Here is a 115,343-nt window from a genome sequence, read left to right as displayed (position 1 = left end):
TTTCTTAGCCTTATCCTTGGCTTTAAAGCCCGGTAATGCCATTCCTGCTCCGAATTCTTATTGATACTTATTGGTGAAGCTATAACACTTAATATAAGCGCTTATGTTGCCACAGACGAAAACCAAATACCGGAATCCGCCTGCAAAACATAGAAAAATCTATCGTGTAGATAAGATATCAGTGGCGACCTGAAGAACCAAAGCCGCCAGCGCCGCGATCGGTCTCTTCAAAATCTTCAACAATATCCAGTTCTGCCTGAATCACAGGCACAATCACCAGCTGGGCGATACGCTCACCAGGTTCAACGGTGAATGTAGTGCTGCCACGGTTCCAGCAGGAAACCATCAGCTGCCCCTGGTAGTCCGAGTCGATCAAGCCAACCAGATTACCCAGAACAATACCGTGCTTATGACCAAGGCCAGAGCGGGGCAGGATCATGGCTGCATACTTTGCATCATCCAGGTGAATGGCAAGACCTGTTGGCAAAAGCTGGGTCTGACCTGGCTCTAACGTAACTGGTTCGTCCAGCATGGCGCGCAGATCAAGGCCAGCGGAGCCATCGGTAGCGTAAGCTGGCAGAGGAAATTCTTTACCCAGACGGGCATCCAGAATGCGGGTTTTCAAGTGCATGGCGGTAACTCTTATCCTTGGTTCTTAAGACACATCCGTGGCGTGATCAGAGGCTGGCTCAGAAGCCTCATTATAATAGCGGGCAATCAGCTCAATCAGCTGGCTGGCCAGCAAACGCTTAGAGCTCTTGGTGAGAGGCTCTTCGAAATCTGGCCCTACCAGAGTGACGGCGTTCTCTTCACTATTAAACCCGATACTGGTGTCGCTGACATCATTAGCAATAATCAGATCAAGGTTCTTGCGCTGGCGTTTGTCAGTTGCGTACTCAATCACATTGTTCGTTTCAGCGGCAAAGCCAACAACAAAGGGGCGATTCTCTTTAGCTGCAACTGACGCAACGATATCTGGGTTGCGAACGAGTTTAATCGCCATTGTTTGATCCGGCTCATTAGGATCTTTCTTGATCTTGGAGTCGGCAACAGTTTCCGGGCGATAGTCTGCAACAGCGGCACAGCCAATAAACATATCGCTGTTTTCAGTATGTTCCATGGCTGCAGCGTACATGCTGCGAGCGTCAGTTACGTCAACGCGGTTTACACGCTCGGGAGTATCCAGATTCACAGGGCCAGAAATAAGGGTGACGGATGCACCGGCTTCCGCAGCCGCTGAGGCAAGGGCAAAGCCCATCTTTCCAGAACTGTGGTTGGAAATGTAACGAACGGGATCAATAGCTTCCCGGGTTGGTCCGGCAGTAATAACAACTTTTTTGCCAGCCAGCAGGCCTGTATCAAACTGCTCTGCCAGCATTTGAAGAATAATTTCCGGGTCCAGCATGCGACCTGGGCCAACATCGCCACAAGCCTGATAGCCTTCATCCGGGCCAAACATTTTTACGCCACGGTTGATCAGGGTTTCACAGTTTTTCTGGGTGGCAACATCCAGCCACATGCCCTGGTTCATGGCTGGAGCAAGATAAATAGGAGCCTGTGTAACAAGACACATGGTAGAAAGCAGGTCATTACCCATGCCTGCGGCCATACGAGCAATAAAGTCAGCACTGGCAGGAGCTATCACAACAGCGTCGGCCCACTTGGCAAGTTCGATATGACCCATGCCAGCTTCTGCTTTTGGATCCAGCATGCTGGTATGAACGGTATTGCCAGACAACGCCTGCAGTGTGAGGGGAGTAATAAACTCACAGGCCGCCGGAGTCATAATAACGTGGACTTCTGCGCCAGCTTTGCGCAGGTGACGAACCATTTCTGCTGATTTGTAGGCTGCAATACCGCCAGTAATGCCGAGCAATATTCGCTTGTTATTGAGTCTGTGCATAAGTTAAACCGCTGGTACTTCAATCCGTGAGCGTGAATCGACCCATTATATCCACTGGAATGGGTGGGAGGCGAATAAGGGTACGCTGGTCTAGCCTTGGCAGTTTCATTTCTCAGATAGGCAGTGTGAGAGTGTATGGCAATTACTGACTGGCCAGCGGATGAAAGACCAAGGGAGAAACTCCTTTTAAAAGGAGCGGCCAGCCTGAGTGATGCCGAGCTTTTGGCTATATTCTTGCGAACAGGGTTACCTGGTTGTTCTGCCGTTGACTTGGCAAGAGAACTTCTTTCCGGTTTTGGAAGTTTAAGAGCTTTGTTGCAGGCGGAGAAAAGCACATTTTGCCGTCATCGAGGATTGGGCACGGCCAAATTCGCCCAGCTACAGGCAGTATTGGAAATGTCCCGCAGGCACCAGAAGGAAATACTGTTTAAAGAGAGTGCTCTGACATCGCCAGATCACACAAGGGCTTATCTACAGGTTCATCTTAGGGATAAGAAAGCAGAATGTTTTTGCTGCCTGTTTATGGATAACCGCCATCAACCATTAGCCTTTGAAGAATTGTTTCAGGGAACCATTGATGGCGCGGCTGTATATCCAAGAGAAGTTATCAGGCGGGCTTTGGCCCATAATGCCGCTGCAATTGTTTTTGCACATAATCATCCTTCTGGGATTGCAGAGCCTTCTGATGCAGATGTGCGTATAACTCGCCGACTTGTAGATGCTTTGGCGTTAGTTGATGTAAGAGTGTTGGATCATATGGTGGTAGGAGATGGGGTGACCGTTTCCCTGGCTGAACGAGGACTTATGTAACATCGTTAAATATCATAAAATGGCTAGCTACATTTCTTTGTACTACCGTTCATTTTTATATGGCAAATAGCACAGATTCTTGCCCGTGGAATACCTTTCTGGTATAAAGCTCCGTCTTTGAGTCCGGATCACTGCTTGGTGCCCCAGAAGATTAAGCTGTCGCCTGTAATGGCGGCATCCGGTATAAAAAACTAGCTGGCGGGCATACGTGTCGGTCAGCGAGTGTTAGAGAGGCTAATCACATGTCTAAAGTTTGCCAAGTTACCGGCAAGCGTCCCGCTGTCGGCAACAACGTTTCCCACGCGAAGAACAGAACTCGTCGTCGTTTTCTGCCAAATCTGCATTACCATAGATTTTGGGTAGAATCCGAAAAGCGCTTTGTGCGTCTGCGTGTTTCCTCCAAGGGTATGCGTATCATTGATAAGAAAGGTATCGACGTGATCCTGTCCGAGCTGCGCGCTCGCGGCGAACGCGTTTAACCTGAGTTTTTTTGGAGGATAACGACAATGGCTAAGGCTATTCGCGAAAAGATCAAGCTGGTTTCCACAGCTGGTACTGGTTACTTCTACACCACTACCAAAAACAAGCGTAACACTCCGGACAAGCTTGTTTTCAAAAAGTACGACCCTAAGGTCCGCAAGCATGTTGATTTTAAGGAAGCCAAGATCAAGTAAGATCTTGCTTCTGGGCTTGCAGCCTCTTCTGACACATGTCAGATAAATGAAAAAACCCGCCTGGTGCGGGTTTTTTCATTTCTGAGATAGGCGTATAAAGGCCAACAAATTTCAGATCGCTATGCCCCTGCCCCTCTCCGTGGCTGTTTTGTAACTCTTATAGAAAAGACATGGGTATAGACAATACACAGGTAGTTTTATGAAGAAGCCAGAACTTCTCTCGCCTGCCGGCACCTTGCGCAACATGCGCTTTGCCTATGCCTATGGAGCGGATGCAGTTTATGCCGGTCAGCCCCGCTATAGCCTGCGGGTGCGTAACAACGATTTCAAACTGGAAAACCTCGCTAACGGTATCCAGGAAGCCCATGATCTGGGCAAAAAATTCTATCTCGCCAGCAATATTGCTCCCCATAACTCCAAGGTAAAAACTTACCTGCGGGATATGGAACCAGTTATTGCCATGAATCCGGATGCATTGATTATGTCTGATCCGGGGCTGGTAATGATGGTGAAAGAGAAATGGCCGGAAACTGAAATCCATCTTTCTGTTCAAGCAAATGTTGTGAACTTCGCTACGGTGAAATTCTGGGCTCAGCAAGGTGTAAGCCGAATTATTCTTTCCCGGGAACTGTCTCTGGATGAAATTCAGGAAATCCGTGAAGAGTGCCCGAATACAGAGTTGGAAGTGTTTGTTCACGGCTCTCTATGTATTGCGTATTCTGGTCGCTGCCTACTTTCCGGTTACATGAATCACCGGGATCCCAATCAGGGCACTTGCACCAATGCTTGCCGTTGGAACTATCAGGCTCATGAAGCCAAAGAAACAGCTGAAGGTGATGTTGTTCCTGTTAACTATGATCCGGTTGCATCTTCCAATCAGCCAACATTGGGAGATGGTGAGCCAACCAGCGATATTGTTTTGCTGCAGGAAGCGAATCGCCCGAATGATTACATGCCGGCTTTTGAAGATGAGCACGGTACTTACATTATGAACTCCAAAGACCTGCGAGCGATTCAGCATGTTAATCGTTTAACGCAGATGGGTGTTCATTCCCTGAAAATCGAAGGCCGTACTAAGTCCCATTATTACGTAGCACGAACTGCGCAGGTTTATCGTCAGGCTATTGATGATGCCGCAGCGGGTAAGCCTTTTGATATGGCTCACATGGACACTTTGGAGAATCTGGCCAGCCGCGGTTATACCGAAGGTTTCTATCGCCGTCATGTTCATGATGAATATCAGAACTATGAGCGTGGAAACTCTGTTGGAACAAAGCAACAGTTTGTTGGTGAGGTTGTTGATTCTGATGATCGGTTTATTACTGTTGATGTTAAAAACCGATTTGAGAAGGGTGACAATGTAGAGCTTCTCACTCCAGCGGGAAATCGTTCTTTTGTTCTGGATTATTTGGAAGATAAGAACGGTGCGAGTGTTTCTGCTGCTCCGGGTTCAGGTCATAAAGTTCGACTTCCAATTCCTGAGGGAATGAAACCAGACGAGTTTTCTCTCCTGGTTAGAAACCTGCCTGAATAAATCTGGTAGTGGTTAAACAATAAAAAAGGAGGCCTTAGCCTCCTTTTTTATTACAGGATGGAAGAGATTACTCTTCGCCTTCCTGCTTAACTACGCAGTCCAGACGCTTCTTGCCAGTTTCGTCCAGGTAAGCCTGGAAGTCTTTTGGCAGACGGCCAGTAGTAGAACCGTACCACTGAACAGTGTCACCAGCTTTGGTTACGTATTCAAAAGTGTACTTGCTTACGTTGCGACGCTTCTTAGGAGCAGCTTCGTCGGAACCACCCAGATCAGACAGGGACAGGCCCTTGGCTTCCAGCATCTGACGAATCTGTTCGATGCTTTCTTCTTTCTCTTTGTTTTTAGCCTGATCAGCTTCAAAAGCTGCACGCTTTTCTTCCAGCAGACCGTTCATACGATCAATGATGCGTTCCAGATCTTCAAAGTGAACATCTTTGAACAGGCCGCGCATACGGGTTTTGCTGGACAGGCGATGCATAATTTCTTCGAACATGTTCATGATATAACCCCGAATCAATGACTATTTAGTTGACTAGAATTCTGGTGAAATCCGACTTTGTAGCTCAATGATTTACCATCAAAGGCGCTACAGTGTTTATTGGCAAAGAAAGAAGTAGCCAAAATTTAAGGCTGTATGAAGATCTTTCTATGTGATGAAAATGCCAAGATTGATTTTTCTTTCAATAAAACCGGATTTTCAGTTGCGAATATTCAGATAAAATAAAGAAGTTGTCAACGAAGTGGAGATGTTTTTCAGGGGTTTTATTACAAAATAATACACTTAGTGTCTTATTAATATGAAGGCGTGAACAATAATGTTCATTTGTTAGTAGAGGTATCAACCAACAATTGATTACGACAAAAAATCATCAGTTTTTCTTAAACTCCCTTTGCGACTTTTTTTTAGCTGGATTAATGTAAAAGCATGTGAGTGGAAACAATAATAATAGAAATACAGGTTTTCCCAGTGGTTTTTGTAACGGTTCCCAGTCGTTATATTCAGTCAATACATCTTCAGAGGTATTGATGATTTTTTTTGAGATAGCTGACGCAGTGTCCCACCCCTGGTTAATTCCGCTAATTTTATTTTTTGGAACGTTTGTACTTGAAGATGTGGCTATTGTTTTCGGAGCGATTCTTGCATCTACTGAAAAGGTTCTCCCTGAACTGGCATTTATAGCGTTACTTCTGGGGATTGTAAGCGGTGATGTTGGACTCTACTTTTTAGGCAAATTGCCCGCGCGCTTTTCGTTTATAGAAAAGAGAATAAACCTTAAGCGGGTACAGGCTATTCGACGGTGGGTATCTGATAATTTATTCCTAACAATTTTTTTAGTCCGGTTTGCCCCAGGGTTGAGGTTGCCTTGTTATCTGGCTTGTGGATTGTTTTCAGTTTCGCTGAAAATGTTTATTGTGGCAGTCAGTGTTGCCGGTTTTGTTTGGGTGGCATTGGCTTTTAGTGGGCTTCACTGGTTTGGCTTGCAGTTATCAAACTCTTCTTTCTGGGGAGGGTTGGGAGCCTGGAAGTGGGCTTTTGTACCTTTGCTGGCGGTATTGTTATACGGATGTCAGCGATTCCTGAATGGACGAATCGGGAATTATCTGGAGATCAGGGATGATTGGAAACAGGGATGAAAATCTTATTGAGCAGGCTATTAAGCCGACATTTGAAGCTAAGCAGGCCCATGTGGGAATGCCTCCACTTTCCAGAAAGGGGAAAGCTTTAGCCTTTTTTGAGTTCTGGCCAACTTTTCTGGTTTATCTTCCGGTCGTTTTTCTTTGGTTTTTCCAGGCGATTAGATATCGAGGGTTAACTGTTCCCTTGTGTGCAAATCCGGGTTTTTATCTTGGCGGCTTGGTTGGAGAATCAAAAGCGGATAATTTTTTACAGGCTGGTGATTACGCCAAAAATTATATTGCACCATGGTTTCGGCTAACAAACCGGAAAAGTGATCTGGGTAATTTGTTAGCTGATGCTAAAAAGAAGATGAGTCAATATGGTTTGGAATTTCCTGTTATTGCCAAGCCAGATATGGGGTGCCGAGGGGAAGGCGTTCGTATCGTCCGTAATGATGAGCAGCTGGAAGAGTACTTCCGTATTTTTCCAGATAATGCCGTGGTGATTTTACAAGAGTTAATCCCCTGGGAGCCGGAAGCCGGAGTTTTTTATATTCGAAAACCGGGAGATACTCGTGGAAAGATCTTTTCCCTTACCCTGAAATACCAACCTTATGTTTATGGTAATGGCGTTGACACCTTACGAACTCTGATTCAGCGAGACCGCCGGGCTGGAAAGTTAGCTCATCTTTATCTCAAACGTCATAGTGAACAGTTAGACGATATTCTTGAGCCTGGGCAGCCATTCCGGTTGGCATTTGCCGGTAGTCATAGTCGCGGAGCAATATTTCGTGATGGTAGGGATTTGATCACAGAACGCCTGACCAGTGCTTTTGACCGGGTCAGCAAGGATATAAATGGTTTTTACTTTGGGCGCTTTGATGTTCGTTTTTCCAATGAACGTTCCCTACTTAATGGAGAAGATTTCCGAATTGTTGAAGTGAATGGCATCAGCAGTGAAGCGGCTCATATCTGGGATTCTGAATCCTCGCTGAGAGAGGTTTATAAAACTCTTTTTACCCAATACAACACTCTGTTCGAAATAGGCGCTATAAATCGCGATCGTGGGCACAAGCCTGGAACTTTTCGTCAGGTTGTGGCTGGATTCGTAAAGGAAACCAAACTTGGTCGCCAATATCCGGATACTGAATAAATAGAGATACTTCTCTTTTCAAAGAACGAAAGGATTATCGTAAGGCAGTTTTATACCTATAGTAAACCTAACGGAATCTAGAAAAAGAATATGGAATACAGGCCAGGGAGGCAGTCATGAAGACGTCATATATTAAAATTGGCTTAGCCATCTATATCTCAATAGTTTTTATTCAGTCTCTATTTTTTAAGTTCTCGGGTGCTCCAGAAACTGTTCATATCTTTGGAACTCTTGGTGAGTGGTCTGGATTTGACTGGTTTGCAGCCTATGGCGCTTGGGGGGTAGGAATCTCTGAGCTTATTGCCTCATTCTTCTTATTGGCAGGAATGCGCCTGATCGGAGGCGTGATGGCTTTCGGCATAATGGCTGGAGCTGTTTTCTTCCACCTCTTTACACCTCTTGGTATCCACATGCCCGAGTTCGATGCGGCCGGGAATATTGTGGGTGATGATGGCGGTCTTCTGTTTATAAACGCCTGTGCAATTCTGGTGGCATCTGCGGTCATTATTGTGATGGAGCTTTATGACCAACAGAGTGACGCAGCATCCTGATTTATAAGCTCTGAAAAATCCAAGCCTGTTTAAAAGTCTTAGCAGGCTTTAAACCCTATAAAAATAAAAAGAAGGGGACTGGGAATGACCAGTAAATCGCCATTTCATCTCCAGTGGAAAGGTCGGCGTGGCTTTTTTATGAAGGGATTGGAAAAAGCTACAGGCCTTGGCCAGCTAGGCAAGTTGTACCACCAGAATATTACTGATCATCAGGGCAAAGACTTTCTGGAAGCCGCTATGAAGGTGTTAGGCTTCCAGTACCAAACCCACGGCCAAAGTTTTTCCCAGATTCCTGAAAAAGGTTCGCTGCTTGTTATTGCCAATCACCCTTTTGGTGGAGCTGAAGGGATTGCCTTACTGGATGCTTGCCTCAGAGTACGCCCTGATGTGAAGGTTCTCTCCAATCAACTCCTTAATGCGTTGCCGGGTTTAAGAGAACTTTTTATTGGTGTGGATATCCTTACTGAATCTTCCCGGGAAGAGAGAAAGCAAGCCAACCGTGCGGCGGTCGAAGAGGCAACACAATGGGTTGAAAATGGCGGCCTTCTTATTGTTTTTCCTTCCGGAGAAGTTGCAGATTGGGACTGGGAAAAACAGACGATAAGAGAAGCTCCCTGGCGAAATACTGCCGGAAAGATTCTCAAGCAAACGCAGGCTCCCGTACTCCCTGTTTATGTTGATGGCAGAAACAGCTGGTTATTCTATCTGCTTGGGCGAATTCATCCCTTATTAAGAACGGCAAGACTCGTTCGTGAACTTCTTAATAAAAGAGGGCAGACATTACAGTTATATGGTGGAAATATTGAGTCCTTCTCCAGCTTTAGAAATATTCCAGCAGGTGAGGCGCTTACTAATACACTCAGAATAAGAACACTCTTGTTGGCTCCCAAAACTCACAGTGAAAAGAGCGATCTAAAAGAAATAGAAGACACGAGTATTCCTGTTTCAAAGCCGGTCCCTGTGGAAATGCTGGCACAGGATATTCAACAACTCCCCCCAGAAGCGCTTTTGTTAGAGAAAGGAAACCTTGAGGTCTGGTGTGCAGAAGCAAGTGGGATTCCCAATGTATTGCAGGAGATTGGCCGGCTCCGGGAAATAACTTTCCGTGAAGTCGGGGAAGGTACTGGTTTTGAAACAGATATTGACCGTTTTGATCGTCACTATCTGCATCTGTTTTTGTGGAATCGTGAAAGTCAGGAAATTATTGGTGCTTACCGGATCGGCCAGGTTGATAAGTTAGTGAGTGCAGGAGGGGTTGATCGCCTCTATTCCAGAAATCTGTTCCAGTATGATCAGAGATTTCTCAATAAACTTGGTTCCTGTCTGGAAATGGGACGCTCCTTTATACGGCCGGAATATCAGAAAAGTCTTATGCCTCTTCAATTGTTGTGGAAAGGTATTGGTCGCTGGATTGTTCGGCACCCCAAGTATCGGGTTTTGTTTGGTCCAGTGAGCATCAGTAATGACTACCAGAATCTTTCCAGATACCTGATGGCTATGAGTCTGGAAGAAAATAATTTCGATAAAGAGTTAGCTAATCTGGTTCAACCCATTCAACCACTTCCTGATATGAAAGGATTGCCGTGGAGCCGGGAAATGCTAGCCGGGATGGGGGATATCGAACAGCTTTCCAAACTTGTTCAGCTTGTTGAGAAAGATCGAGGTGTTCCTATTCTGCTAAGGCAATACTTAAAGCTGAACGGAACATTTGTGGGGTTCAATGTGGATAGGGAGTTCAATGATGCACTGGATGGTTTGATTATTGTTGATCTTCTAAAGAGCGAGAAAAAAGCGATTGTTCGCTATCTGGGGGAGGATGGTTATAAGGCTTTTCATGAATATCATGCCAAGGAAACTTCAACTGTTACTGGATGATGCTTTTCTTCGAAACTGCAATGTTGCCGGGGCTACCCCAAAGTCTTCGGCAACATGAACAGATTCCGCCTTCAGCAACATAGAAATAATCGCCTGATGGTGAATAGTGTGGCTGTGAATAAATGCTAACTCTCGTACCAGAGACGTATTTATGGACAGTTGATCATTGGTATATCCGGCAACAGCAGCTTTCAGTACCAGAGGGCAATCTTCTGCACTGGTAAGGGTTTGCAGGTGACTGGTGATTCCATCCAGTGTTGATAAAGCCGACTGTAGGGAACGTTCGATCAATTCATTACGCACTCTGTTGTCGTAACAGATAACGCCTTCTGGCAACCCAGTGAATAGCATTTGGTAATGCTCAAGAATATGGCGTGTATGAACGCCAATTGAGTTTTCAGTCAGCGTTGGTTTTTTTGTGTAGAGAGAAGCAGGGAGTTCTGAAAGCTGACTTTTAATTGCAAACAAAGTATCACAGTTAGCAGAAACGGCAGACTGAAGTGGCATGAGCTTCCCTGAAAAATAAAAACATCCCTTCAGGCTAGCCTATTGTTGCTTATGAATACAGAACCCGATCGTCTGCCAATTTGAGATCGTATTCGGCGTCTTGAAAGTCATACACAATACTGGAACCGGTATACTTGTAGCCTTCCTCAATTGTTTTTGCGGCCTCGTCGTATTTTTTTTGAAAGGCCTGGCATGCTGCAAGAGAGTTGAAGATATCAACCGGAGATGCAGCCGGATGGATACCTTCCTTATATAGATTACTTTTATGCTTTTGAAATGATTCTTCCAAAGTTTTCACAGTTTCAAGTCGCCTGGAGTGCTTAGTGTTGACCATATCCAGCCCGAGAAGGTTGTATGCACGAAAGTGGCGAATAGGGTACCGACTCTCATAAAGCCACCAAGGGTCGTTATGTTTCATCACTTTCCACTTTTCTAATGCCTTCCTTTTGCGGGAAATGTATTCCTCCATGTCGTGTCTGACACCAGAAAACACCTTCCGAAAACTTCTGTAATCTTCAATCGATGAGCGATCAACAACAGTAAGCTCAGGTTCTTCGATCTCAGATGTTGTCTCCTCAGGCTCAGGCTCTTTAACCTGAGGTTCTTTATCTTTAGTTTTTTTAACCTCAGTAACAGCTCTCATCTCTATAGGTATGCTTTCTGGAGGGTTCCGTCGGCTTATATCGAGGTCTGCAATATTTTGAGCTGGCAGATATCTCGGCACATCTTCTGGCGCATCTTTTTGTGGGAGTGGGGCCCCGATATTAACTTTACCGGGGCTTGGGGGCTCGATTCGTGACATGGCAGTAAATTCTTCCGTGATTCTGTGAGTATAGGAAAACCATTAACAGCCGACGTTCCCTGCGCTACAGTCGTGTTTGGGGTAAATAGCAGAAAGAGAAGAAGGGAGGAGAAAGATGGAAGTAACAGCGATAGTGTTTGTTGTGCTGGTAGCTGTGCTGGTTCTCACCGGGGTAAGAATTGTACCTCAGGGATTTAATTATACAGTTGAACGTTTAGGGCGATTCACTCGCCTGCTTCACCCCGGCGTTAATATTTTGGTACCCGTGGTTGATCGGGTTGGCCGCAAGCAGAATATGATGGAGCAGGTTCTGGATATTCCTCCCCAAGAGGTGATTTCGTCCGACAATGCTCAGGTCACCACAGATGCTGTGTGCTTTTTTCAGGTTCAGGATGCAGTAAAAGCATCTTACGAAGTGAACGACCTGATGCGTGCCATGCAAAATTTGGTCATGACCAATATTCGTGCTGTTCTCGGTTCTATGGAGTTGGATGAAATGCTTTCCAACCGGGATCGTATTAATGCGAGCCTTTTGGATAAGGTGGATGAAGCCACTGATCCCTGGGGTATTAAAGTGACCAGGATTGAAATCAGGGATATTTCTCCACCTCAAGACCTTGTTGACGCCATGGCGCGCCAGATGAAAGCAGAGCGGGAAAAGCGTGCCCAAATTCTGGAAGCTGAAGGTTCCAGAGAAGCTGCAATCAAAGTGGCAGAGGGTGAGAAGCAGGCGCAAATTCTGAAAGCCGAAGGTGAACTTGAAGCTGCCAAGCGTGAAGCCGAAGCTCGCGAGCGATTAGCTGAAGCGGAAGGTAAAGCGACAGATGTTGTATCCAAGGCCATTGCTGAAGGTGACCCGAGAGCCATCAATTACTTTGTAGCGCAAAAGTATGTGGAAGCACTGAAAGATGTTGCATCCGCTGAAAATAACAAAGTGATTATGATGCCGCTGGAAGCTGGTAACGTAATAGGATCACTGGCCGGTATTAAAGAGTTGGTGGGAGAGGCCACAACCAAAGGAAAGGCTAACTGATATGGAACTTCTCACAGAGCTTCAGCCATGGCATTGGTTGATACTGTGTTTTCTGCTTCTTGGTCTGGAAGCGCTGGGAGCTGGAGGCTTTTTACTTGGAGCGGCTATCGCTGCGGTGTTCCAGGCTTTGGCTCTATGGTTATTGCCTGATATGTCATGGGCCTGGCAATTCAGCTGCTTTGGCGTTGCGACACTGATTTTTACCATTGGCTGGTGGGTACTATTCCGTAAGCCTGGGCAAAACAGTGAAGAGCCCCTGTTAAATAACCGGGCAGCCCAAATGATCGGACGCATTGTCGTGCTGGATCAAAGTTTGCCTGGTGGTCACGGTCGCATGCAGATTGGTGATACCAAATGGAAAGTTCAGGCTGAGGGAACATTAGAATCTGGAACAACTGTTATTGTCACAGGTTCTGAAGGTATGACTCTTCATATTGCCGAGCATAATAAAGACTGATCTCTCCACTATTAAATACCTGCTAACCAAATCAGGTTGGCGGGTATTCAACAGTTTTTCATTTTCCAGCTAGACTGAAATAGATTTCCATAAAGGTAATGGCAAGGACTCGCCATGTTCAATCCTTTAACAACACCGCCTGCTTACCCTTTTCCTCCTCCCAGAAGTGCTCGGCACCAACCGGCAGAGATTGCTGTCGCTATTTCCGGAGGGCGAAATCTGCGAGTAACTCTGGAGATTGATAACCCCCTTTATGTAAAGCCGAGAATTCATAACTCCGGCAAAGGGGTATCGACTCTTAAACGTCTTGTCAGATGCCTTTCTCGTGATGAAATGTATGGCACCAAACCTGACGGCAGGGATTACGATAATCAGTTGCTATATCGTAAGGCAGAGCTAACAGCCCCCAAATATATCGTGAAACGTGCGCGCATACTGGAACGTTTGAAAAGCGACTATAACCAGAGCAACGGAATCACCACGGAATACTTTGAGCAGCTTGAAGATCTTTACGACGATGCAGGGATGGGGAGCGGCGGCCCAAGCCGAGCACTAACGAAAGATTATGCGAAAGGTGCTTTGCTACTTAGTCGGCAGTTTTGTAATTCCGGGTACATTAGCGAAGGTTTTGAGGTTTTTAATAGAGCCATTAACAATATTGTGGATGCTGGCGCAGTTGAAGCTGTTCCCATTGATGTGCTTCAAAATTATGTGTACCTCTCTCGCAGCTACGTCAAGATGCTTGAATCCACACGGCAACACCTGATCAATAGAGGCGATGTAGACATTGCCAAAGAGCTGAAAAAGAAGCTGGAGCTGATTCGGGCGCTGTTATACGTGAATTTTGATATTCATATAGATAAGCAAGGAATGCCTCGGCATATTGATGAGCTTTTGAGTGAAAGCGAATCGGAGTCGGAGTTTGAGCCGGAAGAGCTTGAAAATATTGCGGAATCTGCGCCTGATATGATGATTTCTCAAAGGCAGGTGTGGTATGAGCCTGAGCCAGCGCTTATTTTGCCAGAGATAGAAGCCCTGAAGCGGCAGAGTTTAAAAGAAGATGAACAATTGAAATTTACTGATAGCTCTGATGATCAAGGGGTTGATGATCTTGGGAGCCTGCCCGATCTGTTTATCGGGCATAAACGAGAGTCTTCGGGATACGAGTCAGATACTGATGTGTTTGGAACCAACAGGCCAACAAAGGAAATAATTGAACGCAGGCTCTCGGTTCAACCCAGCGACAGTGATGATGAGGAGGAAGCTGTCGGTTACAGCGGGGATGATGAAAGAACGCCTCTTCCCAGAAGAAAAGCCAAAGTGCCACCTCATATGCGGATGCTAAAGAAAGGCGATCAATCTGGTAAGGAAAGCGGATATTTTAGTGACAAGAATTACCCGGAAGACATCTGAGCAGGGACGGTGGCCTTCCGACTACTCTTGATCCGTTCTTGTTTTATCTGATTTCAAAACATCACCATTACCATTAAATAGATCGGATGCGATGTATTTTATAATGGCGTATGTATAGATCAGGCTGCCATTCACGAAGATTCCAAACACCCAGTTATCCAGTTTGAAACCCCATAAACCAAAGCCCTGAAGTAGAACAAACAACGATAAAAAACCGACCTGCCAGCGCAGCAGGTTAAAGGTTTTGTTATCAAATTCTTTACGGTGTCTACGGCGGGACTTCGACCAGGCGAGCCGTTCTTTTTGAAGATCAGCTATTGCTTCCTGTTGCGCTCTAAGGCTCAAAGAGTCCACAGGGGTATGCTGCACGCGGTTCTCAAGGGTGGAGAAGATATCCTCACCTGAGTTATCCACAGGGCTATTGATTGTATTACGCTGGCTGCTTGTATCCCTCTGGGTAGTGCTGGTGGTCGCCACTCCCTGCTCCCTATTTTTATTCTTTTAGTTCAGGGCTATTTATTTCAACTTGAGAATCTTGGCGCGAACTTTCACTGCCTGTTCACTCACGCCGTAGACTGTTGCGATTAAAGAAGGTACGCCATCCCACTCTCCCCAACTGGAGCGGAAGTGAAATTCAGGCATTAAAAGTTCGCTTGCGAACATATCTGCCTCTAATTCCTTTGGCGTTTTTGGTCCAGGGCTGCGGTGATCTATAAAGTTACCTTCCACTTCTCCATGCAGAGCAACATGGCCGATTTCGTGTGCAAGGGTAAACATCTGGCGTCTGGCTGGGTCATCACCATTTACATAGATCTTTCTTTGCTGGTGGTTCACAGCACCGGAAATTTTGTCGGTAGTATCATCGGGAAGAAACTGTAGGCACTGGTAATCAAGATATTCAGCAATACGTTCCAGAGGTACAGGAAACTGATCGTGTACTCCGGCATTAATGGCCAGCTCTGTGGCGGCATCTCTTATTTGCTGTCTTGATAAAGCCATTTCACTCCCTGAACTGAGTCTTGTTGGTTTTATAGTGCTAAAAAGTGACTCGCTGCATAAATTACAGGGGTTGTGGATAACTGTCACGCAAAATGCGGAAAAGCGGCCCGTAAGCCGCTTTTCCGGTACTTAATACAAAGAAAGTTACAGATTAGAGATCTTCTTGAACTCTTCAGGGCTGTATTTCTTTTCTGTGCTGCGGGTCAGGTCTGTCATCAGGGCAGACTTCAGCTCGGAAGCTTTATCAAGAGACGTTTGCAGAACACCATTGGAGTAATCACTGGCAAAATTAACCGCCAGGTTGGAATCACTCTTATACATGTTCTTCAGCATCTTGTTCATGTAAGGCTGGGAAGAAATAAACTGGTCTTCCAGTTCCATCCAGACTTCATCAACAACGCTCTTGTATTTGCCATCAAGCACACTCTTGGTTGTCAGTGAACCGATAGCACGGAAATTCCACCAGGCGGACTGATCGTCATAACTATCAGTACCCATAGCGTATTCTGCAGGAACGTCTTCCATCACGTTGTAGAACGGAATGAATGGGCTGTACTTCACATTGCTGGGGGTTTGCCAGATAACTGCGGCCAGCTCGTCCGGCATATTGCTGTACATCTCAATGATGTGAGCTTCAGCATTACGATCAATGCCACTAGGGCGTACGCCGTTTTTGGCCAATTCAGTTTTGCTGTAATCAGAACGCAGCACAGCAGCAATATCTTCTACACCAATCTTCTCATCAGGAGAGAGGAAGAGTGGGTATTGTTCCTGACGGGTTTTCTGCTCAATGGATGGAGACAGCATTTTCTGGCTGATCCATTCACGATCAATATTGTAAAGATCGCCTACAACACCAAAGGCTTTGGCAAAGTTGAAGCTCTTACGGTCTGGGTTATCCAGCAGCTTGTTCTTCTTCACCATGTCGAACAAATCTTTGGAATGCAGGACTTCTTTGCTGTCCAGATCAACACCGCTGATACGCAGGCCGTTGGCAATTACCAGATACTTGTCATCTGGAACGCGAACTGCGATCCATTGGTGGCCGCCGCCTACTTCCATATACCAGGCTTCATCCTGGTCAGCGAACTGAACGCCATAACCTTCACCGGCACCATACTGTTCAATGTAACGGGCGAGAACTTCTACAGCATGTTTAGCGGATGTGGCTTCGCCAAGAACCAGGCCAACCATGTTCTGTTCAACAATACCGTCGGTTTGCGGGTCAGCTTTCAGTGATTTTTCATTGATTTCTGCACTGTTGGTAGCAGTCATGGCAACGTTCTTTTCGTTTACGCCACGCTGTTCAAATACTTTTCCACTATCCGGAGTTTTGTAGGAGTAGGCATCCCAGTCAGTCATGGCGGTGTAACGGAAAGTCTTTGCTGGAGCAGGAACTTCCAAGCCTGTAGACAAAGTAATCGTGTCGCCTTTCTCGTAAGAACGGGCAGGATACACAGTCATGTGTTTGGCCCAGTTATTTGAAGAAAAATCTTCATTACGGGAAATCATCACGGCGCCACTGGCGGAAACATCTTTACCAACCATAACGCTGGTGCAGGCAAAAGCAGAAGGAGCGGCAATAGTGGCTGCAATTGCTGCGGCCATCGCTTGTTTCATCAAATGCATAAAAACTCCGGGCAGGAACTAACTACCGACATTACAGAGAAACCGGCAGCTACTTAATAGGAGGTTGTGCTGCAAACATTACGCTGATGGCTTATTAGAATTTTGATAGGAATCAATAGGCGACAGGCTTTGAATAAAGTTCCAACACTAGAAGATATTTTTGGTGAAAAAGGTTTGTTTATTACTATTTTTCAGGTGTTTATTTAAGCAATTATGAAAAAGCCACTTCCAAAAGGAAGTGGCTTTTATGCTGTTAAAGTCTGAACGTTGGTAAATTTCGATCAGCCTTTGAAAAGGTTCTCGTAAACGTAATTAGTGGCATTAATAAAGCCAGGAACGCTACCGCAGTCAAAACGGTTGCCTTTAAAACGGTAAGCCAGAACGCAGCCTTGTTTGGCCTGAGTGAGGATTGCATCTGTAATTTGCACTTCACCGTTCTTGCCAGGAGGGGTGTTCTCAATAATATCGAAGATATCTGGAGTCAGAATATAACGACCGATAACCGCAAGGTTGCTGGGAGCTTCTTCCTTGGCGGGCTTTTCAATCATATCGGTAACACGAATGATATCGTCGCTGATGGCTTCACCAGCGATCACACCGTACTTGTGAATTTCATCTTCAGGAACTTCTTCCACGGCTACAATTGTACAACGGAACTGGTTAAACAGCGTTGACATCTGTGCCAGAACACCCTGACCTTCCGGATTAATGCAAAGGTCGTCGGCCAGAATAACGCCAAAGGGGTTGTCTCCCACCAGTGTTTTACCGGTAAGGATGGCGTGGCCGAGTCCTTGCATCTGTTTCTGACGGGTGTAACTGAAGGTACAGGCTGCCATCAGTTCGCGGATGCTGGACAGGCGCTGTTCCTTACCGCTGCCAGCAATTTCCTTTTCCAGCTCGTAATTGATATCGAAGTGATCTTCTATGGCTCGTTTGGTTCGACCTGTCACAAAGCCCATATCTGGAATGCCTGCGTTCATGGCCTCTTCAACGGCATACTGGATCAGAGGCTTGTCTACGACAGGCATCATTTCCTTGGGCATGGATTTGGTAGCGGGCAGGAATCGGGTTCCGTATCCGGCCACAGGAAAGAGACATTTACTAAGCATTGTAGGTTCGCTTCCTTGTCAGAATTGCCGGGTATTATAAGCAGAATAAGTGCCAGTTGCCTTGGCGAATACTGGTGGATACAGAGTAAAAGAGCGAGATTACAGGGTTATGGCGATGGATGATTTCACATATGTGTGCAATCAGGAGTTTTGCCGGGCGCACGATGAAGGTGCACTGGCCCGCACACTGACGCCGCTTCTGCGCCACCTTTACCCAAGTCGGGCCGGAGAGGTGCTGGAGCAATTGCTGGCTCTGGTGAGTGATCACCTTGCCATTGTTCCCCATGGCCATGACCAAACCTGGGATGAAACCGACATTATGCTGATCACTTATGGTGACAGCGTTCGGTGTGACATGCAGGAGTCATCACCTCAGCCCCTGCGGGTTCTGTCTGACTTTATGACAGAGCATATGCGTGATTGTTTCAGTAGCCTCCATATCCTGCCGTTTTATCCCTACAGCTCTGATGATGGTTTTTCCGTTATCGATTACCGGATTGTTGACCCAGAGCTGGGAGACTGGGAAGACATCAGGCGTTTGAGCCGGGAGTACCGGTTCATGTCAGATCTGGTGATTAATCATGTATCCCGCCAAAGTGTCTGGTTTGCCGACTTTGTCAGTGGTCACCCTCCTGGCAATGCCTACTTTATTGAGCCTGAGCCTGAGGATGATATTTCTCAGGTTGTCCGCCCACGGAACTCATCACTTCTTGCTCCTATATGGACGCGCCGCGGTATTCGCCATGTGTGGGCGACTTTCAGCAAGGATCAGATAGATCTGAACTTTCGCAACCCGGAAGTTTTGCTGGAGATGATCAGAACCCTGCTTCTCTATATGGAACAGGGCGCATCACTCATCCGCCTGGATGCTATCGCTTTTTTATGGAAGGAGCCGGGCACCAGCTGTATTCATCTTCCGCAAACTCACTCAGTTGTGAAGATTATGCGGGCGATTATGTCGTGCATGCGCCCTGACTCTATTCTTCTGACAGAAACCAATGTTCCCAGCGAAGAAAACCTGTCGTATTTCGGTGATGGTGACGAAGCCCAGATGGTATACCAGTTTCCACTGCCACCACTCATTCTTCATGCTTTGAACAGGGGAACGTCGGAATATCTGGTGAGGTGGGCAAACCAGTTACCTGAGTATCCCAAAGGCTGCACCGCACTGAACTTTACCGCATCCCATGATGGTATTGGCTTGCGGGCTCTCGAAGGTATTGTGCCAAAGCGAGAGGTGGATGATCTGGTGGAAACCATGCACCGCTTTGGTGGGTTCGTAAGTATGCGGGCACTGCCTGATGGTTCGCAGGCACCCTATGAAATCAATATCTCATTATTTGATGCCATGAAAGGTACACGGCGGGGGGAAGACACCTGGCAAATTCAGCGTTTTATTTGTTCACAAGCCATTATGCTGGCAATGAAAGGGATTCCTGCCGTTTATATTCATAGCTTGTTTGCTACTGAAAATGATCTTGATCTGGTAGAAGAAACCGGACGCACCCGATCTATTAATCGTAAGAAGTGGCAACTGTCTGACTTAAAAGAACAGCTGGATAATTCGGCAACAACATCCGCAGTTGTTTTTGAAAAGATGAAGCAACTGTTAAGAACTCGGCGAACAGAAATTTGCTTTCATCCAGATAACCCACAGGAAATAGTAGATATTCAACATGGTTTGTTTTCGGTTTTAAGACGTGGAGATAACAACCGTGTTGTTTTGGCTGTGCATAATGTAACAACTGGCATGCAGACTGTAGACCTGACCAGTTTTTCAAAAGAGTTTGAAGGTAAAGAAGAGTTGGTGGATCTGGTTTCCGGTGAAGTGGTTCATAAAGCATCAGAGGAACCACTTAAGGAAATTACTTTGCAGCCCTACCAGGTTGTTTGGCTACTTAGTTGTTAAGAACGGACTGCTATAACAGTGTTAGCAGCCGCAGTTAGCTGGCAAAGGAGACATTTCTGCATAGTCATGCACGGACCGGCAGGTGACATCACTTACCAGTTCCCGGAACCAGCGATGGATACGGTTGTACTGCCAGTGTTCCGGCCAGGCCATACGAAGATTCAGGCTTGGGGATGGCTCCTGTATTGGGCGCATCACCAGGTTATCGCCCGCCATATCCAGCTTTAAATTATTAGGGAAGAATGCCAGCAGTTCGGTATTTTCCAGAGCCAGTAACATGGCTTTAATGCTGGGGAAGGAATAGCGAACTTCTGTATCCAGGCCTAACTTCTGAAAGTAATCAGTTATTCCCTTTCTGGTGTTAAAACCACTGCGCACTTGTATGTAGGAGTAACTCAACATGTCTGTTGTAGAGATAACAGATTTTTCTGCAAGGGGGTGATTCTTATCCATAAGCAGGGACAGTTCAGAGGCTGAGGCAAAGTCATGGTGTTTTAGGCCAGACAAGATCTGGTCTTCCATATTGCAAATGGCAAGGCTCAGTTCACCACCAGTCAGCATCTCCTGAACAGCACTGCTTGCAGGGCGACAGTCCAGTTTTATGCCAGGCGCTCTCTTGTGCAGTTCAGCCACCAATGGTGGCATGATGATGTCCATCATCTGCGGCCCCAGAGCAATATGGAATGTTCGGGTGCTGGTGCACGGATCTTCGTTCTGGTTGTCGAAGAGTGTGCTCATGCTTTCCATCAATGTTTTGATGGGAGATTTCAGAGATTGCGCCTTATCGGTGAGAACAGAGTGGTTGCCTTTTCTTACCAATAATGGGTCGTGAAAAAAATCACGAAGTTGAGCAAGGATTTTACTCATAGTGGACTGGGCCACACACATCACTCTGGCAGACTCAGAAACAGAAACAGTTTCCAGCAAAACATTAAGATGTGGCAGAAGATTAAGATTTATTCTTGAAAGTTGTGCCATATAGTTTTGGCGCAATTGAACTGCCGACATATTTAGAACCTTGTTTTACGCAATGCTGACAATTCCTAAATATGCTATAGAGGAAGCCTTTCTTAAGTAATTGGTAGAAAACAGGATTGCTTTTTCTTAAATACGACTTAAGCGCGGCTTTGAGGAATGCTGTCAGTGCAAATCATCAAGTAAATGAGCCATTTCGAGGCGAAACATTGTTTACTAAAAACAACATTGGTAGAACCCTCTAAAATATGAAAAAAAGCGATAGGGCGATCGTTATTATTCCCGTGACCCTGTTGCTCATGTCTCCTGATAATCGGTCTGCGCTTATTTGTGGCCGTTACACACCGGCCCTGCGGTAACAGTGCCCCTGATTTTTCTGCTGTTAGTGCGGATTTAAGTGCAGCACACACTACACACATCTGGAGCCAACAATGAAGAAACTGGCGCTCGCTATTGCCGTTGCTTCCGCAACTGCAGCCTCCGCTCAGGCCGCAGAAATCGTTACTGTCGATCCTAGTCTGGATATCACTTACAAGAACTACTACTGGGATGAAGACAACAAGTCTTCCAAGTCTGCAGTTGCCCGTAAAGAGCAGGCAGACGGCTACGAGCGCGATGAATGGGCACATGCTCTGATCGTAGATTTTGACACTGGCTACATTAACGACATGGTTGGTGCAGTTGTTTCTGCTGGTGTTGCTGCTGATATCAAGAGCGAGTCCGAAGGTCCAAGTAACGTATCCGGAAACAGCATTGCAGCTTTCAACCAAGCTTACCTGAAGGGTAAGTACAGCTTGGCTGGTATCGATTTCAATGGCAGCCTGGGTCAGAAGAAGCGTGGTTATGAAACCTACGGTGACTCTGGTTCCCGTCTCCTGAATGCCAGCTCCTACGGCTATGACCTGAGCGCCCGTTTCCAGAACCTGAACGTTTACGGTTCCTACATCGATGCTCACCACAATCGTAACGAATCTAACTTTAACGATGATCTGAGCAACGCTGCTGGTAAGAAGATCGATAACGTTAAAATTTACGGTGCTAACTATGAGCTCGAAAACGGCTTAGGCTTTACTGCTGAGCTGGCGAAGTCCAAAGACTTCCTGAAGAAAGAGTTCTACAAAACTTACTACACCGTACAGCTGCAGGATGGCATGTCCCTCGACCTGGACGCCCGCTTCGGCAAAGTTGAAGAAGATGGCGAACTGTACGGCAGCATGGAAGACACCGACAACAACGATGCTACCGATGATGTCTTTGTTGCGAATAAAGGTTTTGAGTCCAAGTACTACAACCTGAACGCTACTCTGAACTTCAATAACTCTTACGTAGGTTTTGGTTTCAACAAGACCACCGATGGCGACTACGACAACACTCTGTTTGATGACGACAACGGTAGCTTTAACTCCAGTCTTGACCAGTGGGAAATGTACGCCCTGGAAGATGAAAAAGGTTATATCCTGACTGCAGGTCATAACTTTGAAGATCAAGGTTTGGCAGGTCTTAACTGGGATGTATGGTACGCCAAGGGTAAAGATGCGAAGGACGTGAAAGACTTCGATCGTTACGAGTACGGCAGTGTAATTTCCTACAACTTTGACGGTCAGCTGGAAGGTCTGTCTCTGAAGTGGCTGTCTGTTATGTACCGTGCCGAAGGTTCTGCAGAAGGTAGCCGCAGCAAGGTTCCTTCTTCCCTGTATGACGAAAACGTTAACCGTTTCTACCTGACATACTCTGTTTCTGTATTCTAACCAACTCCAGAGAGGGGAGGGTTATATAAGAATCAAGAAATGTTCTGAAGAATAAAAACAAAAATAGCCATCTGAACTGTAAAGTTCAGATGGCTTTTTTTTGCCTGTCATAAAATATTCACGAAATCTTTATAAAAAGACTGCTGTCATAATCAGAATTACCAGGAACCCCATGAAACAGCAGCTTGGTAAAAAGTTAGTTACCGGTGGTGCGCTTGCTCTTACATTGCTAGTAGCAGGTTGCAGTGAACATCAACAGGTTACAGAAAAATCTTCCCCCGCAGATTTAAAACCAATCGGCCGTTATGCTTCCGGGCAATATCATAAAGGTGCTGCAGAAATTGTTGCCTGGCACGCCAGCAGCCAATCTGTTTTTGTTGTGAACTCTGCTTCCGGAACAGTCGACATACTTGATGCATCCGGCTTAAAAAGCCTGCCTCTTGCTAACTCTCTCCACGATTCCAATATCTCCAGAAAGAACTCCCTGGATCTTCAGAAAGATATTCCTTACGTAAAGCTTGGTGCTGCCAATAGCGTGTCTGTGAAAGACAATCTGCTGGCTGTTGCTGTTGAAAATGCCAACAAGCAGGCGCCGGGTGTTGTTGCATTGTATAAGCTGGATGAACAGGGCAATGCGCGCTTCAGTGATTATGTCACTGTTGGCTCACTGCCAGATATGGTGACCTTAACACCCGATGGCCGTTTTGCTCTGGTTGCCAACGAAGGCGAACCATCCTCTGATTATAAAAATGATCCGGAAGGTTCTGTCAGTGTCATTACAATCTCTGAAGGAAAAGCAGTCGTGGTAAAAACTGCTGGATTTACCGACTTTAATGCTGGTGGCAGTCGCGCCTCTGAACTGTCTGCTGATGTGCGGATCTTCGGTCGTAATGCTTCCGTTGCTCAGGATCTTGAGCCTGAATACATCACCGTTTCTTCAGATTCCAGCAAAGCCTGGGTTTCTCTTCAGGAAAATAATGCGCTGGCAATAGTTGATATTGCAGAGGCCAGGATTGATGCCATTAAGCCCCTTGGGTTTAAGGACTATGGCCGGTCCCCTATTGATGCCAGCAATAAAGACAAAGCCATTAACATTCAGCCATGGTCTGGTGTTTATGGCATGTACCAGCCAGACACCATCACTTCTTTTGAAAAGGATGGAAAAACCTTTATCGTTTCAGCCAACGAAGGTGATGCGAGAGATTACTGGTACAAGGCTTCTGGTGAATCTGAGTGTTTGGCTACTGGTGGTTTAAAGTTTGATGATGAAGACGGCTGCCTTGGTTTTACCGAAGAAAAGCGTGCAGGCAAGCTGGCCATTAGTGCAGCTCACCCTCATGCTGAAGATGCGGCGGACAAGAAAAAACTTGGCCGTTTGAAAGTTACCACAACCATGGGCGACCTGAATGGTAATGGTGATTACGAAGAGTTGTATTCCTATGGTGGCCGCTCGTTTTCTATCTGGGATGAGAGCGGCAACCTGGTCTTTGATTCTGGATCAGACTTTGAGCGCATAACTGCAGAGTTATTGGGCGATAACTTCAATAACAATGATGATAAAACCAAAGGTGACAGCCGCAGTGATGATAAAGGCCCAGAGCCTGAAGCTGTAGCCGTAGGTGAGGTTCGTGGAACAACGTATGCTTTCATCGGGCTGGAGCGTACGGGCGGCATCTTTATGTACGACATAAGCAACCCATCACAGCCTGAGTATGTTCGCTATATCAATAACCGTGACTTTAATATTGATGCGAAAAAAGATACGGCGAATGCAGGGGATTTGTCTCCTGAAGGTATGGCGTTTGTTAATGCCTCAGAGAGTCCAACTGGTAAAGCTCTGCTGATTGTTGGCCATGAAGTTTCAGGAACAACAACCGTTTACGAAGTTGATTAACGCTTGAATAACAAGCGGCGGAAGCAGAATAAATGCTTCTGTCGTTTGTTAATTTTTTAACCTTATAAAAAATAGGGATATTGGTAGTTATTTGTTGTAATGAAAATCATTCTCATTATAATTCGCCGAATCTAAATACAACATCACACAACAATTGCATTTTATTCGGGGGATTTATGGGAGGCTTTCGCAAAACGCTGATCGCTGTTGCTGCTGCAGGTTTTATTGCTGGCTGTAGTCAGGATGACAATACTCAGGCTGCAACTGAACAGACCCAGCCAACAGAAGCTACTGTTGCACAGGCATCTTCTGCTATCGCCGCATCCTCCGTTATTAACCATTATGCCGATGTCGCTCATGCAACTTTTGCAGACTCTCTGAAGACGGCTGAGACTTTGCGTGCTGCTCTGAAAGCTCTGGTTGAAAATCCCACTGAAGAAAATCTGGCAGCGGCTAAAGAATCCTGGCTGGCAGCCCGTGTTCCTTATCAGCAGAGTGAAGTTTTCCGTTTCGGTAACCCGGTTGTTGATGACTGGGAAGGTCAGCTGAATGCATGGCCGTTGGACGAAGGTCTGATCGACTATGTTGACGCCAGCAGCTACGACAGCGAGCTGGGCAACGAAGGTGCTAAAGCCAATATTATTGCTAACTCCTCTCTGCAGCTGGGTAGCGAAACACTTGATCTGAATACCTTGACTCCAGACTTGCTGGCCAGCCTGAATGAACTGGCAGGCAGCGAAGCTAATGTTGCCACTGGTTACCATGCCATCGAGTTTCTGCTGTGGGGGCAGGATTTGAATGGTACTAATCCTGGTGCAGGTCAGCGTGCAGCTTCTGACTACGCGAAAGGTGAGGCATGCACAAACGGTAACTGTGAGCGTCGTGGTGAATATCTGCTGACGGCTGCAGACCTGCTGGTTAACGACCTGACTTACATGGTTGATCAGTGGAAAGAAGGTGTTGCTGACAACTATCGTGTCGAGTTCACTGCGCTGGAAGAAAAAGAAGCTCTACGTCGTATGCTTTTCGGTATGGGCAGCCTTGCACTGGGTGAACTGGCGGGCGAGCGTATGAAGGTTGCTCTGGAAGCCGGTTCTACAGAAGACGAACATGACTGCTTCAGTGATAACACTCACAACTCCCATTACTACAACGCTAAAGGCATTCAGAACGTGTTCACAGGTTCTTTTGCCCTGTCCAGTGGTGAAGTGATTTCCGGTCCTTCCCTGAAGGATATGCTGGCTGCTCAGGATGCTGAAGCTGCACTGAAGATTGACACTCTGTTTGGTAACAGTGAAAAAGCTCTTCAGGCCATGGTTGACTCTGCCAATAACGGCGTAGCCTTCGACCAGATGATTGCAGCTGACAATGAGCAGGGTAACCTGATCGTTAAAAACGCTATTAACGCTTTGGTTGCAGAAACTTCTGGCATTGAAGAGCTGGCGCGTGCGGTAGGGATTGATAACCTGAGCCCGGATACTGCTGATCATACTTTTAACTAAAAAATACATGAACAAAAAAGTGATCTTGTTGGCTGGCGCAGTAGCGCTGGCTGGCTGTAGTGATACATCTGTACCGCCGGGCCCTGAGCCCGGCGAAGCTTTATCTGGCGGCGGCACAACTGTGTATGACCAGAGTCGTAATGCTTATTCACTTCCTGCCGCCAATCTTGGCTTTTCCGAACAGCTTGATTTCAAAGTTGGTAACAGTTTTTTCAAAGCTCCCTGGGTAACAGCTCCGGCGACAACAACTGCAAGAGATGGCCTTGGCCCATTGATGAACACCAATGGTTGCCAGAACTGCCATATCAAAGATGGTCGTGGTCATGCACCTATGCCAGATTCTCCCCATGCTGTTTCGCTGTTAATTCGATTAAGCCGACCAGCACAAACAGAAGCGGACTGGGAACAGATTCGTAAAGAAGGTGGGTTGCCAGACCCTGTTTACGGCGGGCAGTTGCAGGACTTTGCTAATCCTGGAATTACTCCGGAAGGTAAGGTGACTGTTGAATATACACTGCAAACAGTCGCTCTTGCTGGAGGTGAAACTGCAGAATTACGTAAGCCGGTTTTCCGGATTGTGAACCCAGGCTATGGAGAGTTTTCACCAGATATGGAAATGTCTCCCCGAGTGGCTCCTCCCATGATTGGCCTTGGATTACTCGAAGCTATCTCTGAGGAAAATATCCTTGCTCAGGTTGATGCTGATGATAGCAACCAGGATGGAATCTCTGGTCGGGCTAACTGGGTAAAAGACCAAAAGAGTAATAAACAGGCTCTTGGTCGCTTTGGCTGGAAAGCAGGCCAGCCATCTTTGCAGCAACAAAATGCAGGCGCCTTCGCCGGTGATATGGGTATTACCTCCACATTTTTCCGTGATGATTGCACCGAAGCTCAGCAGAAATGTTTAAGAGCTCTTGATGGTGGTGAGTTTGAAGTGCCGGATAACATTCTTGATGATGTGACGTTTTATACCCAGCATCTGGCTGTTCCTGCCCGTCGTAGTGTTGATAATCCGGAAGTTTTGAAGGGTAAACAGCTGTTTGCTGAAACTGGTTGTGCTTCCTGTCATACACCGTCTTATAAAACCGTTAAGCAGGCTGCAACCAAGCAGCTGTCTGATCAGAAAATCTGGCCTTATACCGATCTTCTTCTTCATGATATGGGAGAAGAGCTGGCGGATAATCGTCCTGAGTTTTTGGCTAATGGACAGGAATGGCGCACACCTCCACTTTGGGGAATAGGCTTGGCACAGACTGTGAGTAAAGAAGCCACCTTTCTTCACGATGGCAGAGCCCGAACGTTGCTTGAAGCTGTACTCTGGCATGGCGGTGAGGCACAGATTTCCAGAGAAAAAGTTGTAGCTATGGCTCCCAATGACAGAAAGGCTTTGATTCAGTTCCTTGAATCCCTGTAAGTTGTGCTTAGACAGCCATGAGCCGAAAGTGTCCACTCCAAAGTATGAAATACATGGGCACTTTCACGGTAAAGAACAATCGATAAGACACAAATAATGATTCGTTGTACCTTTCCAAGAAAAATTATCGCAACTTTTGCAACGGTGTTTGTGCTGGCAGGTTGCCAGCCTGCAGAGCAGGAGCCTGAGGTTAAACTGGCACTAAGTACGGCGAATGTCGTGAAACCTCTCTATGACAGCCTGTCGCAAGACCTTGGTCTGTTAAATGAAAGTGCTGAAAATTTTTGTAAAGCCCCTTCTTCTGACGGTTTAGTAAACGTCCAGGAAAGCTGGAAAACGGCTATGGGAAGCTGGCAGGCAGCAAGCATTGTTAACTTTGGACCTGTAACTCTCGGCAGCATGGCCTGGAAATTTCAGTTCTGGCCAGATCGTAAAAACCTGATTCGTAAAAAAATCGAATCAGCGGTGGATAAGGCGAACAAAGGTGAGAAAGAGTGGACCGATGCCAATATCGCCAAAGCCAGTGTTGTTGCTCGTGGGTTAGGTGGTGTTGAGTATCTGGTGTTTGATTCCGAAGCGTCCTCACTAGCTGGCGAGCCAGTGCGTTGTCAGTATCTGCTGGCAGTTATTGGTGATATGCAACGCAATGCTAAACGTCTCAGTCGTGGCTGGCAGGAAGGTGAGCAGCGTTACCCTGAAGAGTTAAAAACCATGGCCCAGCAGGGCTATGAAGGTTCTGAAGAGCTGTATCAGGTCAGCGGTTTGCTGGTGAATAGCCTTTATGCCTCTATGGAAACATCTATCCGCAAACTGAAAATGCCTTATGGCAAGGATGATGCTCAAAGCGGTAATTCTTACCTGGCGGAATCCTGGAGAAGCCAGACGTCACTGAATCATTTGAGAACGACGCTGTCATCTTCTTACCAATTGTATTCTGCCGGAGAAGGGTACGGGTTGGATGACCGACTTACTGGCGTTGATGACGAAGGTCGAGCAATCGCAGATGAAGTAAAAGCTGCATTTCAGAATGCTGAAAACATTGTGAATAGCGAAGCCCTGAAAAACACCACTCTTGCTGATGCTGTTCAAGACAGCGATAAACGGGAAAAGGTAGCCCAGCTTATTGATAGTCTCACCAGTCTGAAAAACCTCTTTGGTAGTAAAGTGCCGGATAAACTGGGTATCCCTCTTGGTTTTAATTCCAATGATGGTGATTAATCAAAGTCCGGTTAGAACGTTCGGTTAAAGCAGTATGTTGTCGCGTAGAGAGTTTCTTTCCCATTTATTAATGAGCGGAGCCGCTATTGCTGCGGGTTCGCTCACTGGTTGCTCACTTTCCCAGAATGCATCTCCACTGTTGAGTGTGGCTCGTGATCGAAAAGGGCAGTATTCCATCCGCATATTTTCTCCGGAAACTGTCCAGCAGAGTGTTTTGAATATTCCTGACCGTGCCCATGCACTGAGTTTGCATCCGTCTGGCCGAATAGCTGTATGTCATGACCGCAGACCCGGGCGGCGAATGTATATTGTTGATCTGGAAAATCAGTCTCTAAGCCGCACTCTTGAAGCAGAGCCCAACAGACACTTTTTCGGACATGGCGTTTTCAGCCCAGATGGTAACTTGCTGTATACAACAGAAAACGATTACCAGAAGGGCGAAGGTGTTATTGGTGTTTACCAAACCAGTAACTGGACGAGGGTCAATGAATTCCCTTCTCACGGTATTGGCTGCCATGAGTTGGGCCTGCACCCTGATGGTGAAACTCTGGTTATGGCAAACGGAGGCATTCTTACCCATCCGGATCAGCCTCGTAAGAAATTGAACCTTGAGTCTATGTCTCCAAAGCTCAGTTATATCAACAGGCATACTGGTGAATTGCTGGAAGAAAGAAGTTTTGGGCACCATCAGTTAAGCATTCGCCATCTTGATGTTGCTGACGATGGAACTGTTGTTATCGGGATGCAGTATCAAGGAGATAAAACAGATATTCAGCCTTTGGTGGCTATCCATCGTCGGGGTGAGGCTATTCAACCTATGGTAGCTGACGATGACCAGTGGCTTGAGTTATCTCAATACATCGCCAGTGTTGTTTGTTTGCCGGGTAGTCAGATTGCAGTTACGACAACTCCCAGAGGAAACCGAGTGGTATTCTGGGATATTAATGCCCGCAGCCAAATTGCCAGTTTCCATGTTGCGGATGTGGCAGGTGCAGCATTAACCGGAATCAATCAAATTACAGTGAGCAACGGTGGTGGTGAGTTAATTACATACTCCTTTGAAGGAAATGATGTGAGGGAAACTTCCCGTCTGCGGTACCCGAACATCAGCTGGGATAACCATATGATCAGCGCTTAAATTGCTCCGGGCCTGATATTAGGGATTCCTAATGCTTTCTGGGCTGCGTCTGCACATTTACAGGTGGCCATATTGTTTCCGCAGAATCCTCTGAAACCCATTGCCCCCAGACTAACGCGGAGGCCAAAAACGACAATAGCTGTTGTGGGAAGTAGAGCACTCCTAGCCGTGAGTTTATTTGCACCAAGTTTCTCAGCCACATCACCGATAAGAGATTTTTTTGGGCGGGAAATATCTATCTGGACTGAGTGGCTATCTTCGAATAGGTCAAGAGTATTCGACTGGATATGTGCATGGGTTAAAAGGTCACGCCACTTCTGTTCGGTATAAAACGCATCTTCTTCCGAGGACGCCTCAATAAGAGCCTGAACATAATGCCATTTTCCCGTATCAGGAGAAGCAAAGCGTGTTATCAAATACGTGACTTTCTGGGGATTCCCTTCTATTACCGGGGTTGAGGCGCGAATGCTGTGAAATCGCTGGTGGTCATGAATAGGGTCTGATTCTACAGAAACATTCCGATAAAACCGTTGGAACTCCGACATTAAGGATTCATTAGAAATCGTTTCTTGAGACGTGGTAATGGTTAAGGACGGTGTGATTTTGCAGCCATGACATAAATACAAATGTTGCCAGCCATGTTCGGTATTCGTTACTGCTACCTGAGACCAGTTGCTGTCAAATAACCGAAACCCTTCTCCATAAGCGGAATGGCAAAATATGCTGAGAATGAATGCGCCGGTAAAACAAAGATAAGCTGTTAACCTAGAGAGATTTCCCCCGCCGTTTATTCCCACGTAGCGCATCCTTAAACTGTCCCCCTTTCAATCACGCCAGAAAAGGTAGTTCAGGAATATCAGGCTTGCCTGTTATTTCAGAGGCGGAGGTAGTGAAACACAAACAGGAAGTGGCTCATTTAGCAGCGATTGCCAGATATTTTCCCAGCCTTTGTGATGAGTAGCTCCCTGAATTGTTTTACCGGTGATGCAATCCTGTTTTCCAAACCAGGTGCGATAAGCTGTGTAAACAATCGGGGGGACGATAGGATCATCAGCCCCGGAAAAGTGCAACTGGGGAATATCATCCAGCTCACGGGTATATTTTACCGGGCTGAGTGCTTTGGGCATAAAAGAGACATTGTGCATCTTATTGATATAAGCCGGATCCAGATTGCCAGCCACTGTTCGGATAGATGTAATATCCCTGCGCTTGGTTGCAGTAACCAGCGCAATGGTTGCCCCCCCGGAAAATCCTACTAATTCAATATTCTGGTAATTGCCGCGAGCTTTTAAAGCCGTTAAAACCTCATTCACAGAATCAACAGCTTCGGCACTGAAACGCAGATCAGTCCAAACATTGATATTGCACAAGCTGTTCATATAAAACTGGCATGGGCGGGCTATATAAGCTTTGTCGGTTGCCGGGTCTGAAGCCATTAAATTAACAACTAAACGACTTCCCGGTGTCGGATCCATAGAAGGTCGTGAGCGACGAACCCAGGCTTTACCATCGCCTTCAATATATACCCGCAATGTTTTGCTTTTACCGGGCATAACCTGAAAAGTTTGCAGCGCGTAATGGGTGGTGGAAATAACCTCCGGGCGAGCGTCAATCTGCTGGGATATCTGGTTAACAAGCTTTGTATGATCAAGAGGTGTGGCACACCCTGCCAACACCAGTAGGGCTGTTACAAAACAGAAAGCAGAAATACGTCGGATCATTTTTATTATTAATTTACATCTGTCTCTTTGCACTAAAGTCTACCATGACCTCAGCAGACCCTATAGCCCCAGATAATGAATCACCATTCTTGCCGCAAGCATTCCTCCAGCGGCACCGGCAAATGGAACAGGGCTTATCATTTCCCCCTGAGCTGCTGCGAAAGCGATGCCTGCTGATGTTGGAATGCTGAAAACCATATCCTTAAACGTTGCATCAGATTTGTTATCCAATGCCAGGCTGGCCATCTCTCTTACCAGGTGAACTGCTAAAGCACTGATTGCACTGGTTGCCCAGAGAGGTAAGTGGAAGCGGTATTTCAACGCAAAGGCACCACCAGATGATAGTACTCCAAAGAGTGCACCTGAAGCTGTGGCCTGAACAATATCTACGGCATCGTACTGGTCCCATTCCCATGGAGCTCTTTGATCATAGAGAATCTTCTTTCCCGTTTCAGTAATGACTCCCAAAGTTGCTCCGGCAGCTGCCCCTGCTGCTACATGTTGCAATAGATGTTTTTTCCAGCTGGTCTGGAACAGTTCGTTACTTATCTTTTGATGAACAACTTGTTTGGTGTCTTCGAAGGAATTTGAGGCCTGTTGAATATTCTCTGTTGAAAATGGTGACCTCTGTATAGCGATTTTCTCAGGATTTGGAGTTTCCAGTGCATCATAAAGAGTGGGTTTTATATCCGCTACATTTGCTCCCAGCCCGCCTTTGGTGGCGATTTCAGCAAGGCTCTCATCAAGTTTTTTCTTAATTTCTGCAGTCATATCTTCTGGTGGCGCTTCCAGAAAACTCTTTAGTTGAGAAAACATTCCATCATGCAGAAGAAAGGTACGAGCGGCAGTATCCTGGTTAAGACTGTCTTGTATTCCCGAAAGGGCATTCTGCAGAGATTCATGATGCACATGAGACTCCAGAGCCCGTGTGCCAAATATAAGATGCCCGGGAGCTTTCCCATGTTTCACTTCTTCAGTCAGGCCAGCGAGGGATGAAAAAGCGTTTCGCCACGTTAAGTAGAGGTTGCCATGATGGCTGGTAAGAATGTCTCTCTGGTCTGTCCAGGGTGTTACTGATGAAAATGGATAAGCGTTGACAAGTGTGGAGTGAATAACTCGTCCAATTTCATTTAACTCATGAAATACCCAGAAGTTGGCCAAATGGCTTTTTAGCATTCTGTCGGCAAAGTGGGACTGATTGCCGTGTCTGCAGTCAGTGTTTGGCTCTTGGTAAACAGATGCCCAGTCTTTTTGAAGCTGCCTTTGAGGTGGTGGTCTTTGGTAAGAATGTTCTGGTGGCTTTTGCGGAGACAGATGCAGGCGTCTGCCAGACTGATCTGGCAGACAAGTGCCGCTGGCACAAAACAGTACCAGCAACAAGCAGAATGAATGACTGATTCTTTGCACAGAAGTACTGCCTCTCTATGGGAAGAGAAGAAATAGTGCAGAGAAGAGAGTGTGGCAAGCTGCCCTGCGTAACAGGGCTGCATTTGGTTGGATAAAGCTATCAGGCGACAGCCTGGTCAGCTTTCAAAGCCTGGTTGGCGGCTGCCAGCATGGCTTTCAGGGAGGCAAGAACAATATCCCGATCTATGCCTACACCGCAGTAACGTTGGCCATTAATGCTGGCGTGCACATAGCTGACAGCGCGAGCATCAGAGCCATTGTCGAGAGCATGCTCGCTGTAATCGAGAATGTCGAGGCGTATTCCCAGCTTCTCCAAACCACTTGAGAACGCGTCCAAAGGACCTTTGCCACTCTTATTTATAGTGATGGTGTCAGTCTGGCAATGCAGCTCAACTTCAACGGTATCTTCCTGGTTGGAATGTTCCAGTCGATAGTTGCCAATACTCCAGCCATCTTCCTTAGCCATAAACCGTTTCTGGAAAATCTGCCAGATCTGGTCACCGGAAATTTCCGCTGCATTATTCTCAGCTTCAGCCTGTACAGCTGCGGAAAGAGCAATCTGCAACCAGCGGGGCGTCTGCAATCCCTGCTCCTGCTCCAGAACAAAGGCAACACCGCCCTTGCCGGACTGGCTGTTAATACGAATAACTTCCTGATAATCGCGGCCAATATCTGCCGGATCTATAGGCAAATAAGCAACTTCCCAAGGCTCATTCTCTTTGCGGCGATGCAGGCATTTGCGAATGGCATCCTGGTGGCTGCCGGAGAATGCCGTATAAACCAGTTCACCAAACCAGGGGTGCCGGGGATGAACAGGAAGACTGGTGGTTTCGGTATAGACTCGAATCACATCATCGGAACGGGACAAATCCAGAGTTGGGTCTACACCCTGGCTATAAAGATTCATCGCCATGGTGATGATGTCCATATTGCCGGTTCGCTCACCATTACCAAACAGAGTGCCTTCTACTCTGTCAGCACCTGCCATCACTGCCAACTCGGCAGCAGCCACAGCACAGCCACGGTCGTTATGAGTGTGAACACTGCAGATCACTGACTCACGGTTATTAATGTTGTCGAGGAACCATTCAATCTGGTCGGCAAAGATATTGGGAGTAGACATCTCCACGGTGGCAGGCAGGTTTAAAATAACCGGCTTTTCTGGAGTGGGTTGCCACACGTTCAAAACGGCATTGCAAACATCTACAGCAAAATCCAGTTCTGTGCCGGTGAAACTTTCTGGTGAGTACTGGAACACCCATTCCGTGTCAGGATGCTTTTTCGCTTCTTCTGCCACCATACGTGCACCATCTGCGGCAATTTTGATAATGCCGGCACGGTCGCGCTGGAAAACCTGCTCACGCTGAACGGTTGAAGTGGAGTTATAAACATGAACAACCGCACGGCGACAGCCGCTTAAGGCTTCATAGGTACGGGTGATTAAGTGTTCGCGAGCCTGAGTCAGTACCTGAATGGTGACATCATCAGGAATCATTTTTTCGTCTATCAGCTTGCGAACAAAATCAAAGTCCGGGCCTGATGCAGCAGGGAAGCCAACTTCGATCTCTTTAAAACCAATTTCAACGAGCAGCTGAAATAAACGACATTTTTGCTCTACGGACATAGGCTCAATCAGAGCCTGGTTACCATCGCGGAGGTCAACACTGCACCATAGAGGGGCTGTTTCTATGGTGTTATCGGGCCAGCGGCGATTCGCCTTCTTTACTGGAGGAAAAGCCCGGTATTTGTTGTGGTTAAATGTGTTTTGGGATGATCCCTGTATTTCTGCGTTGTCCATAGTTGCCCCTCTTTGTCTTGCCCCCTGAAAGCAGAAAGGCTGGCCATTCTTGACCAGCCTTCTCAGTATTCTGTGTTCTCTCCAGCTTTTTGGGCTGTTCCTTTGCGGCCTTGGTAAGGCTGCTATCTAACCATTGCACTTGTGGTGGTCAGGTTCTTCCCGGGTCTTACGGGGAGTCACTTTTGGCGACGGGTATATAGTAGATAAAGTAAAGGGGTGAATGATTGCTAATGTGGTGCTAATTACGTCTTTTTTAGCAATAATCTGTCCTATATTATTTAAATGTCAGAATATAATTCTAATTATGTGATTGGTGCTGCAATGAGTGTGAATTTTGATCGATATGATCTGCGAATTTTGGAAGAACTCCAGAAGAATGCCCGTATCACCAATCAGGAGCTCGCTGACCGCATCGGGCTGTCACCATCCCCCTGCCTGCGCCGGGTTAAAGCACTGGAAGAGAGCGGTATTATTCAGGATCATGTCACCCGTCTGACTCCAGGCGCTTTAGGTCTGAAACTCACCGCTTTTATACATATCAGCATGGATCGCCATACGCCCGAGCGGTTTGCCAATTTTGAAAATCATGTGCGTGATTATCCTGAGGTTGTGGAATGCCACCTCATCACCGGGCAGGCGGCAGATTACATGCTGAAAGTGATGGTGCCGGATATGGAGTACTATCAGGAATTCCTGCTCAACAAGATTACGCCTTTAGAAGGTGTAACCGGGGCTCACTCCAGTTTTGTACTGCGTGCTCCAGTCAGCAGAACTGAGCTGCCATTAAAGCATCTGGAAAAATCAAAGCATTGAGACCTTTTCAGATTGATTACGTGCTAAACATCCAGCCCAAACTTTTTTTCAGGTAGTTCATAGCCATAGCGCCTGCACTGCTGGGAAGAAGGCTTGGATCAATAGGGAAGCCATACCTCTGAGCTGCTGATTGGTAACTTTCCTGAAGCTGTTTATTCTCTGGGCAGAGAACCAGCGCCTGCCGGAAGAAGTTTTGAAACTGTTCAGCTGCTGGCTGACTAGAACCATATATTGGCAACATCTGTCTTAGAGTTTGTGTGTAAACATCCAGTTCAGATTCGTTCAGGTGACATTGGAGTTCTTCTATAAGGCCGCCAGGATCCTGGGTGCATTTTTCACTAATTATTTTTTCCATTAGCGCGCTTAAGGCAGCACGATCTTCAGCAAAGTGGCTAATACCCTTTATGCAAATATCGTTGGCTTTGTATCTGAACATTCTTGGATCAGTTGAAACGTGACTGCACATCAGTTTGGCCATTTGGGTATAGGCTTCAGTTTTATCCGCCCAAAGCTCAATAACTTTTTCCGCAAACTTATAAGTGCAGCTGGATTCACTGTAGTTCCTTAAAGGAGGCAACAGAGCTTGTAGTTTCTCTATATGTTCCCAGGAGGTTGTAGCGCCCAATACACCATAAACATGACGAAGCAGTGGTTCAGGGTTATCTGTTGTTTTGTATGCGCAGATGTAATCCAGAATCTTGCAGTAGGCTTCAGGGTTGCCTTTGAAATCATCTAGAGATTTTACAAGTAAACGATGAGCTGTTTCTCTGCAGTGTGCTGAATCTTTTTCTAACAGGATTGCGGCACAGGAAGAAACTAACTCTGGCGAAGCAGGGAATGAATCCATTAACAGTTCACAAAACTCTCGAGTATCGTCTTCGCTCAATTCTTCTGCGGACAGAATCTTTTCGACAACCCTTGCTCTTGGTGCTCTGGAGAGCAGTAATGATAAAGGAATATTAAGGTCATATTCGCAGATATCGGACAAAGTCAGTTTCACCCAGTCGTTGGAATGTAAATAGGGGGTGAATTGAACAAAGTTCCGTATTGCCAGCTCAGGAGAATTGCCACAATTTTTTTGGATCGCACTTTTCAAACAGGCTACTCCGGATGCATTGAACTTAACCTGCGAATTTTTAGCTAACGAATGAAGATCCTTCAGGCTCAGACTGAACCCTTCAAACTCACCAACCTCTCCATCTTCTATAACTTTACGTAGCAGATGTTTGTACATCATTTGGTAGCCTGACGAATCAGAAGAGAATGCAGGCATAGCCTTCATCAATGATGTTTTATCTAACGTGGAAATGCGAGATTCACAGATCTCAAGTGCCTGTGGATTATCGTTGGCATATCTGATGAGTACGGATAACGCTAACGTACTTAATTCTGCTCTCTGAATAGCCAGAGCCAGAATATCCTCATTGAGCACTTTGTAATGAGAAAGCAGATTTAAGAGTTCTACTAGTTGCGGCTCATCGAAGTCTTTGGCGTATTTGAGGATTAATACCTGAGCTTGGGAAAAACGCTTCGCTGCAATCAACTTTCTGGCTACGACTGTTGCTCCCGCCAAAGCTGATGGAGATGTTGGCGCGTAGTTATCCTGTAAATGATGGCAGAGAGGGTCAAGGTCTGAATCAAGCAGTGTAAACTCTTCGAACGCAGATGGATCACCACTTGCTGTCAGGCGAACTAATAATATCTCACGCAATACCTGATAAGCTCGTGTCCCAGATGGTGTTTTGGGGAGGGCCTGTTGCAGCAATTTCGTATCGGTGTTTTCCAGTTGTGCCATACAGGCCTGCAAAGTGTGGGGAGAACGATCTGCTGTCCTTAGCGTCATCAGCAGAAGTTCCAGTGCAAGTGCTTCCCTGTTTGATATCAAGGTATGGCAGGTTTCTTCATTGATGCCTAACCAACGAAGTCTGCTGACAATTTCGCTGTATTGCTCTTCGGTAAATAAAACCTGATGCTCTGCAAGCAATTGAAGTGCTTGGGGAGTACGTTTTGCACTTATCTGGAGTTTAATCAGTGAGTACATAATCTGATTACACTGGTCCGAATCCTCACACTTTAAGAATGCTTCCTCCAGCTCTGTAGTAAGGTGGTCAATATCATCTTCATGATCTTCAGGTTTGTTAAAAAGCCACTCTACATTTTCCAGTTTGCATCCTTGCAAATTACATCCCTTCAAATGATAGGAGGGGCGATGCTCTTCGCCGGTGTCCTCGCTGTCGTTAACACGAACTGCGACCTGGCTATCGAAGAACATGACATTGCTTAAGGTTGCCCCAGCGAAGTCTATGTTCTGGATTTGGAGCCGACTAAGCTGGCATCCGCTGAGATGAACGTCGCGAAGGCTCTCCAGTTTACCTAAGTGCAGATTAAGATTATGGGTGAGCAGGGTGTAAAATTGGCTTTCACCTAACCTTGTTACAAGTAAGGCATTTGTGTTTTCTAGACCATTCGCCAAGGTGTTTTCAAACTGTCTGTACAGGTCTCTGAGAGGGATGCGATAACTGACCATAGTTTCCAGCGGCCTTCCGTCCAGCCAGGGGTCAAGCCCTGCTTCCCTGAGTTGTCTCATAAGCAGATCGTATGTGGCCGGATGTGGTGTGGTAACGCTTTCCAAACATTCCGGAAAGCTCAACGAGCCAGCAAAGTTACATTGAACGTGATTACTGGAAGAGGCTGTTGCCAGCATGTCATTTTGGGTGCGTACTGCATGACGAGTGAACCAGGGGTGGCACTGCCCGGCACTCTCTTGGAGAGGAGCCTGATCGAGGCGATCAATTGTCCAGTCCTTGAAAACCAGGTTGTCTTCTATGCAAGTTTCTTGCAGCTTCCTTACATGTGTATATACGACTTTCCCCCCCCCACTGATGATGTTGGAAAAGCTGGTGATTCCTGGCTTTGTGCCCGTGTCAGTCCTTTCAACATGACTACACAATGCCAGGTTGCCTTCAATAAGATGAGGCCAAATCTGTTTGAACGGGTCTCCATAGTTCGGATTATGTACCGGTCTGAATTTCTTGCGTTCCTCTCTTGATACGAGCATCTCGCGAGGGCGCATATAAACAATCCGGCCATTTATCCGGCGGGTATAATCTGTCCAGGCTGGGGCTGCACTAAAGTCAGAGTAGAGGCTTCTGTCTGGTGATTGTTCTACTTTCTGGACGTAATCCTGTTGCATCTGTTCAGTTGTTGGCCGTGCACAAGAAAGCCCGATATTTTCAAGCCAGTTCAGGGCATTATTAATGGCCTGCATATCCTGGCCTTTTATGGTCAGGTGCAGATTGCCTTCAAAAGACCAGGCATTTGAATCCGGACCATGGAAGCCAAGCACTATAGGTTGATCTGGCAATGGCAGTGCGGCAGGTAAAGATTCTCTTGGGCTTCCTTTTTCCGGAAGGGTAATCTGGTGAAAGAATGTATTTCCCTTCAGTTGTACATAGTTCTTTTCTGGTATAGCACTGCCTCGTTGTTGATGAGCTTCCTGACATTCTTTATCACATTTATGCGGGACTTGATGCCATTGTCCTTGTTTTATTTCATATTCGGGAACAAGGTCTGTCCATGTAGTGCTGACAGTAGGGGGAAGGCAGGATGGAACTGCTCCTGTCAAAGGTGTTGCTAGGTTTCCGCCTGAGCTGCCATCCTCTTGCTGTGCGCGCTGCTCCAGAGCTATGACGCAGTCATTATGCTTTTTAATATCCAGGCCCCACTGCTGAACAAATGCAGTGTCTTCGCCGTAGTGTTTACTACGAGCTAAACGACCACCATTAGCCTGAGGAACATTTGCCATTTCCAGTATCATGCCATCGCGGAGTTGACGGACTTGATGTGCAGTTTCCTGAAAATCTTTTCTGAGCTCTGGCGTTAATGGCGCTTGTAATTTGTCGGGTACAAAATATTCAAGTCGTTGATCAAGTTCCCCGTAGCAACGATCAAGACCAAGAGTATCTGCAAGCCAGGCTGTTTTCTCTGGACTGAGCTTGAGAGATACACGGGTTTCACCCTGGCCATTAATATCAAACTGATGTGAAATGAGTATGCGATTGTCTTGAATACTTGGGCAGCTGACCGCCTGCTGGTAGCCGTGGTGCCCTAAAGCTTCAACAGCTAAACGCTCCGCTTCTATCACAGGAGGTAACTCTTGTGGATAGAGCATCGCAATATGGCCAAGGCGCTCAAACAGTGTGGATGCAAGATAACGTTTAGCCCTATCTCCATCGGGGCCATGGGTTCTAACCATTTCATTAACAAGAGTTGGAGCCTGCTGCAAAAACGCAGGCACTGCTGCAGCTATGTCCTCTGGCTGCAGTTGACCGAATATGCTGAGTGAGTGCGGGTTGTTCAGGTTCATCGGCATTCGTTTTGGATCAAGTTCAAAAACGCTACCAAAGAAGCCGCCATGGCCGTTGTCATCCTGTTTTTTTCGGGTGTAATCACTTTGGTAATATCCACTGCCTGCCCAGTTGAGAACGTGAATGTCACCTTTAGCATCAGCCTTTATGCGGTCTGGTTTGTGGCAGAGTGCATCACAACCAAGCCAGGCAGCAGTCAGGAATACTCGGGCAAGTTGTTTTTTGCTCAGCTCTTTGGACATCGGTGAATTTGTAGAAGCTGTTTCAAGCTCTGGAACCCACGGTGTTACCAGCCAGACTTGCCTTTCATTGCTTAAAATTTTTGGCTCTGGTGTCGCAATGCCACAGCTTCTGGCCAAACCCGCCATAAGTATTTCATGACGGGCTGCTGCTCTGCTGGCAACGGGCTTGGCGTAAAACCATTGGCCACTTTGACTATCGCAATATAAGCCTTTTTTCCTGGTGTCGGTGTGAACAGGTACAAGGGTTGAGAGGCTTGGCTCCTGGAGAGAATTACTCTGTCGGTGTTCCTTGTGAACAGATGCAACTACTAATCTCTCGCTCAAATGTGTGAGTTCTGATAAAGCCTCAGGCAGAGAAAGTTGCTTTGTTGCGTGTTCTTTTTTTGGACGAGCATAAGGTAAACGTTGAGTTTTGCCGTGTGGTCGACAATGCGGTGTTTTCACCTTCAGGCTGGATGAAGGTGTACCTCCGTTGGCTATGCGGCGATATACGCGCGAAGGGTTTTCCGTAATACTGAAAACAGTGTCATCCCTTCTAAAAGGGATACAGCCTATATGATCAGAGGTGAGCCACCTCTGTAACTCCTTTGCCTGTGCCGGGTTTGCTGACTTTATTTGAATCAAACCAAATGTTTCATCCGGAAAAAAACCCGCTTCTGTAACTGAACTCATACCATTCTCAGGGCTATCCGGATATACGTCTGCTCTGGCACCAGAAATTTCGACTGATGCGCCAGGGAAGCGTGCTTGAAGAGCTTTTTGAATGCGCTCCTGTTCAAATGACAGATAAGAGAAAATGTCTGTACATTCCGAGCGTAAAGGTCGATCTCCCAGTTTACCTTTCCGCATATCCTGAAAACTGAACCATTGCCACTTGTGGTTATCAAATCTCGGAACCGGCAGGGTTTTATCTTTAATATCTGTGCATGTTTCAAACCCAGCTGGTTCTACCATGTAAACAGTGCGAGATTCTGAACTCACCTCAGGGAAGCGGTTAGCTATATATTTTTGGCGTGCCAGCAATTTGTTGATGAGGTGAATTTGCTCGTGAGGCTCATTCGGACCATAGGTTTTTACCAGCTGAGCGATGGTGGGCGCAGGGATTGCTGCGATTCTCTGAACGCCAGCAAGGGTTTTTTGGGTAGGTATTTCTTTAAACAGTGTGTAGGCGTTTGGGTTGGCAGTTGAATCACTGAAAATATCCAGTTCTGTGACTTTATGGCCAAACCCACTCCCTTTTGGCTCCCCAAGGGCTCTGTAATTAAGTGTGCCATTGCAGTTTGTTCTCAGGCACTGCCCATCTTCGGAATAACAAAGGTTTGAACCGGCTGCGACATTCCAGTTTGCCAGCCATGCGTCTGCTGCATAACCATCATAGAGATTACTCCAGTGAGCAGCTGTTTCGGGCTGATCTCCTTTGAGGGGAATGTAAGGTGCTACCGTGCAGCAGGTGTTGTTAAGTATGAGCAAATGGTAGTCGAGCACGTTAACGCCTGCAGCCCGATAGAGTTTGCTGCCGAGAACCTCGTTACGGGCAATGTCAGGGTTACCATGCCATTTGATATACCAGAGTTTATTGGTCTTTTTGTCTCGATAAACGTGCGCCCCAAAGAGCGATCTCTCATGCTCTACCACTTCCAACTCCTCCCACTCCAATTGTGGAGGAGGTGCTAGTAGAGATTCCTGAGGTTCTGGGGATGGCTGGTTGTTTTCCAGAGGGGTCCAGCAATCAAGGTTGGCAGGCAGGATTGAAGATTGCGCCTGTGCTTCTACAACCGCCCCCAGGAGTGGACAAAGTCCAGCCTTTGAATGTCCACCTGGTGATCCCCACGGTGAAAAAGATTTATTTGTGCAGGGGGCTCTGAGGATTTCTCCATAGCGATTTAGAAATATGACTCCGGTGTGTTGGGAGGCAGAACTTCTTAGTTTCTGTGCCAGACCGGATGTTGAAACAGGCAGAAGCAGGCCATTATGGTGAGGTTGGCTCTGGCAGTTTGCAGAAAGGATTTGCTCAAGTATGGGCTTTACTCTGCAGAGAAGCGTGTCAATGTCGCTTGTTCCCCAGAAGTCGAGGGCTTTGTCGGCATTTAATTCGGTGAGGGATACCTGTAGTCCCTCTGCCGTTTCAGTGAGTTTTAATCGAAAACCAAGGCGGTCGGGGTCGTCTATGGTTAATCGGTCAAACGTGTCCAGGCCTTCGAGAATCTTCTTTTTTTCTTCTGGATCTTCTGTCATTTGCAGTTGATCCAGTATTTTAAAGTTATAAACAAGCTCTCCGAGAGAGCGTTGCAGTAAAAGTGTGTGGATACGTTTCAGGTTTCTTAAATGAACTGGTTGGCAGCTGTCTGCAGCTGTCACCGGCTCATCGGGAAGTTGGAAGAACTTTGGTTTTTCGTTGTAGCAGTTATAGTTGGCCTTACCGGTAGAAAGGTCGATTCTGATTCGTTCAGGAAGATAGCTTGGATATTCTCCACTTCTATGTTCTGCCAAAGGTGCTTTGTTTTTCAGGGGTATAGCTCCCAGAACCATGGCGAGCTGACATCTTTCTCCTCCCGAACAGTCAAGGCTTTGTGACAGATCAAGCTCTAACGAGTGGTCTAAATCCTCATAGCGAACCTGAAGTCCTCTAAGGAAAAACAAATCTTCAGCAAGATGCGCAATGTCGTCTGCGAGAGCTGGTGCCAGCAGGCAAGGCTCTGGTGCAGCTGTGCACTGTATGCCTTCACTAGCAGAAGTATCTATTTCCCCTTCATCATTCAGGCAAAAGAGAGTTTCAGAGCCTTTTATGGTATAAGAGATGGTGGAGCTTCCAATGGGACACTGTTTCTTTGGTGCAGGTGCATCGTCTATCGCATCGTCTATCGCATCGTCAGGTGCAGGACGTTTGACTGGGCGTTGTTGTGTATCTGATATTTGCCCGGGTCCTGAAGCCGGAGCCTTGGAGTTAGGGTCGAAAAGCATGCACCTGTCCTTCTGTTTATCCAGTTTCTTGAAAAAGGCGTCCTGTTTTGATTACTTGAGTGGAATAAAATTCTTATCAGGGCAGTTACCCCATCAAACGGGAATGGAGACAGGTAACAGCATTGTCAGAATCACTCACTGCATAACTCTCTGGCTTTTTGTCTAACAGGAACTGTTAGTGCAAAAGGGAAGGGAATTGCCATGAACAAGCCTGTCTACGAGGAAGAATCGTATATTCAGCAAGCAGAGCTGTTAGCCAGCAGTTATAAACGCAGTACGGGAAGAGATTTAATCGAGAAGTGCAGAGCATCTGCAGAATTAGCCCGCAAAATGTTCAATGGATCTCTGGCTATTGCCTCAAGTGGTATGGATGGTGACCGTTGTTTTAACTTCGGCACCCAAAGAGCGATGGATGCATTTGAGTTGGACTGGAACACATTGCTTGTTACGCCTAACCAGCAGCATCACGATGTTATAACGGAAGAAGAACGGAAGGTTTTCTTTTCTGCCATAAACAAGCATGGCTTTATTGATAACCCACCGGGGATTCGCCTTTCTTCTTCAGGGCGAAGGTTTCAGTTAATCAAAAGTACAGTCTGGGAGGTTTTCGACGAGAAGGGTTTCTTTAAAGGTGCAGCCATTGTTTTTGAAGACTGGGCGTACCTCTAATCTTGTCGATCAGTCTTGGGAAGCTAGGGGCACATGTGAGGTGGTAATTGTGCCCCTGACGTTGGAAAACAACTTTAATGTTATTCCCCTGCCCAGTGAATCTCTTTTTCCAGCAAGATCATTTGAGCGTCCGGGCTCCCAGCTCCCATGAGCCAGGTTTGAGTCTGGTCCCCATAGTTATGATCTATCCGAGCCTTGTACCAGAAGAGAAGGTCCGAGAAACCATAACTTCCTGCTCTTTTGGCCCAGCCATCACCTGTTTCATCTACGAATCTTCCGGTGTAGCGCAATGAACCATCGGTGTTCACTTTGTCATAGCTTGGGTCGAAGTCGTTCATTGTGTGTCCGATCTTGCGTACCTGATTCTTAATAGCCTCTAAGTAATAGCTTCCCGAAGGCTGACTATTTACCGGAATATTAGCTTCTGTGAATGTGGGGAATCCCGCCATCTTGTGAACACCAGACCTTACGAATTTTTCTGTTTTTGCCATTAGATATGGGCGAGCTATTTCATAAAGAGCCATGCTGACGTACAGAGCCAGATCCCGTGGAACCCGGTATTGGGTCGATGCTTTTTGGTAATTACCTGATTCAAGGTTTTGGAACTGATTAACTACCAGTACACCCGGATTGCCCGGTAGCCATGCTGGCGGTTGGGTAAAATGCATGAATGTATTGAGGCTGGCATTATCAGAAACAGAAAGCGAGCCATTATCTTCTTTATGAATTTGGATACCAGATAAGAGGCTGCACTCCGAGTCTGGAGAAATCATTTTTTCCGATAAACAGTTCAGGCTGTTTGATTCCAGCGCGGAATAGTGAAAAGACTCTTCCTGATCTTTTTTCTGATGCCTGTCTTTCAAGCATTCCATCAGGGATTGACCATTAACATCCTGATAAAGAGTCTCTGTGAACCAGCCTTTTCTCCGAGTATGCCATTCAGCCTCGACCGTTGAAGATTTAACGACAATACGTGCTGAGTCAGCCTTTTGTTCAATAAGCTGGTTGATCAACCTGCCCATCGATTTTTGCCACTCGCCCTCCAGTTCTTCTATGTTCACCTGCGCTAAAGGGGTAATTTCAAGAGAGTAGTCATCTCTTCTGGAGGAATCGTAGGTGTAGAGCAGAAGGTCCACGAAAGCGGATTGATCCAGTATTGGATCCATATAAACAGGTACACGCCCTCTGGTATCAGTTTCGGTATAGGTTCTGTACCTTTCCCGAAGAAGCATAAAGAGCGGATAAGCTCTGGACGCCTGCCTGACTATATGGATACTCATAAATGCCATTGGTATGACAGATTTCGAGTAGAACCTGTATGCCCCGATACCCAGATTTTTGGCTGCCGAATGCAGAGTCATATGAAGAACATGATGAATCAATTGGCTATAAATAGCGTCAGTTCCCAGAGTCAGAAGAGTTCTTACAACGGAATCTGGAAAATGCACTTCCGGGAGAAAAACAGTTGAATCGGAAAGAGTGATATAAGTGCCAGCGGGGGCAACATGGATAAAAGGTTTATCCTGAGCAAACAAACGGCTGCTCGCAAAAATAAGCATGAGAGAAGCAATAAATATTCTGGTTTTATTCATTGGTGATGCTTATCGGGTTGAATGGGCGCGATAATCATAGACAAATTTGGCGAGAGGTCAGGGTAGAAATACACTCCGTAACCTGAAACCAATATTTTTATAAAAGTTGTTAATGCGTTGAGACTGAAAGGCCTCTTTAAGCTAAGAATTTGGCCTTATCCGCAAAAATAGATTAATTTAGAGAACTGTTAATTTATACAGGTTTTTGGCGGCGTGTCCGCAGTGAATCTATGGCGAGCACCAATACAGGAAAACAGTCGCAGGGAAATGGAAAATCTGTTGTCGTGTTGGCTGAAAAGCGGGATCAGGCCCGTCAAATCGCAGAAGCTATGGGCTGGCGTATTCAGGGAGACTCCGGTGTTGGGGAGTTGAATGGTCAGCCTGTGACCATTGTCTGGGCATCCGGCCATTTGCTTGAGTTGATGGAACCACAGGAGTTAAAGCCTGACGCCAGTTGGAGTAACCCTTCCACACTTTTGCCTATTCCAAGAAGTTTTGACCTGCGGGTCTCTCAGCCCCAGAAAGGCCGTAAAGGAAAGTCTCCAACTCAATACCTGAAAGTTATTCGCCAGCACCTGAAAGGCGCCGGAGAAGTGATTGTCAGCACAGACCCTGATCGTGAAGGAACCGCCATCGCCTGGCACCTGTTAGAACATTGTCGTTTTCGCGGGTCGGTTCGCCATGCCTGGCTGGTGGATGGTTTGGATAAAGCCGCAGTTCGCAAAACCTTTAACCGCTTGAAAGGCGGAGAGGAAATGAAATCCTGGTTTCGGGCTTCAGAAGCAAGAGCCCGATCAGACTGGGCTTATCAATTCGTTGTACGCGCGCTTACCTGTTACGCCCGCCATGGAAAAATGGGAAATTATCTGGGGCAGGGTTCTGGCCGGGAATCTGTTGTCTCAGTTGGCCGTGTACAAACACCAACGCTTTCTCTTGTGGTGCAGCGCTGCCGGGAGATTCGGAACTTTGTTCCTAAAGACCATTTTTTAATTGATGGTCTGTTTAATCTTGCAGAGCAGGTTATCTCTGCCCGTTACAATCCTCCGGTTACCGCAGAGATTATTGAATCCATGCCCCCCGGAGTGGAGTGGGAACCTTCCAAGAAAATCGTTAAAGAAGGCTCGCCAGAACCTATGGATACACCGTTGTTTGTGGGCGAACAGGAAGTGAATAACTTCCGGGACAGGCTTGTATCTGCAGGCAGTCAGGCGATTGTTGTAGGCAGCAAAACCCGTGATTTAAAACGTCAGCCGCCTATGCCCTGTGATCTTGCAGAGTTTCAGGCAGAGATGCATAAGGCCGCAGGTTTAACCGCTTCCAAGGCTCAACAGATTCTCGAAAAACTATACAACGATGGTTTGGTGACTTATCCGCGAACGGAACATGCGGAGTTGCCGGTTTCGTTGTATGAACCCAACGAACGCAATCCTGTACTTGAACATCTTTCACGAGTTCCTTCTCTGGGTATGGCCGCGGGGCGAGCCAGAGATATACACAACGGGCAGGATACTGGTTACGCACCGTTCAGACCTTCGTGTTTCACCACCAAGCCGATGGAACACTATGGGATAATTCCCACCCGCAAAGCTGCTCATCTGGATCGGATGTCTCGTCATGAGCAGCAGGCTTATGAGATTGTTGCCCGCCGTTATGTTCAGGCAATGTGGCCTGCCGCCCAGATACGTGAACAGAAACTGGTTATTGCTGTGCCGGCGGAAGATTTGCTGGGGAATAGCCACAGCCGCTTCACCACAACATTAAATGTTGTACTCGATCCCGGCTGGCAGCAGGCTTTCCCGAAGGAAAAGAAGTCCCATGATGAAATGTCACTGGTTCAGCCAATACCGGTGCAGAAACATATGCCCGCGCCGCTTCAGGAGGTGCGTTTATTAACCCGTACAACCCGACCGCCAGCATGGTTTACGGATCGCACGCTTATCAAGGCAATGAAATCTGTTGGTCGTTTTGTTCGTGACCCACAGTTAAGAAAACTGCTTCGGGACAGTGCCGGTATAGGCACTCCGGCAACCCGTTCCAGCATTCTGGAAACTCTACTGGCTAGAGAGTTTGTAGAAAGAAAAGGTGGTCGCCTGGAAAGCACACCAAAAGGTGAGGCGCTGGTGGATGACTTGCCACCATGGCTGGTGCAGGTGGAAACAACAGCGGTATGGGAAGACTGGCTGAACCGTATCTGTGAATTGCGTAGCGAAGATACAACTGCTTGTGAGCAACGGGATAAATTTGTTGGGCGCCAGCTGGACAGACTGGAAGAATATTTACATGAACTTCAACAGCGCCATGGCGCAGTGTCTGGCAGTGCTCCACGAGGGGGGAATCGTGGCCCTCAAGGTGGAGGCCCTCGCAAACCTACGCCGAAAATGCTGAACTTTGCCAAGGCTATTGCTCGGCAGATTGGTCAGCCACTGCCTCCGAATGTTGAAAAGGATGGAAGGGCCTGCAGCCAGTTTATAGACCAAAACAAAAATGCCCTTCAAAAGCCAAATAATAACCATCAGCAACCAGCTGCTACAGAGGCTTAACAAAACAAAACCATAGTGCTTTGCCTGCTGGCTATATTGCATGGAATGTTCGGAATGCAGGCCAAGCTATGGCAGAAGCCAACACTGTGCCTTTCAAACAATACCTATTCATTGCCTTGAGCCTTTTTATGTTGGCTCAGGGTTGCTTTGCTACGGAAGATCCTCTCGAACCAGAACTATTTCCTCCGGAACCTGAACCACCAATTCAGATAAAGCATAATATAGAAATTGATGGCTCGGCAGGACTGGGGACTTTGCCGGATTGGGCTTCTAATCAAAGTGGGACTTTTATGCGATACAGGGATCGCATAGTTTTCTTTGAAGGGGTGAAGTACGACGATTTCAAGCGTAATACCGAGTCGAATTTTATATACGGTGGGCTTTTACCTGCTTCTGGTATGGTGGCTTTGTATTCCTTTTTACGAATTATGGCAGAGTCTAATGGGTATATAGCTCCTGGAATTCGATCGGCTTCACACAACATGACTGTTCTGGCCATTATTTTTACAATTTACCAGCAGACCAAGAATGCTTATTACAACGGATGGTCTGCGGGTTATCTGTACATGGGCGCTAAGTTGCTTGGTGGTGTTGAAAGTCGTTTCAACTATGAGCGTTTCTATAGCTATCACACTCCACTTGCGAGTCTGGCGTTATTTTCCCGGTGGGCTTTAACAGGTCTCTGGAAGAGACGTGCCAATCAGATGGTGGGTAGCCTGGATATTCAACTTCCACCCTGCCTGCGCGAAAAGCTTTTTATAACCCTCGATGACAAAGGGAATAAAGAGTTTGCATTGAAGCTGTACCGTATACCTCTGGTTCTGCGCAACAAACGTAATGAGAAGACAACTGAAGGCTGCAAGGTGTGGAATCAGCTTGTAAAGATAATGGATCGAGGTCGAATCGATATCCTTACTTTCTCACTAAACAAGAATGAGGAAACAACAGAACTTCAGGTTGGCATCACTGATTATCGTAATCGTTATCAGAAGCGAATTGTGTTGGGAGTTGGGGAAGAACATTCAGAAAACCCATTGCCATGGCTTGAACAAAGACTGGTGGCCGGGGTTAAGAGAGAAGTGCCAGACCCTTCTTTCCGCAGCGTGCTGCATCCACGGCTTCTTAAACATGTGAACGATGCTTTGAGCTGCTACAGCGAACTTGGGGATAAAGAGTCTTATCGCGAGTGCACTCAAGGAACTCTGCATGTGCGGCAAAAATATGAGACGGGCTTTTTGGGCGATACGATTGAGTGCTCAACATTGGCCTGGTTGTATGAACATGAGCCCAAACCATTAAGCTGGGCGCAGGACAGTTATGAGAATACGTTCTTCTACTTTGGCCTGCCCGGAGCCAATATTCCCCGCCTGGTATGGTCAGACACTTATGCCGGGCCTGGCTTGGAGTTAAGGGATGGCTCTCCACAAAAATCTTTGCTCTGGCAATATCATTTTGATCAGGAAGCCAGTTTCGCTCTGAATAGCGAGCTTAACTATCTGCTGCGTTATGTGCCCCATATTATTGGGGGAAGAGTCTTTGTTCCTTTAATAAACGCATTCACTCCTTCTGCTGATAATGTTCCCTCAAACTCCAGACATTCAATGGAAGCCGTACTGGAAATATTAAACCGCTATGCTCCAGGGTGGCTGGCAAATGTTTATGAAATTACAGAAGCTACCGGTGGCCGGGGACGCTAGTTGAGTTTTTTCAACTCCTGCAGATCCGGGCAGTCGAGCTTATAACCTTCTCCCTGTAGTTGTTGGCAAACGTAACCAGAAGCAATGCGGTGAACCCTTGCTGTAGCATGAACCTGATCCCAGAAAAGGTATTTGTCAGGGTTTTCACAGACCGTTGCCTGCCGGGTCTGGAAGAGTGAAACCATACCCGGGTAACGGTCACAACCCGGTATATAAACATTGACGCATGGTCGATCCAAAACGCCTCCTTCAAGATTCAGATCATGGGCGATGTTCCGGAAAATTTCGCCAATATCCCCGAGAATTAGTTTTACCTGAGGCCAGGCATGAGCAGTGCCCTCGGCAAGCTTACGGACATAACTGTTATGTTCTTGTCCCCACTGAGCAACAACATCCCGTCGGGGGCCTTTATGGAAGCAGGGTGCCATTGCATAGTCAGGAACCAGCCCCCAGAAAATATGACGGGCTCCGGCATTGATAAGTTTGCGAACGTTGGTGAACTGGCGGGATACAACAACCGCTGGATCACTGAAACCATTGAGATAATCATTGCCATTAAAATAAACGGCATAGACGACGTCGGGATCAAGCTGTGGGTTGTGTTTTAAGTATGCATCGGTGACAGCAGAAAAGCTGGGCGGTAAAACCTTCCCCTGAAATATCAGCCGCAATCCGGGTAATCGTTTTTGATCCCAGGCCTGCACCAGATTGTCGAACAGGTTTGTTGTCCAGCTGGCACCAAAGGCCATATTTCGGTATTGGTTCGGATCGTTCAGATCAAGACCTGCGTATTGAGCAAGATATTCAACTGCAACCGGGCCATTGGAGAAATATCCACGGTTATAAGGTGGTGCTGGAAAGGTTGGAAAGGGGACAATTGATGGACCAACAGTCGTTACCAGCCAGGGAACAAGCCCTGCAAATACATCCTGAAAATAATTGGTTTTGTAATCTTCACCCAGAGGGTCTGGTTGCCCCATATAGTAATGGCTGAGTCGCCAGGTATTTACATTGTCGGAAAGGCTGTCTCCAAAAATCACCAGTCCTTTAATGGGCACAGGTTCAGAACTTGGTTTTTCATTGGCAAAACATGTTTGCGCTATAAGCCAGAATGCCGCCAGGAAAAATACTGAAACTCTGTTCGTCTTCTGTTTCCCGATGACTAATCTGGCTAATATCTGCAGCATGTATGGGATGCTCCGGCTTTTTGAATGCGGCTGTGAGCCTAGCAGCCAGTCTGGATACACTCCAATTTCAGCAGTTTGAGGAAGATAATGTCGTTCTATCGCTGGCAGGATAAAAACCTGATTCTTTCCTGCCACTTACAACCAAGGGCCAGTAAAGATGAGTTTTCTGGTTTGCACGGAGACAGCCTGAAGATTCGTATTAAGGCACCTCCGGTTGATGGCAAAGCCAATGGTTACCTGATCAAGTTTCTGGCAAAGCAGTTTGGTGTCAGCAAGCGTGATATTTCTATTATCAGTGGCGAGTTAAGCCGGGAGAAAAGGGTTTCTATTTCGGAGCCTGAAAAGATTCCGGACAATTTGAATATCTTTCTTCCCTGAAAGAGAGCGGTTCACTCAAGAAAAACCAGCAAGGCCATCACCAGCAGTAGAAACCCCATAAGATAACCAAAGTTTCGGCTCTGCTCCGGAGTCGACAGTAGCTTACTCAACGCAGTACCAAATCCTGCCCAGAGCATAACTGTAGGCAGACTTATAATTGTCATAAGAACTGTGATAACTGCTGCCGATTCCAGATACTCCGGCCCGTGAGTTGGAAACAGGCTCATGGCGGTTAAAGCCATCATCCAGACCTTCGGGTTTATCCATTGCAACCATGCCGCCTGAAGCAGACTGACAGGTTTTGCCAGCTGCTGTTCGCCAAAACTGCCGCTGAAGTTGCGTGCCACGCTCCACGCCAGATATATGAGATAAACAGTACAAAAGCCTTTCAACAGTTTTGGCAGTATGGGGTGAAGCTGGAACAACTGGCCGATACCCAGGGCGCAAAAAACCAAAAGACTGAATATTCCAAGGTTTACGCCGAATACCGGAGGCAGGGTTCTTCTGAATCCGTAGGAAATTCCTGAACACGCCAGAAGAAGATTTGCAGGCCCCGGGGTAACAGAAGCAATAAAGGTGAATCCTGCAGTGGCGAGCAGTGTTGTAGTTGAGATAAGCATGATGAAAAAGTAGCAGGTGAATGAGCTTGTACTTTGAATCAGAAAAACCGTTGAAATTGTCTTTGGTGTCTGGTGAATTTCGGCATGTGGGATATGGTTATTTCATTGTCTGTTCGCTACATTGTTCACTTTTAAGCGTAAGGACAGGCTCACTAGGGTTTAATTGTGAACACACCCTAAAAGAGCCGTTAACAACGGATGTTCGGAGCACTCAAACCGAACAAAATCTAGCGAGTATTCTCTGAGTGGTAGAAAAAGTGACAGGTATTGTCGGTGAAGGCGCACTGCCTTTTTATATTTATCCCCTGCTGATGATTGGCGGGCTCTGTGCCTTTGGGCTTCTTATTCATTACCTGTTGCGTAAGCGTTCCCAGAACAATATGTATCTGCAGGATCCTCTGTTTGATGGGCCTTCACGTTCTATCTATGGGTTGCTTGATGTGGCTGTTCGGGAGCACTTCACTTTATTCCGTAATGTTGCTGTCGCAGATGTTATTCGTTCGTCCGGTATGGTGAGCCCGCTTCCCGGAAAAATTCGTAACAGCCAGTTTGATCTTTTGCTATGTGATCGCCGCAAGATGCTACCCAAATGTGGCATTGTGCTGGTGGATAAAGGCGCGAATCTGGAAAAGGAAACATCCCGGCTGCGTGAGTTCTGTGACAAGGTTGATCTTCCACTTCTGGTTTATGAAACAGGCGGTTTCTTTGATGTGACCAGTCTGCGCCGTGATGTTTATCAAGCGACCGGGCTGAATGATGTTCTTGGAACCTGTGCGGTGGTTGGAGATTCCCGTGGATACGATGATTTGCAGGATGAAACACAGGAAGATCACTCGTTGGAGAGTCAGCCTGAGCAGGCGGAACAAGCAGCAGAGCGAGACTGCAAAAAGTGCGGAGCCCGCATGGTTGCGCGCACAATATCCAAAGGCAAACATGCCGGGCATAAAGCCTGGGTATGTGAAACCTTCCCAACTTGCCGCCATGCAGTTTTGATGGAAGAGATTGCCAGCTAGACTCTCATTTTCTTTGCCAAATCAGGTCAATTTTCTGTTGACCTGATTGCCTGATCACACCTTTTATTTCTACCAATGTATTTTTTTGTATTGCGTGTTGCTAAAGCCTTCACGTGCAGGCAGGATAATTCCCACAAAAAATAAAAATAATAAAAAGGTGTTCTATGGAATATCGCCTTCCGTTGGCAGAATTTGCCAACAATGTTTCCCGTCATCCTAATCAACAGTGGTTGCATCAACCAGATAATCGAGAATGGAGAACCTTAACCTGGGCGCAGGCTGATGATCAGGCTCGTCGTATTGCTGCCGGTTTACTTGCACAGGGGTTTGAGAAAGGTGATCGAATCGCGATCTTTGCAAAAAACAGTGCAGAGTGGTTCATCTCCGATCTGGCCATAATGATGGCTGGAATGATCAGTGTGCCGATCTATGCGACAGCTGGCACTTCCATGATCCAGCATGTGATGAGTCACAGTGAAGCCAAAGCAGTTTTTGTCGGCAAGCTGGATAGCACTGAAGCAGCAGAGCAGGCGTTTGAGAAAAATACACAGATTATTACTTTTCCTTATCCTACCTTATCTGGCACGGATAAATTTGCGGACTGGTTGGAGAAGTATGAGCCACTTCAGGAAGTGAATACGCCAGCTGCCGAGGATACTTTTACTCTGGTTTATACCTCAGGCAGTACCGGCTTGCCTAAGGGGGTTGTTCTTACTTACGAAAATATTGCTGCAGCAAGTAGCAGTGCTTCTATTTTGCATGACAGAAGCATTCCAAATCGCAGTATGTCTTACCTGCCTCTGGCTCATATCACTGAGCGCAGTGTGGTAGAAATTCTCAGCATCTACTCCCCGCAGGAAATTTTCTTTGTGGAGTCGCTGGACACATTTATTGATGATGTTCGTCATGCCCAGCCAACAACATTTGTATCAGTACCAAGACTTTGGACGAAGTTTCAAGCGCAGATTCTGGCTCAGTTACCAGATGAAAAACTTCAGAAACTTTTAAAGATTCCACTGGTAGGACGGTTGGTTTCCAGAAAGATACGTAAGGGACTTGGACTCAGCCATTCAAGGCTGTGTGCTTCCGGCTCTGCACCGATTTCACCAGGAATTCTGGAATGGTATGACCGTCTTGGCATTTCCATTTGTGAAGGCTGGGGTATGACAGAAACTGCCGGTTTGTCCTGCGCTAACTTTCCATTTGCCAGGAAGTCACTGGGAACAATTGGCACGGCTCAGGAATGCGTTGAGATGAAACTCTCCGATGAAGGTGAGGTGCTTATCCGGGGCGCAGCTGTTTTCAAGGAATACTATAAAAACCCGCAGGCAACAGCTGAGGCATTTGTTGATGGCTGGTTCCGCACTGGTGACCGGGGCATTTATGAAAATGGCGTCTGGAAAATTATTGGCCGGGTAAAAGAACAGTTTAAAACCGCTAAAGGCAAATATGTGGCGCCTGTTCCCATTGAAAGTTTGCTGGCTCGTAATGCTGATATTGAGCAGGTTTGTGTTATGGGCATCGGTCGTAAACAGCCATTAGCGATTGTGGTTATGAATGAGCAGGTCAGGCATAAGTCTGATGAGGTTCGCGCCAAGCTGGAAAAGACTTTGAAGGAAGTGAACAGTGAATTGGAAGGCCATGAACGGCTTGACCATATCGTTGTTTCTGAAGAAGTCTGGGGCATAGAAAATGATATGTTAACGCCAACACTCAAGATCAAGCGTAACAAGCTGGAAGAACGTTACGGCGAGTATCTGACCCGCCAGTTCTCCGGTGCAGTTGTCTGGGAGTCTGAGCTGGAACAGCAAAAGGAGTCAGCAGTCGCTTAACTCAAAAGATAACAGGTTGGGTTACGCCTTAAAGGCAGTGAACCCGGCCTGTTATGCTTTTTCATAGTTCTAAATAGATACAATATCTGCCACTCGAATAAGTTCTGCATCCATATCCGGTGTTTCTTTACAGGCTTTTTCAAGCCCGGTAAGAGTAATCCGGTTATCCCTGAGCCCAACCATCACACCAGACGTTCCATCTCTCAGGGTATCTACAGCTGCCACACCTAAGCGACTTGCTAAAACCCGGTCTGCACAGGTTGGTTTCCCGCCCCGTTGAAGATGACCAAGAATAGTAACCCTGGCGCTGTAACCGGGCAGTTTTTCTTCAACAGTTTTGGCAAGGTCATAAACCCCACCGCTTTTTTTATCACCCTCAGCGACAACGACAATACTGGATGTTTTTCCTGCTCGATTGCTGCGATTAAGAGAATGCAGAAGATAATCAATCCCTCGGGATTTTTCGGGAATCAATATCTCTTCGCTTCCCGAGCCAATACCAGCGTAGAGAGCGATATAACCTGCATCGCGCCCCATTACTTCGATAAAGAACAGGCGGTTATGGGATGTTGCGGTGTCGCGGATTTTATCCACGGCATCCAGAACCGTATTTATGGCGGTATCAAAGCCGATAGTGAAGTCTGTGCCGTAGATATCGTTATCAATGGTTCCGGGAATACCAACCACTGGAATTTTGTGTTCCCGTGCCAGGGTAACTGCACCGGTAAATGAACCATCACCACCAATCACCACCAAGGCATCAATACCGGACTTTTTCAGTTGCTCAGCAGCTTTGGCACGGCCTTCTGGCTTGTAGAATTCCATGCACCGGGCAGATTTAAGAAAGGTGCCGCCCTGATTAATGATGTTGGAAACAGAACGGGAGTTAAGTAGCTTGAGCTTGCCTTCCAGCAAACCTGTATACCCTTCCGAAATACCTGTTACTTTCATATCGTGATAAATGGCACTGCGAACAACAGCTCTGACTGCTGCATTCATGCCCGGTGCGTCACCACCAGATGTGAGCACACCAATATGATTGAGAGAATTCATGGGGATCCCCTGATTGTTCTGCATGCGAGTATGGAACAGTTGCCATAATTCGCCATTTTTGCTCCGTAAATCATCACAACTCCGCCACCGCAATGCCCTTTTTGTTTTGTGTAATAGATCGTGAGTTACACAGGCTGATGATGAAAAGGGATAACCGGATGACAACTGAAAAAACTCTCAACAAAAAAGGCACTTCTCGTTTAACCGCAATAGCTTTGGCGACAGGGTTGATGTTTTCGGCAGCAATGCCAGCGCAGGCGCAACAGGGTGAATGGACAAAGGAAAAAAGCGGTGTTGTGGCTGGTAGCAGCGTGGCTGGTGCAGTGCTTGGTGGTCCTATTGGTTTTGTGCTTGGAGTGGCTGCTGGTGATTGGCTCGGTAATAGCGTGAACAAAGCCAATGAGTCAGAACAACTGGCAGTGGGGCTCAGTACAGAAAGAGATCAGGCGCTGGCTGAACTTGCCCGTGTTCAGGAACAGTTATTGATTGCCCAGCAGGAAGCTGGCCGTTACCAGGATCTTGCGCTGGACTCCCTTCAGTTGAATGTAATGTTCAGCACCGCTGGTGACACTCTGAATATGCGGGATGAAAGTCGTTTAAATGTTCTTGTTCGTTTGCTGAAAGAGCAGCCACAGTTGAATATCCAACTGGCAGGTTTTGCTGATCCCCGTGGTGCTGATGAATACAACCTGAAGCTCTCTGAACGCAGAGCGGCAAGTGTTCGCAACTTTCTGGTAAGCAAAGGCATTGAAGCCCACCGCATTCAGAAGTTCGCTTATGGCGCACGTCAGTCTGAGGCGCAAGCCAATAATCTGGATGCCTATGCCATGGAGCGTGTAGTGACTGTGAAGCTTCAGGAAAACAATGAAGGGCTGGTAGCGCGTGAATGATAATAAGCAATATCAGGCTCCTTTGAGGAGCCTGATTGTTGTTTTAATCCAAAACACCAAGCCGATTAAGAAAGCCGGCAACTTGCAATGTGAACCAACTATGGTCAGGTGTTTCTTGCGAAACAGTGGAAGCTTCCTTGTCGGATGCAGCCGGTAAACTGTATTTCAGCGTTTGTTGCAGCTCATCTTCATCGTCAGGAGTGACCATTACCAACCTCTCTATTTGAAGAGTTGGTTGATCTTCAGTGAGGCCGGTACATTGTACTGTGAGCAGAAAACGTGCTGCATTGCCTGGAAGGTTTTGGCTTATAAGAGTTGGTACCAGATCAGTCTTTGAAAGCTCTGTATCCTGCTGGCTGACATAACAGAAAATATCGGCCTGTCGGCATACGGTAAGAAATGTTTCTGGAAGCTCTGATTGGCTTTTACTGTCCGAGTTGAAATCTTCGGGTGCATAACTCATAGATGTTATATGAGCATCTGTTAGAGCTTTTGGGTGTCCCAGTTTTACCTTGATGTGAGATTCTCCCACCATCAGTTTTTCACAAGGTTTGGGTTCAACTTCAATCTGTCGCTTAACACATGGGATGTTTGTTTTTTCGAAGATGGATGAACCATTACCTGTTGCCAGATAAAAGAGGTCAGGGGCTATGCGCTGTGAAAGGTTTTCCGGGCTAACAATCACAACATTCACGGGTTTAGGGTGAGAGATTTTGGCTCGCTTGGCTCGAGGCTCCTGACACTCGTCCTCAGAGTCACTGTCTAAGAGATAATCACAGACAACGGGAGGAGCAAAAGGGTCGGTATAGCCCACATACATAGCGTATCTTCCTGAACAAAAGCGTATGAGGGTAAGAGTGAGTAAATTGGTGAATGTTCATTTTGGCTACCCCGAGCTGTGTTTTTGTTAGTCAGGGTAACCAGAACTGGATTTGAGTTGCTAACTCAACAGAGCAGCAATGCCCAAACCGGCAAACAGGGCAGCGGCAAGCCGGCGAATCCATTGCAGAGGCAGACGGTCAGCCAAACCATTACCAATAAATACTACCGGAACATTGGCAAGTAGCATTCCCAGGGTGGTTCCTAAAATCACTACGGACAGAGGCTGGTACTGGGCAGCAAGAATAACGGTGGCTACCTGTGTTTTATCGCCGATCTCTGCCAGAAAGAACAAAATCAGTGTGGCAACAAAAGCCCCGTAGCGGTGAAACCCGGTCTCTTCATCATCCATTTTATCTGGGATAAGTGTCCAGGCGGCTACTGCAATAAAGGAGAGCCCCACAATCCACTGCAGAGTTTCTGTCGCGAACATGCCGGCCACCCAGTTGCCAACCCATGCAGACACGCCGTGGTTGAAAACAGTGGCAATAAAAATACCCAGTGAGATCACCCAGGGTTTGCGATAGCGGCAGGCAAGCAGAAGAGCAAGAAGCTGGGTTTTATCGCCAATCTCGGCAATAAGAACCATCAGAGTAGAGACAGAAAGGGTTTCCATGAAATGTCCGGGGGCGGGATATTATGACAAATACACAGCAGCACAGCCGATCATCCCGCCCGGGTTGAGATCAGCTATGCCGCAGGTCTTGTCAAACCAGACTGGAATCTGGTCGCGGCTACCACAGGCATGAGGCCTGATTATGTTGATAACCGCCCGTGTTTGTGGAGACTACTCCCCCAGGGCGCGGCAAGGTTATCAACTTTTTATTGTTAGCGGCAAGAGTGGTGTGTCCTGCTCCTGATGCAAGCTACCGGCATGTGTTAATCTGTGCGGGCTTTCAGGGAACGCCGGTCTAATAAAGATGCCTCGCCATATCGCTATTGTGGAAGATGAACCAGATATTGCAGCCAACTATCGTGATGCTTTTCAGCGTTATGGTTATACCGTTAGTCATTATTCAGACAGATCGTCAGCTTTGGCAGGATTTCGCGATGAGTTGCCAGATTTAGCGGTGATTGATGTTGGCCTGGGTGATGAAATAGAAGGTGGCTTTGACCTGTGTCGCGAGCTGCGCAGCCAGGCTCCAGCTTTGCCAATTGTCTTTCTTACCGCCCGGGATGATGAACTGGATGTTATCTCTGGTCTGCGCCTTGGTGCCGATGATTATCTTACCAAAGATATCAGCATTGCCCACATGATGGCCCGGGTGCACGCCCTGCTACGCCGGGTGGACTTGATCAGCCAGCCAAAAGAAAAAGAAGACGTTCTGGAGCGTGGCGAGCTGGTTATTAATCTTGATCGTATGTCTGTCAGTTGGGGTGGGCAGCTTGTTGATCTTACGGTTACGGAATTCTGGATTGTGCATTGTCTTGCCCGTCACCCCGGTCAGGTGCGTAATCGTCAGCAGTTGATGGATGCTGCACAAACGGTGTTAGACAATAATACCGTTACCTCCCATATCAAACGTATTCGCAAAAAGTTTCAGGCTATTGCTCCCGATTTTAATGGCATCGAAACCGCTTATGGCATGGGTTATCGCTGGAGTAGCCGATAGATGCGGTTAAGCCGGCAGCTACTGCTTGTCAGTCTTCTGGTGCTGTTGCTTCCGGCTGCAGGTGTGCGCTGGGTGCAGGAGATGGAACTGACTTTCCGTGAACAGCAGGCTCATGTTTTAAGTGCCTCTCTGCGAGCGGCTGTCGCAAGTCTTTCCCAAAGACAACTGTTGCCAGAACCGGTTGAAGCCAAGGGTGCTGTATATGTTCAGCCAGTGGGTGTTGATCTGGTGATGGATGGTTATTTTGAAGACTGGCAGGCTCAGAATCTAACGAGTCGAGCGTTTGTGGGAGAGAATAATATCAACCCCGCAGTTCAGTTTTCAGCGGCGGCAGACACGGCCAACCTGTATCTGGCATTTAAGGTTACTGAAGATAAAAGTGTTTATTACAACCCTGTGGGTGCTCCTCTCAAAAATGGCGACAGAGTCCAGCTATTTGTTAAAGAAGATAACCGTACAGAGCGTTATACCATTGTTACTGAAGCTCCAGGTCAGGTTGTAGCCAGAACAATAAGGCCCTGGAATGGTATTAATCGTATTGTGCGGGAAAATCGCATTCGTGGAGTCTGGCGGGATATTCCCGGAGGTTATCAGTTAGAACTGATGATGCCGCTTGCAATGGCGGGGGAACAGTTTGGCTTTACCGTCATTTCAGGCGCAACAGAATACTGGGCGGGTTCGGTTGCCCCAGATGAAGAACCCGGTGCGCTGATTCTTCCGGACCGACATCTCAGTCGAGTACTCGATGTATTTCTTGAAGACGATATGCGACTAGGGATTATCGATTCGGCAGGCTGGCAGATTGCCAGTACCAACCGTTCCGGTCTTTCCCATGCAGATAAACAGGAAGAACCTTTCTGGTTAATCAGCTGGCTTTACCGGACTATTTTAAGTTGGAATCAATTGCCGGATTACCAGAACTTCTGGCGAAGTGGCGGCTGGCAAAGCAGTTCATTGTCTTCTGCATTGGATGGGCAACCAGTCACTTTGTGGCAGCGGGAAAACGACCGTTATCGTTTGCTGGCATCCTGGCCGTTAGTGAAAGATGGTAATGTTGTTGGCGCTCTTATTGCGGAGCAGGGCAGTCAGGCGGTTATGTCTCTGGCCAGTCGCTCATTCAACCGTTTGTTTTCTCTCAGCTTTCTGGCAATTATTTTAGTGGCCGCAGGGTTGCTGGGTTATGCATCCTGGCTTTCATTCCGAATACGAAAACTTCATCGGGCAACTGAACAATGTATTGGTCGTGATGGACGACTGCGTACAAGCTTTCCTGCCAGTAAGTCAGCCGATGAGCTGGGAGAATTGTCTCGCAGTATTGCGGCAATGGTGACACGACAGGAAAATCATACCGAGTACCTTCGTTCGCTGGGCAGCAAACTTTCCCATGAGCTACGCACACCTCTGGCTGTGGTGCGTTCTTCTCTGGATAACCTTGCCCATGAGCAGGTGGGTGAACAGGGAAGTGTTTATGTTTCCCGCGCATTAGCGGGAGCAGACAGGCTTGGCGGGTTGTTAAACAGCATCAGTGAAGCAACCCGGCTGGAAAATATTATTGCTGATTCGGCCATTACCAGTGAATGGGAACGGGTTGATTTGCGGCTGATGCTTGAAGATTTGTTTCAGGCTTATTCTGGAGTTTATCCAGATACGCGCTTCAACCTTATAAATAGCTCTGAGGCTTGTGAAATCAGTATTCAGCCTGAGCTTATTGTGCAGGCGATGGATAAACTGGTTTCCAATGCGGTGGATTTCTGCCCGGTTGATGGTGCCGTGACTTTGCGGCTGACAAAGAGTGATCACCAGTGCATTGTATCTGTTGAAAACGATGGGCCATTGTTACCAGAGTCTATGGAAGGACGGTTGTTTGACTCTATGGTATCTATCCGTAAAACCAGAGGTGAGAAGCCACACCTTGGCTTAGGGCTTTATATTGTTCGGCTGGTTATGGAAGCTCACAGTGGAGCCGTTAGGGCTAGGAACAGGAAGGATGGAAAAGGTGTAACCTTTTCCATGATTTTTGAAGGGGAATAAAAAAGAGCCGGCGAACCGGCTCCAGTAACATGGAGTTTATTAGTCAGCAACAGTTACAGGAACTTGGTAAGTACCGTAACCAACCCATCTCTTAGGGTTGTACCAACCGCGCTGTACGGTCTTCATTTCGGTAACCTCGTCTTCACCCTGACCAGAGTCCCTAGAACCCTGACGCTCCAGACCAGTACCTGTCTGCTTGTCCAAAGACATGAAGATAGTCTCGTCTGCAGACATGTCTCTCAAGTGATCAGTACTGTTGCAACGCTGTAAAACAGGTCGCGCTTCTTTAGGTGTTGTAGTCTGCTTCATCAACTCAGCGATTCGCGCCTGAAGGAGCTTATTCTCTGCTTTAAGGTCTTTATTTTCCGCAGTCAGCTTCTTGTTAGCTTCCTTTGCCGTTTCGTGCGCTTGTGCTTCCTCTAGGGCCTGCGTACCCAGCTCCTTGTATTGGTTGCACTGTTCTTCAATGTGTCGGTTAAGCTGACTAACTAGTTCCTGGTGGGAAGCCAGTCCAGCCTTAACCTCTTCAAGCTCCTCAGACTTTTCCTTGGCGTCTTTCACCAAAGTAGCTTCGGTATCGAACTTTGTTGCCTGAGCGTCTAGCTCATTTGCCAGGTTACGCTCTCCTCTTCTTGTCGCATAATTAGAGATTGCCTTGATGGTGCATAAAGCTGCACTGGTACCGGTAGCAATAAGCATTACAACTGGGATTGATACTGGGCAAACGGCTGATGCGAGTACAGCAAGTTGAGGGGCAGCAACAAATGGTGCCACTGCCGTGCCCAGATATTTCACTGCACCCCATAAGCCGGTTTTCCTTTCGGCAAGAGTTCTGTGAGCTGTAGCTTTTTCTCTCAGCTCCGTCGCTCTGTCTTCAAGAAGAGTGAGCCTTTCGTCCAGCTGGTCTGAAGGAAGGTTTCTCACTTGTCTAAAGGTTTCTAGGGATTGGAGGTTGGTACTTTCGCGTTCACTGTTACGCTGAGACCTGCGATATAGAGCTCCGATAACAGGAAATGCTGCAAGAGAAGCAAGACCTACACCGCCCAGAATGTGATGGCCAGCAATGCCAACACCATTTACGGTCGTTAAGTGCCTTGTAATCAGATGAGTAAACTCAGGATAAGATTGCTGAAGTGCAGCACCTGCCATGGTGTTCAGGCTCTTGATTCCGTTAAAAACAGGCGTAACAACAGGCGCCAGGTATGGCTCAACAGCTGTGTGATAGACGGATTTGATTCCCCCCCACGAGGCAACTGCCAAATCCTTGGCAGCGGCAAGTGGCTGGGTGTAGTAGCCTAAGCCTGTGAGACAAGTTTCATTATTCAGTGGTGTAGACATATCAAGACCTCCATGTCTTAAATTGGGTTTACAATTCGACCTAAGTCGTACCACCCCTTTATCCATAAGGGCGGGCGGTTACCAATATTGACTGTGAGGTTGGGGAAAAGTTCGCAGAATCGAAGTGGAAAGGCTGAATTTGCTCTATATGGGAATATCCCAAGGGGTGAAAAGCCTCATTTCCCTATAAAATTGTGCTGTTTTGTTCATTTGCCACTCCAGAGTTCCTTCAGGGGCCGAAAGACAGTGGGCTATATACAGCATTCAGGAGGGAATCCCTTTGTTAGCAATCGAGCGTCGTGAGCATATCCTCAGTTTTCTGCGCCAGCATGAATACGCTAATGTTGAGACTCTGGCTGAAAACCTGACCGTTTCCAGCATGACCATTCGCCGGGATCTTAATAAGCTGGAAGAACAGGGGCTAGTTCGCCGTACCCACGGTGGAGCCACGATCGGTCAGTACATTAATACCCAGCCTCATACCGAAGAGCGCCGTACCCAGAGTCCGGCAGAAAAAGCTTCTATCGCCCGTTACGCAGCCTCTATGGTGCACGATGGTCACTCCATCCTGCTGGATGCCGGCACCACCTGTATGGATATAGCGCGGGAAATTACCGACAAAAATATTCGGGTGATTACTTCTGATCTGGCCCAGGCTCAGTTCCTGTGCCGCTACCAGAATATCGAAGTGTTTATCCCAGGTGGCCGTGTTGATGACTGCACGCAGTCCTGCCTTGGAAGTAAAGCCGATGCGTTTCTGGATAACGTTCATGTGGATATTGCGTTTGTTGGCTGCACGTCCTGGGATCTGCGCCGTGGTGTGACAACGCCAACTGAACGTCGTTGTGCCATGAAGAGCAAGATGATCGAGCGTTCCGACACTTCCATTTTGGTGGCAGACAGTGAGAAGTATGGCCGTTACTCCTTCCACAAAATCTGTGATCTGAAGAAGTTTGACCTGATTATTACCGACGACCGCCTAAGCTCTCCATCTCATGAGGCGTTGAGTGAAGCTGGTATTGATGTGTTCTGCACCACCAAGTAAGCAACACATTTCTCCGGTTGTATGTCTGCTAAGGCAGACATAGTATTGATGATCTAATAATTCAAATAAGGAGCCAGAAACATGAAGATTTATGAGTCCCGTACAGCCCCCAACCCCCGTCGTGTACGCATGTTTCTGGCTGAAAAAGGCATCGCTGATATTGAATATGTTCAGCTGGATCTGGCGGGTGGTGAAAACCTGAAGCCTGAGTATCTGGAGCGAAACCCTTTCAGTAAAGTGCCCTGGTTGGAGTTGGACGACGGCACCTGTATTTCTGAAACGGTAGCCATCTGTCGTTATTTTGAAGAAATGTTCCCGGAGCCTGCTCTTATGGGAGAGACTGCACTGCAAAAAGCCCAGGTTGAAATGTGGCAGCGCCAGTGCGAATTCTACTTTATGAATCAGGTGGGCATGTGTTTCCAGCACACAACCGGCTACTTCAAAGATCGTATGACTCCGGTAAAAGAGTACGGTATTGAAGCGGGCAAGAATGCTGCGAAGTTTATGTCCAAGATTGACGCTCATCTGGCAGATAGCACCTATGTAGCTGGAGAAAGCTTCTCTATCGCGGATATCACCCTTCTTTGCGCGGTTGATTTTGCCCGTGTTGTACATTTAAGAATTACTGATGAGCACCCAAATCTTCGTCGCTGGCATGAGCTTGTCTCTGCCCGGGCGAGTGCTCAGGCATGATTAGCTTATATACATCTCCCACGCCAAATGGTCATAAGGTTTCTGTAACGCTGGAAGAGATGGGTATCTCCTATGAGGTGAAGCCCGTTAACCTGATGTCTGGCGAGCAGAAAAAGCCTGAGTTTCTGGCCATGAACCCTAATGGTCGGATTCCGGTTATTGTTGACCATGATGCTGAAGACTTTGTGGTGTTTGAGTCCGGCGCGATTATGGTTTATCTGGCAGAAAAAACCGGGTTGTTAATGCCAGAAGATGCCAAAGGCCGCAGTCAGGTTATGCAATGGCTGATGTTCCAGATGGGCGGAGTCGGGCCGATGATGGGGCAGGCCAATGTCTTCTATCGCTATTTCCCAGAGAAAATTCAGCCCGCGATTGACCGTTACCAGAATGAAGGCCGACGGTTAATGGAAGTGCTGGATGGTCATCTTAAAGACAATGAGTTTCTGGCTGGGGATTTCAGCATTGCCGATATCGCTAACTGGTGCTGGGCACGAACCTGGAACTGGTCTGGTTTAAATATTGATGGTTTGGATAACCTGAAACGGTGGATAGACCAGATTTATGAACGGCCTGCCTGTGCAAAAGGTATCAAGATTCCTGTACGGCCAGATGCGGCGGCTGTTGTGAAGAGTGGTCAGGAGATGATTGTTAAGTAGCTGTTTATGTCGAGAGGTGATGTTGGGTTACGCCACTTTGTGGCTAACCCAACCTACGACGAATTAGACCGATACTGCTTCTTCTTGTTTTTTCGGCTGTACTGTTTTTGATCTAATAGAAGACACCAGCTGGAAGTCTTCTTCTTTCATCTTTCGCATCTGCCACCAGTACTTAAATGTGTAATCCGGCCAGATGGCAAGGTTTCGACCATTCTCCCCCAAATACCAGCTGTTACAGCCTGAAGTCCATGCGGTACCTTGAGACTTTGCCTGCAACGCATCGGAATGAATTTTCTGTGCTGCCGGTTTCACATTCAAAGCCTTACCGGATTTGCCTTCCATCTTCTCAATACATTGCAGAATCAGGTTGATCTGGGATTCAATCATAAAGATTAACGACGTGTGTCCAATGCCAGTGTTCGGCCCGGCAATCATGTAACAGTTTGGAAAGCCGGAAACAGCCGTACCGTAGTAGTTTTCAAACTGGGTTGTTTGCCAATAACCATTGAGGTCTACACCTCCCAGACCGACAATAGATGTTCCTTCCAGTGGTTCGGTTACGTTGAAACCGGTGCCCCAGATAATTGCATCAACAGGAACTGTTTCTCCACTATTGGTAACAATGTGATCTTTGCCGATTCGCTCAATGCCATCGGTCACAACATCAACATTATCCCGATTAAGAGCTGGATAATAATTGTTGGTTAAAAGAATACGTTTACAGCCAATGCTGTAGTCGGGAGTGACTTTCTTCTGGGTTTCCGGGTCTTTGATACGGCTGCGGATAAAGTGTTTGGCAATTGCTGTGAACAGTTTGCCTTTTCTGGATTCCGGGTGAAGTAGGCCGCTGAGAATCCACTCGTTCATCCAGTAGATAATAAAGCGGTTGATGCGGCGATAGCCCGGCAGATACCGGAACAGAAATTTCTCTACAGGGTGAAACTTTCTATCGGGTTTTGGCAGTATCCAGGGCGGAGTGCGTTGGAACAGTTTCAGGTTACTGACTTGTTTGGCAATTCTTGGCACAAACTGAATAGCACTGGCGCCGGTGCCAATAACTGCGATCTTTTTGTTTGTTAGATCAAAGTCATGATCCCACTGGGCTGAGTGGAACATTGCTCCTTCAAAGGAATCCTTGCCGGGAATATCGGGAATAGCTGGGTTGCTTAGAGGGCCAGGAGCTGCCACAACAAAATTCGCGGTGAAAGTTTTTCCTGAATCTGTTGTGACTTCCCAGAGTGATTTCTCTTCGTTAAAACGGCCTTTACGAACTGTTTCGTCGAACAGAGTCTTGTCGTAGAGGTTGTACTTCTGGGCGCAGTTTTTCAGGTACTGGCCAATCTCTTTCCAGCCGGAGTATTTACGGGACCAGTCCGGGTTAGGCTCGAATGAAAATGAATACAGATGGGACATTACATCACAGGCACAGCCTGGATAAGTGTTGTCCCGCCAGGTTCCGCCAACTTCTTTTGCCCGTTCGAAAATCAAAAAGTCATCAATACCTTTTTGCTTCAGACGCATGGCCATGCCCAGCCCGGAGAAGCCGCTGCCGATTATGATGACTTTGTGATGTGAGCTCATAGCACCGTTGGAAATCTTGTTTGTATAGTGCGGACTACCATACCGGTAGAGTTGCGGACAGACTGTAGCAGGTCTGCCCGCGGGGGTATGAAGCTCTGGTCAATGAATAATTTTATACAGCAGTCTCAACAGGCGAGAACTTGGTTACATCAAACAGGCCATTGGCTGTGAGTTTCAGCTCCGGAATCACCGGCAGGGTCATAAATACCAGTGTCATGATCGGCTGAATTTGCGGATTTATGCCAAATTCGAGAGTTGCCAGAGAAAGTAGCTTTTTCATTTTTTCTGCCACAACAGCAGCAGGCTGATCAGACATCAGCCCCGCCACTGGAAGAGGAAGGTGATCCAGAACTTTGCCACCCCGGCAAATGGTCATTCCTCCGCCCATTGCTTCAATATCCTGAATTGCTGCCAGCATATCCCGGTCATTATCCCCAACCACAACAATATTATGGGAGTCGTGAGCGACTGATGTGGCAATTGCTCCATTGGTCAATCCATAGTTCGCAAGAATACCAAGGCCAATATTTCCGGTGCTGTGATGACGTTCCACAACGGCCAGTTTGTTTAGCCCTGGATTTAGTTTGGGATCAAACAAACCATTCTGGTTGGTGTTTACATCCGCGATAACTGAGCTGGTCAGAACAGAATCTGGAATCACCTGAATCATTCGCGCCTGTTTGGAGGCAACTTCCAGAGCAAGGTCGCTCAGCTCAACCGGAGCAATATGAACGGTATTGGTGACTTTATCGTTTATGTAATCGGGAAATTCGACCAGCAGTTCCTGGTCCTTTGCTATTTCATCCCCTGCAGAGAAAACATGACGGGCATTGAAATTCTGCAGGTTATCAACAATCACAAGGTCTGCATCGTAACCGGGAGCGACAGCACCTTTGCCTTCCAGCCCGTAACATTCTGCTGGGTTCAGGGTTGCAATGGGAACTGCCAGAAGAGGTGAAAGACCAAGTTCAACCGACAGTTTCAGGTTATAGCTGATATGGCCATTATCCAGAATGTCGCCGGGTTCCCGATCATCAGTGCAGAACAGGCAGCGACGGGCATTGGCAGATGTTATGCCATGAACAAGGTTTGGCAGATCTCGGCAGGCTGAGCCCATACGAATCTGAGCGTACATCCCCTGCCGTATACGTGCCTGCATTTCTTCAATAGTGCTGCACTCATGATCGGTTTTAATTCCTGAAAGCGCATAAGCTGCCAGATCCTGACCATGAACACCGGGGCTGTGGCCATCGGCCACTTTGTTATGTTTGTGGGCAAGGTTAATCTTTTCCAGCATCGCTTTTGACGCGCCGATTACGCCAGGGTAATCCATCACTTCCCCAAGCCCGCCAACTCTGGGGTGATCAATTAACTCTGCCAGATCATCAGCAAGTAGTTCGGCACCGGACTTTTCAAAAGGTGTGGCCGGAACACAGGAAGGCAGCATTATGCGCACATCCAGCGGCAGGTTCTCAGAAGCATCCAGCATATAGCGGATGCCATTAAGGCCACAGACATTGGCAATTTCGTGAGGGTCGGCAATTACAGTTGTTGTGCCGTGGGGAAGAACACACCGTGCAAACTGGGAAGGGATAACTGCAGAAGACTCAATATGAACATGGGCATCAATTAAGCCGGGAATAACAATACCGCCACCTGCATCCAGGTGGCGGCCAGCTGTGTAATTTTCTGCTTCTGGGCCAACCGCAATAATCTTTCCATCTCCCAAAGCTACCGGGCCTTCTACCAGCTCAAGGGAGAAAACATCGGCAACACAACAGTTATGGATCAGGGTATCAACTGGAATGCGGGCGGTGGCCATATCAATTTGGCGGTTGAGTGTCTCCCGGGCAGTCATAGCGCTCTCTCACAACTATTGGTAATAGTTGAATTTTTCCTGCCTGAGGTGCGCTATGACATGGCAGGCGGGCAGAAGATTTTTGCCTGAATTTGCAGCAATTTATACAAGGTCTGTGGATGTCATCAGAAAATCATGGAAAGCCTGCAGGGCATCCGTGTGGTATTTCTGTTGGTGGGTGAGCACATAGAAGTGTCGCTTCAGTAGTAAATCTTCAACCACTATTGTTTTAATACTGCCGCTCGCCAGGCTTCGTCCTGCTGCGATAGACGACATGCACGCAATACCAAGTCCGCTGGAAACAGCATGCTTTATAGCTTCTGCACGGTTCAGAACCATGCTGATTGCGGGAGACTTGAGTCGTGTAGCAATCATTTCATCAAAAAGTTCGCGGGTACTTGAACCTGATTCCCTGATCACCCAAGGCTCATCCGACAGTAAATCCAGAGTGACACCAGGCTTTCCTGCGAAGGGATGATTTGGGTGGCAGATAATAACCAACTCATCTATCCGCCACTTGGAAACCCGGACATCAGGATTAAGGCAGGAACCCTCAACAACGGCAATGTCTGTTTCAAAGTTAAGGAGCTGCTCTTCTATATCCCGGCTGTTGCTGATCGTCAGGGAGGCCTGAATACCGGGATGTTCTTCTTTAAACGAAGCAATCAGCCCCGGTAACAGGTTATTTCCTACAGTAGAGCTGGCACTGATTTTTAGTTCACCTTGAGTGTTACTGCTGCCTTCGCTGAACTGAAGCTCTATCTCACGGGCCCGGTCGATAATTTCACTGGCCTTTGGAAGTAGTGCTCGACCTGAGTCATTCAATATAAGCCCCAAGCGGTGATGACGATCAAAAAGCTGACCTAACTGCTTTTCCAGTTCAGAGAGCGCCATGCTGGCCGCAGGCTGAGATATATGAAGGTTTTTGGCAGCTGCTGTTACTTTCCCGGTGCGAGCCACGGCCCGGAATATTTCAAACTGACGTAGGGTTATATGCATACGAATACTGACTTGTATGTTTTAGGTGATTTTAACAGCGATTCCTGCCCATGCCGTGCGTTAAAGCATAAATTTATCGGTAATTACAGGGGTATAAACCAAGTTGATAAGGGGCAGAAGTTTTATCGATTTCTAAAGAGGAAGGGGGATTTATAAAATAACCCTGTTGATAAAAGAACCGCATTCTCGGTTCTTCCGCAGGACTAATACTATGAAAAATGCAGCAGTTGCCCGCTGGGTTGAACTGAAGAAGAATACTCGTCACTTCGAAACTATCATGCAGAGCCGACGTATTATCAATCGTGCCAACGTTCAGGGCGCCAGCAAGTGGGATGATATGTCTTCGTTCTTCCGTGAAGCGGATAAGTACATTAAATAAACCTGTTCCGGTTTAATTAAGTCGGCTGTTTAAATCTAAGTATCCTTCTTGAATTAAATCTCATCATCGTCAAAGAGCTTATAACTACGCTTTCTTATGCTTGGATATACTCTTGAAGTAGAACTGTAAGATTTAATACGAACAGAGAACTTATATTTATTGTCTTCATCTACAGCGGAGACTGTTTCTTTCAAGTGGGAGTAATTATTAGAGGTCACTCCAAACACGAATCCCAGCCCTAGTCCAAATCCAATAGACACAGCTGCGGATGAAGAAACTGTTCCGCCAACAGTGTTGGGAGCGACATGTAATCCCACGAAGGCCAGGAAGTCGCTGGAAAATCTGCCATGGAGCTGTACGGGGTTCAGCTTTTCCAGAGTGAACGGCTTTTCATTGTGACCGCCATGAAATCCAGCTCTATATGCTCCGCCTAAGCCTGTTGTTAGCTCTCCATAAGGGCGCACCTCTGCCCAGTCGTGGCCAAGACTACTTTTACAACCTATGAAGTCGACTCCCTGATTGGTGCCAACAACACCATAGGGGGCAAGCCCAAAACCATGGTGAAACCCAAGGTTGGAACAGGAGTAAGTAGGTTTAACAAAGCCAGCCAGAACCTTCTTGGTTCCTTTGGATGCTTGCAGATTCTCTATCCATGACAGGTACAGGCTTTTCTTTACTCTTGGTGAATCACTTAGAGAATCTTTCATAGCAGTACATTGCTGATGGAAGCTTCTGACCTGCCCCTCTATACCCTCTTCCTCATCGTTTACCGCTGTCTGAAGCATTGAGGCCAGCGACTGAAGATCCTGCTCAGAACCCCGACGGTTTTGAACAACCTCAATTGTGCAATCAATTAACTCATCCACAGGGCTTTTTGAAGCAGACCATGCGGTTTGGCAAAAAGCTGAGATAAGAGTGGCACTGATCAGTAATGACTTGTTCATTTCAGGATTTGGCCGAGAAAAGTGAGGTTTTAAAAGTAGATCACCTGCATTGTGCTGCCGCTATTTTCCCGCAGTATTCTGTGGCTTTTTGTTACGGGATTTATCCTGCGTTGCGATTGCCGGAGAGTAGCTATACTCCAGCGTTTTCATTCTCGGGCATTCTATGAATATTGCGATGGCGGGCTCTTTTGGCTGCGGTAAAACAACCTTGTCTCAGGGGCTGTTTCGCCACATCTCAGGAAATGCTGAGTATGTTGAAGAACCTTACCGTTGGATTATTCCTGTTCTTGGATTTGAAAATCCCCGGAAAATTATTGAGGGGACAAAGGACCCGCTTGGAGCAGCAACGGCTATGGTTGGCTCTGCCCTTGGATCACAATTCTTCACTAAAAACAGTGCCGGTTGTCATAAGCACCTTCGGATTATTGATAGTAGTCCGATTCCTTTGGTTTCTTATTACTATTACTGGGTTGAGCGGTTATCACGTGAACAGAATTGTGAACTTGAAGCTCAGGACTATATCTTCCGGTTAGCGAAGTACCTTTGTTCCAGTATTGATCTTTTCATTTATCTACCCTGTGGAATGATTCCTCTTGTGGGGGACGACATGCGCAGTGAAGACCCGGTTTTTCAAAAGGATATAGACCGCTGGAACCGAAAACTGCTGGCCGATATGGAAGTACCCAGCGAGAAAGTCTGGTTTTGTGATACGCCTGATCTACAAGAGCGTATAGAGCAGGCCACTGCTCGTATTCAGCAGCTATAAATATGAATATTGCTTTAACCGGCTCGGCAGGTTCTGGGAAAACAACTCTCGCCAGAGCATTAGTCAAAGAGTTAACCGGCAATGTTGAATATATAGAAGAACCTTATCGGTGGATGATCCCGGCTATCGGTTATAAAAATCCCCGCGATGTTATTGAAGATTCAGATGATCTCTGTGCTGCTACAACAGCGCTGGTTGCTTCTGCTCTTGGTTCGCAGTTTATGATCAGAGACAGCTCTGGTTCTCAGGGTCTCACTCGAATCATTGATGGCAGTGCCATTACCCTTTCTACTTATTATTTCTGGTGGATGGAGAAACAGGGCGTTAAACCTCTTGAATGGATGTTCAGAATAGTGAAACACCTGAGCAGTTATATTGATCTCTTTATTTTCCTGCCTAGCGGCGCAATTCCTCTTGTTGCTGATGATATGCGCCACGATGACCCGGAAACTCAAAAAGAGATTCATCAATGGAATCTTCGGCTGTTGAAAGAAACAGCGGTGCCGGACGAAAAGATCTGGTTTTGTAATACTCCAGACCTGCAGGAACGCATTCAGCAAGCAAGGACACGCATCCAAAAGCTCTAACCTGTAGTTTTCCTCTAAAGCCTTAGAGGAAATAAACCGTGCTCAACGGGCGACTTAACCTTGCCCTTATTCTGAGGGTATTTAAAAAAAGCATCAGCATCACCTGGCTGATCGTACTGGCAGAAAATGCCATGCTGGCGTTAATCCCTTTGTTTATGGGGCAGGCTATAGATGGCCTGTTGGCCAGTAATTACAACCCACTTATTCATCTTGGGCTGGTTCTTGTTGTGCTTACCCTGACCATGGTTCTTCGTCGTGTTTACGACACGCGGGCTTATGGTCGCATTCGAGTGTATTTAGGGCAGGAGGTGGATCAGCGACATAAGTCTGAGTCAGTTTCCACCCGTAATGCCCGCCTGGATATGGCTCGGGAACTTGTGGATTTTCTGGAAGAGGATGTCCCTGGTCTTCTCACTGCAATTGTTCAGATTGTTGTTGCTCTGATTATTCTCAACACTTTTGATTTCAACTTATCTGGTTCAGCCATTGCACTTGGTATTGGCATTATCGCTATTTACGGCTGTTTCCATAGCCGCTTCTATCGCCTGAATAGTGATCTGAACAGTCAGGTCGAATGTCAGGTGAATATTCTTGAGAAAGGGGAAAGGAAAGGGTTAGTTCGTCACCTGCAACAGCTTAATCTTCATGAGATACGGTTGTCAGATACTGATGCTGTTGTTTATGGCCTGATCTTCCTGCTTTGCTCTGGTTTTATCGTATTTAACCTCTGGTTATGCGCAACTCTTCCGGATATGACCGCCGGCAGAATCTTTTCCGTGATCAGCTACTCCTGGGAGTATGTGGAGGCTATATACATGCTTCCCGTGACCCTGCAAAGCCTGACACGCCTTCACGAAATTACTTCCCGACTGAACAGTTACCAGGATTTAACGGTAACCACGCCAGCCACTAAGCAAGGTTAGAGCAGATAAGGTAAATGGTTATGAGTAAAACTATGTCTGGCAAAAGCCTTCTCTGGCTCGGCTGTGCAGTTGCCCTTTTGCTTGCAGTAATTTTCTGGCTGCTCACTGCAGAAGGTGGCAGTGATGGTAAGGAAAAACATAAGAAACTATCTCTGCTACCTGTAACAGTTATTCAGGTTTCTCCACAACAAAAGCAGTTGAGTGTTGAAGCAACGGGTATTACAGAAGCTTACTGGTCAACATCGGTTACGGCTGCGGTAGAAGGCCGGGTAGTGAAGCTGCCTGAGAATTTGGAGCCAGGAGTGTTGGTAGATAAGAATCAGCTTTTGGTGCAACTGCAAACTGTTGATTACCAGGCTGCCGTGGATTCTGCTGCCAGTCAGTTGTCGTCTGCAAAACTCAACCTTGCCCGGGAAAAACATGAGCAGACTGTTGCTCTGAATACCACAGCAGCACGCCTGCAAACACCTTATGCCCGCCATGAACCGCAGGTTGCGGCTGCAGAGCTGGCAGAAAAAGCAACGGAATCATCATTGGTTAATGCTAAACAGCGCCTTGCAGATACAGCCATTGAATCTCCTTTCCCAGCCATCATTCTTTCCCGCAAAGTAACTCCCGGCCAGTGGGTTCAGGCCGGGGAAGAAGTCTTTCAGGTTGCTTCCAGTGAATCCGTTGATGTGCGGGTAGAGCTCTCCAATGAACTCTGGCAAAGGTTGGGTGAAGTGAAAGCGGGCATTAAGGCTGATGTCGTCACGCTAACAGGTGTGAATTGGCCAGCCACTATTCGTTATCTCAGCCCAGTAAGGGACCAGAAAACCCGCCAGCGCAGCCTGGTTCTGAAAGTGGATATGCCTTACAGCGGTTCTAAGCAGCTCTTACCGGATCAACAGATCACTGCACGTTTTACCGGCCAAACCCTGACCTCTGTATTGGAGCTTCCTGCATCGGTGCTGACTGAAGATGGCCAGATATGGCTCGTTGATCAGAAAGACCTTCTGAAAAAGGTTTCTGTAGAGCAGCTCTACGAAGATGCAGATACTGTCTGGGTCAGGCTGCCTGAATCAACGGATCAGAGTGTGCAGGTAGCCCTTTATCCCCTGAGTTCAATGCTGGAAGGGCAGAAGGTTGAGCCTCAGCAGGAGAAGAAGGCTGAGGAGGACGTACTGTGAAGTGGCTGACAGGGTGGTTCCTCGATAACCCGGTTGCTGCAAACCTGTTGATGGCTTTAATCCTGATCAGCGGTGTTTTGTCTTTAGGGACTTTGCGGGTAGAAAGTTTTCCGCAGATGCCGCCTACAGAGTTACAGATTAATGTGTCTTACCCGGGCGGAACAGCAAAGCAGATTGATGAGAGTATTACCCAGCGAGTTGAAGATGCTATCAGCTCAGTGCCTGGTATAAGCCGGATCAGCAGTAGTTCTGTTCGAGGCTCATCAACGGTAACTGTACGCAAAAGTACGGACACAAGTCTCGACCGCTTGATGGAGGATGTACGAAACCAAGTAAACAGTATTGTGGGCTTCCCGGATAAAGCTGAGAAACCACAGATTTACCGTAATGAATTTACTAATCTGGCGTCGTTTGTATTGGTGTCGGGAGATGTTTCTCCTGAAACACTACAACAGACTGCGGTGCGGGTTGAGCAGGCATTAAAACGGCACAAGTCCATCTCACAGGTCACAAACTATGGTAAGCGCCAACAGCAGCTCATTATCCAACCGCTACCGGAGAAGCTTCAGCAATACGGTATAGGTGTTTCCCAGCTATCTGATCTGATTCACAACTGGTCTCTTGAGTATCGCAGCGGATTGTTGAAAACCGCCCAGGGATACCTTGTTCTGCGTGGAGATGGTTATGCCGATAACCTGATTAAGCTTCGCAACCTTCCTGTTATCAATACAGCCAATGGCAGTATTACTCTGGATGATATTGCCGATGTGCGCCGTGGTTACTCTGATGATGATTCTATCGTCCGTTATCAGGGCGAGCCTGCTATTGCACTGATGGTTTCAACCAGCAAGAAAGATAATCTGTTTGATATCAGTGAAGCGGTGAATGAAGTTCTGGAAGAAATTCAACCACTGATGCCAGCGGCAGTCACACTGGATGTAATGGCGGATATGACGCCATACATTGAAGATCAGCTGAACCTGCTCGGCACCAATGCCTGGCAGGGGTTGTTAATTGTCCTGATCATTCTTGGCCTGTTTCTGGAAGTGAAACTGGCCTTCTGGGTGGCTTTGGGTATTCCTGTGTCTCTGGCAGGCGCTTTATCCCTGATGGGTATTCAGGGACTGAACTACAGTATCAACGATATCACGCTGTTCGGCATGATTCTGGTACTTGGCATACTGGTAGATGACGCCGTTGTGGTGGGCGAGAGTATTCATGAATCCCGTAGTCGCATTAAGGATCCAAAAGCCGCAGCTTTGGATGGAGTGAACAAGGTTGCTGTTGCCACCACTTATGGTGTGCTGACGACAATTGCCGCTTTTTCTCCCATGTTATGGATCGAAAATGAGCTGGCCCGGATGCTGGCGGGGTTCTCCGCTGTAGTGATTCTGGCGCTTATTTTCTCTTTGATAGAAAGTAAATTTATTCTGCCTTCTCACCTCTGTTTTGAACGCAAAGAAGCCAGAGATAACCCTGCCAGTCGTTTGGTTGCTAAAGCACGCAGTTATTGTCTGAAAGGATTGGATGGCTTCTCTGAAAAGGTTTACCAGCCAGTACTCAGAGCATCGCTACATAATCGCCTTACAGTGCTGATTCTATTTATTGCTCTGGTGACTTTGTCTTATGGATTAATGTTTACCGGAACAATCCGCAGCGCTTTCTTTCCGGAAATCCCGGGCCGTTATATGACTGTGAAAGTCACCATGGATCAGGATGCGCCCTTTGCTCTGACCAGCCGCAATGCGGATCAGCTGGAAAATGCACTGAATATCATTAATACCAGACTTCAGAAAAAATATGGTCTGGAAGACAGACCTGTCAGTCGGCAATTGGTGGAAGTAGAAAGCCCGGAAGAACTTGAAATCACCGCAGAATTAACCTCGGAGGCATTGAAGAAAATTCCGGGTGGAGAGTTATTAAAAACCTGGAAGGCTGAGGCTGGAGAGCTAGAAGGTAGTTACGCGACAAGATTTACAGCTTCTGAATCTATCGGTGGTGGAACTGCTATTGCGATCACTGCACCAGACAGAAAGCTTGCCCGCATGGTTGCCGCTGACCTTAAGTCTGCACTGAAAGAAGTAAAAGGTGTCAATGATACCTTTGATGATGGTCAGGGAGGGCAACGGCAACTGCGGTTGGCTCTTAACGACCGTGGTCGTCAGTTAGGGCTGACGCGTCGACAGCTTGCCGTTCTGATTGGTGGTGCTTACGGAAACCTTGAAGTTTATCGAATACTGGATAAAGGCGAGGAAACACGGGTACTGATTCGCTTTGGTACAAACCTGCGACGCACTCTGGATCAGCTGAAAGAAACCAAGATTCACCTTGAAGACAACAGTTATGTGTCTCTTGGAGATGTGGCGGAAATCAGTTTTACCCGTGAGCCGGAAGCCATCTACCGTCGTAACCGGGATGAAGTTGTTACCGTGTATTGGCGACAGGATCGTCGTATCAGTTCACCAGAAGATACCTGGGAGCAGCTTTCTGAGACAACAGTTCCTGAGCTGGAGCAACGTTATCCCGGAGTAAAAATCCGCGCAGTCGGGGAGTTTGAAGAGATAACCGAGGTGCAGGGTGGCTTTAAGAAGGCGATGATCCTGACACTGATAATGATTTATGTGCTGATGGCAGTTCCTCTTAAATCCTATTGGCAGCCGCTGATTATTATGTCGGTTATTCCCTTCGGCTTTGCCGGCGCGATATTTGGACATGGTTTGATGGGCTTACCCGTGAGCTTATTGTCCATGTTTGGAATGATGGCAATGACTGGTGTGGTTATTAATGACTCGCTGGTGTTGATGACCCGTTTTAATCAACTCTACGAAGAAGGTGTACCGGTAAAAGAGGCTCTGGTGGAAGCTGGCCGTAGTCGTATGCGGGCAATTTTCCTGACCACTGTTACAACGGTTTGTGGTCTTCTGCCATTGCTGAGTGAAACATCGGAACAGGCGCAATATCTGAAGCCTGCGGCTGTTTCACTGGTGTTTGGCGAACTCTTTGCCACGCCAATTACTCTTATACTTATCCCGGTGCTCTTGGCGTTTGGCAGATATCGTGTACATTCGGTACAGCCTTCCACACTTGGAGCCTGAGCTATGGATACGCCAGCACCTGTCAGTTTGATTCCGGAAGAACATCTGGTTTCTGATCTTGCGCCTATCTGGCAGAAAAGAATGGAGCGTGCTGTCGATTACCTGCGGGAAACTCTTTCCCAGACTCCGCCGCCTTCCTGGGATGAAGTGGCAGAAAAGTGTGCTGTTTCTTCGTTCCACTTTCACAGAATGTTCCGGGTGGTTTTTAATGAAACACCCGGACAATATGTACGCAGACTGAGGCTACAGACGGCAGTCGACTTTTTGTTGGAAGTGCCAGATATGTCTGTCACAGATATTGCTCTTTCCTGTGGCTTTTCCTCGTCACAATCTCTTGCCAAAGCTCTGCGCAGAGACACTGGCATGACGGCTAAAGACATTCGTGCAGCAAAGAAAAGCGATTTCCGGGAACTGGAAAAACTGCTGATTAAGCTGGGCCATCCAGAGGCAGATAAAAACAGCTGTATGGAGACCCAGATAGCGGCAAAGATAGATTTCCGGGTAGAGATGTGTTCCTGCCTGCATGTAAAAAGTGATGGCCGAAAACTATTCTGGACCGACTTTATCTCTAAAAATTACCGACAGATGATGGACAACCCTAACCGGCCACTGTGTATCGTCACTCATGTTGATGATTTTGATAAATCTTACGACTCTCAAACTGCTGTTGTTGGTTATGTCACAGATCAGCCTATGCCAAGCTCTTATGTTGTCTCAGCCGGAAAGTTCTTGTGCTGTGATGTCAAAATAGCCAGCGACACAGCTTATATTGCCGCTTGGGATGCCATGTATAACCATTTGTTGAAGGAAGGGTATGAACCTGATCCGGAAGGGTTTGGTGTAGAGATTATCCATAATCCCGGTGCTTATATTTCCGAAAAGGAAGCCATATATCTCACCATTCGGGTGAAACTGGCAGATAGCAAAACGGCCTCATAAAGAGACCGTTTTCGTAAGTTCAGTAATTTTATTAAAAGACTATGCGTGCATAGTTTTGGAAATAGGTGTTTCCGCTTCTGGAGCGGTATTTCCCGCCAAACGGAACAGCTTCAATAGGCGTCCTGTGGTTGTTCCCTGAATCAGCAGGGTTACCAGAATCATAAACAGTACCATCTGGATAATCATGTCACGGCCAGGCATGCCTTCAGGCAGGGCCATCATCAGGGCGATAGGTACCGCACCACGCAGGCCGCCCCAGAACATTACAGTTTGCATGCCCTTACCAATAGGAGCAGACAGCTTAAGCAGGTTGCTCACTGGCACCAGGCCGAAAATAATCACAGCGCGAACAGCAATCACAACCAGTGCAGTAATACCCAGAGCTGGCAGTATGCTGTGCAGCTTATCGCCATTCCAGAACATGTGGTTCTGGGTCATACCCATCATGATGAAGATAAAGCTGTTGGCTACAAAAGCTGCGTATTCAAAGAAAATATTAATGTTTTCCCAGCGGCGGCTTTCCATAACCCGGTGACGGTTCAGACTCATGATGATACCTGCAGTCAGCACTGCCATAACACCGGAAAGATGCAGGAAGTGATCCGCCACAATAAAGGTAATGTAAGCCAGAACAATCATCTGGGAGCGCTGAACAAAACGGTCGTTACGGGCGAAGCGCAGCAGAGCAACCATCAGAATGCCCATCAGGCCACCGAAGATAACACCGCCAAAGAAAGACAGGCAGAATTGCAGTAATGCAGCCCAGATATCTGCGCCGGCCAGCTCGCCAACAGAGTTTCCAAGGCCAAGAAGCACGCTGAACATAACGATTGCAGTTGCATCGTTGAACAGGCTTTCACCATCCATCAACAGAGTCAGGCGCTTGTTGGCTTTCAGTTCTTTAAACAGGGCGATAACCGCAACAGGGTCGGTTGCAGAAATCAATGCGCCGAAGATCAGGGCTGCACCGAGTGGCAGAATGTTCAGCTGATAGAGTGCACCGGCAATCAGCAGGCAGGAAACAAGTACACCAAACACTGCAAGCAACATAATTGGCCCAAGGTTCTTCATCAGTTCACGGGCGTCAATATTGATTGATGCTTCAAAAATCAATGTTGGCAGAATCACATACATAATCAGCGCAGGGCTGAGCTGTACCTGTTTCAGAGGTTCCATAAACGGAAATGCCTGACTGGCAAAACCCAGGATCATGCCCAGAACCAGAAGGCCTACGGTGTAAGGAACCCGCATAAAACGGAAAAGAGTGGCACTGAAAGTACCGATAAAGAGCATGCCGAAGATGATCAGCAATGGCTCAATCAACACTTCATCGGGCATAGTGGTTTACCTCGCATTCTTTTTCTTCTGAATCCGGTAAACTGCCGGGTGCAGAAGAAACTTCATGTATTACTGATGAAAGGTTTCAGAGTCCTTTCATACTGATTTGAAGAGAGCATATGACCGGATCAGGGCTGGAAGAACTCAGGGTGTTTGTCACCGTTGTGCGAGAGCAAGGATTTGCTGCTGCAGGTCGGTACCTAAATCTCCCACCTTCGACTGTTAGTCGGAAGGTGACTCAGCTGGAAGAACAGCTGAACTGTCGTTTACTAGAGCGTTCAACAAGACGACTGCGTTTAACTGATATTGGCAGGGCATACTTTCATCAGTGCGCTGTTGCTCTGGATACTATTGATGATGCTTCAAGAGAGTTGAAGCACAACACCAGTCATCCACGAGGCTTATTGCGCGTTACTGCGCCGGTTAACCTGGCCAGCTGCTATTTGTCTCCCTGCATCGCCCGCTTTATGGAAAACTGGCCTGATGTTCGGGTGGACCTAGAGTTAACCAATGACTATCCGTCATTTCTTGATCAGGGTATTGATGTGGCGGTTGTCGGTGGAGAACTGCCAGCCTCTGATCTTGTTGCCCAGCCTCTGGGCGTTTTGCAGTATGCTCTTTTTGCCAGTTCTGATTATTTACAGAAACATGGTGTTCCCCAGCATCCGGATGAACTTTCCAAACATTCCCTGATTACCTGCTGGCCTTTAACAGACTGGTGTCTGAATGGGCATGGAGAACAAATAATTCTCCACCCGCGGGCACAGCTTAACGTCAGCGATATCTCCAGTGCTCACAGGGTGGCCTATGAAGGGCTGGGAATCGTTAATCTTCCGGTGTCTTATGTCGCCATGAAGAAAGAACGTGGTCAGGAACTGGTACCTGTTTTGTCCGAATGGCTCGGAGAGCAGCGAAAAGTCAGTCTTGTTTACCGAACCCGGGATTTACTTCCACGTAGAGTTCGGCTTTTTATCGACTCAGTACGAAAGCAGATGGCTTCTTTGCTGATCCAGTCTTAGGAGTTCATAAACAAGAACTCTCAGGACGAAAGAATTATAAAAGTATCCTCTGGTCATCAGAAGATGGGCTTTTTTCAATAGCGCGATGGGATTATTCCAAAATTGTGAGTAATACCATCGCAGCAAATCATGCTTTCACTTTCCCTTCGATTTGAAACTACAAAGCTTGTTAGAAATATTGCCCTAATCTTTTTATTAAGAGTGCACGGGATATGGGAGCGTCCAATTGCATAACAGGGAAATAATACTGATTGGTCCTATCGGTGCTGGTAAAAGTACTGTTGGAGAGCTGTTAGCCAAGAAGCTCGGTCTTCCCCAGTGTTCTATGGATGACCACCGGTGGGCTTACTACAACGAGATTGGGTACAACGAAGAAACGGCGGAAAGAATAAATGAAGCCGAAGGTTTTGCTGGCGTGTACAGGTATTGGAAAAAGTTTGAGATTCACGCTCTTGAGCGGTTTTTAGAAGAACATAAAAACAAGGTAATAGATTTTGGCGCTGGTCATTCCGTTTATGAAAATGGCCAATATCTGGAGCGAGCCAGAGTCGCTCTGGAACCTTTTAGTAATGTGGTTCTATTACTGCCATCGCCTGATTTAGAGATGGCCGTGAATATTTTGAATGAGAGAAACGAGTTTGAGCCAGACGACGATATCGCCAGCATCAATCAACACTTTGTTATGCATAAGTCTAATTTTGAATTGTCAAAGCATGTTGTCTACACAGAAGGGGACACCCCAGGAGACACAGCGAAGAAAATTCTATGTCTCATATAAATAGTTGGGTTAACTGGTTACAGACACTCTGATGGGTCATGCCCATGACGCCCTTCTATAAACAAATATTCTCTCAACAGCGCTGGAGCTGGAACGGAACAGCCTTTTTCCTGAGCTGTATGAACGTTGTTTATTACCCCTTCATGAAATATTTCCCAAACACTTGGAAGATGAGGAACGCCAAGTCTTTTGGTGCATGAATAGAGCCCAGGATTCTGCTCCTGCAATCCAGGCATTGGGCTACAAGTCATCAGGCCTGGAGGAAGTGCCTCTCTCATTTCTTTTGCGAAATCCTCAACAGAGGATTCGTTATCTGCAAACTCAATAATGCAGGGTTCGCTGGAAAAGAAACGATTACCTGGGTCTCGAATAACGAAGTTCGCTCTCTTGATAGATGGGGTAGCGGTTAAAGCCTGATTTATTCCTGCTATACATTTTCCTATTTGGCGAGCATTAATCTGAATAGAAACACAAACCTTCTTTGTGGGAGATTCGGGATAATGTCCCGCTGCCTCATCACCAGCTGGCCGTTTCCAATGAATCTCCCAATTTAAATGACCAGCCTCTTTGTTTATTCCGCACTTCGACAACTCAGATACCATGTGTTGGCGCAGCTCATCATTATTTGCGGGGGGAGCGGAGTGATTTGCCAAGCAGGCTGGGTTTGAAGTGTAGGACAGTAGCTCATCAAAACATTTAGTTGGGGCTGCTAATTTCTCAGGTGTAAAGGGTTGGTAACCCATGCATTCAGCTGCTGCACTGACTATCTCCGATGATGTTAGACCACAGTGATTCTGTCCGATGAGAATAGCTGCTCCCAATATCTGGGCACGGCTCTTTGGTTGGCATCCTTCCGCCTGAAAGATCTGCTCTGTGTAGTGAATTCCTTTGCCCACCAGACATGATCCGGGTAGGGAGTGCGGACGCACAAAACCTTCAATGTTCTCTTCTAAACAGTTGATAATCGTTTTGGGAAATTCAGGGCCGTAGAGGTAAATAATTGCTGGGGTTGCATGGGTTGTACTCTGGAGTGGGTTGCAGATTTTGGCTTCCCTGATGTAATCCCGAAACTCTTTTCTCGACACCATTTGCGCAAGAGCATCTGCGGTTTGTTCCCAGCATGTTGGGTTGAAATGAAAAATAAGCGTAGCGCCGCTATCACAATGACTTTTGTTCGCATCATCGTTTGGCAGAAAGAAATAGAAACTTGCCCAGCCAGCACATTCGGTAACGCAGTCCCGTACATTGTGCAGTTTTAAGTTTTTTTTATGGCAGATCGTGACCTGACCGGTGTACTTGCCTGCAATACCTGAAAGAATTTCCTGGCTCCGCTGCTCCAATGTTTCCGAAAGGTAATCATCACCGGTGCCAGCTTTGTATATTTTTTTCTCAATCTTTCTCTTTAGAGTTTTGCTTTTGGGCAGGCAAGCCTCTTCCATCACGTCGTGTTGATCAACCAGATAGCCATACCAGACCTGCAGTGATTTGTGCCCTTCCGAGTAGGGCTGCCCATCAGGCGCTTTATCTTTGGCAAAATGTTGCCAGCGGGCAACTTCACTGTTCGTCTGCCTGCAGATTTGAAGAGGATCTGGCGTCATAGCTGGGCTCTTTAAGAAAAGCCGTAAAGCATGAAGAAGTTGTCAGTGAAATCTATAACAGGCCAGTAAGCGGCACTGCCATCAATACTTTACCTCTCTGGTTTCAGTGGACTGGTGACCGTAATACTATGCCAGTTCGATTCTCTGTATAAACTGAGTCAGACACTTTCAACTTCCCCTCAATAAATAAATATTTGAGCCCTGATGCCTGCTGATCTGATGAAGTGAGTGTTGCACAGTCTTTAAATTCACTGGAGAAAATGGCGATATCGGCTTTTTTTCCTGCTGCGATAACGCCCCTGTCGTTTAACTGGAATATACGGGCAGGAGCCCCCGTCATCTTATGAATCGCTTGTTCCGGTGAGAGAATTGGTTTTTGCTGTGTGTATTGGTGCCACACACGGGGAAAGGTTCCATACACTCTGGGATGAGGCTTGCCATTAAGGAGTGTGTCTGAACCTATCACCCCCTTTGGATGTTGAAGAATTTTTTCTACCAGAGACTCTTCTATAAAGTGGTCAATCATCATGACCTGACCCTGCTCTTCAATAAGCAGGTTGAGCATAAAGTCGACTGGGTCTGTGCCGTTCTCAAGAGCACTCTCTTCAATGGGATGTCCCAGGCAGGCCTGATTCTGTTTGCTGATTACGCTGGTAATCAGAATATTATTCCAACCGGCAAGAGCTGGAATGTTATCCCAGGGCGTACTGGCAGGTGGTTTAAGAGTTTCTGAGAAATAGCAGCGCACAAGTTCTCTGGTATGTGTTGTCTTTAAGTCTTGAAGAACCTGCTGATATGTTCGGCCTTCAAACAAAACAGGAGGTAACAGTGAAAGCAGAGTTGTGCTGCCATAAGTGTAAGGATATTGGTCAAAGGTAAAGTTGTACTGATCAATCCGGTTAAGCAAGGCATCAAGCTTGCTGGCATTTCTGTGACCGATGAGCTTCAGGTGAGAAATATGAACCTGACAACCAGCCCTTTGAGAGAGCTCGTAAATATCATCCATCGCTTCAAGAATGCCATCACTTTCGCTGCGCATATGAACACTTACCAAGCGATTGTGCTCGCCGGCCATATTCATAACTGTTTGCAGCTCTCTCGAATCTGCAAACAGGGCAGGGTGATAAATTAAACCAAGGCTGAGCCCTCTGGCGCCACTGTGAAAACCATCTCTTACATAGGCGGATAAATCATTTAACTGTGATGTGGATAGTGGTGCATTGGAATCTCCCGCCACCAAATAACGCAAAACTCCGTGGGGAACAAAAGGAACAACATTGCTTTCAAGTCTTGTGTGTTCCAGCGCACAAAGGAATTCATCAAGAGTATTCCAATGCCATGGTGCGGGTTGGTCTCCAATAATTAAGCGGCTTCGAAACGATGACTTTTGTTCTGAAGACACTGGAGCAACTCCAAGGCCACACTGACTGATAACCTCGGTTGTAACCCCCTGCATGATTTTGGGGCGCAAGCCATCTGGTAAAAAGTTAGCCAGATCAGAGTGGCTATGGGCATCAATAAACCCTGGTGTGACAACCAAACCTTTTGCATCAATCTCCTTATCTGTTTCACAGGTGATGTTGGGAGATACTGCTTTGATAAAAGAGTCTTCAATTAAAATATCTGTAGTGAGTGGCTGATTATTCAACCCATCAAAAACAGAGCCCTGCCTGATAAGGGTTCTCATTATTGTGCTGCAACCGTTGTTTATAGGGAAAATAGGCAAACTTTCAATTGCATTCCTTGATAGTTATCAAAGGTTGTTGTCAGTAGTTTTGGTTATCTAAGGGGGAGCTTCATAAAGCTTGGATAAACACAAGAAAGTACAAAAAACGATCACTGCACACAGCAGTTAAAAATCAAGAAACAAGGGAATCGTATGAATACCACCGTAATTACGATTGTTGTCCTCTATCTCCTGTTTATGATCGGCATCGGGTTTTATTCATCCCGAAAAATCAAATCCAATGAAGACTTCATGGTTGCTGGGCGACGGCTTGGCCCGTGGCTGATGGCGGGAACTCTTGCTGCAACAGAAGTTGGCGGAGGCAGCTCTTTAGGGGTTGTTGAAAAAGCCTACGGCGACTGGGGTATGAGTGCGATCTGGTATGTTCTGGCAATGGCAGTCACTTTTGTCATTCTCTCAATCGTAGCTCCTAAGTTGCGCAGTGCAATGGTGAAAACCGTACCTGAATATTTCCGTCGTCGTTATGGTGAGGCACCAGGTGGATTGGCTACTTTGATTATGCTGCCACCAATGATTGGTTTAACCGCCGTACAGATTATTGCGTCATCTGTCGTGTTCTCTGTCATGACGCAGCTTCCCTATGAAACCTCAGTTGTTATTGTCACTTTGATCGTAACGGCTTATTCGGTTATGGGCGGCTTGTGGAGTATTACCCTGACTGACTTTGTGCAGATGTTCTTTATCGTATTTGGTATGGCATTGGTTGTTCCCTTTGCATTGGATGCTGCCGGTGGTTATGAGTTTGTGATTGCTCAGGCACCTGCAGGAAGTCTGGATTTGGTGGATGGCGTTGGCTGGAAGAGTATTATCTCTCTGATTGTTATGTATACCGCCAGCTTTGCAGTTGGTCAGGAAGCGGTTCAGCGTTTTTATGCCGCAAAAGATGGTAAGTCTGCACGCCGTGGCGCTTACATAGCCTGTGCCGTTTATATTGTGTTTGCCTTTATCCCGGCCTTTATCGGCATTATTGCTCGGGTAATGGTGGATAATGGTGTTATCGACGCAACCATGATTATGGCAAACGGTGGACGTTACGCCCTGCCAACTCTGGCTATGCAGACCATGCCTTCTATTCTGGTGGGTATTCTGTTTGCTGGTTTGATTTCAGCGACTATGTCCAGTGCTGACTCTAACCTGCTGGCGGCGGGTTCTATTTTTGCGAATGATATCTACAAGCCTTATCTGAACAAATCTGCAGACAGTAAGAAGGTATTGCGGGTAACCCAGATGACTATGGTTGTGGTAGCTCTTCTGTCTATGTTTGTGGCTATCTTTAATACAGGCAGCATTATCACAATCCTGATGTTCTCCTTTGCTCTGCGAGCTGGTGGTACCTTTATTCCTTACGTACTGGGACATTACTGGAAAGCGGCTGGTAGCAAGGGTGCAACTGCTTCTATCGTTGTGGGCAGTGCAGTTATGTTGCTGACTCAAAAGGGTTACATGTCATTTTTCGGTATGGACCCTGTTGTTCCTGCGCTCTTGAGCAGTGCTTTGGTGTTTGTGGCAATCACCAGGCTGATGCCCGTAGTTAACGGCTCCACTAAGCTTGCAGACGAGGAATATAGTGACAATGTTGAAGACGAAATTCATGTTCGTGTTCAACTCTAATTAACTTAGGAACCGTAGTCGTTTATGTGGGAATGGGTATCGTTTCTGGTACCCATTTTTATTGGAGTGTGCAATCTTCGAGATGGCTGATTTTTGCTTTTATATCTTTGGGAAGAGATTTTTTATTTAGGATAATGTCTGATGTCGCTCCAGCGGCATAGTCTTCGTCCATATAGATATATCCATCAAGAGCGTTACTCTCGCCCCATGAATTTTTAATTATGAAATATTTGTTCCCCTGAGCATCTTTTGCCTGCCCTACTATGTGCATGGCATGCCCAGCTGAATCATCGTCTTCCATGTAGTCGGTATAGTCGTCATCCAGATCAAATGGCCCTTTGTTGTCATGCTTATATCTGTAACTGTCTGATAATTTTTTTGAGATGCCTTCTTGTTCATATATCCCATCATTTTTAGCTGCCAGCCCTGTTCTGTAGCTAAACCCATCCGCTCCAACATCACCAGACCAGGCCATGGTATATCCGCGACTAAGAGCTTCTTTCATAATATATATAAGCTTGTCTCGAGGGATTTTTATCTGCCGTTTACTGTGCATTGTCTTCTGCCAGGGAAGTTTATAGAGTGAATAATCTCCGCTGGATGGTTTAAGGATAACGTAATCATTCAAATCAAGATTACCCAGTTGCCGGTGTGTATTTTTCTGACGGTCTGAATGATCAGTTCTGTCTGGCATTTCCCCAATAATCTCTTTCAGCTTATATGCGTAGGTGTGCATCCAATAAAATTGCATGAGCCAGTGGGAAGCTTCTGTGTATTTTTTCGCATACTTATGGAGATGAATTGCCATTCGCCCATGGGACGCTAAGTCCCAGAATCCGGATTTACTTTGATAGCTATCCTCGGGAAGGGTGCCATACATAACAAGCTGTTGCAGGGCTATCTCCATAAAGTTTCCTTCGGTCACAGGGGTGGGATCAGAGTACTTTCTTGTCAGTTCAAATTTATCCAGGTAATCCAGATGAACCAGAAACATTTCCGATAGGTTAGAAGTTCCCTGATTTGCTCTTAGCAGTTCTGATTCCATCATGGATGTGATGGCAAATGCCCAGCAAGTTCCGGAATATCCCTGGTCTTTAACGGGAGTTGTAGGGAGTCGAAACTCTTCACAGATTGACATGTGGCACTTTTGAACCGGGAGTGCGTAGCTGTTGAAGGTTATCAGCGTAAATAGAGCAAGGAGAAGTAGACACCTGATATGTATGTATCTTTTGATAGTGCCAATTATTAGCTCAATCGCTGTGAGTGTTTTTATTAAGAAGTGATGCAACTGTGTAAACTTTAATCATTAATGTTCTTTGCTTACACGTTTTGAGTCAGTGAAGTTTTATTAGTTCATGCTGTAAACAAAAAATAACGGGCGCTTACAAAGCGCCCGTTATTGTCATGCTGTTTTCAGTATAGAGCTGAATTAAGCAGACATTTCCTTGCCATCAAACCGAATGCGGTACAGCAGAGCATAAGCCACAGGCAGCACCACAAGGGTCAGGATCGAGGCAAAACCAAGGCCGAATACAATAGCCACAGCCATGGAGCCGAAGAAGGCATCGAAGATCAGCGGAATCATACCCAGCATGGTTGTCAGAGCCGCCATGCATACAGGGCGAACACGGCTGACGCAGGCTTCCAGAATGGCCTGCTGAATAGTGATATCCCGCTTGGCATCAATATTGATCTGTTCAACCAGTACAATACCGTTCTTCACCAGCATGCCCGAGAGACTGAGCATTCCCAGCAGCGCAGTAAAGGTAAATGGCATATTGAACAGGATCAGACCTGCAGCAACACCGATTACGCCCAGAGGAACTGTGAACCAGATAGCCAGAGACTGACGAATGGTTCCGAACAGGAAGACTGTGATCAGGAACATAGTCAGGTAACCCATTGGCAGGGAAGCAAACAGGCTGCCTTTGGCGTCGCCAGACATTTCAAACTCACCACCCCATTCCATGGAGTAGCCCGGAGGAAGCTCCATACCTTCAATTTTGCCTGCCAGTCTGCGACGAACAGCTTCCGGAGTGTCACCACTCATTGGAATAGCATCGGCATAAACAGTTAACACACGCTTCAGATTTCGACGAACAATCAGCTGGTTTTCAACTTCGGAGCTGAAACCTTCAACCGCCTGGGATACAGGTACGAAAGCGTTACGTTCAGTACTCCATACCTGCAGATCTGCAATGCTGTCAGCGTTCAGACGCTCCTGTTCTGGTGCGCGAGCCATGATAGACATCAGGTGGCTGCCTTCACGGTATGTACCCACAGCTTTACCGTCGAAGTTAACCAGCATCGCTTCGTCCAGAGACTGCTTGGAGATACCACTTCGACGGGCAGCCGCTTCATTCAACTGGGGACGAACAATGTTGACCTTCTCACGCCAGGAATGACGAATACCGGTTGCAGAAGGCTCTGCTTCCATAATGGCAACCGCCTGGGCTCCGAGTTCACGCAGCACTTTCGGGTCTGGGCCATAGAAGCGGGCTTCGATATTAGCGATAGGAGATGGGCCAACCTGCAGTAGCTTGGTCAGATATTCCACTTCCGGACGCTGATCCAGCATGCCGTTGATTTGTGGAGCAAGCTTCTCGATAGCTTCGAGACTCTCGGCTTCTACAATTAACTGGGCATAGCTGCTGTAAGACTTCTCTGGAGAGTAGGTCAGTACAAAACGCTGCGCACCACGACCAATAACGGTCGTAACATTAACCACGCCATCAAGGTCCTGAACCAGCTTCTCGATATCGGCCATCTCTTTTTCAGTCTGGCGAATATCGGTGCCTTCCTGCATGCGCAGATCAACAAAGAAGATCGGCGTGTTGGAAGGTGGGAAGAAAGCCTGCTTGATTTGAGTGAAGCCGAAGATCGCCAGACTCAAAGCTCCAACAGTCAGAGCTATGGTGATAATGCGATGTTTCAGAGCCGCTGTCAGCAGTTTGCGATAAACGACAAACATCACCCCTTTATAAGGGTCAGACTCTTCGCCAACCATCGCTTCTTTTGGATCATCAAAGAACAGATCACAGAAGAACGGAGTCAGAGTAATAGCCAACAACCAGCTGAGTATCAGAGAGATCAGCAGAACCTGAAACAGAGAAACCAGGAAGTAACCGGTGGTATCCTTGGACAGACCGATTGGTGCGAAAGCCATGATGGCAATTACCGTTGCACCGAACAGTGGCCACTGGTTATGGGTAACAACCTGCTTGATGGACTCCAGTTTGGTATTGCCACGCTGCAGGCCAATCAATACCCCTTCGGTTATCACAATGGCATTATCCACTAACATCCCGAGGGCGATAATCAAGGCTCCCAGAGATATCAGCTGAAGCTGGATATCCAGCATGTACATGCCAATAAAAGTACCGAAGATTGTCAGTAGCAGAATACCGCCCATCAACAACCCTGAGCGCACCCCCATAGCAAACAGCAGAACAACAATAACAATCAGTACGGATTCAACCAGGTTTACAAGGAATCCGGCAACGGACTCTTCTACCGTGGCAGACTGGTTGTAAACAGTTGTCAGTTCCATCCCTACTGGGCGATCTGCTTCCAGCTCTGCCAGTCGGGTATTAATTGCTTTACCAACATCAACAACATTAACTCCTTTGGAGAAAGAGATACCCAGAGAGAGTGCGTTTTCGCCGTTGCTTTGATACAGGTTGGATGGGGTTTCATCAAAGTCCTTGTAGACCTTGGCGATATCTCCCAGACGAATCAGTTCAGTGCTGCCCGAAGAGCTGACAATCAGTTCTTCGAGTTCTTTAACATCCTTGAATTCACCGGTTGGGTGAACACGAATAGACTGACCATCAATCAACATTTTACCAGCGTTAGAAACAACATTCTGGTTCTGGATAAGGCCGTAGATCCAGCTTGGATTGAGGTTGAGGGACTTGAGCTTTTCCTGGGAAATTTCAACGACTACTTCCTGATTTACGATACCGGCCAGGCTTACCTTTTTAACACCTGGAATCAGGGACAGCTCCCGGCGCAGGAAATCGGCGTAGTTTTCAAAATCCCTATAGCTATAACCTTCACCGCTAATGTTATACAGAACACCGTACACATCACTGAACTCATCATTAACGACAGATTTAATCACGCCTGATGGTAGTGAAGCCTGCAGGTCGTTGACCTTTCTGCGCAGTTCATCCCAGATTTGAGGGTGCATGGCAGGTGTTGCACTGTCCAGCAGCTCAATAGTGATCTGGGAAACGCTAGCACTTGAGATAGAGTCGATGGTATCAACATACTCAAGCTGTCGTATGGCTCGCTCCAGAGGTACCGTTACCTCTTCTTCAACTTGCTCAGGTGATGCACCCGGATACTGGGTAATAACCATCGCCTGAGGAATGGGAAATTCCGGGAATTCCAATTGTCCCAATTTGGTGAATGATACGCCTCCGCCAACCAGAAGCAGCACAACAAGCAGCCAGCTTATGACTTTGTTGTTAAGAGAGCATTCAGCAATATTCATTCTTACAGACCCCTTTCACGAACCAGGGGCTTAACTTTCATATTCGGGCGAAGACGACTCAGGCCAGCAGTCACAACCTGATCACCATCCTGTAAACCGGACAAAACGACCAGACCTTCCTGAGTCAGGCGGCCAACAGTGACTTCTACAGATTTCACCGTTCCAGTGCTGGCATCGTAGACCCATGCCTGCTTGAGGCCGCTTTTGTCATCAACCAGCACAGCTGTTGGGGGAACAATGAACGATGACTGCGCCTGCTTACCGGAAATCTTGTTCATATCTATGTAAAGAGTGGCCCCCATGCCTGGATAAACATTAATGTTTTTAGGAACTGGCATGGTGAAGGTCACTTCATAGGCCTGAGTGCCGGGAGTGACTGCTGTGTCATGCTCCTTGTAAGTCACAGGATAGGTATTTAGATGATCGCTGGCGAAGGTGATGTAAGGTTGGTAACCAGAGTTAGCGGCATCTTTTTGAGCCTTGGTCATGAGGTTTTCAGGGACCTGAATACTGATATCCAGAGTCTGGCTGTTCTGGAGCAGTAGGATTGTCTGCTGGGCTTGCACATATTGGTGATTTTCAACATCAGTGCGGGCAATACGACCGTCAAATGGTGCGGTCAGCGTTGTATATTTCAACTTGTCTTTTGCCAGACCTAGAGCTGCCTTTGCAGACTTCAGGTTAGCGCTGGCAGTATCCAGATCAGACTGGGAGATAACCTTTTTCTCTCGCAGTGATTTGATGCGTTTAAAGTTAACCTCTGCCAGATCGTAGTCGGCCTGGCGTTGATCCAGTTCATTCTTGATATCGCGGTCATCTAACTGGGCGAGCAGCTGCCCGGCTTTTACTTCCTGTGCGGTTTTCACAGGGAACTTAACCAGCTCACCGGAGATACGGAATGAAATCAGTGATTCTTCTGTTGAGTGGACTGTCGCAGGAAAACGTCGCTCATCTTTAAGGCCGGTATCTACGACTCTTAGAAGTTTAACCGGGCGAATAACTTCACTTTGAACTTTCTGTTCGGGCTCACTGCAACCTGCCAGCAGGAATCCCATAAAAACAGCGGCAATGCCAGCAACAGCTGTTTTTGGGAAGGAATACACAATCATGGGTTTATCCAGGGTCGTAATGAATAAATGATGAAGAGCCGAACCGGGGGAGGGTGGCCCTGATAAATGTCTAGGGAGAAAGTAGACAGACTTCCTGATACAGCTGCCTCAAATGTGCGGCAATGTTCGGGTGGGTGATTCCCCAGCCGTCCAGGAATCGCTGAGTAGAGTTGATGAGCATCTCTTTGCCATCATCTTCACCTATAGCCTTTTTGAAAATACCCAAACCAGTTTCTTTCAGTTGAAAAAGGCCGGATGTAAGAGCGAGAAAACTCATATGAAATTCTGCTGCCAACTCATCTGTTACATCGATTTCGGAGCTAGCTTTTAAGATGTCTTTGGTCAGCCTTTGAATACTGTCTTCAAATGATTCACCCAGTTTCTTTAATGTATGAAGCCTGGCTTCTGATGCTCTTTTCCAAACAGATGCGTTCCATGAGAACTGCTGCAGCAGGTAATGTTTTGGCTTACAGTGGTTCTCCCTCCAAAGGAAGAAAGAGGTTATAACTGTTTTATCGAGAGCTGGTTTATCAGATTCCAGAATGCTGGAGAGAGAGGAAATTCGTTCCTGCAAAATCAGCGTTGTACAGCCAATCAGGAGGTCTTCTTTGCTGGAGAAGTGAGAGTAAATAGCGCCCATGGAACACTCTGATGCTCTAGCCACCTCAGACATTTTGAGTTCGAGAAAACTGCAGTCTTCCAGCAACGTCATGGTAGCTGAGATAATGTCGTTTTCCCGTTGTAAGCGTTTCTGCTGTTTCGTCATTTGTATAACTACTGTGAAAAGCTTTGGGCCCTTTTAAGAGGGCAAGGGAATACCATCGAGCAAGGCTGGAATTGTTTTCGAATTGTTTTCGAATGATATTCGGAATTTGTGCGGAGCTTACTCTTACCCCTTGTGGTATGGGATGCGGATATGTACGTAAAGGAGCCGTTAATGCCAGACATCAAGTTTTCCCGTGAAGAGAAAGAGGTTATAGCCCAAAAGATCAAGATCTACTTCCGGGAGGAACTGGATCAGGAAATCGGGCAGTTCGATGCTGAATTTCTACTGGATTTTTTTGCAGAGGAAATTGGGCCAAGGTTTTACAACAAAGGGCTTTATGACGCCCTGAATGTTATGGAAGAACGAATGGAAAGTGTTCGGGATGACATATATGGCATAGAGCAGCAGGTGAAGTGATGACAGAAAAGGCAGTTGTTATTGCTGACCATGTCTCCACCTATCCCAACCCTATTCAGTTTTCCAAAGGAGATACACTGAGAGCCGGACGCAGGGATGATGAGTATCCTGGCTGGATCTGGGTAGAAACGGATGATGGTAACCAGGGCTGGGCTCCGGAACAGTTTCTGCGACTATGTGGGGACAAACCATCGAATGAAAACAAAGCTCAGGCAACGGAAAACTATATCGCCCGGGAATTAAATGTAACTCAAGGAGAAGAGTTAGAACTTGTCTATACGCTCAATGAATGGTGTTGGGTGAGAAAGGCTGGTGGAGAGCCAGGCTGGATACCTGTCAAAAATATTCGCGTTTTGTAACTTCCTGAAACCGGAGCTTGGTTATTTGGGGGGAAGGGCTATAACTTCTCTCCCAGCCCTATTAGCAATGCCTCCGGTGCCAATGAGCTTATACCAAGCAAAAGAAAAAATTTCACTTCCGGTTAAACAATGGTTTTGGACTTTTATGATTTCGTCCTTCTGTCTGTGGGGAACATGCTTGTCCTTTGCTCAGGAAGAAGAACAAACAGGAGTTCAGAGCAAATCATGGGTGTCGGCTTATAGCTCTGATGAAGGGCTGGTGTTCGACCTGGGAAACCGGGCAATTATATTTGAAGGGGTTGGTGCCAAAGAGTGGTGGTGGTTTTTTTCTCAGCAGGCACTTGCGGCCTCAGCGATTGGGTTGGATGGTGCCGCAACCTATGGTGTTTACAAGAATAACGACCGTATGCCAGCACACCCGGCTGGAAAGGCGGCATACATTTTTGGGGGGCTTTCTCCCGCAGTTTTATTCTTTGTAAATCTGTCCAGAGGGCTCTGGAAGAGTTACAAAGAAGTGGGTTTATGGTCTGTTTTCAGTGAAGTAGGTTTACTCACTCTTTTATCCCGTCACCCTTATGCAGCAAAGACGGAGTTTGCTGCTGTAGCTTTAAGTTTGGGGGCAGGAACCCTGCTCTTCAAACAGGCGAAGCTTGGTCAGCCAGAGCAACCTCTTAGAAGACGAATAACTATTTCGGGGGATGATGGAAAAGTTCTTCTGGCCAGTGCAGAAGTTGAAGAGGGTGAAAACAAACTCACAACGAACGTCAGGCTGAGTCGGATAAACGGATCCTTTGTGATTAACTCAAGCTCGGCCTTGGGGAGAATAGCTACAGGGCTGGATGACATTCAGGCTTCTCAACTCAGGTTTGAGATTCTGGAGAATAAAGAAGACAAAACGAAGAACTTCAGATTTTTCATAAATCGGGAACTTGGGGCTATTGAGTCTGAATTAATATTGAATCAACCACAGAATGATCATCTGTCTTTGTCAGAAGAGAGTGTTTACGACAATATTCATACTGTTTTTTCTGTCGATGTTTTGAACCGCGTTGCTGACTTTATTAGGGAACAGGCCAGTCTCTCAGTGGATCAAGAAACCAGTAAACAACTCATAGTAAGCCCCGATAACAGCATTCAGGGTAATCATGGTGTGCCGGTTGATAGAAACCTGACTCTGAACTTTGAAAAAACCGGAGTCATAGAAATAAATTCTCGAACGGGGGAGGGTGCTAATCCATACAAACAGCACTATGTGCCTCGGTGGGCAAACCATTTCTCCCTGAGTCTGGCGTCATTTATGACCTCTATTGCTATCGGAAGGGTTGAGCATGCTGCTTTTAATTCACTCTATCCATTTAGCCGAACCGCTCAGATTTATGATGCGGAGGTTCAGGCGTGGCTCTCACAGAACTGGAATTAGGGACTCATGTTTTGTTTTGCATAAGGGGCAAGTAAGATACTTCTCAGGATTTAATTTTAATAAAAAGAAAAACAATGAATTCACTCGAATTAAAAGTTCCTCCAGTCGCGCTGGTGATTGTTGCTGGTGTGGTTATGTGGGGAATCTCACTGATTTCTAATGGCTTTCTTCTCTCAGAGCCGGTTCGTATGTTTCTTCTGGGGCTTTTCCTGCTGGCCGGTATCAGCATTGCTGTGGCTGGTGTGAGATCTTTCCAGAGTGCACAGACAACAGTTAATCCTATGAAGCCAGAATCCAGTTCTTCGCTGGTGTCTTCTGGTATTTATCAGCGTACCCGTAATCCGATGTACGTAGGAATGGCTCTTGCCCTGACTGGCTGGGGGCTGTTCCTGGCTAACCTTTATTCGCTGGCAATAGTTATTGGGTTTGTGCTGTATATGACTCGTTTTCAGATTATCCCCGAAGAGCGAGCGCTGAATGAACTTTTCGGTATTGACTTTGAAACCTATCGCAAGCAGGTTTCGCGCTGGTTATGAGGTTTTCAAAAGTTCGTTAAAAGTTTCAGGCATCTATGGTTTCTGCAAGTAAAACGCAATCCTTTCGCATTACACAGCTCCCGGTTATCCATACAGAAAGATTAATCCTGGAGGTGTGTACAGAATCAGATGCCCAGCTTGTTCTTAACTTTTACGAAGACAATTTAGAGCACTTGTCTCAATGGGAACCTGAGCGTAGCGCTGAGTTCTACACCATTGAACACTGGCACAATACATTGCAGGAAAACCGGCTGTTTCTACTGGAAGGTAGTGCTGTGAAGTTTGTGATCTTTGATAAAGAACGCACAGAAGTAATTGGCACCTGCAATTTCAACAATATTACCCGCGGAGTTTTTCAGGCCTGTCATCTTGGTTATGCCATTGCCGGAAAGTATCAGGGGCAGGGGTATATGTATGAAGCCGCTAAAGCGGGTATCAATTTCATGTTTAATGAAATGGGTATGCACCGGGTGATGGCGAACTATATGCCGGCGAACCAGCGCAGTGGTGCACTTTTGAAACGGTTAGGGTTTGAGAAAGAAGGTTATGCCCGGGATTACCTGAAAATTGCCGGCGAGTGGGAAGACCATGTTTTGACTGCACTGCTCAACCCACAACCGATATAAAGGATTAGCAGCCGGGCATAATTCTGCAGTTTGTTTCACGATAAACTTCGTGGCGTTCAACCCGGTCATCACCAGTCATGCCATCAGGAGCAGTCACAATAATATCCACATGACTGGCATTGCTGGGGAAACGAAATATAACTGCTCCCCTGCTGTCCAGCACGGCTCTCTTTCGAATGGTGCCCATCTCATCTTTCATCACCACCTCGCCGCCAACAACCTTTTGATCAGAATTCGGATAGAGAGCAGTTGCCCATACATGGCCGGAAGGTCGCCCGTTAGCATAAACATTGAGATGGGGCTCTCTTTCCGGCAGCAGTGAACAACCCGTAAGAAATGCCGAGATAAGGCCGAAACACAGAAGGTTTTTCATATCTCCAAGGAACCGGGAGTTAACTGCAGTGTTCATGCATCATCCTTTGTCTGGCAGTTGTAACGCTGGAATATTAACAGCATAGAGTTGTGTGAACATGTAGCCAAGTCATAAAGACAGAACACAAATGGATAAGCCGGTTGTGTGTTTTGGTTATTACCTTTCTCCCTCATCTCTTTATATTTCTGTATTAAAGGATCTGTGTCTTGGGGCCAATCTCCGGCACAACTACAAAAATAAAAATAAGAAAGTAAAAGGAAAACTTATGTCCTTCACGGAATGCCTGCACCGTGGCGTATCTATGTACGGTGAAAAAGCTGCTCTGGTTTTTGAAGATCGCATCACCACTTATAGTGAGCTTCACCTGCTTGTCTCAAAGTTTGCCGGAGCGCTGACAGGCCTTGGGCTGGAGTGTGAAAGTCGTGTTGGTATTTTGACCCTTAACTGTGATCGGGCTATTACCTGTTTTTACGGAGCATCCTGGGGTGGCTTTATTCCCAACTATTTGAATATGCGCTGGTCAGCCCATGAACTTGCGGCTTCTATAGATGACTGCAGTGCTTCGGTTCTGGTTGTGGATGATCTTTTTCTGCCAATGGGCGTTGCACTGAGAAAGCAGTGCCCATCTCTCCATACCCTGATTTATGTTGGGGAAAATGAAAACGTTGGTGAAGACGTTCTGTATTTCAATAAGTTGATTGAAAAGGCGGAAGCGATTGAAGATCAGTCTGGTGGTGGTTCTGATATTGCCTTCCTCAACTACACCGGTGGAACAACTGGTAAAGGCAAAGGTGTTGCCCATTCCCATAAGGGACATATCTCGGCTATGACCGTAGTTATGGCAGAAAGGTTATTCCTTCGGGGGACAACCTGCCTGGCCGCGCCGTTGTTCCATATTGCAGGGATCAGTGTGTGCAGTGCCAACCTGTTGGCTGGTAACACCATTATTGTTTCTGCGCGCTTTGAGCCTGACGTTATTCTTGAACTGATTGCCCGTCATTATGTTGAGCATGTGTTTATGGTTCCTACCATGCTCAAAATGTTGATTGAGCAGCCAACATTTAACGATCACGATATGACCTGCCTGCGGCACATTGCTTACGGCGCGTCTCCAATTGATGAAACTCTGCTGCAAAACCTGCAGGAGAAAATGCCCTGGGCCAGCTTTATGCAGATTTACGGGCAAACAGAATGCGTTCCTGCAACCTTCCTACACAACTGTGACCATACAGAAAAAGGGCGCTCATTAGGACGAACCCGTTCAGCAGGGCGTGCCTGCCTCGGTGTTGATATTGAAATCCGTAATCAGGATGGCGAGCGTTTGCCAGCTGGAGAGATCGGCGAGATAGCCCTTCGTGGCGAACATCGTATGGTGAAATACTGGAACAATCCTGAGCAAACCGCTGAAGCCATGAAAGGGGAATGGCTGCTAACAGGTGATGCCGGTTACCTCTCTGAAGATGGTTATCTTTATATTGTGGACCGGGTGAAAGATATGATTATTTCCGGAGGGGAAAACATTTACTCTCTGGAGGTGGAGAATGTGATCTGCCTGCATACGGCAGTTGCCCAGTGTGCTGTTGTTGGTTTGCCCGATAAGAAATGGGGCGAAGTTGTTCACGCAGAGATTGTTTTAAAACCCGGGATTGAAGTTAACGAAGATGAATTAACCACTCATTGTCGTCAGTACCTTGGTAGTTACAAGATAGCCCGCAGCATGAACTTCGTGAGTGAAATTCCGGTCACTGCGGTTGGTAAGATCGACAAGGTGGCTATTCGCAAACGTTACACATAAATTACTCCCTAAATTGGGCGGATACAGTTACTTCAAAAGCGGGATATAATCCCATTTTTGAAGTAACCAAGAGCGTTTTATGGCCAGTGCTTTTGCCCGCCGTTTTCAGCTTGTCGTCGATCAGCTTGCCCAGGGCAATAGAAAGCAGTTCGCCGAGCTGACTGGTAAGTCCGCGTCCCATATTTATAAAATCTGCCGTGGCGTGAGCCGCCCTTCTATGGCATATCTCGAATCTCTTTATGAAGAGTTTCGGGTTGACATCACCTGGCTTCTTACCGGTGAACAAAACGACGGTTCCCAGCCTGCCGGTTCAGCTCCGGATAAAGACCTGGTTTATGCGCCAATGTTTGATGTGCAGGCCAGTGCGGGAATGGGGGCCGAGGTGCAGGCAGAAGATATCAATGATTACTTTGCTTTCACCAAGTCTTTCCTTTCCAGTCAGCTTGGAGTATCTGGTGACAATCTTGCGTTTGTAAGCATTCGCGGAAACAGCATGTATCCCACACTGCATGATGGTGATCGTGTGTTGGTGGATATTTCTCGTAAGACTGTTCAGGGCGAAGGTCTCTATCTTCTGCATACAGAAGATGGCCTGATGGCAAAGCGGCTGAAGTCTATGCGCAACAATGAGTTGCAGATCACCAGTGATAACCCCGAATACCCAAGCTGGGTGTTTGCGGCACATGAGCGGGACGATAATCCTGTTGTTGGGCGGATAGTGTGGTGCGCTCGTTCGGTTTAGAGCGCACAAGACCTTTCTTACCGCGGGAATCTGTGGGAACGTTGGTGTAATAACAAGAACTGGAATTCCGGCACTCAATGATCACCCTGAAACAGCTCCAGCATATGCAGGCTATTGCACGGTATGGTTCGCTGCACAGTGCTTCTGATGCTTTGCACCTGACCCATTCGGCATTAACCCGCAGTTTGCGAAACCTTGAAGATGGGTTGGGAGTGAAACTGTTTGATCGCACGAAATCCGGAATGGCTCCCACAGAGTTCTGCCAGAGCATTCTCAGCTCCAGCGAAAAGATTTTGCAGGATGTTCAGGAGTTGGAAAGGGAAGCCCACATTTACCAGAATCTTGATGAAGGTGAGCTCTACATTCTGGTGGGGCGGGGTATTAAAACTTATGCGTTGCAGGAACCCTTGGCTGAGTTCTTTTCCCAATATCCCGGTGTAAGAGTTATCGTTGATGAAGTGACACCGGTTGAAGCCATAGAACTGCTTAGTAGTTGTCGTGCAGATTTGCTGATTTCAGGAAGTGGCAGTTATGAAGATGATCCTGAGTTTCTTGTTACTCCGCTAAAACATATTCCTGTTCGGATTGCAGTGCGTAAAGGTCATCCACTGACAACCACTGACAATTTAAGCCCGTCTCACTTGATGGAATATCCGGCAGTTGCTGCCACCTACCTCTCTGCAACTCACCCATTCAACCAATATGTAAGGCAGCTAACCAAAGAAGAGATTGATATTAAACCTCAGGTTATGTGCAGCGATTACCGGACTTTGCTGAGAATAATTTCAAAGAGTGATGCCTGGTTGGCTGCACCAGAACCAGAACTGGAAATGTTACGAGATTCTGGCGATTTTCTTTATCTGGATATTAATGGGTTAAACATTAAGCACGAAGTAAGCATTACTGAACTGGCAGGACGATCTAGAAGTCCCGCAAGTGAACGTTTGATTAAAATAGTTAAAGAGTATTTTTCTTAACTGTTGTCCCTGTTGGTCGATCAAAATGCTTTTGATAATTCAAATTCTCTGTTTGATCTATCAAACTGGCAGTTGATAGTGCGGCTTTATATTTACCGATTCAAACCACAAGTCAGCAATAATCAATACAAATGATTTATATGTTGCTTACTTTTCCCCGTGTATTCACAGCACTTCGTATTACGCAGATGATTTAAATCAAATAAATAATTCCTGTGACAGGTGTAATACAAACAGGACTTCATAAATCCTGCCACTGAAAGCAAAGATCAAAAAGATAGAAAACAAGAGAGTCAGGCACCTTAAAAGGCAACGTCTGTTGTATAGGTCTATCTAAATAACGTCTCATAACGATAGAGCGTAGTTGCCCAGGGGAATGGCTCAGCACTGATAACTTTGAATTGTGCTGTAACGGGAAAGCTATGGATCTTTTTTATAAACTGAACGACCGCCCCCCTCTGGGACAAAACCTTCTGCTTGGTTTTCAACACCTCCTTTCTGCTTTGCCGGGGATAATTGGCGCGCCGCTGGTTATTGCTGCTGTTCTGGGTTTTTCCGTTGAAGAAACAGTGATCCTTGTAAATGCTGCCATGTTGATGTCTGGCATAGGTACCGTTGTTCAGGCTCTTGGTCTTGGCCCGGTGAACCTGGGTGCCAAAATGCCGGTTGTTCAGGGCACCAGCTTTGTTTTTGTCAGTATTGCTATATCTATAGGCTTTCAATATGGCTTTGGTGCCGTCATCGGAGCAACGATAGTTGGTGGCTTATTTGAAATTGCCATGAGCTTTTTCATGCCCCAAATCAGAAAACTGTTTCCGCCTGTGGTAACAGGCACAGTGGTCTGCTTAATCGGTATGACTATTTTCCCTGTAGCAGTGGACTGGTTGGGAGGTGGCTATGGAGCGGAAGACTACGGCAGCCTTGTGAATGTGTGCGTGGGCTTGTTGGTTCTCTGCGTCATCGTTTTCTTTAACCAGTACTTCAAAGGGTTCACTTCTGCTGCCGCAATTCTTTTAGGGCTTTTCGTGGGCTATATGGTTTGGTTTGCCATGGGACGATTGGATCTTTCCGCAGTCTCTCAAGCATCGTTCCTCTCCGTTCCCAACCCTATGTTTTTTGGAATTGAGTTTCATGCTGGAGCCATCGTAGCTATGTGTGTTGGCTACATAGTATCTATGGTGGAATCTATTGGTGACTTTCTGGCTTTGTCCGAAGCCTGTGATGCAGAGCTTGATGATGAAAAATTGGCATCCGGTATCCGTTGGGAAGGTTTGAACAGCGCTTTGGCAGGCGTCTTCAACAGTGTTGCAACATCGTCGTTCAGTCAGAACATTGGTGTTGTTCGGGTAACAGGTGTTGCCAGCCGCTTTGTTGTGGCCACTGCCGGGGGAATTTTGATTTTGGGCGGTTTGCTGCCCAAGTTCGGTGCGCTCATTGCCAGTGTTCCCCAGCCTGTTATGGGCGGTGCAGGACTGATTATGTTCGGTATGATCGTGGCTGGCGGTATCAGCATGATCAAGGAGATTGATTTCAGTCGCCGAAACACAATGGTATTAACGCTGGGTATTGCTGCAGGCCTGACAGTAACTTATCGCCCTGATATTGTTTCTCAGGTTCCTCCAATGCTGCAGACTATCTGTGGCAACGGTATTGCCCTGGGAGCTATCGTGACGGTTATTGCTAACCTTGTGCTGCCAGGTGGTGAAGCCAAAGTCACTTCAATGACTGGTTATAAAGCTCCTCGCCCTGAGGCGGTTACTGAATAAAGATTGATGAGCATGAAAAAGGCCAGCGAAAGATGGCCTTTTTTATTGAGGTTGCTGTTAGAACATATAGCTGTAAAGGAAACCTGCTCCAATCGCCATACCTAGAATGACTGTAAGAAATGCTGCAATCATCTGGTTCTTGAAAATGGATTTCAGCAGAACCACTTCTGTCAGGCTGGCACCGGCACTGCCAATAATCAAAGCCATAACTGCACCAAGTCCCATACCTTTTGCTGCCAGAGCCGCACTTAGAGGAATTACTGCTTCGGCGCGGATGTACAGAGGAATACCGATAACCGCTGCAACAGGAATTGCGAAAGGGTTGCTGTCGCTGGCAACACTGGCTACAAACTCGGTAGGCATGAAACCGTAGATCATAGAGCCAACACCAATACCTGCCATCAGGTAAGGAAGAACCTTCTTAAAATCTTTCCAGGTGCTGTTCCAGATTTTCAGCCACTTGTTTACTGGTGCAGCCTTGCCGGAGCAGCCGGAACCACACTTCTTCTGCACTGGCTCTTCATAAGCTTCTTTCCTTACATACTGTTCGAAGCCGATTTTCTCCAGAGCATAGCCAGCAACAATAGAAACGCCCATGGCTATCACAAAGTAGAAGACAGTGACCTGTAAACCAAAGGTGGCGGCAAACAACCCGATAATAATGGGGTTAAGTAGTGGGCTGGCAAACAGGAACACCATCATGGTTCCAAATCCTGCTTTCGCTCTCAGCAAACCTTTCAGGAACGGAATGGTTGAGCAGGAACAGAACGGAGTGATTGCTCCCAGAAAACCAGCAACAAGATAGCCCTTACCGTTCTTACTACTCAGAATGCTCTGAATTTTCTGCGGAGGAATATATTCCTGCAATACGCCAACAAAGTAGCTGATGGCGAGGAAGAGCACTGTAAGTTCTACGGCGAGAAACACAAACATATCCAGTGTTTCTCTGATCATATCGGGTGTAATAGACATCGCCTGACTCCATATCTATATTTCCAGAATTGTCGAAATATAAAAGATGAACTCTGGCCTGGTCAATATATTTCTATTAATATCGAAATATATTTTTGAGCGGTATCTGTGATGAAGCTGGATGATATAGCGAAAGCCCTGAAAGAACTGGGGCATCCAACCCGGCTGGCTATTTTTAAACGGCTGGTGAAATCGGGGCATCAGGGATTAGCTGTGGGCGTGGTGCAGGAAGAGCTGGGTATTCCCGGTTCTACACTTTCTCACCACCTCTCCAGTCTGGCTTCGGCTGGCCTGATCAGCCAGCGAAGGGAAGGGCGGACACTTTACTGTGTTGCAGATTATGGAAAACTCGAGTCTGTAGTTTGCTTTTTGCAGGACGAATGCTGCGCTGATACTGGCGGTGAGTAGTCAGCATAGGTAACGGCAGTGTTAGTTATAAAGCTCAGACGCTTTGGCAGGATAAAGGGCTTTATCAATGAATTCCGGAGAAACTGTTATGGAAGCTGCCGCCTATGGAATGGGATATCGTTCTGACACCGCCGGGTTTACCACAGAGAAAGTCGCTTCAGATGCCGTAAACTCATCTGTAGAAAAATATTTTGAAGAGGCTTCAGAAGAGCACTCTAAAGCTGGCGATGTTCAGCTAGGAAATAGAGACGCAGATGTTGTTCCTGTTAACGCCAACCTTGTACTGGCACAAATGGGTATCAACAGGAAGGCAGTGAAACTTCTCAATAAAATCAAAGCCTCTTTCAACGAAGATGAGCAGAAAGATGTTCGGGAAGTGATCAGGGATTATATTCTGAAAGATCAATGCCCTTCTCCGAGGTTCTCACTCGAACAGGGGTTGTGTTATGTGACTCTTGACCACCTCGGGGCCAATGCCATTACACCGTTTCTTGACCGGCTTATCGAAGTCGAACTCTTTGAGGTAGACCAGAAGAATGATCAGAGTTCTCCTATTCGCAGAGCCCCTTGTGCGGCGGAATATGCTCAATACCTGTGTGACAATCTCGCCGCAAAACCTCTTTTGGGCGCCAATGCTGAATACACTAACGAGCGACGTGAATACAACCGTGACTAAAAGCCTGAACTTAACCTTGAGTTTGAATGGCAAGCTAGAAGTGTGGCATAAGGCATCTTATGAATATCGAAAATATCTGGTCTGAATATCAGGCCAGTATTAAAGCCTTCCTGCATTCGAAGGTTTCTAACCCTGCAGAAGTCGACGATTTGCTGCAGGACATCCTGATAAAAACTTATGAAAACCTGCATACAGTCAAATCCGGCAGCAGTGTTAAATCCTGGTTGTTTCAGGTTGCTAACAGAACCGTGATCGACTTTTACAGGCGTAGTGGCAAAGGCCAGAACCTGAAAGCAGAAGATCTCTGGTTTGATGAAAGCGACCAAAATACCAAACAAGCGCTGGCACATTGCGTTAAGCCATTTATAGATTCCTTGTCTGCTGATGCAGCGAACCTTTTGACGGCTGTGGATATTGAAGGGGTATCTCAAAAGGCATACGCAGAACAGCACGGCATTAGTTATTCCACACTAAAATCCCGAGTGCAGAAAAGCAGAACTCAACTGCGTAAGCTGTATGAAAACTGCTGCACTTTCTCTTTTGATCAGCAGGGAAACCTGATGGATTACGAGCAGAAATCGAGTAGTTGCAAAAGCTGTAAATAATTTTCGTCTTTTTCTTTAGCTCTCCGTCTTATGGGTAAAGCGAGTGAAATGATTCACTGCTGAAAGATGTGAGAGTTCACCATGATCAAGATTGTCAGTTTCAAAATCTGTCCGTTCGTGCAGCGTGTTACAGCGTTGCTGGAAGCTAAAAATGTTCCTTATGAGCTGGAATATATAAGCCTGAAAGATAAGCCCCAGTGGTTTCTGGATGCCGTGCCAACCGGGCAGGTTCCTGTGCTGATTACAGAGCAAGAACAGACTCTGTTTGAATCTGATGCGATTGCCGAATATCTGGATGAAGTTCACCCACCATTGGAGCCCGAGATTTCACCAGAGCAGCGCGCTCTTGATCGTGCCTGGAGTTATCAGGCCAGCAAACATTATCTCGTACAGTGTTCCACTATGCGCAGTGCTGATAAAGAGACTCTGGCGGAACGTACAACCAAGCTGGGCAAACCCTTTGAAAAGGCAGAAGCTGAGTTGAAAGATGGCCCTTACTTTAAGGGTGAAGCATTAAGTAATGTTGATATCGCCTGGCTGCCCCTGCTTCACCGTACAGCCATTATTAAGGCTTACACCGGCTATGATCTTGTTGCAGATTTTCCAAAGGTTCAGGCATGGCGAGAGGCTTTAATGGCAACAGGGTTGCCAGAAAAATCTGTGGCAGAAGATTTTGAGGAGGCATTCACTGGTTTTTATCTCTCGGATCAGACCTATCTGGGCAGAGGAGATAAGTGTGCCGATACTGCAGATCAACAGTGCCGCAGTGGGAGCTGCTGCTAAGAGCTGACTGTTTCCAGTGTGCTCTGTGTGTAGCCCCTGTTGTGTGTCAGGGGCTTTTCATAAGCCACAATCCGTTTGGTTAAACAGAGAGTAAAGTTTGCCAAACAACTTTGCCTGCCAAAAAAGTTCGATATGATGTCTGCATTAGAAAAGAAGAAAATATCATGCAAACAACAAAAGAACGTATTTTTCATATGGTGCTGTTTGAAGTCGTAGCACTGATTTTACTGGCACTTCTTGCGATGCTTTTCACTGGTGGTGATGCATTATCGATGACTGGCCTGGCTCTTATGCTTTCCCTTATCGCGATGGCCTGGAACTATATTTATAACCTTGTATTTGATCGTATATTCGGCGCTAACCGAATAGAAAGAAAACTGGCTTTGCGCCTTGGGCATGGAGCAGGCTTTGAAGCTGGCATGATCATATTTTCATTCCCCGTGATTATGTGGGTGTTGCAACTCGACTTCTGGACAGTACTCCTCATGGATATCGGCGTAGTCCTGTTTTTCCTTGTTTATGCGGTGGCGTTTAACTGGATTTACGACATTGTTCGCCATAAATTGAGCTCAAGATCTACTGCTTCTTAATCCTTTAGTGATACACCTTCCTCACGCTTCTTAAACAGAAAATCCAGAAATGCCCGAGTAACAGCATTCAGGCGATGACGGGATGAGTAAACAATCCATATATAGGCTTTGTAGGGAGCTTTGTTTGCAAACAGTCGAATCAGGCTACCATCCGCAACCTCTTGCTCTACCGTTTCATCTGCCATAACTGCTATTGCTTCACCACTGCGGGCAATGGAATACATGATGGTAATATCGTTTACTGTGATTTTTGGCGGCACCTTTAGAAACGTATCGTCATCACCAATCGGGATCACATGCTCTATTTCACCCTCGGGGGTACGAAAGCCAACCATTTTATGGCGATTAAGGTCTTCCGGCTTTTCCGGGATACCGTACTTCTCCAGATACTTGGGCGCAGCGTAATAGCCAAGGTTTAACTCTTCAAAGGGACGAGCGATCAGGTTTGAATCTGCCAGCGAGTCTCCTGCACGAAATGCCACATCAATATGTTGCTCATCAATGTTTTCATACTGAGCTGTTATGAGCAGCTCAATCGTTACCTTGGGATGAAGATTCATAAACTGGAAGACCAGCTCCTGAAGTTTATTCATCTTCGGTAAAGGCAGTGTTTGAATGCGAAGATGACCTTCCAAAGTATGGTGAGAGTCCATGATATTCTCGACAGTCTCCTGCAACTTCTCCAGAAGCGGTTTAGTCTCCTGATAAAATTGCTGACCTTTCTCTGTCAGGGATAAAGAACGGCTCTTACGTTGGAAAAAGTTGACTTTGAACTGCTGCTCAAGCCCTTGTATACGACGACTTACGCTCGATTTCGGCAAGTCAAGAATTGTTGCCGTTTTCGTCAGGCTGCCGGTCTCTGCCACTTTATGGAAGAGCTCTATATCTTCAGTCTTCACTATTTTATTGTTCCGATTATTGGAACTCTTCATTCCAGTTTGTGTAGTTTAACGGAACTATAGACTGCAGTATTCTGCCTAAAAAATACACCTTATAAAAACAACAGAGGTGCCCTCGCCAGAGTCGGCTGATTCTGGTATTTGACTCACTCCCCCAGACGCTTTCAGTTTTTATTGAATGGCGTGAGTGCTCTATGAAGGTTTATATGAAGAAAGTTCTAAACGTTGGAATGAAAGTAAGCCTCATAGCTGGCAGCTTGATTGGTATGGCAGGGTTTCTAGCTGGTTGTTCTGAATCGCAGGCTGTGGTCACTGATAATGCTGTTCGCCCAGTAAAACTGGTTCAAGTTGAAGATCATCGCCGAGGAGAGATCCGCAGTTTTCCTGCCCAAGTGTACTCTAATGAAGAATCCCGTATTTCATTTCGTATTTCTGGTGAGCTTGTAGAGCTTCCTGTTTCAACCGCTCAGGATGTAAAGAGAGGGGATTTGCTGGCCAAGGTGGATGACAGGGATCTTAAAAACGAAGTTGATCTCAGACAGGCAGACTATGACCTTGCTGCAATCAACTTTAAGCGCATAAAAGCTTTGCGGGAGAAAAAAGTTATCTCCCAGTCAGAATTGGATACTGCTCAGGCAACCTTAAAAGGTTCATTGGCCTCTTTGCGTTTGGCCAAAGACAGACTGGATTATGCAACTCTTGTAGCACCATTCGATGGTCGTATCGCAAAAACAGAAGTTGAAAACTATCAGTTTATTCAGGCGCAACAAACCATTCTTGTTTTGCAGGATAGCCAGACCCTGGAAGTGAAATTCCAGATGCCGGAAGCCATTGTTAACAGGTTGCAGAATGGGCAATTTAATACCGAGTATCAGCCTGCTGTGGTTTTTAACGGGCTGCCCGATAAGAAATTTCTCGCGATCTATAAAGAGCATGCGACAAGCGTGACTGCTGGAACACAGTCTTATGAAGTTACGCTGTCTATGCCTGCGCCTGAAGGTGTAACTATTTATCCTGGCATGGGCGGCACTGTATCCATGGATCTGACCAGGATGTCTTCCCGGTCAACAGACCTGTCTAACATTGTTATTCCTGTCACTGCGATATTGTCGGACGACAGCACGGGGGCAAAACAGGCTTGGGTTTATGATTCCGAGAAAGGAACAGTGAATCCTGTTGAGGTAACTGTCGGGCGAATTTCCCAATCGGGAATCAACATTCTTACTGGCCTTGAAGGTGGTGAGCAGATAGTTGTGGCTGGGTTATCACAACTGAGTGAAGGCCAGAGAGTTAAGCCTCTTGTTCGTGAAAGGGGGCTCTAAATGCAAAATATTGCGGAGTACTCTATCCATAACAAGGTAATCAGTTGGTTGTTCGTTGTTTTGCTGCTGGTTGGCGGCGGCATTTCATTTACCCAACTGGGGCAGTTGGAATTTCCAGAATTTCCTATTCCCGAAGCCATGGTCAACACCGTGTATCCGGGAGCTTCACCGGAACAGGTGGAAGAAGAAGTTACCGTGCCTATAGAGCGGGCTATTCAGCAGCTGGAATATATAAAGAATATCGATTCTATTTCCAGTGCTGGTGCTTCGCAGGTTTCTGTTGAACTCAAAGATGGTTTTACCGCAATTCAGCCACAAATATGGGATGAGCTGCGCCGCAAAATCAGTGATGTGCAGGGAGAGCTTCCGCCTGGTGTTATAACGTCAGTGGTTAATGATGATTTTAGTGATGTCTTCGGCATCATGTATAACATCAGCGGCCCTGACTTCACTTACCGTGACCTTGAGAATTACGGTGATCTTCTCCGGCGTGAGCTTTCACTGGTGAAGGGCGTTAGCAAGGTCAGCCTGGCAGGTACAGTGAGCGAACAGGTTGTTATTGAACTTTCCCAGGAAAAAATGACAACGCTGAATATCGATCCATCCTGGATTTATGGACTGATCGAAAACCAGAACACAGTTTCTAATGCTGGCAGTATGCTGATTGGTGGGCAGTCGATACGTATCCACCCCACCGGTGAATTCAAGAATATTAAAGAACTTGAGCGCCTTATTGTTGGCCCAGCTGGTGGAACCGATGTTATTTATCTCGGTGATATTGCCAAAGTTTATCGGGACTTTGAAAAAACGCCGATGGTCACTTACACCAGCAATGGTGACCAGGCTATTTCTATTGGTATCTCTTTTGCTAAAGGTGTGAATGTTGTGGAAGTCGGCAAGGCTGTCGATGCTCGTCTTGCAGAGCTTGAAAGCAGTCGGCCAATAGGTATTGATCTGACTACGGTCTATAACCAGCCAGAAGTTGTCAGAGAAGCTGTTTCGGGATTCCTGATTAGTCTGCTTGAGGCGATTGCCATTGTTATTGTTGTTCTGCTTTTCACCATGGGAATCCGTTCGGGAATCCTTATGGGGGTTATCCTCCTGCTGACAATTTCCGGAACATTTATTGGTATGAATATTCTGGGAGTTCAGTTACAGCTGATCTCTCTCGGAGCGTTGATCATTGCTCTGGGCATGCTGGTTGATAATGCCATTGTCGTTACCGAAGGAGTGCTGGTTGGTATTCATCGTGGGCAATCCCGGATGGAGGCTATTACTCAGGTAATTTCTCATAATATCTGGCCGCTGCTTGGAGCCACGGTTATTGCCATCATTGCTTTTGCACCGATTGGTTTATCGAAGGACACGTCCGGTGACTTTATGGTCTCCCTGTTCAAAGTATTGTTGATATCCCTTTCTTTGAGCTGGGTCTTGGCTATAACGCTGACCCCTTTCTTCTGCCATCTGATGTTTGATGACCCTAAAGAGACACTTGTTGGAGAGGCATCTGATCCATACAAAGGGTTACTGTTTGTTGCTTACCGCGCGCTATTAAGTAAAGCGCTGAAACATCGCATCATTTCCCTGTTTCTTACTGTCGCTACTCTGGCTCTCGCCATTTTCGGATTTGGACATGTTAAGCAGGCATTCTTTCCTCCATCCAACACGCCGATTTTCTTTGTTGATCTCCGATTGCAAGAAGGCGCTGATATTCGATCTACCCAGAACGTTATCGCACAGATAGAAAATGATGTGCGCAAGCTTGAAGGTGTGAAAACGATTACAGCTGTAACTGGTATGGGAGCTCAGCGTTTTATCCTCACTTACGCACCGGAAGAAGTATTCAGCAGCTACGGACAATTGATTGTTGAAACAGAATCTCTGGAGCAGATTCGTACTTTGATTCCTGAAATCAGAACTGTTTTGACGCAATACCCAGAGGTTGAACCCCATATCAAGCTTCTGCAGAACGGACCATCACCAGAGTCAAACATTGAAGCACGATTCTATGGGCCAAACCCGGATGTGCTTCGTCAGATAGGTGCAGAAGCTATTGCCATAATAAAAGCGGAGCCTTCGGCGCTTGCTGTGCGGCATTCATGGCGAGAAAAAGTTGATATTGTTCGGCCAATTCTGAATGAGGCCTCCGCCCGTCGCAGCGGTATCTCCAAAACAGCCATTGATGATGCCATGTTGATGAACTTTGATGGCAAGCGGGTTGGTACCTATCGTGATGGCAGTCATTTGTTGCCTATTTTGGCACGGGCTCCTGATGACGACCGTTTGAATGCTGACTCCATTACTGACCTTCAGGTATGGAGCGGTGAAAGAAACTCGTTTGTTCCTGTAACACAGGCGATTGAAGGGTTCGCCACAGAAACTGAAGATCCTCTGATTCTGCGTCGAAACCTTAAGCGGATGCTGGCAGTTCTGGCTGACTATGACCCGCTCAGTGATGATACGCCGGAATCTGTTCGGCAACGTTTAATAGAAAAAATTGAAGCAATCCAGCTCCCGGCCGGATACACACTGGAATGGGGTGGTGAATATGAAATGTCCCGTGATGCCCAGGCCAGTATGTTTACTTCCCTGCCTATGGGTTATCTCGGAATGTTTCTGATAACAGTCTTTCTGTTTGGTTCTATCAGGCAACCGTTGTCTATCTGGGCAACAGTACCATTAGGGATTATCGGGGTGGCTGCTGGTCTTCTGGTGTTCAATCTGCCATTTACATTTACAGCATTACTGGGAGCTTTAAGTCTTTCCGGAATGTTGATCAAAAACGGCATTGTGCTGGTTGAGCAGATCAATATAGAAAGCCAGAGAAACCAATCTATTCAGCAATCCATTGAGGCAGCCTGTATCAGCCGCGTTCGTCCGGTGTGTAATGCAGCTCTGACCACTATGCTAGGTATGATTCCGCTGATTTTTGATGCGTTCTTCAGCTCACTGGCGGTTGCGGTCATCTTCGGACTTGGTTTCGCTACGGTGCTGACACTTATTGTTCTGCCGGTGATTTATGCCCTGCTGCACAGAATCCGATTTGATGGTGTGGAGTTAGCTTCATAATTTCCAAAGCTTCCTTCTGAGCCAGTGCTGCTAAAAGCAGCACTGGTTCCCTTTCTGCTTGTTACCCCGTTGTCACCCACATTGTGAGACTCTTCTACCGATGGGGTATAGAATTCCTGAGCCCCTGCAGTATGTATGAGGATATACAACAGTGAATGCATTGCTGGTTGAAGATGATCTCGATCTGGCCAGAACAGTTATTGATTACCTTGAGCTTGAGAATATTCAGTGCGACTTTGCTGCAAATGGTCAGGCCGGTTTGAAGTTTGCCAGCTCCGGTGAGCACAGCGTCATTATTCTGGATATCAATATGCCTGGCATAAACGGCCTTGATGTATGCCAGAAGCTTCGTAATGACGGCGTAACAACTCCAATCATTATGTTGACAGCCAGAGATACTCTTGAAGATAAGCTGGCAGGGTTCGAGCGTGGTGCGGATGATTATCTGATTAAACCTTTTGCGATGCAGGAACTTGCTGCAAGAGTGCATGCGTTATCCAACAGAAGTGTTAACCGTGCCAAAAAACTGGTTGTTGGTGATCTGGTTATGGATATGGAGCAGAAAACCATAGCTCGTTCCGGGGAGCCAATTTCACTCTCTCCAACCTGTTGGACCATTCTTGAAATACTGATGCGTCAAAGCCCTCTGGTGGTTAGCAGGCGAAAGCTGGAAGAACTGATCTGGCATGATGAAGTGCCAGACAGCAATGCCCTGAAAGTGCACCTCTACAGGTTGAGACAGAAAATTGATAAGCCTTTCTCCAAGCAATTGATTCAAACTCTACCCGGTTATGGCATAGCTGTGAGAGCCAATGAAAGTTAAAAAGCCTTCCAGTCTGAAGTGGGTTCTTGGGCGAAGCCTTATTGGTATAACTCTGACACTCGTTGTTTTTTATACACTTTTAACCATCGCCTACTTTTTTGAAGGCGCTAATACTTCCCATGAGTTTTATCTGGATCTGATCGGCGAAGATTACGCACGGCGGTATTTTTCAGGAGAGAGAAATTATCCACCGCCGAATCTGGTTGGCATGAAGGGTTACCGCAATATTGCCGACATACCCCAGCCCTTGCTGGAACTTTTCCCACCATCAGACTATGAGAATCGTACTGTACAGAGTGTTGAGCTGGGGCTTGATGATGAGAAGTTTCCGGACACACATCCTGCCAGCAGACTGACAGAATTGTGTGGAGGACCTTGTGATTTCATAGTTTTTTACCCCTATCACTTATATGGGGATGACTGGTTGTATCTGGCATCTGCATTCAATGTGAACTCGTATGATTTTATTGAAGCTCCTGTGGAATACCGATTAAACGCAGCGCTTATTATTGGGGCTTCTTTACTACTGCTTATTGTCTTGTTGTCCATTTTCCTAACTAGAAAAGTATTGGTTCCTATCAATAACCTGGCCCGCTGGGCGGACAACCTCACTCTGGATAATATGACAGAACCTCCCCCGGATTTTCGTTACCAGGAACTGTCTCTTATTGCTTCAAAACTGCAGGGTGCGTTCACAAGGATGGATGATGTGCTCAACAATGAGCGACGTTTTCTAAGACATGCCAGCCATGAGCTTCGAACACCCGTTGCAACGATCTCTGGAAATGTAGAGATATTGGAAAAGCTGGCAAAGAACGTAGATCAGCAATCTCCTGCTGTAAGGGTGCTAAGCAGACTTCAGCGTGCCTCACTGACTATGAGGAAAATGATAGATACGCTTTTATGGCTGAGCCGAAAAGAAGAGAAGTTCCCCGAAGTGGCGAACATCAGTCTGGAAGATATGGCTCAAACGGTAATAACAGAAAACAGGTACCTGCTTCAGGATAAGCCTGTTGAGGTTAATGTTGTCAGTGACGTTACAGAGGTGAATATCGCTGTAGTTCCCTGCCAGATTGTACTGTCCAACCTGATCCGGAATGCTTTCCAGTATGCATCTAAAGGTGAAATAAAAATCTTACTCTCTGAAAACGCTTTTGTTGTAGAGAATGAGTGCAGCGGTGAACTCCGGGATACCGAAAATAAGGACTATGGTTATGGGCTCGGCCTCGAGTTGGTGAAGCAACTTTGTGAAAAGCTAGAATGGCATTACTCCTATACAGAAATTCCGGGAGGCCGTATAAGCAAGGTTGTATTTCAATAGCCTGGATGCATTATGAGTTCTATCACCTTTTACCCGGTAACCCCTGATCGTTGCTCAGATCTTGAAACACTGTTCGGGGAAAAAGGTGCCTGCGGTGGCTGCTGGTGTATGTGGTGGCGGTTGAAGAAGAAAGATTACGAAGCACAGAAAGGCGACGGTAATCGTATTGCTCTCAAGAATCTGGTTGAAGAACATAAGGTTCCCGGGCTGCTCGCTTATGAAGGCAACACACCTGTAGGCTGGTGTTCAGTGGCGCCTCGTTCTGAGTTTATAAGGTTGGAAGGCTCCCGCATTTTGAAGCCCGTTGATGAACAGTCCGTGTGGTCGATTACCTGCCTGTTTGTTTCCAAGACTCATCGTAATCAGGGTGTATCTACTCAACTGCTGAAAGCAGCTGTGCAACATGTTAAACAACAGGGCGGGAGGATTGTTGAAGGTTATTCCGTTGAGCCAAAGAACAAACTGCCTGCGGTGTTTGCCTTTCATGGTCTTGCTTCTGCTTATCTGCAGGCTGGTTTTAAAGAAGTCGCCCGCCGTTCTGAAACCCGACCGATTATGCGTTGTTACATCACTTAGCTCTCCTTTGTCGCCTCAGAAGAGTTTTTACTCTTTTAGATCATTGTCCATGACATCACCGCCATTGGGGTGGTTATTGTTCACCCGGTTGTTACCTGTCCTTTTGATAAAGTTTGCGTAAAGTAAACCCAAAGAAGAACAGGCAATGAAAAAGCTATTAGTGGCCCCTCTGTTTTTGGCAAGTTTAAGCATTCAGGCAAATGCATCAGATAGCCTCTTCGGCGATGTAAAAGTGAATTCATTGGGGCTTGGTGTAGCCTCTATGGCATCGGTTTATGACGGTGGTGATCACACAACAGCTGTTCTCCCTCATATCGATGTTGAATGGGGTCCGCTGTTTATTAATGGCCCGATGATTGGCTCTTATTTATATGGTCATGACAATCTGATGATTGCATTTGCTGTAGGTATGGATGAGTTTGGCGATAAAGATCGCGGAGACAGCAAACGTCTTAAGGATATGAAAGATCTGGATGATGTTGTCACCGGAACTCTCATAGTCATGTATCAGGATGACTGGGGAAACATCGACTTCGCGCTGGCCTCAGATATCAGTAACAAGCATAAAGGCCAGACTGCCAACCTTACCTACTCTTACCCATTAAATATTGCCAACAACTGGGAAGTGTCGCCTTTTGTAGGTGCCCAGTGGTTTAGTGGTAAAAGCGCTGATTACTATTACGGCGTGAACAGAAATGAAGTGAAAGCAAACCGTGCATATTACAAAGCGGGCTCAGGGGTGAACTATGGCGTTGGTGTGGACGTGAGTTATCAGATAAATCCTCATCACTCCATTGTTGGAGGCGTCCGCTACGATGCCTTATCGAGTGAGATTAAGGACAGTCCAATTGTTGATCGCTCAAATGTGGCTGCCATTAACTTGGGATATGTGTATCGCTTCTAGGGGCAAAGCACCCTGCAGGCGATGTGTAGTGCCTGCAGGCCGGTTTTGAAGAAGTTGCCCGCCACTCTAAACCCTGGCCACTTATTCAGTCATGTGCTTCATTCCGGTATTTCTTGTCCAGCCTGCCGACAAGTTCGCCAACAAATGGCCTCATGCTTTCAATATTCCACAGGACTGTAAGAAAGGACTTCCAATCACTGCTAGTCGTTTGGCTAAACCCATAATCAGTGTTTATATTTCCAGATCTTGCGTGCCAGATAAGCTCTCTCACGATTTTTTTTAAATCATTTGGATTGTCATGCTTTAAAGTGACGAGCAAGCTCTTTTGGAACCCTGCCTTTTTTGCAAACTCTTCGTAGCACTGCTGTCCGATAAGCTCATGAATTATTAGCTGGTAGTCTTCCCACTCTGTGGGAGTATCACTCATATCCTTGGAGTACCATGGACGGTCTGGGAAGCTCTCAAGGAAATCAGCATGTGGGTTTGGAAAACTATCCAGTGTGGCCACTGTATCATCAACTACGGCTCTTGCGTCTATGCTTTCCAGCTTATTGAGTATCCCTCCCCAGCTTGCCGGTTCCAGCCTGTCAGCTTTTCCATAGGATAAAGCATTTGCGGATTGCTCAAGAGCTGCGCATGCCAAGGAGTGTTCATTCTGACTTGCAGCCTTGAACATGCGCTGTAAAGTTTCCGCATTATCCTTTTCTGCAACCGCAGCAAATTCCATGGTTTTACCACTTTCTGCAAGCCTTTCACACAAGGAACGTTTCCCAGCCAGGCT

At 46.9% G+C, this 115,343-nt stretch carries 99 protein-coding genes (2 of these 99 cut by a window edge); 61 read left to right on the top strand and 38 right to left on the bottom strand.

Going from position 1 to position 115,343, the window contains the following annotated elements; all coding sequences use genetic code 11:
* The 3 genes from ACY2RR_RS17565 to coaBC form a co-directional block, all read right to left on the bottom strand.
* A protein-coding gene (locus ACY2RR_RS17565; RefSeq protein ID WP_490109475.1) for a phosphomannomutase/phosphoglucomutase crosses the window boundary here: on the bottom strand, nt 1–42 show its 5' portion. 2,640 nt of this gene lie to the left of the window's left edge; only the first 42 of its 2,682 coding nucleotides appear in the window; the start codon lies at nt 40–42; the stop codon falls past the left edge of the window.
* A 136-nt stretch (nt 43–178) separates the two neighbouring features.
* A complete protein-coding gene (gene dut, locus ACY2RR_RS17560; RefSeq protein ID WP_490109474.1) occupies nt 179–631 on the bottom strand; it encodes a dUTP diphosphatase in 453 nt (150 codons plus the stop codon).
* A gap of 24 nt (nt 632–655) precedes the next feature.
* Nucleotides 656–1,903 (bottom strand): bifunctional phosphopantothenoylcysteine decarboxylase/phosphopantothenate--cysteine ligase CoaBC, encoded by a 1,248-nt coding sequence (gene coaBC / locus ACY2RR_RS17555; RefSeq protein ID WP_490109473.1) that lies wholly within the window; start codon nt 1,901–1,903, stop codon nt 656–658.
* 135 nt (nt 1,904–2,038) lie between these two features.
* On the opposite strand from coaBC, the gene radC reads away from it, so the two are divergent.
* The 4 genes from radC (at nt 2,039) to trhP (ending at nt 4,921) form a co-directional block, all read left to right on the top strand.
* Nucleotides 2,039–2,713 carry a RadC family protein gene (gene radC / locus ACY2RR_RS17550; protein ID WP_490109472.1) on the top strand — a complete coding sequence of 225 codons (675 nt, stop codon included), beginning with the start codon at nt 2,039–2,041 and terminating at the stop codon, nt 2,711–2,713.
* Nucleotides 2,714–2,955: 242 nt separating this feature from the next.
* Nucleotides 2,956–3,192, top strand: coding sequence for a 50S ribosomal protein L28 (rpmB, locus tag ACY2RR_RS17545; RefSeq protein WP_281645765.1), 237 nt, complete (start codon nt 2,956–2,958; stop codon nt 3,190–3,192).
* Nucleotides 3,193–3,219: 27 nt separating this feature from the next.
* Nucleotides 3,220–3,387, top strand: a complete 168-nt coding sequence (gene rpmG / locus ACY2RR_RS17540; RefSeq protein ID WP_155160589.1) for a 50S ribosomal protein L33 — start codon at nt 3,220–3,222, stop codon at nt 3,385–3,387.
* A 199-nt stretch (nt 3,388–3,586) separates the two neighbouring features.
* Nucleotides 3,587–4,921: a prephenate-dependent tRNA uridine(34) hydroxylase TrhP gene (trhP, locus tag ACY2RR_RS17535; protein ID WP_490109471.1), complete on the top strand. Its 1,335-nt coding sequence runs from the start codon at nt 3,587–3,589 to the stop codon at nt 4,919–4,921.
* A gap of 67 nt (nt 4,922–4,988) precedes the next feature.
* On the opposite strand, the gene ACY2RR_RS17530 is transcribed toward trhP, so the two are convergent.
* Nucleotides 4,989–5,420: an H-NS histone family protein gene (locus tag ACY2RR_RS17530; protein WP_490109470.1), complete on the bottom strand. Its 432-nt coding sequence runs from the start codon at nt 5,418–5,420 to the stop codon at nt 4,989–4,991.
* A 428-nt stretch (nt 5,421–5,848) separates the two neighbouring features.
* Between ACY2RR_RS17530 and ACY2RR_RS17525 the strand changes: the two genes are divergently transcribed.
* The 4 genes from ACY2RR_RS17525 to ACY2RR_RS17510 all read left to right on the top strand — a co-directional run bounded on the left by ACY2RR_RS17525 (nt 5,849) and on the right by ACY2RR_RS17510 (nt 10,117).
* Nucleotides 5,849–6,556, top strand: a complete 708-nt coding sequence (locus ACY2RR_RS17525; protein WP_490109469.1) for a DedA family protein — start codon at nt 5,849–5,851, stop codon at nt 6,554–6,556.
* Nucleotides 6,537–7,691 (top strand): D-alanine--D-alanine ligase, encoded by a 1,155-nt coding sequence (locus tag ACY2RR_RS17520; protein WP_490109468.1) that lies wholly within the window; start codon nt 6,537–6,539, stop codon nt 7,689–7,691. The genes ACY2RR_RS17525 and ACY2RR_RS17520 overlap by 20 nt, the downstream gene beginning before the upstream one ends.
* Before the next feature lie 116 nt (nt 7,692–7,807).
* The gene (locus ACY2RR_RS17515) at nt 7,808–8,242 is read left to right on the top strand and encodes a hypothetical protein (RefSeq protein WP_490109467.1); all 435 of its coding nucleotides are present in this window, start codon (nt 7,808–7,810) and stop codon (nt 8,240–8,242) included.
* Between the two features lie 84 nt (nt 8,243–8,326).
* Entirely contained in the window at nt 8,327–10,117 is a 1,791-nt protein-coding gene (locus tag ACY2RR_RS17510) for a bifunctional lysophospholipid acyltransferase family protein/GNAT family N-acetyltransferase (protein WP_490109466.1), read from the top strand.
* Here ACY2RR_RS17510 and ACY2RR_RS17505 read toward each other — a convergent pair.
* A complete protein-coding gene (locus ACY2RR_RS17505; RefSeq protein WP_490109465.1) occupies nt 10,100–10,624 on the bottom strand; it encodes a hypothetical protein in 525 nt (174 codons plus the stop codon). The genes ACY2RR_RS17510 and ACY2RR_RS17505 overlap by 18 nt on opposite strands.
* Nucleotides 10,625–10,673: 49 nt before the next feature.
* Nucleotides 10,674–11,426 carry a hypothetical protein gene (locus ACY2RR_RS17500; RefSeq protein ID WP_490109464.1) on the bottom strand — a complete coding sequence of 251 codons (753 nt, stop codon included), beginning with the start codon at nt 11,424–11,426 and terminating at the stop codon, nt 10,674–10,676.
* A gap of 115 nt (nt 11,427–11,541) precedes the next feature.
* Between ACY2RR_RS17500 and ACY2RR_RS17495 the strand changes: the two genes are divergently transcribed.
* From ACY2RR_RS17495 to ACY2RR_RS17485, 3 genes are all read left to right on the top strand, one after another.
* Nucleotides 11,542–12,459 (top strand): SPFH domain-containing protein, encoded by a 918-nt coding sequence (locus tag ACY2RR_RS17495; protein ID WP_490109463.1) that lies wholly within the window; start codon nt 11,542–11,544, stop codon nt 12,457–12,459.
* A 1-nt stretch (nt 12,460) separates the two neighbouring features.
* Nucleotides 12,461–12,916, top strand: a complete 456-nt coding sequence (locus ACY2RR_RS17490; RefSeq protein ID WP_490109462.1) for an NfeD family protein — start codon at nt 12,461–12,463, stop codon at nt 12,914–12,916.
* 114 nt (nt 12,917–13,030) lie between these two features.
* The gene (locus tag ACY2RR_RS17485; protein ID WP_490109461.1) at nt 13,031–14,329 is read left to right on the top strand and encodes a hypothetical protein; all 1,299 of its coding nucleotides are present in this window, start codon (nt 13,031–13,033) and stop codon (nt 14,327–14,329) included.
* Between the two features lie 21 nt (nt 14,330–14,350).
* Here ACY2RR_RS17485 and ACY2RR_RS17480 read toward each other — a convergent pair whose 3' ends face one another.
* From ACY2RR_RS17480 to galU, 4 genes are all read right to left on the bottom strand, one after another.
* Complete coding sequence (locus tag ACY2RR_RS17480) at nt 14,351–14,806, bottom strand: hypothetical protein (RefSeq protein WP_490109460.1); 456 nt, start codon at nt 14,804–14,806, stop codon at nt 14,351–14,353.
* Nucleotides 14,807–14,845: 39 nt separating this feature from the next.
* A complete protein-coding gene (locus ACY2RR_RS17475; protein WP_490109459.1) occupies nt 14,846–15,328 on the bottom strand; it encodes an ImmA/IrrE family metallo-endopeptidase in 483 nt (160 codons plus the stop codon).
* A gap of 144 nt (nt 15,329–15,472) precedes the next feature.
* Nucleotides 15,473–16,957, bottom strand: coding sequence for a C69 family dipeptidase (locus ACY2RR_RS17470; RefSeq protein WP_490109458.1), 1,485 nt, complete (start codon nt 16,955–16,957; stop codon nt 15,473–15,475).
* Between the two features lie 281 nt (nt 16,958–17,238).
* On the bottom strand, nt 17,239–18,066 hold the full coding sequence (galU, locus tag ACY2RR_RS17465) for a UTP--glucose-1-phosphate uridylyltransferase GalU (RefSeq protein ID WP_490109457.1): 828 nt from the start codon (nt 18,064–18,066) through the stop codon (nt 17,239–17,241).
* Nucleotides 18,067–18,115: 49 nt separating this feature from the next.
* On the opposite strand from galU, the gene ACY2RR_RS17460 reads away from it, so the two are divergent.
* Nucleotides 18,116–19,975 (top strand): sugar phosphorylase, encoded by a 1,860-nt coding sequence (locus tag ACY2RR_RS17460; RefSeq protein ID WP_490109456.1) that lies wholly within the window; start codon nt 18,116–18,118, stop codon nt 19,973–19,975.
* Between the two features lie 21 nt (nt 19,976–19,996).
* On the opposite strand, the gene ACY2RR_RS17455 is transcribed toward ACY2RR_RS17460, so the two are convergent.
* The gene (locus tag ACY2RR_RS17455) at nt 19,997–20,983 is read right to left on the bottom strand and encodes a LysR family transcriptional regulator (protein WP_490109455.1); all 987 of its coding nucleotides are present in this window, start codon (nt 20,981–20,983) and stop codon (nt 19,997–19,999) included.
* Between the two features lie 398 nt (nt 20,984–21,381).
* Between ACY2RR_RS17455 and ACY2RR_RS17450 the strand changes: the two genes are divergently transcribed.
* The 6 genes from ACY2RR_RS17450 to ACY2RR_RS17425 all read left to right on the top strand — a co-directional run bounded on the left by ACY2RR_RS17450 (nt 21,382) and on the right by ACY2RR_RS17425 (nt 29,864).
* On the top strand, nt 21,382–22,698 hold the full coding sequence (locus tag ACY2RR_RS17450) for an OprD family outer membrane porin (protein WP_490109454.1): 1,317 nt from the start codon (nt 21,382–21,384) through the stop codon (nt 22,696–22,698).
* Nucleotides 22,699–22,870: 172 nt separating this feature from the next.
* Entirely contained in the window at nt 22,871–24,592 is a 1,722-nt protein-coding gene (locus ACY2RR_RS17445) for a choice-of-anchor I family protein (RefSeq protein WP_490109453.1), read from the top strand.
* Between the two features lie 176 nt (nt 24,593–24,768).
* Nucleotides 24,769–26,094, top strand: a complete 1,326-nt coding sequence (locus tag ACY2RR_RS17440) for an imelysin family protein (protein ID WP_490109452.1) — start codon at nt 24,769–24,771, stop codon at nt 26,092–26,094.
* A gap of 7 nt (nt 26,095–26,101) precedes the next feature.
* Complete coding sequence (locus ACY2RR_RS17435) at nt 26,102–27,508, top strand: di-heme oxidoreductase family protein (protein WP_490109451.1); 1,407 nt, start codon at nt 26,102–26,104, stop codon at nt 27,506–27,508.
* A gap of 96 nt (nt 27,509–27,604) precedes the next feature.
* Nucleotides 27,605–28,726 carry an imelysin family protein gene (locus ACY2RR_RS17430; RefSeq protein ID WP_490109450.1) on the top strand — a complete coding sequence of 374 codons (1,122 nt, stop codon included), beginning with the start codon at nt 27,605–27,607 and terminating at the stop codon, nt 28,724–28,726.
* Nucleotides 28,727–28,760: 34 nt separating this feature from the next.
* Nucleotides 28,761–29,864, top strand: coding sequence for a DUF1513 domain-containing protein (locus ACY2RR_RS17425; protein WP_490109449.1), 1,104 nt, complete (start codon nt 28,761–28,763; stop codon nt 29,862–29,864).
* Here ACY2RR_RS17425 and ACY2RR_RS17420 read toward each other — a convergent pair.
* The 4 genes from ACY2RR_RS17420 to leuA form a co-directional block, all read right to left on the bottom strand.
* Nucleotides 29,861–30,409 carry a hypothetical protein gene (locus ACY2RR_RS17420; RefSeq protein ID WP_490109448.1) on the bottom strand — a complete coding sequence of 183 codons (549 nt, stop codon included), beginning with the start codon at nt 30,407–30,409 and terminating at the stop codon, nt 29,861–29,863. The genes ACY2RR_RS17425 and ACY2RR_RS17420 overlap by 4 nt on opposite strands.
* A gap of 324 nt (nt 30,410–30,733) precedes the next feature.
* A complete protein-coding gene (locus ACY2RR_RS17415; protein ID WP_490109447.1) occupies nt 30,734–31,585 on the bottom strand; it encodes an alpha/beta hydrolase in 852 nt (283 codons plus the stop codon).
* 60 nt (nt 31,586–31,645) lie between these two features.
* Entirely contained in the window at nt 31,646–32,992 is a 1,347-nt protein-coding gene (locus ACY2RR_RS17410) for a hypothetical protein (protein WP_490109446.1), read from the bottom strand.
* A 100-nt stretch (nt 32,993–33,092) separates the two neighbouring features.
* Nucleotides 33,093–34,790 (bottom strand): 2-isopropylmalate synthase, encoded by a 1,698-nt coding sequence (gene leuA / locus ACY2RR_RS17405; protein ID WP_490109445.1) that lies wholly within the window; start codon nt 34,788–34,790, stop codon nt 33,093–33,095.
* A gap of 327 nt (nt 34,791–35,117) precedes the next feature.
* Between leuA and ACY2RR_RS17400 the strand changes: the two genes are divergently transcribed.
* Nucleotides 35,118–35,603, top strand: coding sequence for an Lrp/AsnC family transcriptional regulator (locus ACY2RR_RS17400; protein ID WP_490109564.1), 486 nt, complete (start codon nt 35,118–35,120; stop codon nt 35,601–35,603).
* Between the two features lie 16 nt (nt 35,604–35,619).
* On the opposite strand, the gene ACY2RR_RS17395 is transcribed toward ACY2RR_RS17400, so the two are convergent.
* Nucleotides 35,620–43,173, bottom strand: coding sequence for a hypothetical protein (locus ACY2RR_RS17395; protein ID WP_490109444.1), 7,554 nt, complete (start codon nt 43,171–43,173; stop codon nt 35,620–35,622).
* 201 nt (nt 43,174–43,374) lie between these two features.
* Between ACY2RR_RS17395 and ACY2RR_RS17390 the strand changes: the two genes are divergently transcribed.
* Nucleotides 43,375–43,842 (top strand): MEKHLA domain-containing protein, encoded by a 468-nt coding sequence (locus tag ACY2RR_RS17390; protein WP_490109443.1) that lies wholly within the window; start codon nt 43,375–43,377, stop codon nt 43,840–43,842.
* An 80-nt stretch (nt 43,843–43,922) separates the two neighbouring features.
* Here the strand turns inward: ACY2RR_RS17390 and ACY2RR_RS17385 are convergent, their stop codons facing one another.
* Nucleotides 43,923–45,434: a hypothetical protein gene (locus tag ACY2RR_RS17385; protein WP_490109442.1), complete on the bottom strand. Its 1,512-nt coding sequence runs from the start codon at nt 45,432–45,434 to the stop codon at nt 43,923–43,925.
* Nucleotides 45,435–45,664: 230 nt separating this feature from the next.
* Between ACY2RR_RS17385 and ACY2RR_RS17380 the strand changes: the two genes are divergently transcribed.
* Together ACY2RR_RS17380 and ACY2RR_RS17375 are read left to right on the top strand one after the other, a co-directional pair.
* A complete protein-coding gene (locus ACY2RR_RS17380) occupies nt 45,665–47,974 on the top strand; it encodes a DNA topoisomerase (protein WP_490109441.1) in 2,310 nt (769 codons plus the stop codon).
* 68 nt (nt 47,975–48,042) lie between these two features.
* Nucleotides 48,043–49,671 (top strand): hypothetical protein, encoded by a 1,629-nt coding sequence (locus tag ACY2RR_RS17375; protein ID WP_490109440.1) that lies wholly within the window; start codon nt 48,043–48,045, stop codon nt 49,669–49,671.
* Here ACY2RR_RS17375 and ACY2RR_RS17370 read toward each other — a convergent pair.
* Entirely contained in the window at nt 49,668–50,858 is a 1,191-nt protein-coding gene (locus tag ACY2RR_RS17370) for an SGNH/GDSL hydrolase family protein (RefSeq protein WP_490109439.1), read from the bottom strand. The genes ACY2RR_RS17375 and ACY2RR_RS17370 overlap by 4 nt on opposite strands.
* Before the next feature lie 84 nt (nt 50,859–50,942).
* Between ACY2RR_RS17370 and ACY2RR_RS17365 the strand changes: the two genes are divergently transcribed.
* Nucleotides 50,943–51,236, top strand: a complete 294-nt coding sequence (locus tag ACY2RR_RS17365; protein ID WP_490109563.1) for a DUF167 family protein — start codon at nt 50,943–50,945, stop codon at nt 51,234–51,236.
* A gap of 11 nt (nt 51,237–51,247) precedes the next feature.
* Here the strand turns inward: ACY2RR_RS17365 and ACY2RR_RS17360 are convergent, their stop codons facing one another.
* Nucleotides 51,248–51,856, bottom strand: coding sequence for a LysE family translocator (locus tag ACY2RR_RS17360; protein ID WP_490109438.1), 609 nt, complete (start codon nt 51,854–51,856; stop codon nt 51,248–51,250).
* A gap of 257 nt (nt 51,857–52,113) precedes the next feature.
* Between ACY2RR_RS17360 and ACY2RR_RS17355 the strand changes: the two genes are divergently transcribed.
* Nucleotides 52,114–52,869: a DUF2726 domain-containing protein gene (locus ACY2RR_RS17355; protein ID WP_490109437.1), complete on the top strand. Its 756-nt coding sequence runs from the start codon at nt 52,114–52,116 to the stop codon at nt 52,867–52,869.
* Nucleotides 52,870–53,033: 164 nt separating this feature from the next.
* Complete coding sequence (locus ACY2RR_RS17350) at nt 53,034–54,701, top strand: AMP-binding protein (protein ID WP_490109436.1); 1,668 nt, start codon at nt 53,034–53,036, stop codon at nt 54,699–54,701.
* A gap of 69 nt (nt 54,702–54,770) precedes the next feature.
* On the opposite strand, the gene pfkA is transcribed toward ACY2RR_RS17350, so the two are convergent.
* On the bottom strand, nt 54,771–55,754 hold the full coding sequence (pfkA, locus tag ACY2RR_RS17345; RefSeq protein ID WP_490109435.1) for a 6-phosphofructokinase: 984 nt from the start codon (nt 55,752–55,754) through the stop codon (nt 54,771–54,773).
* A gap of 158 nt (nt 55,755–55,912) precedes the next feature.
* Here pfkA and ACY2RR_RS17340 point away from each other — a divergent pair, with 158 nt between their 5' ends.
* Entirely contained in the window at nt 55,913–56,644 is a 732-nt protein-coding gene (locus ACY2RR_RS17340; RefSeq protein ID WP_490109434.1) for an OmpA family protein, read from the top strand.
* 43 nt (nt 56,645–56,687) lie between these two features.
* Here ACY2RR_RS17340 and ACY2RR_RS17335 read toward each other — a convergent pair whose 3' ends face one another.
* Both ACY2RR_RS17335 and ACY2RR_RS17330 read right to left on the bottom strand, forming a co-directional pair.
* On the bottom strand, nt 56,688–57,464 hold the full coding sequence (locus ACY2RR_RS17335) for a hypothetical protein (protein WP_490109433.1): 777 nt from the start codon (nt 57,462–57,464) through the stop codon (nt 56,688–56,690).
* A gap of 120 nt (nt 57,465–57,584) precedes the next feature.
* Nucleotides 57,585–58,139, bottom strand: a complete 555-nt coding sequence (locus ACY2RR_RS17330) for a TMEM165/GDT1 family protein (RefSeq protein WP_490109432.1) — start codon at nt 58,137–58,139, stop codon at nt 57,585–57,587.
* A 304-nt stretch (nt 58,140–58,443) separates the two neighbouring features.
* Here ACY2RR_RS17330 and pdsR point away from each other — a divergent pair, with 304 nt between their 5' ends.
* Both pdsR and ACY2RR_RS17320 read left to right on the top strand, forming a co-directional pair.
* The gene (gene pdsR / locus ACY2RR_RS17325; RefSeq protein WP_490109431.1) at nt 58,444–59,136 is read left to right on the top strand and encodes a proteobacterial dedicated sortase system response regulator; all 693 of its coding nucleotides are present in this window, start codon (nt 58,444–58,446) and stop codon (nt 59,134–59,136) included.
* A complete protein-coding gene (locus ACY2RR_RS17320) occupies nt 59,137–61,167 on the top strand; it encodes an ATP-binding protein (protein WP_490109430.1) in 2,031 nt (676 codons plus the stop codon).
* 39 nt (nt 61,168–61,206) lie between these two features.
* On the opposite strand, the gene ACY2RR_RS17315 is transcribed toward ACY2RR_RS17320, so the two are convergent.
* Entirely contained in the window at nt 61,207–62,505 is a 1,299-nt protein-coding gene (locus ACY2RR_RS17315) for a CCDC113/CCDC96 family coiled-coil domain-containing protein (protein WP_490109429.1), read from the bottom strand.
* Between the two features lie 280 nt (nt 62,506–62,785).
* Between ACY2RR_RS17315 and ACY2RR_RS17310 the strand changes: the two genes are divergently transcribed.
* From ACY2RR_RS17310 to ACY2RR_RS17300, 3 genes are all read left to right on the top strand, one after another.
* Nucleotides 62,786–63,550, top strand: a complete 765-nt coding sequence (locus ACY2RR_RS17310) for a DeoR/GlpR family DNA-binding transcription regulator (RefSeq protein ID WP_490109428.1) — start codon at nt 62,786–62,788, stop codon at nt 63,548–63,550.
* Between the two features lie 81 nt (nt 63,551–63,631).
* Nucleotides 63,632–64,243 carry a glutathione S-transferase family protein gene (locus ACY2RR_RS17305; RefSeq protein ID WP_490109427.1) on the top strand — a complete coding sequence of 204 codons (612 nt, stop codon included), beginning with the start codon at nt 63,632–63,634 and terminating at the stop codon, nt 64,241–64,243.
* Nucleotides 64,240–64,899, top strand: coding sequence for a glutathione S-transferase family protein (locus ACY2RR_RS17300; protein WP_490109426.1), 660 nt, complete (start codon nt 64,240–64,242; stop codon nt 64,897–64,899). The genes ACY2RR_RS17305 and ACY2RR_RS17300 overlap by 4 nt, the downstream gene beginning before the upstream one ends.
* Nucleotides 64,900–64,962: 63 nt before the next feature.
* Here ACY2RR_RS17300 and ACY2RR_RS17295 read toward each other — a convergent pair whose 3' ends face one another.
* From ACY2RR_RS17295 to ACY2RR_RS17285, 3 genes are all read right to left on the bottom strand, one after another.
* A complete protein-coding gene (locus tag ACY2RR_RS17295; RefSeq protein WP_490109425.1) occupies nt 64,963–66,480 on the bottom strand; it encodes a flavin-containing monooxygenase in 1,518 nt (505 codons plus the stop codon).
* Nucleotides 66,481–66,592: 112 nt separating this feature from the next.
* Nucleotides 66,593–68,338 carry an adenine deaminase gene (ade, locus tag ACY2RR_RS17290; protein ID WP_490109424.1) on the bottom strand — a complete coding sequence of 582 codons (1,746 nt, stop codon included), beginning with the start codon at nt 68,336–68,338 and terminating at the stop codon, nt 66,593–66,595.
* 102 nt (nt 68,339–68,440) lie between these two features.
* The gene (locus ACY2RR_RS17285; protein ID WP_490109423.1) at nt 68,441–69,337 is read right to left on the bottom strand and encodes a LysR substrate-binding domain-containing protein; all 897 of its coding nucleotides are present in this window, start codon (nt 69,335–69,337) and stop codon (nt 68,441–68,443) included.
* 211 nt (nt 69,338–69,548) lie between these two features.
* Here ACY2RR_RS17285 and ACY2RR_RS17280 point away from each other — a divergent pair, with 211 nt between their 5' ends.
* Nucleotides 69,549–69,716 carry a hypothetical protein gene (locus ACY2RR_RS17280; RefSeq protein WP_490109422.1) on the top strand — a complete coding sequence of 56 codons (168 nt, stop codon included), beginning with the start codon at nt 69,549–69,551 and terminating at the stop codon, nt 69,714–69,716.
* Nucleotides 69,717–69,769: 53 nt separating this feature from the next.
* Here the strand turns inward: ACY2RR_RS17280 and ACY2RR_RS17275 are convergent, their stop codons facing one another.
* Nucleotides 69,770–70,660, bottom strand: coding sequence for a hypothetical protein (locus ACY2RR_RS17275; protein WP_490109421.1), 891 nt, complete (start codon nt 70,658–70,660; stop codon nt 69,770–69,772).
* A gap of 163 nt (nt 70,661–70,823) precedes the next feature.
* Between ACY2RR_RS17275 and ACY2RR_RS17270 the strand changes: the two genes are divergently transcribed.
* From ACY2RR_RS17270 to ACY2RR_RS17245, 6 genes are read left to right on the top strand one after another with little or no spacing between them, the layout of a single operon-like run.
* Entirely contained in the window at nt 70,824–71,426 is a 603-nt protein-coding gene (locus tag ACY2RR_RS17270) for an AAA family ATPase (RefSeq protein WP_490109420.1), read from the top strand.
* A gap of 2 nt (nt 71,427–71,428) precedes the next feature.
* Nucleotides 71,429–72,013 (top strand): AAA family ATPase, encoded by a 585-nt coding sequence (locus ACY2RR_RS17265; protein ID WP_490109419.1) that lies wholly within the window; start codon nt 71,429–71,431, stop codon nt 72,011–72,013.
* 38 nt (nt 72,014–72,051) lie between these two features.
* On the top strand, nt 72,052–72,936 hold the full coding sequence (locus ACY2RR_RS17260; RefSeq protein WP_490109418.1) for an ABC transporter six-transmembrane domain-containing protein: 885 nt from the start codon (nt 72,052–72,054) through the stop codon (nt 72,934–72,936).
* 20 nt (nt 72,937–72,956) lie between these two features.
* Nucleotides 72,957–74,105 carry an efflux RND transporter periplasmic adaptor subunit gene (locus ACY2RR_RS17255; protein ID WP_490109417.1) on the top strand — a complete coding sequence of 383 codons (1,149 nt, stop codon included), beginning with the start codon at nt 72,957–72,959 and terminating at the stop codon, nt 74,103–74,105.
* Nucleotides 74,102–77,200, top strand: coding sequence for an efflux RND transporter permease subunit (locus tag ACY2RR_RS17250; protein WP_490109416.1), 3,099 nt, complete (start codon nt 74,102–74,104; stop codon nt 77,198–77,200). Before ACY2RR_RS17255 ends, ACY2RR_RS17250 begins: the two co-directional genes overlap by 4 nt.
* Before the next feature lie 3 nt (nt 77,201–77,203).
* Nucleotides 77,204–78,139, top strand: coding sequence for a helix-turn-helix domain-containing protein (locus ACY2RR_RS17245; protein WP_490109415.1), 936 nt, complete (start codon nt 77,204–77,206; stop codon nt 78,137–78,139).
* A 39-nt stretch (nt 78,140–78,178) separates the two neighbouring features.
* Here the strand turns inward: ACY2RR_RS17245 and ACY2RR_RS17240 are convergent, their stop codons facing one another.
* A complete protein-coding gene (locus ACY2RR_RS17240; protein ID WP_490109414.1) occupies nt 78,179–79,477 on the bottom strand; it encodes a cation:proton antiporter in 1,299 nt (432 codons plus the stop codon).
* A gap of 119 nt (nt 79,478–79,596) precedes the next feature.
* Here ACY2RR_RS17240 and ACY2RR_RS17235 point away from each other — a divergent pair, with 119 nt between their 5' ends.
* Nucleotides 79,597–80,496: a LysR family transcriptional regulator gene (locus ACY2RR_RS17235; protein ID WP_490109413.1), complete on the top strand. Its 900-nt coding sequence runs from the start codon at nt 79,597–79,599 to the stop codon at nt 80,494–80,496.
* Nucleotides 80,497–80,722: 226 nt separating this feature from the next.
* On the top strand, nt 80,723–81,274 hold the full coding sequence (locus tag ACY2RR_RS17230) for a shikimate kinase (protein ID WP_490109412.1): 552 nt from the start codon (nt 80,723–80,725) through the stop codon (nt 81,272–81,274).
* Nucleotides 81,275–81,291: 17 nt separating this feature from the next.
* Here ACY2RR_RS17230 and ACY2RR_RS17225 read toward each other — a convergent pair whose 3' ends face one another.
* Together ACY2RR_RS17225 and ACY2RR_RS17220 are read right to left on the bottom strand one after the other, a co-directional pair.
* Nucleotides 81,292–82,872 carry a hypothetical protein gene (locus tag ACY2RR_RS17225; RefSeq protein WP_490109411.1) on the bottom strand — a complete coding sequence of 527 codons (1,581 nt, stop codon included), beginning with the start codon at nt 82,870–82,872 and terminating at the stop codon, nt 81,292–81,294.
* Nucleotides 82,873–82,975: 103 nt separating this feature from the next.
* Nucleotides 82,976–84,559, bottom strand: coding sequence for an N-acyl-D-amino-acid deacylase family protein (locus tag ACY2RR_RS17220; RefSeq protein ID WP_490109410.1), 1,584 nt, complete (start codon nt 84,557–84,559; stop codon nt 82,976–82,978).
* Nucleotides 84,560–84,751: 192 nt separating this feature from the next.
* Between ACY2RR_RS17220 and ACY2RR_RS17215 the strand changes: the two genes are divergently transcribed.
* Nucleotides 84,752–86,230, top strand: a complete 1,479-nt coding sequence (locus ACY2RR_RS17215) for a sodium:solute symporter family protein (RefSeq protein WP_490109409.1) — start codon at nt 84,752–84,754, stop codon at nt 86,228–86,230.
* A 58-nt stretch (nt 86,231–86,288) separates the two neighbouring features.
* Here ACY2RR_RS17215 and ACY2RR_RS17210 read toward each other — a convergent pair whose 3' ends face one another.
* From ACY2RR_RS17210 to ACY2RR_RS17195, 4 genes are all read right to left on the bottom strand, one after another.
* Nucleotides 86,289–87,368, bottom strand: coding sequence for a C1 family peptidase (locus tag ACY2RR_RS17210; protein ID WP_490109408.1), 1,080 nt, complete (start codon nt 87,366–87,368; stop codon nt 86,289–86,291).
* A gap of 291 nt (nt 87,369–87,659) precedes the next feature.
* Entirely contained in the window at nt 87,660–90,728 is a 3,069-nt protein-coding gene (locus tag ACY2RR_RS17205) for an efflux RND transporter permease subunit (protein ID WP_490109407.1), read from the bottom strand.
* Between the two features lie 2 nt (nt 90,729–90,730).
* The gene (locus ACY2RR_RS17200) at nt 90,731–91,837 is read right to left on the bottom strand and encodes an efflux RND transporter periplasmic adaptor subunit (RefSeq protein ID WP_490109406.1); all 1,107 of its coding nucleotides are present in this window, start codon (nt 91,835–91,837) and stop codon (nt 90,731–90,733) included.
* Between the two features lie 70 nt (nt 91,838–91,907).
* Entirely contained in the window at nt 91,908–92,603 is a 696-nt protein-coding gene (locus ACY2RR_RS17195; protein WP_490109405.1) for a TetR/AcrR family transcriptional regulator, read from the bottom strand.
* 171 nt (nt 92,604–92,774) lie between these two features.
* On the opposite strand from ACY2RR_RS17195, the gene ACY2RR_RS17190 reads away from it, so the two are divergent.
* The 5 genes from ACY2RR_RS17190 (at nt 92,775) to rimJ (ending at nt 95,961) form a co-directional block, all read left to right on the top strand.
* Complete coding sequence (locus tag ACY2RR_RS17190) at nt 92,775–93,020, top strand: DUF2164 domain-containing protein (protein ID WP_490109404.1); 246 nt, start codon at nt 92,775–92,777, stop codon at nt 93,018–93,020.
* A complete protein-coding gene (locus tag ACY2RR_RS17185; RefSeq protein ID WP_490109403.1) occupies nt 93,020–93,379 on the top strand; it encodes an SH3 domain-containing protein in 360 nt (119 codons plus the stop codon). Before ACY2RR_RS17190 ends, ACY2RR_RS17185 begins: the two co-directional genes overlap by 1 nt.
* A gap of 178 nt (nt 93,380–93,557) precedes the next feature.
* Nucleotides 93,558–94,799, top strand: coding sequence for a hypothetical protein (locus ACY2RR_RS17180; protein WP_490109402.1), 1,242 nt, complete (start codon nt 93,558–93,560; stop codon nt 94,797–94,799).
* 74 nt (nt 94,800–94,873) lie between these two features.
* A complete protein-coding gene (locus ACY2RR_RS17175) occupies nt 94,874–95,335 on the top strand; it encodes a methyltransferase family protein (RefSeq protein WP_490109401.1) in 462 nt (153 codons plus the stop codon).
* A 35-nt stretch (nt 95,336–95,370) separates the two neighbouring features.
* Nucleotides 95,371–95,961, top strand: a complete 591-nt coding sequence (rimJ, locus tag ACY2RR_RS17170) for a ribosomal protein S5-alanine N-acetyltransferase (protein ID WP_490109400.1) — start codon at nt 95,371–95,373, stop codon at nt 95,959–95,961.
* A gap of 4 nt (nt 95,962–95,965) precedes the next feature.
* Here rimJ and ACY2RR_RS17165 read toward each other — a convergent pair whose 3' ends face one another.
* Complete coding sequence (locus ACY2RR_RS17165) at nt 95,966–96,370, bottom strand: hypothetical protein (RefSeq protein WP_490109399.1); 405 nt, start codon at nt 96,368–96,370, stop codon at nt 95,966–95,968.
* Between the two features lie 229 nt (nt 96,371–96,599).
* On the opposite strand from ACY2RR_RS17165, the gene ACY2RR_RS17160 reads away from it, so the two are divergent.
* The 4 genes from ACY2RR_RS17160 to ACY2RR_RS17145 all read left to right on the top strand — a co-directional run bounded on the left by ACY2RR_RS17160 (nt 96,600) and on the right by ACY2RR_RS17145 (nt 101,614).
* Nucleotides 96,600–98,129: an AMP-binding protein gene (locus tag ACY2RR_RS17160; RefSeq protein ID WP_490109398.1), complete on the top strand. Its 1,530-nt coding sequence runs from the start codon at nt 96,600–96,602 to the stop codon at nt 98,127–98,129.
* Between the two features lie 79 nt (nt 98,130–98,208).
* On the top strand, nt 98,209–98,871 hold the full coding sequence (locus ACY2RR_RS17155) for an XRE family transcriptional regulator (RefSeq protein ID WP_490109397.1): 663 nt from the start codon (nt 98,209–98,211) through the stop codon (nt 98,869–98,871).
* 77 nt (nt 98,872–98,948) lie between these two features.
* Nucleotides 98,949–99,848 (top strand): LysR family transcriptional regulator, encoded by a 900-nt coding sequence (locus ACY2RR_RS17150; RefSeq protein WP_490109396.1) that lies wholly within the window; start codon nt 98,949–98,951, stop codon nt 99,846–99,848.
* Nucleotides 99,849–100,270: 422 nt separating this feature from the next.
* Nucleotides 100,271–101,614, top strand: a complete 1,344-nt coding sequence (locus ACY2RR_RS17145) for a uracil-xanthine permease family protein (RefSeq protein WP_490109395.1) — start codon at nt 100,271–100,273, stop codon at nt 101,612–101,614.
* A gap of 57 nt (nt 101,615–101,671) precedes the next feature.
* Here the strand turns inward: ACY2RR_RS17145 and ACY2RR_RS17140 are convergent, their stop codons facing one another.
* Nucleotides 101,672–102,586 carry a permease gene (locus ACY2RR_RS17140; RefSeq protein WP_490109394.1) on the bottom strand — a complete coding sequence of 305 codons (915 nt, stop codon included), beginning with the start codon at nt 102,584–102,586 and terminating at the stop codon, nt 101,672–101,674.
* Nucleotides 102,587–102,697: 111 nt separating this feature from the next.
* Between ACY2RR_RS17140 and ACY2RR_RS17135 the strand changes: the two genes are divergently transcribed.
* From ACY2RR_RS17135 to ACY2RR_RS17115, 5 genes are all read left to right on the top strand, one after another.
* Nucleotides 102,698–102,994: an ArsR/SmtB family transcription factor gene (locus ACY2RR_RS17135; protein ID WP_490109562.1), complete on the top strand. Its 297-nt coding sequence runs from the start codon at nt 102,698–102,700 to the stop codon at nt 102,992–102,994.
* A 67-nt stretch (nt 102,995–103,061) separates the two neighbouring features.
* A complete protein-coding gene (locus ACY2RR_RS17130; RefSeq protein WP_490109393.1) occupies nt 103,062–103,670 on the top strand; it encodes a hypothetical protein in 609 nt (202 codons plus the stop codon).
* A gap of 59 nt (nt 103,671–103,729) precedes the next feature.
* A complete protein-coding gene (sigZ, locus tag ACY2RR_RS17125; RefSeq protein WP_490109392.1) occupies nt 103,730–104,275 on the top strand; it encodes an RNA polymerase sigma factor SigZ in 546 nt (181 codons plus the stop codon).
* 81 nt (nt 104,276–104,356) lie between these two features.
* A complete protein-coding gene (locus ACY2RR_RS17120) occupies nt 104,357–105,058 on the top strand; it encodes a glutathione S-transferase family protein (RefSeq protein ID WP_490109391.1) in 702 nt (233 codons plus the stop codon).
* A gap of 164 nt (nt 105,059–105,222) precedes the next feature.
* Nucleotides 105,223–105,648, top strand: coding sequence for a PACE efflux transporter (locus ACY2RR_RS17115; protein ID WP_490109390.1), 426 nt, complete (start codon nt 105,223–105,225; stop codon nt 105,646–105,648).
* Here ACY2RR_RS17115 and ACY2RR_RS17110 read toward each other — a convergent pair.
* Entirely contained in the window at nt 105,645–106,547 is a 903-nt protein-coding gene (locus tag ACY2RR_RS17110) for a LysR family transcriptional regulator (protein ID WP_490109389.1), read from the bottom strand. The genes ACY2RR_RS17115 and ACY2RR_RS17110 overlap by 4 nt on opposite strands.
* Nucleotides 106,548–106,753: 206 nt before the next feature.
* Between ACY2RR_RS17110 and ACY2RR_RS17105 the strand changes: the two genes are divergently transcribed.
* The 6 genes from ACY2RR_RS17105 to ACY2RR_RS17080 all read left to right on the top strand — a co-directional run bounded on the left by ACY2RR_RS17105 (nt 106,754) and on the right by ACY2RR_RS17080 (nt 114,562).
* Nucleotides 106,754–107,869 (top strand): efflux RND transporter periplasmic adaptor subunit, encoded by a 1,116-nt coding sequence (locus tag ACY2RR_RS17105; protein ID WP_490109388.1) that lies wholly within the window; start codon nt 106,754–106,756, stop codon nt 107,867–107,869.
* Entirely contained in the window at nt 107,870–110,938 is a 3,069-nt protein-coding gene (locus ACY2RR_RS17100; protein WP_490109387.1) for an efflux RND transporter permease subunit, read from the top strand.
* 151 nt (nt 110,939–111,089) lie between these two features.
* On the top strand, nt 111,090–111,761 hold the full coding sequence (locus tag ACY2RR_RS17095) for a response regulator transcription factor (RefSeq protein WP_490109386.1): 672 nt from the start codon (nt 111,090–111,092) through the stop codon (nt 111,759–111,761).
* Nucleotides 111,751–113,082: a sensor histidine kinase gene (locus ACY2RR_RS17090; RefSeq protein WP_490109385.1), complete on the top strand. Its 1,332-nt coding sequence runs from the start codon at nt 111,751–111,753 to the stop codon at nt 113,080–113,082. Before ACY2RR_RS17095 ends, ACY2RR_RS17090 begins: the two co-directional genes overlap by 11 nt.
* A gap of 12 nt (nt 113,083–113,094) precedes the next feature.
* A complete protein-coding gene (locus tag ACY2RR_RS17085; protein WP_490109384.1) occupies nt 113,095–113,658 on the top strand; it encodes a GNAT family N-acetyltransferase in 564 nt (187 codons plus the stop codon).
* Between the two features lie 145 nt (nt 113,659–113,803).
* Complete coding sequence (locus tag ACY2RR_RS17080) at nt 113,804–114,562, top strand: MipA/OmpV family protein (protein WP_490109383.1); 759 nt, start codon at nt 113,804–113,806, stop codon at nt 114,560–114,562.
* 85 nt (nt 114,563–114,647) lie between these two features.
* Here ACY2RR_RS17080 and ACY2RR_RS17075 read toward each other — a convergent pair whose 3' ends face one another.
* Nucleotides 114,648–115,343, bottom strand: the final stretch of a protein-coding gene (locus ACY2RR_RS17075; protein ID WP_490109382.1) for a hypothetical protein. Its footprint extends 933 nt past the window's final position; the window shows 696 of its 1,629 coding nt (coding positions 934–1,629); its start codon lies off the right edge, out of view — the gene reads right to left on this strand; the stop codon is at nt 114,648–114,650.

It is taken from the genome of Parendozoicomonas sp. 2304DJ65-17, assembly GCF_058148445.1.
The sequence above is the reverse complement of the archived record's forward strand: the minus strand, read 5'-3'. Positions and strand labels throughout refer to the sequence as shown.

Excerpts from the sequence above, each read along its gene's own strand:
- ACY2RR_RS17090 (WP_490109385.1), top strand. The coding sequence starts at position 111,751 with ATGAAAGTTAAAAAGCCTTCCAGTCTGAAGTGGGTTCTTGGGCGAAGC.
- ACY2RR_RS17475 (WP_490109459.1), bottom strand. The coding sequence starts at position 15,328 with ATGGCTTTATCAAGACAGCAAATAAGAGATGCCGCCACAGAGCTGGCC.
- ACY2RR_RS17350 (WP_490109436.1), top strand. The coding sequence starts at position 53,034 with ATGGAATATCGCCTTCCGTTGGCAGAATTTGCCAACAATGTTTCCCGT.
- ACY2RR_RS17100 (WP_490109387.1), top strand. The coding sequence starts at position 107,870 with ATGCAAAATATTGCGGAGTACTCTATCCATAACAAGGTAATCAGTTGG.
- ACY2RR_RS17105 (WP_490109388.1), top strand. The coding sequence starts at position 106,754 with ATGAAGAAAGTTCTAAACGTTGGAATGAAAGTAAGCCTCATAGCTGGC.
- ACY2RR_RS17235 (WP_490109413.1), top strand. The coding sequence starts at position 79,597 with ATGACCGGATCAGGGCTGGAAGAACTCAGGGTGTTTGTCACCGTTGTG.
- galU (WP_490109457.1), bottom strand. The coding sequence starts at position 18,066 with ATGCTTAGTAAATGTCTCTTTCCTGTGGCCGGATACGGAACCCGATTC.
- rpmB (WP_281645765.1), top strand. The coding sequence starts at position 2,956 with ATGTCTAAAGTTTGCCAAGTTACCGGCAAGCGTCCCGCTGTCGGCAAC.
- ACY2RR_RS17380 (WP_490109441.1), top strand. The coding sequence starts at position 45,665 with ATGGCGAGCACCAATACAGGAAAACAGTCGCAGGGAAATGGAAAATCT.
- ACY2RR_RS17225 (WP_490109411.1), bottom strand. The coding sequence starts at position 82,872 with ATGACGCCAGATCCTCTTCAAATCTGCAGGCAGACGAACAGTGAAGTT.
- pfkA (WP_490109435.1), bottom strand. The coding sequence starts at position 55,754 with ATGAATTCTCTCAATCATATTGGTGTGCTCACATCTGGTGGTGACGCA.
- ACY2RR_RS17340 (WP_490109434.1), top strand. The coding sequence starts at position 55,913 with ATGACAACTGAAAAAACTCTCAACAAAAAAGGCACTTCTCGTTTAACC.
- ACY2RR_RS17205 (WP_490109407.1), bottom strand. The coding sequence starts at position 90,728 with ATGAATATTGCTGAATGCTCTCTTAACAACAAAGTCATAAGCTGGCTG.
- ACY2RR_RS17505 (WP_490109465.1), bottom strand. The coding sequence starts at position 10,624 with ATGCCACTTCAGTCTGCCGTTTCTGCTAACTGTGATACTTTGTTTGCA.
- ACY2RR_RS17455 (WP_490109455.1), bottom strand. The coding sequence starts at position 20,983 with ATGTCGGCAGTTCAATTGCGCCAAAACTATATGGCACAACTTTCAAGA.
- ACY2RR_RS17275 (WP_490109421.1), bottom strand. The coding sequence starts at position 70,660 with ATGAACAAGTCATTACTGATCAGTGCCACTCTTATCTCAGCTTTTTGC.
- radC (WP_490109472.1), top strand. The coding sequence starts at position 2,039 with ATGGCAATTACTGACTGGCCAGCGGATGAAAGACCAAGGGAGAAACTC.
- ACY2RR_RS17530 (WP_490109470.1), bottom strand. The coding sequence starts at position 5,420 with ATGAACATGTTCGAAGAAATTATGCATCGCCTGTCCAGCAAAACCCGT.
- ACY2RR_RS17445 (WP_490109453.1), top strand. The coding sequence starts at position 22,871 with ATGAAACAGCAGCTTGGTAAAAAGTTAGTTACCGGTGGTGCGCTTGCT.
- ACY2RR_RS17155 (WP_490109397.1), top strand. The coding sequence starts at position 98,209 with ATGGCCAGTGCTTTTGCCCGCCGTTTTCAGCTTGTCGTCGATCAGCTT.
- ACY2RR_RS17470 (WP_490109458.1), bottom strand. The coding sequence starts at position 16,957 with ATGCATTTGATGAAACAAGCGATGGCCGCAGCAATTGCAGCCACTATT.
- ACY2RR_RS17520 (WP_490109468.1), top strand. The coding sequence starts at position 6,537 with ATGATTGGAAACAGGGATGAAAATCTTATTGAGCAGGCTATTAAGCCG.
- ACY2RR_RS17220 (WP_490109410.1), bottom strand. The coding sequence starts at position 84,559 with ATGAGAACCCTTATCAGGCAGGGCTCTGTTTTTGATGGGTTGAATAAT.
- ACY2RR_RS17245 (WP_490109415.1), top strand. The coding sequence starts at position 77,204 with ATGGATACGCCAGCACCTGTCAGTTTGATTCCGGAAGAACATCTGGTT.
- ACY2RR_RS17190 (WP_490109404.1), top strand. The coding sequence starts at position 92,775 with ATGCCAGACATCAAGTTTTCCCGTGAAGAGAAAGAGGTTATAGCCCAA.
- rpmG (WP_155160589.1), top strand. The coding sequence starts at position 3,220 with ATGGCTAAGGCTATTCGCGAAAAGATCAAGCTGGTTTCCACAGCTGGT.
- ACY2RR_RS17330 (WP_490109432.1), bottom strand. The coding sequence starts at position 58,139 with ATGGAAACCCTTTCTGTCTCTACTCTGATGGTTCTTATTGCCGAGATT.
- trhP (WP_490109471.1), top strand. The coding sequence starts at position 3,587 with ATGAAGAAGCCAGAACTTCTCTCGCCTGCCGGCACCTTGCGCAACATG.
- ACY2RR_RS17485 (WP_490109461.1), top strand. The coding sequence starts at position 13,031 with ATGTTCAATCCTTTAACAACACCGCCTGCTTACCCTTTTCCTCCTCCC.
- ACY2RR_RS17375 (WP_490109440.1), top strand. The coding sequence starts at position 48,043 with ATGGCAGAAGCCAACACTGTGCCTTTCAAACAATACCTATTCATTGCC.
- ACY2RR_RS17510 (WP_490109466.1), top strand. The coding sequence starts at position 8,327 with ATGACCAGTAAATCGCCATTTCATCTCCAGTGGAAAGGTCGGCGTGGC.
- ACY2RR_RS17430 (WP_490109450.1), top strand. The coding sequence starts at position 27,605 with ATGATTCGTTGTACCTTTCCAAGAAAAATTATCGCAACTTTTGCAACG.
- ACY2RR_RS17295 (WP_490109425.1), bottom strand. The coding sequence starts at position 66,480 with ATGAGCTCACATCACAAAGTCATCATAATCGGCAGCGGCTTCTCCGGG.
- ACY2RR_RS17315 (WP_490109429.1), bottom strand. The coding sequence starts at position 62,505 with ATGTCTACACCACTGAATAATGAAACTTGTCTCACAGGCTTAGGCTAC.
- ACY2RR_RS17280 (WP_490109422.1), top strand. The coding sequence starts at position 69,549 with ATGAAAAATGCAGCAGTTGCCCGCTGGGTTGAACTGAAGAAGAATACT.
- ACY2RR_RS17335 (WP_490109433.1), bottom strand. The coding sequence starts at position 57,464 with ATGTATGTGGGCTATACCGACCCTTTTGCTCCTCCCGTTGTCTGTGAT.
- ACY2RR_RS17210 (WP_490109408.1), bottom strand. The coding sequence starts at position 87,368 with ATGTCAATCTGTGAAGAGTTTCGACTCCCTACAACTCCCGTTAAAGAC.
- ACY2RR_RS17165 (WP_490109399.1), bottom strand. The coding sequence starts at position 96,370 with ATGAACACTGCAGTTAACTCCCGGTTCCTTGGAGATATGAAAAACCTT.
- dut (WP_490109474.1), bottom strand. The coding sequence starts at position 631 with ATGCACTTGAAAACCCGCATTCTGGATGCCCGTCTGGGTAAAGAATTT.
- ade (WP_490109424.1), bottom strand. The coding sequence starts at position 68,338 with ATGACTGCCCGGGAGACACTCAACCGCCAAATTGATATGGCCACCGCC.
- pdsR (WP_490109431.1), top strand. The coding sequence starts at position 58,444 with ATGCCTCGCCATATCGCTATTGTGGAAGATGAACCAGATATTGCAGCC.
- leuA (WP_490109445.1), bottom strand. The coding sequence starts at position 34,790 with ATGGACAACGCAGAAATACAGGGATCATCCCAAAACACATTTAACCAC.
- ACY2RR_RS17490 (WP_490109462.1), top strand. The coding sequence starts at position 12,461 with ATGGAACTTCTCACAGAGCTTCAGCCATGGCATTGGTTGATACTGTGT.
- ACY2RR_RS17240 (WP_490109414.1), bottom strand. The coding sequence starts at position 79,477 with ATGCCCGATGAAGTGTTGATTGAGCCATTGCTGATCATCTTCGGCATG.
- coaBC (WP_490109473.1), bottom strand. The coding sequence starts at position 1,903 with ATGCACAGACTCAATAACAAGCGAATATTGCTCGGCATTACTGGCGGT.
- ACY2RR_RS17440 (WP_490109452.1), top strand. The coding sequence starts at position 24,769 with ATGGGAGGCTTTCGCAAAACGCTGATCGCTGTTGCTGCTGCAGGTTTT.
- ACY2RR_RS17495 (WP_490109463.1), top strand. The coding sequence starts at position 11,542 with ATGGAAGTAACAGCGATAGTGTTTGTTGTGCTGGTAGCTGTGCTGGTT.
- ACY2RR_RS17420 (WP_490109448.1), bottom strand. The coding sequence starts at position 30,409 with ATGTCGGAGTTCCAACGGTTTTATCGGAATGTTTCTGTAGAATCAGAC.
- ACY2RR_RS17450 (WP_490109454.1), top strand. The coding sequence starts at position 21,382 with ATGAAGAAACTGGCGCTCGCTATTGCCGTTGCTTCCGCAACTGCAGCC.
- ACY2RR_RS17140 (WP_490109394.1), bottom strand. The coding sequence starts at position 102,586 with ATGTCTATTACACCCGATATGATCAGAGAAACACTGGATATGTTTGTG.
- ACY2RR_RS17160 (WP_490109398.1), top strand. The coding sequence starts at position 96,600 with ATGTCCTTCACGGAATGCCTGCACCGTGGCGTATCTATGTACGGTGAA.
- ACY2RR_RS17080 (WP_490109383.1), top strand. The coding sequence starts at position 113,804 with ATGAAAAAGCTATTAGTGGCCCCTCTGTTTTTGGCAAGTTTAAGCATT.
- ACY2RR_RS17320 (WP_490109430.1), top strand. The coding sequence starts at position 59,137 with ATGCGGTTAAGCCGGCAGCTACTGCTTGTCAGTCTTCTGGTGCTGTTG.
- ACY2RR_RS17200 (WP_490109406.1), bottom strand. The coding sequence starts at position 91,837 with ATGATTGTGTATTCCTTCCCAAAAACAGCTGTTGCTGGCATTGCCGCT.
- ACY2RR_RS17300 (WP_490109426.1), top strand. The coding sequence starts at position 64,240 with ATGATTAGCTTATATACATCTCCCACGCCAAATGGTCATAAGGTTTCT.
- ACY2RR_RS17385 (WP_490109442.1), bottom strand. The coding sequence starts at position 45,434 with ATGAATAAAACCAGAATATTTATTGCTTCTCTCATGCTTATTTTTGCG.
- ACY2RR_RS17270 (WP_490109420.1), top strand. The coding sequence starts at position 70,824 with ATGAATATTGCGATGGCGGGCTCTTTTGGCTGCGGTAAAACAACCTTG.
- sigZ (WP_490109392.1), top strand. The coding sequence starts at position 103,730 with ATGAATATCGAAAATATCTGGTCTGAATATCAGGCCAGTATTAAAGCC.
- ACY2RR_RS17195 (WP_490109405.1), bottom strand. The coding sequence starts at position 92,603 with ATGACGAAACAGCAGAAACGCTTACAACGGGAAAACGACATTATCTCA.
- ACY2RR_RS17255 (WP_490109417.1), top strand. The coding sequence starts at position 72,957 with ATGAGTAAAACTATGTCTGGCAAAAGCCTTCTCTGGCTCGGCTGTGCA.
- ACY2RR_RS17515 (WP_490109467.1), top strand. The coding sequence starts at position 7,808 with ATGAAGACGTCATATATTAAAATTGGCTTAGCCATCTATATCTCAATA.
- ACY2RR_RS17215 (WP_490109409.1), top strand. The coding sequence starts at position 84,752 with ATGAATACCACCGTAATTACGATTGTTGTCCTCTATCTCCTGTTTATG.
- ACY2RR_RS17175 (WP_490109401.1), top strand. The coding sequence starts at position 94,874 with ATGAATTCACTCGAATTAAAAGTTCCTCCAGTCGCGCTGGTGATTGTT.
- ACY2RR_RS17085 (WP_490109384.1), top strand. The coding sequence starts at position 113,095 with ATGAGTTCTATCACCTTTTACCCGGTAACCCCTGATCGTTGCTCAGAT.
- ACY2RR_RS17285 (WP_490109423.1), bottom strand. The coding sequence starts at position 69,337 with ATGCATATAACCCTACGTCAGTTTGAAATATTCCGGGCCGTGGCTCGC.
- ACY2RR_RS17360 (WP_490109438.1), bottom strand. The coding sequence starts at position 51,856 with ATGCTTATCTCAACTACAACACTGCTCGCCACTGCAGGATTCACCTTT.
- ACY2RR_RS17265 (WP_490109419.1), top strand. The coding sequence starts at position 71,429 with ATGAATATTGCTTTAACCGGCTCGGCAGGTTCTGGGAAAACAACTCTC.
- ACY2RR_RS17130 (WP_490109393.1), top strand. The coding sequence starts at position 103,062 with ATGAATTCCGGAGAAACTGTTATGGAAGCTGCCGCCTATGGAATGGGA.
- ACY2RR_RS17370 (WP_490109439.1), bottom strand. The coding sequence starts at position 50,858 with ATGCTGCAGATATTAGCCAGATTAGTCATCGGGAAACAGAAGACGAAC.
- ACY2RR_RS17500 (WP_490109464.1), bottom strand. The coding sequence starts at position 11,426 with ATGTCACGAATCGAGCCCCCAAGCCCCGGTAAAGTTAATATCGGGGCC.
- ACY2RR_RS17145 (WP_490109395.1), top strand. The coding sequence starts at position 100,271 with ATGGATCTTTTTTATAAACTGAACGACCGCCCCCCTCTGGGACAAAAC.
- ACY2RR_RS17415 (WP_490109447.1), bottom strand. The coding sequence starts at position 31,585 with ATGATCCGACGTATTTCTGCTTTCTGTTTTGTAACAGCCCTACTGGTG.
- ACY2RR_RS17425 (WP_490109449.1), top strand. The coding sequence starts at position 28,761 with ATGTTGTCGCGTAGAGAGTTTCTTTCCCATTTATTAATGAGCGGAGCC.
- ACY2RR_RS17150 (WP_490109396.1), top strand. The coding sequence starts at position 98,949 with ATGATCACCCTGAAACAGCTCCAGCATATGCAGGCTATTGCACGGTAT.
- ACY2RR_RS17435 (WP_490109451.1), top strand. The coding sequence starts at position 26,102 with ATGAACAAAAAAGTGATCTTGTTGGCTGGCGCAGTAGCGCTGGCTGGC.
- ACY2RR_RS17115 (WP_490109390.1), top strand. The coding sequence starts at position 105,223 with ATGCAAACAACAAAAGAACGTATTTTTCATATGGTGCTGTTTGAAGTC.
- ACY2RR_RS17395 (WP_490109444.1), bottom strand. The coding sequence starts at position 43,173 with ATGCTTTTCGACCCTAACTCCAAGGCTCCGGCTTCAGGACCCGGGCAA.
- ACY2RR_RS17135 (WP_490109562.1), top strand. The coding sequence starts at position 102,698 with ATGAAGCTGGATGATATAGCGAAAGCCCTGAAAGAACTGGGGCATCCA.
- ACY2RR_RS17305 (WP_490109427.1), top strand. The coding sequence starts at position 63,632 with ATGAAGATTTATGAGTCCCGTACAGCCCCCAACCCCCGTCGTGTACGC.
- ACY2RR_RS17120 (WP_490109391.1), top strand. The coding sequence starts at position 104,357 with ATGATCAAGATTGTCAGTTTCAAAATCTGTCCGTTCGTGCAGCGTGTT.
- ACY2RR_RS17390 (WP_490109443.1), top strand. The coding sequence starts at position 43,375 with ATGAACAAGCCTGTCTACGAGGAAGAATCGTATATTCAGCAAGCAGAG.
- rimJ (WP_490109400.1), top strand. The coding sequence starts at position 95,371 with ATGGTTTCTGCAAGTAAAACGCAATCCTTTCGCATTACACAGCTCCCG.
- ACY2RR_RS17185 (WP_490109403.1), top strand. The coding sequence starts at position 93,020 with ATGACAGAAAAGGCAGTTGTTATTGCTGACCATGTCTCCACCTATCCC.